This window comes from Anaerosphaera multitolerans (genome assembly GCF_004006535.1).
Lineage (GTDB): Bacteria > Bacillota > Clostridia > Tissierellales > Peptoniphilaceae > Anaerosphaera > Anaerosphaera multitolerans.
In genome coordinates, this window is the sequence record NZ_RLIH01000009.1 from 1 (window position 1) to 95,544 (window position 95,544).

Annotated in this window: 94 protein-coding genes, 1 pseudogene and 1 riboswitch; of the genes and pseudogenes, 24 read left to right on the plus strand and 71 right to left on the minus strand. The window is 31.8% G+C overall.

Annotation, left to right across the window (positions count from 1 at the left end):
• Positions 1–32: 32 nt before the first annotated feature.
• The 6 genes from xylB to EF514_RS06815 form a co-directional block, all read right to left on the minus strand.
• Positions 33–1,538 carry a xylulokinase gene (gene xylB, locus EF514_RS06790; RefSeq protein WP_127724686.1) on the minus strand — a complete coding sequence of 502 codons (1,506 nt, stop codon included), beginning with the start codon at positions 1,536–1,538 and terminating at the stop codon, positions 33–35.
• 36 nt (positions 1,539–1,574) lie between these two features.
• Positions 1,575–2,891, minus strand: a complete 1,317-nt coding sequence (gene xylA, locus EF514_RS06795) for a xylose isomerase (protein WP_127724687.1) — start codon at positions 2,889–2,891, stop codon at positions 1,575–1,577.
• Positions 2,892–2,900: 9 nt separating this feature from the next.
• The gene (mmsB, locus tag EF514_RS06800) at positions 2,901–4,079 is read right to left on the minus strand and encodes a multiple monosaccharide ABC transporter permease (RefSeq protein WP_127724688.1); all 1,179 of its coding nucleotides are present in this window, start codon (positions 4,077–4,079) and stop codon (positions 2,901–2,903) included.
• Between the two features lies 1 nt (position 4,080).
• Complete coding sequence (mmsA, locus tag EF514_RS06805; protein WP_127724689.1) at positions 4,081–5,616, minus strand: multiple monosaccharide ABC transporter ATP-binding protein; 1,536 nt, start codon at positions 5,614–5,616, stop codon at positions 4,081–4,083.
• Between the two features lie 62 nt (positions 5,617–5,678).
• Positions 5,679–6,800 (minus strand): multiple monosaccharide ABC transporter substrate-binding protein, encoded by a 1,122-nt coding sequence (gene chvE / locus EF514_RS06810; RefSeq protein WP_127724690.1) that lies wholly within the window; start codon positions 6,798–6,800, stop codon positions 5,679–5,681.
• Between the two features lie 18 nt (positions 6,801–6,818).
• Positions 6,819–7,817, minus strand: a complete 999-nt coding sequence (locus EF514_RS06815; RefSeq protein WP_205666387.1) for a LacI family DNA-binding transcriptional regulator — start codon at positions 7,815–7,817, stop codon at positions 6,819–6,821.
• 148 nt (positions 7,818–7,965) lie between these two features.
• On the opposite strand from EF514_RS06815, the gene EF514_RS06820 reads away from it, so the two are divergent.
• Together EF514_RS06820 and nhaC are read left to right on the plus strand one after the other, a co-directional pair.
• Positions 7,966–8,964: an aldose epimerase family protein gene (locus tag EF514_RS06820; RefSeq protein ID WP_127724691.1), complete on the plus strand. Its 999-nt coding sequence runs from the start codon at positions 7,966–7,968 to the stop codon at positions 8,962–8,964.
• 319 nt (positions 8,965–9,283) lie between these two features.
• On the plus strand, positions 9,284–10,750 hold the full coding sequence (gene nhaC, locus EF514_RS06825) for a Na+/H+ antiporter NhaC (protein WP_127724692.1): 1,467 nt from the start codon (positions 9,284–9,286) through the stop codon (positions 10,748–10,750).
• Positions 10,751–10,848: 98 nt separating this feature from the next.
• On the opposite strand, the gene EF514_RS06830 is transcribed toward nhaC, so the two are convergent.
• Entirely contained in the window at positions 10,849–11,964 is a 1,116-nt protein-coding gene (locus EF514_RS06830) for a VanZ family protein (protein WP_127724693.1), read from the minus strand.
• Positions 11,965–12,485: 521 nt separating this feature from the next.
• On the opposite strand from EF514_RS06830, the gene EF514_RS06835 reads away from it, so the two are divergent.
• The gene (locus EF514_RS06835; protein ID WP_127724694.1) at positions 12,486–13,172 is read left to right on the plus strand and encodes an AzlC family ABC transporter permease; all 687 of its coding nucleotides are present in this window, start codon (positions 12,486–12,488) and stop codon (positions 13,170–13,172) included.
• Positions 13,172–13,504, plus strand: coding sequence for a branched-chain amino acid transporter permease (locus EF514_RS06840; RefSeq protein WP_164845562.1), 333 nt, complete (start codon positions 13,172–13,174; stop codon positions 13,502–13,504). The genes EF514_RS06835 and EF514_RS06840 overlap by 1 nt, the downstream gene beginning before the upstream one ends.
• 75 nt (positions 13,505–13,579) lie before the next feature.
• Here the strand turns inward: EF514_RS06840 and EF514_RS06845 are convergent, their stop codons facing one another.
• The 4 genes from EF514_RS06845 to EF514_RS06860 form a co-directional block, all read right to left on the minus strand.
• Positions 13,580–14,767 (minus strand): aspartate aminotransferase family protein, encoded by a 1,188-nt coding sequence (locus EF514_RS06845; protein WP_127724696.1) that lies wholly within the window; start codon positions 14,765–14,767, stop codon positions 13,580–13,582.
• A complete protein-coding gene (gene argB, locus EF514_RS06850) occupies positions 14,764–15,654 on the minus strand; it encodes an acetylglutamate kinase (RefSeq protein ID WP_127724697.1) in 891 nt (296 codons plus the stop codon). The genes EF514_RS06845 and argB overlap by 4 nt, the downstream gene beginning before the upstream one ends.
• A gap of 22 nt (positions 15,655–15,676) precedes the next feature.
• Positions 15,677–16,717 (minus strand): N-acetyl-gamma-glutamyl-phosphate reductase, encoded by a 1,041-nt coding sequence (gene argC, locus EF514_RS06855; protein ID WP_127724698.1) that lies wholly within the window; start codon positions 16,715–16,717, stop codon positions 15,677–15,679.
• Positions 16,718–16,879: 162 nt separating this feature from the next.
• Entirely contained in the window at positions 16,880–17,515 is a 636-nt protein-coding gene (locus tag EF514_RS06860) for a GntR family transcriptional regulator (protein WP_164845563.1), read from the minus strand.
• Between the two features lie 141 nt (positions 17,516–17,656).
• Between EF514_RS06860 and EF514_RS06865 the strand changes: the two genes are divergently transcribed.
• From EF514_RS06865 to EF514_RS06880, 4 genes are all read left to right on the plus strand, one after another.
• Positions 17,657–18,424: a dimethylarginine dimethylaminohydrolase family protein gene (locus EF514_RS06865; protein WP_127724700.1), complete on the plus strand. Its 768-nt coding sequence runs from the start codon at positions 17,657–17,659 to the stop codon at positions 18,422–18,424.
• 44 nt (positions 18,425–18,468) lie between these two features.
• Complete coding sequence (locus tag EF514_RS06870) at positions 18,469–19,884, plus strand: basic amino acid/polyamine antiporter (RefSeq protein WP_127724701.1); 1,416 nt, start codon at positions 18,469–18,471, stop codon at positions 19,882–19,884.
• 87 nt (positions 19,885–19,971) lie between these two features.
• Entirely contained in the window at positions 19,972–20,364 is a 393-nt protein-coding gene (locus EF514_RS06875; protein ID WP_127724702.1) for a hypothetical protein, read from the plus strand.
• A 98-nt stretch (positions 20,365–20,462) separates the two neighbouring features.
• Positions 20,463–20,993, plus strand: a complete 531-nt coding sequence (locus EF514_RS06880) for an HD domain-containing protein (RefSeq protein ID WP_127724703.1) — start codon at positions 20,463–20,465, stop codon at positions 20,991–20,993.
• Between the two features lie 45 nt (positions 20,994–21,038).
• Here the strand turns inward: EF514_RS06880 and EF514_RS06885 are convergent, their stop codons facing one another.
• Together EF514_RS06885 and EF514_RS06890 are read right to left on the minus strand one after the other, a co-directional pair.
• On the minus strand, positions 21,039–22,724 hold the full coding sequence (locus EF514_RS06885; protein ID WP_127724704.1) for a DUF2207 family protein: 1,686 nt from the start codon (positions 22,722–22,724) through the stop codon (positions 21,039–21,041).
• 23 nt (positions 22,725–22,747) lie between these two features.
• Positions 22,748–23,284, minus strand: coding sequence for a LemA family protein (locus EF514_RS06890; RefSeq protein WP_127724705.1), 537 nt, complete (start codon positions 23,282–23,284; stop codon positions 22,748–22,750).
• A 122-nt stretch (positions 23,285–23,406) separates the two neighbouring features.
• On the opposite strand from EF514_RS06890, the gene EF514_RS06895 reads away from it, so the two are divergent.
• Positions 23,407–24,180, plus strand: coding sequence for a NifB/NifX family molybdenum-iron cluster-binding protein (locus EF514_RS06895; protein WP_127724706.1), 774 nt, complete (start codon positions 23,407–23,409; stop codon positions 24,178–24,180).
• A gap of 121 nt (positions 24,181–24,301) precedes the next feature.
• Here EF514_RS06895 and EF514_RS06900 read toward each other — a convergent pair whose 3' ends face one another.
• On the minus strand, positions 24,302–24,697 hold the full coding sequence (locus EF514_RS06900; protein ID WP_205666388.1) for an HIRAN domain-containing protein: 396 nt from the start codon (positions 24,695–24,697) through the stop codon (positions 24,302–24,304).
• A 217-nt stretch (positions 24,698–24,914) separates the two neighbouring features.
• On the opposite strand from EF514_RS06900, the gene brnQ reads away from it, so the two are divergent.
• Complete coding sequence (brnQ, locus tag EF514_RS06905) at positions 24,915–26,228, plus strand: branched-chain amino acid transport system II carrier protein (RefSeq protein WP_127724707.1); 1,314 nt, start codon at positions 24,915–24,917, stop codon at positions 26,226–26,228.
• Positions 26,229–26,556: 328 nt separating this feature from the next.
• Positions 26,557–27,177 (plus strand): superoxide dismutase, encoded by a 621-nt coding sequence (locus tag EF514_RS06910; RefSeq protein WP_127724708.1) that lies wholly within the window; start codon positions 26,557–26,559, stop codon positions 27,175–27,177.
• Between the two features lie 56 nt (positions 27,178–27,233).
• Here EF514_RS06910 and EF514_RS06915 read toward each other — a convergent pair whose 3' ends face one another.
• Complete coding sequence (locus EF514_RS06915; protein ID WP_127724709.1) at positions 27,234–28,247, minus strand: YeiH family protein; 1,014 nt, start codon at positions 28,245–28,247, stop codon at positions 27,234–27,236.
• 118 nt (positions 28,248–28,365) lie between these two features.
• On the opposite strand from EF514_RS06915, the gene EF514_RS06920 reads away from it, so the two are divergent.
• Positions 28,366–29,253 (plus strand): LysR family transcriptional regulator, encoded by an 888-nt coding sequence (locus EF514_RS06920; protein ID WP_164845564.1) that lies wholly within the window; start codon positions 28,366–28,368, stop codon positions 29,251–29,253.
• Between the two features lie 63 nt (positions 29,254–29,316).
• On the opposite strand, the gene EF514_RS06925 is transcribed toward EF514_RS06920, so the two are convergent.
• The 13 genes and pseudogenes from EF514_RS06925 to aroF all read right to left on the minus strand — a co-directional run bounded on the left by EF514_RS06925 (position 29,317) and on the right by aroF (position 41,174).
• Positions 29,317–29,997: a methyltransferase family protein gene (locus tag EF514_RS06925; protein WP_127724711.1), complete on the minus strand. Its 681-nt coding sequence runs from the start codon at positions 29,995–29,997 to the stop codon at positions 29,317–29,319.
• 47 nt (positions 29,998–30,044) lie between these two features.
• A complete protein-coding gene (locus tag EF514_RS06930) occupies positions 30,045–30,497 on the minus strand; it encodes an NADPH-dependent FMN reductase family protein (protein WP_127724712.1) in 453 nt (150 codons plus the stop codon).
• A 148-nt stretch (positions 30,498–30,645) separates the two neighbouring features.
• Positions 30,646–30,834, minus strand: coding sequence for a hypothetical protein (locus EF514_RS06935; protein WP_127724713.1), 189 nt, complete (start codon positions 30,832–30,834; stop codon positions 30,646–30,648).
• Positions 30,835–30,958: 124 nt separating this feature from the next.
• Complete coding sequence (locus EF514_RS06940) at positions 30,959–32,089, minus strand: baeRF3 domain-containing protein (RefSeq protein WP_127724714.1); 1,131 nt, start codon at positions 32,087–32,089, stop codon at positions 30,959–30,961.
• Between the two features lie 91 nt (positions 32,090–32,180).
• Positions 32,181–33,218, minus strand: a complete 1,038-nt coding sequence (locus EF514_RS06945) for a threonine aldolase family protein (protein WP_127724715.1) — start codon at positions 33,216–33,218, stop codon at positions 32,181–32,183.
• An 89-nt stretch (positions 33,219–33,307) separates the two neighbouring features.
• Positions 33,308–33,757, minus strand: coding sequence for a type II 3-dehydroquinate dehydratase (aroQ, locus tag EF514_RS10915; protein WP_276317178.1), 450 nt, complete (start codon positions 33,755–33,757; stop codon positions 33,308–33,310).
• 54 nt (positions 33,758–33,811) lie between these two features.
• Positions 33,812–34,990: pseudogene (locus EF514_RS10920) on the minus strand (shikimate kinase); the annotation flags it as partial.
• Between the two features lie 11 nt (positions 34,991–35,001).
• Positions 35,002–36,138: a bifunctional chorismate mutase/prephenate dehydratase gene (locus EF514_RS06955; RefSeq protein ID WP_127724717.1), complete on the minus strand. Its 1,137-nt coding sequence runs from the start codon at positions 36,136–36,138 to the stop codon at positions 35,002–35,004.
• Positions 36,128–37,129: a chorismate synthase gene (locus EF514_RS06960; protein ID WP_127724718.1), complete on the minus strand. Its 1,002-nt coding sequence runs from the start codon at positions 37,127–37,129 to the stop codon at positions 36,128–36,130. Before EF514_RS06960 ends, EF514_RS06955 begins: the two co-directional genes overlap by 11 nt.
• Positions 37,130–37,131: 2 nt before the next feature.
• Complete coding sequence (aroA, locus tag EF514_RS06965) at positions 37,132–38,319, minus strand: 3-phosphoshikimate 1-carboxyvinyltransferase (protein WP_164845565.1); 1,188 nt, start codon at positions 38,317–38,319, stop codon at positions 37,132–37,134.
• Entirely contained in the window at positions 38,316–39,344 is a 1,029-nt protein-coding gene (aroB, locus tag EF514_RS06970; protein WP_127724720.1) for a 3-dehydroquinate synthase, read from the minus strand. Before aroB ends, aroA begins: the two co-directional genes overlap by 4 nt.
• Complete coding sequence (locus EF514_RS06975) at positions 39,319–40,176, minus strand: prephenate dehydrogenase (RefSeq protein ID WP_127724721.1); 858 nt, start codon at positions 40,174–40,176, stop codon at positions 39,319–39,321. Before EF514_RS06975 ends, aroB begins: the two co-directional genes overlap by 26 nt.
• Complete coding sequence (gene aroF / locus EF514_RS06980) at positions 40,173–41,174, minus strand: 3-deoxy-7-phosphoheptulonate synthase (protein ID WP_127724722.1); 1,002 nt, start codon at positions 41,172–41,174, stop codon at positions 40,173–40,175. The genes EF514_RS06975 and aroF overlap by 4 nt, the downstream gene beginning before the upstream one ends.
• Positions 41,175–41,668: 494 nt before the next feature.
• Here aroF and EF514_RS06985 point away from each other — a divergent pair, with 494 nt between their 5' ends.
• Together EF514_RS06985 and EF514_RS06990 are read left to right on the plus strand one after the other, a co-directional pair.
• The gene (locus EF514_RS06985; RefSeq protein WP_127724723.1) at positions 41,669–41,869 is read left to right on the plus strand and encodes a cold-shock protein; all 201 of its coding nucleotides are present in this window, start codon (positions 41,669–41,671) and stop codon (positions 41,867–41,869) included.
• A gap of 266 nt (positions 41,870–42,135) precedes the next feature.
• Complete coding sequence (locus EF514_RS06990; protein ID WP_127724724.1) at positions 42,136–42,351, plus strand: (2Fe-2S)-binding protein; 216 nt, start codon at positions 42,136–42,138, stop codon at positions 42,349–42,351.
• Between the two features lie 34 nt (positions 42,352–42,385).
• Here EF514_RS06990 and EF514_RS06995 read toward each other — a convergent pair whose 3' ends face one another.
• From EF514_RS06995 to EF514_RS07030, 9 genes are all read right to left on the minus strand, one after another.
• Positions 42,386–43,111, minus strand: a complete 726-nt coding sequence (locus EF514_RS06995; protein WP_127724725.1) for a P-loop NTPase — start codon at positions 43,109–43,111, stop codon at positions 42,386–42,388.
• Positions 43,112–43,183: 72 nt separating this feature from the next.
• Complete coding sequence (locus EF514_RS10825; RefSeq protein ID WP_164845566.1) at positions 43,184–43,348, minus strand: hypothetical protein; 165 nt, start codon at positions 43,346–43,348, stop codon at positions 43,184–43,186.
• 35 nt (positions 43,349–43,383) lie between these two features.
• Positions 43,384–44,292 (minus strand): acetamidase/formamidase family protein, encoded by a 909-nt coding sequence (locus EF514_RS07000; RefSeq protein WP_127724726.1) that lies wholly within the window; start codon positions 44,290–44,292, stop codon positions 43,384–43,386.
• 64 nt (positions 44,293–44,356) lie between these two features.
• Positions 44,357–46,060, minus strand: coding sequence for a catalase (locus EF514_RS07005; protein WP_127724727.1), 1,704 nt, complete (start codon positions 46,058–46,060; stop codon positions 44,357–44,359).
• A gap of 28 nt (positions 46,061–46,088) precedes the next feature.
• Positions 46,089–46,379 (minus strand): DUF4491 family protein, encoded by a 291-nt coding sequence (locus tag EF514_RS07010; RefSeq protein WP_127724728.1) that lies wholly within the window; start codon positions 46,377–46,379, stop codon positions 46,089–46,091.
• Positions 46,380–46,491: 112 nt separating this feature from the next.
• Positions 46,492–46,827, minus strand: a complete 336-nt coding sequence (locus EF514_RS07015; RefSeq protein ID WP_127724729.1) for a DUF3784 domain-containing protein — start codon at positions 46,825–46,827, stop codon at positions 46,492–46,494.
• Positions 46,828–46,898: 71 nt separating this feature from the next.
• Positions 46,899–47,594 carry a GAP family protein gene (locus tag EF514_RS07020; protein WP_127724730.1) on the minus strand — a complete coding sequence of 232 codons (696 nt, stop codon included), beginning with the start codon at positions 47,592–47,594 and terminating at the stop codon, positions 46,899–46,901.
• Positions 47,595–47,659: 65 nt separating this feature from the next.
• Positions 47,660–47,763: riboswitch (guanidine-I (ykkC/yxkD leader) on the minus strand.
• Between the two features lie 88 nt (positions 47,764–47,851).
• A complete protein-coding gene (locus tag EF514_RS07025; protein ID WP_127724731.1) occupies positions 47,852–50,302 on the minus strand; it encodes a CoA-disulfide reductase in 2,451 nt (816 codons plus the stop codon).
• Positions 50,299–50,598: an ArsR/SmtB family transcription factor gene (locus EF514_RS07030; protein WP_127724732.1), complete on the minus strand. Its 300-nt coding sequence runs from the start codon at positions 50,596–50,598 to the stop codon at positions 50,299–50,301. Before EF514_RS07030 ends, EF514_RS07025 begins: the two co-directional genes overlap by 4 nt.
• A gap of 129 nt (positions 50,599–50,727) precedes the next feature.
• On the opposite strand from EF514_RS07030, the gene EF514_RS07035 reads away from it, so the two are divergent.
• A complete protein-coding gene (locus tag EF514_RS07035; protein WP_127724733.1) occupies positions 50,728–51,387 on the plus strand; it encodes a pyroglutamyl-peptidase I in 660 nt (219 codons plus the stop codon).
• Here EF514_RS07035 and EF514_RS07040 read toward each other — a convergent pair.
• The 5 genes from EF514_RS07040 to yfcC all read right to left on the minus strand — a co-directional run bounded on the left by EF514_RS07040 (position 51,384) and on the right by yfcC (position 57,347).
• A complete protein-coding gene (locus tag EF514_RS07040; protein ID WP_127724734.1) occupies positions 51,384–52,436 on the minus strand; it encodes an AbrB family transcriptional regulator in 1,053 nt (350 codons plus the stop codon). The two genes, EF514_RS07035 and EF514_RS07040, sit on opposite strands and share 4 nt — an antisense overlap.
• Before the next feature lie 132 nt (positions 52,437–52,568).
• On the minus strand, positions 52,569–53,525 hold the full coding sequence (locus EF514_RS07045) for a S41 family peptidase (RefSeq protein ID WP_164845567.1): 957 nt from the start codon (positions 53,523–53,525) through the stop codon (positions 52,569–52,571).
• A gap of 152 nt (positions 53,526–53,677) precedes the next feature.
• Positions 53,678–54,568: a patatin-like phospholipase family protein gene (locus EF514_RS07050; RefSeq protein WP_127724736.1), complete on the minus strand. Its 891-nt coding sequence runs from the start codon at positions 54,566–54,568 to the stop codon at positions 53,678–53,680.
• Positions 54,569–54,656: 88 nt separating this feature from the next.
• Positions 54,657–55,817 (minus strand): beta-aspartyl-peptidase, encoded by a 1,161-nt coding sequence (gene iadA, locus EF514_RS07055; RefSeq protein WP_127724737.1) that lies wholly within the window; start codon positions 55,815–55,817, stop codon positions 54,657–54,659.
• 12 nt (positions 55,818–55,829) lie between these two features.
• Positions 55,830–57,347: a putative basic amino acid antiporter YfcC gene (gene yfcC / locus EF514_RS07060; protein ID WP_127724738.1), complete on the minus strand. Its 1,518-nt coding sequence runs from the start codon at positions 57,345–57,347 to the stop codon at positions 55,830–55,832.
• 271 nt (positions 57,348–57,618) lie between these two features.
• Between yfcC and EF514_RS07065 the strand changes: the two genes are divergently transcribed.
• On the plus strand, positions 57,619–58,887 hold the full coding sequence (locus tag EF514_RS07065; protein ID WP_127724739.1) for an MATE family efflux transporter: 1,269 nt from the start codon (positions 57,619–57,621) through the stop codon (positions 58,885–58,887).
• Between the two features lie 19 nt (positions 58,888–58,906).
• Here EF514_RS07065 and EF514_RS10995 read toward each other — a convergent pair whose 3' ends face one another.
• A complete protein-coding gene (locus EF514_RS10995) occupies positions 58,907–59,035 on the minus strand; it encodes an oxaloacetate decarboxylase (RefSeq protein ID WP_127724740.1) in 129 nt (42 codons plus the stop codon).
• 13 nt (positions 59,036–59,048) lie between these two features.
• The gene (locus tag EF514_RS07075) at positions 59,049–60,164 is read right to left on the minus strand and encodes a sodium ion-translocating decarboxylase subunit beta (RefSeq protein ID WP_127724774.1); all 1,116 of its coding nucleotides are present in this window, start codon (positions 60,162–60,164) and stop codon (positions 59,049–59,051) included.
• A gap of 552 nt (positions 60,165–60,716) precedes the next feature.
• Here EF514_RS07075 and EF514_RS07080 point away from each other — a divergent pair.
• Positions 60,717–61,484 carry an SDR family NAD(P)-dependent oxidoreductase gene (locus tag EF514_RS07080; protein ID WP_127724741.1) on the plus strand — a complete coding sequence of 256 codons (768 nt, stop codon included), beginning with the start codon at positions 60,717–60,719 and terminating at the stop codon, positions 61,482–61,484.
• A gap of 46 nt (positions 61,485–61,530) precedes the next feature.
• On the opposite strand, the gene EF514_RS07085 is transcribed toward EF514_RS07080, so the two are convergent.
• From EF514_RS07085 to EF514_RS07105, 5 genes are all read right to left on the minus strand, one after another.
• Positions 61,531–62,712, minus strand: a complete 1,182-nt coding sequence (locus EF514_RS07085) for a sodium/glutamate symporter (protein ID WP_127724742.1) — start codon at positions 62,710–62,712, stop codon at positions 61,531–61,533.
• Positions 62,713–63,118: 406 nt separating this feature from the next.
• Entirely contained in the window at positions 63,119–64,354 is a 1,236-nt protein-coding gene (locus EF514_RS07090) for a sodium/glutamate symporter (protein ID WP_127724743.1), read from the minus strand.
• Positions 64,355–64,845: 491 nt separating this feature from the next.
• Entirely contained in the window at positions 64,846–65,379 is a 534-nt protein-coding gene (locus EF514_RS07095; protein ID WP_127724744.1) for an inorganic diphosphatase, read from the minus strand.
• Between the two features lie 133 nt (positions 65,380–65,512).
• Positions 65,513–66,331, minus strand: a complete 819-nt coding sequence (locus EF514_RS07100; protein WP_205666389.1) for a TraX family protein — start codon at positions 66,329–66,331, stop codon at positions 65,513–65,515.
• Between the two features lie 83 nt (positions 66,332–66,414).
• Positions 66,415–66,834, minus strand: a complete 420-nt coding sequence (locus EF514_RS07105; RefSeq protein WP_127724745.1) for a GNAT family N-acetyltransferase — start codon at positions 66,832–66,834, stop codon at positions 66,415–66,417.
• Between the two features lie 151 nt (positions 66,835–66,985).
• Between EF514_RS07105 and EF514_RS07110 the strand changes: the two genes are divergently transcribed.
• Positions 66,986–67,843, plus strand: a complete 858-nt coding sequence (locus EF514_RS07110; protein ID WP_127724746.1) for an EamA family transporter — start codon at positions 66,986–66,988, stop codon at positions 67,841–67,843.
• Positions 67,844–67,878: 35 nt separating this feature from the next.
• On the opposite strand, the gene EF514_RS07115 is transcribed toward EF514_RS07110, so the two are convergent.
• The 8 genes from EF514_RS07115 to EF514_RS07155 form a co-directional block, all read right to left on the minus strand.
• Positions 67,879–68,421 carry a ClbS/DfsB family four-helix bundle protein gene (locus EF514_RS07115; protein ID WP_127724747.1) on the minus strand — a complete coding sequence of 181 codons (543 nt, stop codon included), beginning with the start codon at positions 68,419–68,421 and terminating at the stop codon, positions 67,879–67,881.
• 17 nt (positions 68,422–68,438) lie between these two features.
• Positions 68,439–68,903, minus strand: coding sequence for a zinc ribbon domain-containing protein (locus EF514_RS07120; protein ID WP_127724748.1), 465 nt, complete (start codon positions 68,901–68,903; stop codon positions 68,439–68,441).
• A gap of 277 nt (positions 68,904–69,180) precedes the next feature.
• Positions 69,181–69,624: a GNAT family N-acetyltransferase gene (locus EF514_RS07130; protein WP_127724749.1), complete on the minus strand. Its 444-nt coding sequence runs from the start codon at positions 69,622–69,624 to the stop codon at positions 69,181–69,183.
• 82 nt (positions 69,625–69,706) lie between these two features.
• Positions 69,707–70,237 (minus strand): GNAT family N-acetyltransferase, encoded by a 531-nt coding sequence (locus tag EF514_RS07135; protein ID WP_127724750.1) that lies wholly within the window; start codon positions 70,235–70,237, stop codon positions 69,707–69,709.
• Positions 70,191–70,670, minus strand: coding sequence for a GNAT family N-acetyltransferase (locus EF514_RS07140; protein WP_127724751.1), 480 nt, complete (start codon positions 70,668–70,670; stop codon positions 70,191–70,193). The genes EF514_RS07135 and EF514_RS07140 overlap by 47 nt, the downstream gene beginning before the upstream one ends.
• 118 nt (positions 70,671–70,788) lie before the next feature.
• On the minus strand, positions 70,789–71,553 hold the full coding sequence (locus EF514_RS07145) for an alpha/beta fold hydrolase (protein ID WP_127724752.1): 765 nt from the start codon (positions 71,551–71,553) through the stop codon (positions 70,789–70,791).
• 88 nt (positions 71,554–71,641) lie between these two features.
• Positions 71,642–72,154 (minus strand): GNAT family N-acetyltransferase, encoded by a 513-nt coding sequence (locus EF514_RS07150; protein WP_127724753.1) that lies wholly within the window; start codon positions 72,152–72,154, stop codon positions 71,642–71,644.
• A 585-nt stretch (positions 72,155–72,739) separates the two neighbouring features.
• On the minus strand, positions 72,740–73,339 hold the full coding sequence (locus EF514_RS07155; RefSeq protein ID WP_127724754.1) for a helix-turn-helix domain-containing protein: 600 nt from the start codon (positions 73,337–73,339) through the stop codon (positions 72,740–72,742).
• Between the two features lie 257 nt (positions 73,340–73,596).
• Between EF514_RS07155 and EF514_RS07160 the strand changes: the two genes are divergently transcribed.
• Together EF514_RS07160 and EF514_RS07165 are read left to right on the plus strand one after the other, a co-directional pair.
• On the plus strand, positions 73,597–74,943 hold the full coding sequence (locus tag EF514_RS07160) for a GntP family permease (RefSeq protein ID WP_127724755.1): 1,347 nt from the start codon (positions 73,597–73,599) through the stop codon (positions 74,941–74,943).
• Positions 74,944–74,964: 21 nt separating this feature from the next.
• Complete coding sequence (locus EF514_RS07165) at positions 74,965–76,074, plus strand: alanine racemase (protein ID WP_127724756.1); 1,110 nt, start codon at positions 74,965–74,967, stop codon at positions 76,072–76,074.
• Positions 76,075–76,769: 695 nt separating this feature from the next.
• Here EF514_RS07165 and rlmD read toward each other — a convergent pair.
• The 4 genes from rlmD to EF514_RS07185 are packed head-to-tail and all read right to left on the minus strand — an operon-like array spanning position 76,770 to position 81,641.
• Positions 76,770–78,050 (minus strand): 23S rRNA (uracil(1939)-C(5))-methyltransferase RlmD, encoded by a 1,281-nt coding sequence (gene rlmD, locus EF514_RS07170; RefSeq protein ID WP_127724757.1) that lies wholly within the window; start codon positions 78,048–78,050, stop codon positions 76,770–76,772.
• A gap of 2 nt (positions 78,051–78,052) precedes the next feature.
• Positions 78,053–78,874 carry a CvfB family protein gene (locus EF514_RS07175; protein ID WP_127724758.1) on the minus strand — a complete coding sequence of 274 codons (822 nt, stop codon included), beginning with the start codon at positions 78,872–78,874 and terminating at the stop codon, positions 78,053–78,055.
• On the minus strand, positions 78,871–79,479 hold the full coding sequence (locus tag EF514_RS07180; protein ID WP_127724759.1) for a hypothetical protein: 609 nt from the start codon (positions 79,477–79,479) through the stop codon (positions 78,871–78,873). The genes EF514_RS07175 and EF514_RS07180 overlap by 4 nt, the downstream gene beginning before the upstream one ends.
• Positions 79,476–81,641 (minus strand): DNA topoisomerase III, encoded by a 2,166-nt coding sequence (locus tag EF514_RS07185; protein ID WP_127724760.1) that lies wholly within the window; start codon positions 81,639–81,641, stop codon positions 79,476–79,478. The genes EF514_RS07180 and EF514_RS07185 overlap by 4 nt, the downstream gene beginning before the upstream one ends.
• Before the next feature lie 87 nt (positions 81,642–81,728).
• On the opposite strand from EF514_RS07185, the gene EF514_RS07190 reads away from it, so the two are divergent.
• A complete protein-coding gene (locus EF514_RS07190) occupies positions 81,729–83,252 on the plus strand; it encodes a bifunctional metallophosphatase/5'-nucleotidase (RefSeq protein ID WP_127724761.1) in 1,524 nt (507 codons plus the stop codon).
• Between the two features lie 20 nt (positions 83,253–83,272).
• Here EF514_RS07190 and EF514_RS07195 read toward each other — a convergent pair whose 3' ends face one another.
• Genes EF514_RS07195 through EF514_RS07205 form a run of 3 tightly spaced genes read right to left on the minus strand, consistent with a single transcriptional unit; the run spans position 83,273 to position 85,640 of the window.
• Positions 83,273–84,712, minus strand: a complete 1,440-nt coding sequence (locus EF514_RS07195) for a VanW family protein (protein WP_127724762.1) — start codon at positions 84,710–84,712, stop codon at positions 83,273–83,275.
• Positions 84,709–85,356, minus strand: a complete 648-nt coding sequence (nth, locus tag EF514_RS07200; protein ID WP_127724763.1) for an endonuclease III — start codon at positions 85,354–85,356, stop codon at positions 84,709–84,711. Before nth ends, EF514_RS07195 begins: the two co-directional genes overlap by 4 nt.
• Positions 85,357–85,358: 2 nt before the next feature.
• Complete coding sequence (locus EF514_RS07205) at positions 85,359–85,640, minus strand: DUF503 domain-containing protein (RefSeq protein ID WP_127724764.1); 282 nt, start codon at positions 85,638–85,640, stop codon at positions 85,359–85,361.
• Between the two features lie 130 nt (positions 85,641–85,770).
• Between EF514_RS07205 and EF514_RS07210 the strand changes: the two genes are divergently transcribed.
• On the plus strand, positions 85,771–86,133 hold the full coding sequence (locus EF514_RS07210) for a GntR family transcriptional regulator (protein WP_127724765.1): 363 nt from the start codon (positions 85,771–85,773) through the stop codon (positions 86,131–86,133).
• 9 nt (positions 86,134–86,142) lie between these two features.
• Positions 86,143–86,988, plus strand: coding sequence for an ABC transporter ATP-binding protein (locus EF514_RS07215; RefSeq protein WP_127724766.1), 846 nt, complete (start codon positions 86,143–86,145; stop codon positions 86,986–86,988).
• 414 nt (positions 86,989–87,402) lie between these two features.
• On the opposite strand, the gene EF514_RS07220 is transcribed toward EF514_RS07215, so the two are convergent.
• Positions 87,403–87,765, minus strand: coding sequence for a hypothetical protein (locus tag EF514_RS07220; protein ID WP_127724767.1), 363 nt, complete (start codon positions 87,763–87,765; stop codon positions 87,403–87,405).
• Between the two features lie 538 nt (positions 87,766–88,303).
• Between EF514_RS07220 and EF514_RS07225 the strand changes: the two genes are divergently transcribed.
• Positions 88,304–89,599, plus strand: coding sequence for a hypothetical protein (locus EF514_RS07225; RefSeq protein ID WP_127724768.1), 1,296 nt, complete (start codon positions 88,304–88,306; stop codon positions 89,597–89,599).
• Between the two features lie 28 nt (positions 89,600–89,627).
• On the opposite strand, the gene EF514_RS07230 is transcribed toward EF514_RS07225, so the two are convergent.
• From EF514_RS07230 to EF514_RS07255, 6 genes are all read right to left on the minus strand, one after another.
• Positions 89,628–90,524, minus strand: a complete 897-nt coding sequence (locus EF514_RS07230) for an LCP family protein (protein ID WP_127724769.1) — start codon at positions 90,522–90,524, stop codon at positions 89,628–89,630.
• 115 nt (positions 90,525–90,639) lie between these two features.
• Positions 90,640–91,194 carry an acyl-CoA thioesterase gene (locus tag EF514_RS07235; RefSeq protein WP_240649028.1) on the minus strand — a complete coding sequence of 185 codons (555 nt, stop codon included), beginning with the start codon at positions 91,192–91,194 and terminating at the stop codon, positions 90,640–90,642.
• Positions 91,163–92,089 carry a pseudouridine-5'-phosphate glycosidase gene (locus EF514_RS07240; RefSeq protein WP_127724770.1) on the minus strand — a complete coding sequence of 309 codons (927 nt, stop codon included), beginning with the start codon at positions 92,087–92,089 and terminating at the stop codon, positions 91,163–91,165. The genes EF514_RS07235 and EF514_RS07240 overlap by 32 nt, the downstream gene beginning before the upstream one ends.
• Positions 92,079–93,164 carry a carbohydrate kinase gene (locus EF514_RS07245; protein WP_240649029.1) on the minus strand — a complete coding sequence of 362 codons (1,086 nt, stop codon included), beginning with the start codon at positions 93,162–93,164 and terminating at the stop codon, positions 92,079–92,081. Before EF514_RS07245 ends, EF514_RS07240 begins: the two co-directional genes overlap by 11 nt.
• Before the next feature lie 96 nt (positions 93,165–93,260).
• Positions 93,261–93,737 (minus strand): 2-thiouracil desulfurase family protein, encoded by a 477-nt coding sequence (locus EF514_RS07250; RefSeq protein WP_127724771.1) that lies wholly within the window; start codon positions 93,735–93,737, stop codon positions 93,261–93,263.
• 415 nt (positions 93,738–94,152) lie between these two features.
• Positions 94,153–95,544: S-layer homology domain-containing protein (locus EF514_RS07255; protein WP_127724772.1), on the minus strand; the 1,392-nt coding region annotated here is incomplete at its 5' end.

Sequence of the window (95,544 nt, forward strand, 5' to 3'; positions counted from 1 at the left end):
GGAGCTTGGTTAAAAACCAAGCTCCTTTTTCTTTAAATTTTTGACAGTTTAAAGTATAAATTTTTCAAATCCAAATAACTTTCTCCATAAAGTTTATAATAACTTTCATAGATTTTTAAATTTTCTTCATTATAGTCAAATTTTTCTCCATAGTCGACGTACTTTTCACAAACCGTTTTTAAATCACTATACTTTCCACTGGCTATGGAAGCAAGTATTGCAGCTCCTAAATTAGTTCCGCCATCTCCCTTTATTTTCTCAATGGAAGTTTTGAAATTATCTGCCAATATTTTTATCCACGAATCGTTATTGGCTCCGCCTCCTGTAAGGTAAATATTTTCCACTTCAAGTCCAATAGATCTAATTATTTCAAGACAGTCTCTTAAGGAAAAAGTAACCCCTTCAATTACAGCTCTCATTAAATCCTCTCTTTTATGCATTCCCGAAAGTCCAATAAAGGCTCCTCTTGCATTGGGATCTAAGTGAGGAGTCCTCTCACCCATTAAGTAAGGCAAGTATATTAATTTATTACTGCCTATTGTAGATTTATTTATATCCTCTTCTATTTTAGAGAAAATTTTTCCCTTATCTACATCCTTGTAAAAATTCTCTTTAAACCACTCAACTGAAAAACCTGCAGCTTGTGTAACTCCCATTACGTGCCAAGTATTGGGAACTGCAGAACAGAAAGTATGAATTCTCCCTTTTTCATCTGTTCTAATAATATCGCTTTGAGTAAATACCACTCCGCTGGTACCTATTGTAGCAAAAGTTTCACCGTCATTTACCACTCCACATCCTATTGCAGCAGCTGCATTATCTCCGGCACCGGCTGCAATAGCAACATTATGTGTTATACCCAGTTTTTCCTTAAGCTCGGACTTTAAATATCCTGTACATTCTACTGATTCATAAAGTTTCGGAAGCATTTCAATATCTATTTTAAAAGTTTTACAAATTTCCTCAGACCACTTTCGATTTGGAACATCTAGAAGTTGCATTCCGCTGGCATCAGAAAGATCTGTGGCATAGTCACCTGAAAGATAAAATCTTAGATAATCCTTAGGTAATAAAATGTGTTTACAGTTTTTAAAAATCTCAGGTTCATGCTTTTTTACCCAAAGTATTTTTGATAGAGTAAAACCTGTCAGAGCAGGATTTGCAGTAATCCTTATAAGCTCCTCTTCACCTAGGATATCATTAATGTCCTTTATTTCTTCCTCTGTCCTTTGGTCACACCAAAGTATGGGGTACCTTAAAACCCTATTCTGTTCATCTAGCATTACCAAACCGTGCATTTGACCTGTAAGTCCTATACCCATTAGGGATTTAAGTTCTTTGCCATAACTTTTTTTTAGCTCCTCAAAAGTTAAATCCATGGCATCAATCCAATCCTGTGGATTTTGCTCTGCCCAACCATTATAAGGTTGAAGCATTTCATAATCCTTGCTAATGCTTACAACTGTTTTAAACTCTTCATTATAGAGAACAGTTTTTAAAGAAGAGGTCCCTAAGTCTATTCCTAAAAAATAATTCATATTTCACCTCTACAATTAAAGGCACATAAGTGCCTTTTATCTATATAGTATTTGATTAAATATATTTTCTAAATATTCCTGTCTTCCACTTTCAATTTCAGAATTATCCTTACCCTCTAAAACGTACTCTTCCAATTCTTCCAGAGAAGTGTTATCTTCAACTATTTTCTTTCCTATACCGTCTTTATAACTTGAATATCTTTTCTCAACAAATTCGTCAATTCTTCCGTCTTCAAGTATTTCATAGGCCTTAATTAAACCAAGTGCAAAGGTATCCATACCGCTAATGTAACCAAAAACAATATCTTCATAGGTAAATGATGGTCTTCTCACCTTAGCATCAAAGTTTAAACCGCCATTAGTAAAGCCCCCTGCTTTTATAATCTCCAACATTGCCAAAGTTGCATCTTTTACATCTGTAGGGAATTGATCCGTATCCCAACCCAGTTGAGAATCGCCTTGGTTAGCATCTACACTTCCAAGTACACCGTTAATTCTTGCAACAGCTAAATCATGATTAAAAGTATGTCCTGCTAAAGTTGCGTGATTAGCTTCAATGTTTAATTTAAAGTCATCCATTAGGTCATATTTTCTTAAAAATGCCAGTACTGTTGACGCATCAAAATCATATTGGTGCTTAGTAGGCTCTTTCGGTTTTGGCTCTATATAAAAATCACCCTTAAATCCTTTACTTCTTCCGTATTTTACAGCCATCTTCATAAGTCTAGCCATATTATCCAGTTCAAAGTCCATTCTAGTATTTAAAAGAGTTTCATAGCCTTCTCTTCCACCCCAAAATACATAACCGCTTCCACCAAGTTCAATGGTAGCATCTAGTGCATTTTTAATTTGCGCGGCAGCATGAGCAAAGCTATCGGCTCTACAAGAAGTTCCGGCTCCGTGCATATACCTTGGATTTCCAAAACAATTTGCCGTTCCCCAAAGTAATTTAATATCAGTACCTTCCATTTTAGTTTTAATATAGGAAACTATTTCCTGTAAATTTTCTTTAGTTTCTTTAAAAGTATTTCCCTCAGGAGCTATATCAACATCATGGAAACAAAAATATTTAATACCCATTTTTTCCATAAATTCAAAACCTGCATCTACTCTTGCCTTTGCTCTTAAAATAGGATCCTCATTTCCGTAGGTTCTATCCATTGTACCTTCACCAAAGGGATCCGTTCCAACGGCAGTAAGCGTATGCCACCAAGACATTGCAAATTTTAAATGTTCCTCCATTGTTTTGCCACCAATCACTTTTTTAGCATCATAGAACTTATATGAATATGGATTTGTTGAATTTGGTCCTTCGTATTTAACTACCGGCATATCTTTAAAAAATTTGTTCATAATTTCCTCCTAACCTTTTCTTCTTCTACTTACTATGTCAAAGGCCACGGCAAGTAAAAGCACTATTCCCTTAATTGCCTGTTGCCAATCTATTCCAATCCCCATAATGGACATACCATTATTTAAAATTCCCATTACTAAACCGCCTATTACAGCTCCTATAATGGTTCCAACTCCACCTGATGCAGACGCTCCCCCTATATAACAAGCTGCAATTGCATCCAGTTCCAGACCCGAGCCTGCAGAAGGCGCCGCCGCATTAAGTCTTCCTGAGAATATTAATCCGGCTAGAGCTGCTAATAAGCCCATATTTACATATACTAAGAAAAATATTTTATTTGTATTTATACCTGATAACTTTGTAGCTCTTTCATTACCTCCAAAGGCATAAATACTTCTTCCTAGAGTTGTCTTTTGAGTTATAAATGTATAGATAACAATTAATAAGACCAAAAGTATGAGAATTACAGGTATTCCCTTGTACAAGCTAAGCCAGTACAACGCAAATACTATAACTGCTATTTCAGCAATAACTTTTAATAAAAACTTATTATAGGAAGTAGTAACTATTTCATACTTAGTCTCCTGTTTTCTCTTATTAAATTCAAAAAACACAATCATAGCAGCAAGAACTACCATAATAATCACAGTACTTACACTTATTTTTCCAACCATTCCCAACTCAGGAACAAAGGCGGAAGCTGCATATCTGTAAGATTCCGGAAAAGGAGCCAAGGTGTTGCCCTTTAAAATAATCATGGTAATACCTTTAAAGATTAACATTCCGGCTAAAGTAACTATAAAGGCAGGCACTCTCACATAAGCTATCCAAAATCCCTGCCAAGCTCCCAATAAGATTCCCAACCCCAAACAAATTGCTATAGTAAGCGGAACGGAAAAACCCTCAGTTATTATTAAAGTTCCTGCAACGGCACTTATCATTCCCAGTGCTGAACCTACTGACAAGTCTACATTTCCAGTTAAAATACAAGGCAACATCCCTATTGCCAAAATTAATATGTAACTGTTCTGCATAACCAATTTAGAAACGTTCATAGGTTTTAATAAAATACCATTAGTTGCTATTTGGAAAAATATAGATATTGCTACAAGAGCTATAAACATTGCATATTTTCTAAAGTCAATTTTTATATTGACTAATGATTTGTTTTGTTCATCCTTCTTCATTTTATTCTCCTTTTGTTGATTGCATAATGGCTTTCATAATGTTTTCTTGGCTTACAGAATTTTTATCCAACTCGCCTACAATTCTACCTTCATTCATAACATAAACTCTATCACTTAAACCTATTACCTCGGGCATCTCTGAAGAAATTACTATAATAGATCTTCCTTCCGCTGCCAGTTCATTTATAATCGTATATATCTCATACTTTGCTCCAACATCAATGCCTCTAGTCGGCTCATCTAGAATTAAAATATCCGGATCGGCATAAATCCACCTTGCCAACATTATCTTTTGCTGATTACCCCCTGATAGCTTCTCAGCATGGTGCATTACGTTGGGAGCTTTAATGTTTATTTTCCCTTTATAATCATTTGTTACTTTTAACTCTTCATTATCATTTATTACTCCACGCTCGCTTACTTTATCTAAACTTGGCAGTGTAATATTATTTTTTATACTTTGTTCTAAAATCAATCCTTGTGTTTTTCTATCTTCAGTTACATAGGCTATTTTGTGGTCTATTGCCTCTCTTGGATTTCCCACTTCAATTTTCTGTCCATTTTTATAAATTTCACCTGACTTAAATATCCCATAGGATTTTCCAAATATACTCATTGCAAGTTCCGTTCTGCCACAACCCATTAAACCTGCAATACCTACAACCTCTCCCTTTCTAACATACAAACTGACATTGTCTACTGCCAGCTTGCCCGGGACCACATCTGATTCAACAGTCCAATTTTTAAGCTCAAATTGAACCTCTCCAATTTCAACATCTCTTAAAGGGTATCTATCGGTAATTTCTCTACCTACCATTCCCTTTATAATTCTATCTTCAGAAATGTCATCTGTTTTTCTATTTAACGTTTCTATAGTCTTTCCGTCTCTAATTATAGTTATCTCATCTGCAATTTTATTTATCTCATTTAACTTATGAGAAATTATTATAGAGGTTATTCCCTCTTTTTTTAAATCTAAAATTAAATCCAACAGTTTTTCACTGTCATCATCATTTAGGGATGCTGTCGGCTCATCTAAAATTAATAACTTTACATTTTTTGAAAGTGCTTTAGCTATTTCCACCAACTGCTGTTTTCCCACACCAATTTCTTCTACTAATACATTTAAATCTTCATCTAAACCTACAAGTTCCGTATATTTCTTTGCATCTTTATAAGTCTTATTCCAGTCGATTATACCTTTTTTGCTTCTTTCATTTCCCAGAAATATATTTTCTTTTATAGACAAATTTGGTACTAGTGCAAGCTCCTGGTGAATTATTACAATTCCTTTTTCTTCACTTTCCTTAATATTTTTAAGCTTACAAACCTCACCCTCGTAAACTATATCTCCGGAATAAGTTCCATAGGGATATACTCCGCTTAGTATATTCATAAGCGTGGATTTACCAGCACCATTTTCTCCAACAATGGCATGTATAGTTCCTTCTACTACATTTAAGTTAACATCATCTAAAGCTTTTACTCCCGGAAATTCCTTGGTGATGTTTTTCATCTGTAAAATGTATTCTGCCATATTCTCCTCCTTAATTAAGATAGCCAGATAAGAATTAACCTTATCTGGCTAATTCTTAATTATTACTTGCTTACTTCTTCCTCAGTATAATATCCACTGTCAATTAATAATTCCTTATAATTTTCACTATCAACAGCTACCGGTTCCAATAGGTAAGAAGGTACAACCTTTACTCCATTGTCGTAAGTTTCAGTATCATTTACCGGTGGTTCAGTTCCATTTACTACTGCATCTACCATTTCAACTATTTTTTCAGCTAATGCTCTGGTATCTTTAAATACTGACATTGATTGATCTCCGGCCACTATTGCTTTTACGTTTGCAACATTGGCATCTTGACCTGTAACTACAGGCATAGGTTTTTCTTCAGTTCCATATCCTGCAGCTTTAAGAGCTGATTGAACTCCAAGTGACACTGAGTCATTTGAACAAAGCACAGCATCTATAGTTGCATCTGTATAATTTGCTGTAATAATATTGTCCATTCTAGCTTGAGCTGTTTGTTCATCCCAGTTAGTTGTAGCTGCTTGTTCCATAGTTGTTTGACCGGATTTTACAACTAATTGACCATTATCTATATAAGGTTGAAGAACTTCCATAGCTCCGCCAAAGAAGTAATTTACGTTATTGTCATCAAGAGGTCCTGTAAATAATTCAATATTGAAAGGTCCTTTTCCCTCTGCTAAACCTAAAGCTGTTTCAATGTACTTACCTTGAATAGTTCCCACATTTTGGTTATCAAAAGTTGCATAATAATCAACTGCAGGAGTATTAGTTAAAAGTCTATCGTAAGCTATAATTTTTATTCCATCTTCCTGAGCACTTTCAAGTACTGTACTTAAAGCACTACCATCAATTGAAGCAACTACTAAAACTTCAGCACCCTTAGTAATCATATTTTCAATTTGAGATACTTGCATATCAACTTTATTTTCAGCGTATTGAAGTTCAACGTCATAACCTAGAGCTTTCAATGATTTTTCCATATTTTCGCCATCTTGGTTCCATCTTTGAAGTGACTTTGTAGGCATTGAAACTCCCACTAGTACACCCTTACTTTCAGCAGCCGCTTCCTCTGTGTCTCCTGCATTTTTCTCATTATTTCCGCCACAACCAGTTAAAACTCCTAGCATCATAACAAAAACTAATGCTAAACTAAGTAATTTTTTCCCTTTAATTTTCATAACATTCCTCCTTAAATTTTATGTACTTTCTCTCTGAATTAACTTTACTGGGTCATAAAACCTTGTAGCCTTTACTTCTTTTCCTTCAATCAAATCTACTAATAGGTCAATGCACTTTGAGGAAATTCCATCTACGGATTGTTCTATCGTTGTCAAACTTGGATATAATAAAGCGCCCATATAGGAGTTGTCAAAACCAATTACCTTTGTTTCTTCAGGTATTTTCACTCCTCTTTCAAGTAAGTATCTTAAAATCAAAACTGCGGCAATATCATTAAAAACAAAAATTCCATCATACTTGGTAATATCCTTATCTCCAATATTTTTCTCCAAATTGTAAGAAACGTGAAAGTCACTGTCGAACCTAATAATGTCAAAGTTTTTATTATGTTTCTTTGCCTCAGATTTAAATCCTTCATACCTCAATTCTGAAGCCTCAAAGTTTTTAGGTCCTCTTATGTGTAAAATATTTTGACAACCCTTATCCATTAAATGATTAAATGCCAATTGTCCACCTTTAAAGTTGTCGGCTGAAACTGTAATAATTTCATTATTTACTTCAGTTTCAAAGGAAATTACAGGCATCTTTAAATTTGCCATCACATCCTTTAATTGAGTACGAGTAGTAATTATCCCTCTAACTCTATAACCTTTTAATAATTTCAGCGCTTCTCTTTCCTTTTCAGCATCATCATTTGTTGTGAAAAGGATTACACCATATCCCTTTTTAAAAGCTTTTTCTTCTAAACGCATAGCCATTTCAGCAAAGAAAGGGTTTGAAAGACTGGATACAACTATGCCTATTAAATTAGATCTGTTTTTAAATATTGCTCTTGCATTTTCATTGGGAACATAATCCAATTCTTTAATTGCCTTTTTGATTTTTTCCGCAGATTCTTTACTCACATAGCCACTATTGTTGATATACCTTGATATAGTGCCTATACTTAAACCTGTTGCTTTTGAAATATCTCTTATTGACGATATATTCCCCTCCTTTTTTAATGTATGTAACATGTTACATACTACATAAAAAATATATGTTGTTTAATGACACATCATAAATACTCTAACATGTTACATGGATTGTACATTCCTAATTTTTATTATATATTATTATCATGTCATGTCAATAGATTTTAATTAGAATAATGGAGAGATAAATATGAATATAAAAAATAGGCAAGTGTTTTCCACAACTTTAAATGAGAAAGTTCATATTATAGAAATTTCTAATAACTTTTTAACAGTTGAATTTTCTAACTATGGAGCAATGATTACAAAATTAATTATTAATAAACATAATCTTGATCTTATTGTTGGGTGCAATTCCATGGAAGAATATATTTTACAAGATAAATTTTTCGGTGCAACTATAGGAAGGTACGCCAACCGAATTGAAAAAGGCAAGTTTAAGTTAAATTCCAAAGAATACGAAGTTTCAATTAATGAACCCCCTAACCATTTACACGGCGGTTTTAATGGTTTTCATAAAAAACTTTGGAGTTTTGAAATAGAAAATAGTTCTATAATTTTTTCTTATTTCAGTAAAAATATGGAGGAAGGCTTCCCTGGAAATTTAGAAATTAAAGTAAAGTACACCCTTATAGAAAATCAGTTATCCATTGAGTATTTTGGACTCTCTGATGAAGATACGATTTTAAACCTGACAAATCACAGTTATTTTAACTTAAACGGTGAGGGTGTGGGAGATATAAAAAATCATACTATCAAAATAGCTTCTGAAAAATATACTGAAATGAATAAAAACAACATTCCCAATGGAAATTTAATAGATGTTTCAAATACACCCTTGGACTTTCAAAAACCTATTTCCATAGAAGAAATGTTTTTAAAAGAAAATATCCTACTGGACTATGACCATAATTTTTTATTGAAAAATAGTGAAAATATAAAAGCCAGCGCCTATTCTCCGCTGACTAAAATAAAGTTGGACTTATATACTGACTATCCTTGTATGCAGTTTTTTACTGCTTCTAATTTAAAAGACTTTAAAGGGAAAAGTAACTATTCTAATTTTTCAGCCTTTTGCTTTGAGCCTCAGTATGCTCCAAATTCAATTAATATTAAATCCTTTGTACAACCTATTCTAAAAAAAGGAAAAAAATATAGTCACTTTATTAAATACATTTTTAGCCTTTAAAGTACCCTTTAATATTTTATTAAGGGGTACAAACAATTTAAACTAATTTGTTAATGATATGGCTTTTATTTATTTTTAGAATATATTTTCCTTTGCACTTGTCTTTTTCAAAATACATATTCAATATTAATAAAGTCTATATTTTATTTTACTTTTCAAGTTAAATACTATTTTTTCAAAAAAATTATATTTTATTATTTACATATCAGAAAATATTGTTTAATATTAATACAAAATATTGTTTTATTTTTAGGTTGACTATTTGATTTTGTATGCCTATAATAGAAAACGTTGTCAATTTCTATAAATGAGGTGTATTATGAATCAAAGTAAAATTAAGAAAACGCCAAGCCTGTTTTTGGCGATTTTACCGATAATTATAATGATGGTACTGTTAGGATTGGGATATGTTGTTTTAGACCTTAGAGCAGAAGTTCTAATGCTGGTCTCCGCTATTTTCGCAGGATTTATAGCCATTTACTTAGGTTATAGCTGGGACGATATTATGGATTCCATAGTAGGTAAACTTTCAAAGACCATGCCCGCAATTTTTATATTAATTATAGTGGGTTTTATGATAGGTTCATGGATGATTGGCGGTACAATTCCAATGATGGTTTATTATGGTCTTAAAATAATAAGTCCTAAATATATAGCTGTAACTTCTTTTATCGTAACAGCAATAGTATCAATATGTACCGGAACTTCGTGGGGTTCAGCCGGAACAGTCGGAGTGGCTTTAATGGGAGTTGCCACCGGTATGGGAGCAAATCTTCCCTTAGTTGCAGGCTCAATAGTGTCAGGCGCATATTTTGGCGATAAAATGTCACCATTGTCAGACACTACTAATCTAGCTCCAATAGCAGCAGGTTCCAACTTATATGACCATATATTCCATATGTTCTATACAACTATACCTGGCGCAATTATATGTATCGTGGTTTATACCTTTGCGGGCTTTTCTGCCGTAGGTAAAATTCCAGCAGATGACTCTCAAAGTATTAAACTTATTTTAGATACTTTGGTATCTCTCTTTAAATTTAATCCTTTGATTTTATTGCCGCCTGTAATCGTACTATACGGTTCAGTAAGAAAAAAACCTACTATACCGGTTATGTTGCTTTCAAGTTTTGTTGCCTTTTTTAATGCAATTATATTTCAAAATTTCACATTACAGCAATGCTTTCAAGCATCAATAGACGGTTTTAACATAAATATGTTTGCACAAAACGGTATAGATGTTTCAAATTTAATTTCCGACATACCCACTTTATTAAACAGAGGTGGAATGATTTCAATGCTCGGAACTGTATTAATTGCTTTTTGCGCCTATGCCTTTGCCGGTACAGTTTCTGTTACAGGTTCATTGGACATAGTATTAAATAAACTTATGACACTAGTCAGTAGTGTGGCAGGATTAATCATCTCCACTATCATATCCTGTATAGTGGCAGTATGTGTTACCAGTAATGGACAATTGTCAATTTTACTACCAGGAGAAATGTTTTCAAAGGAATATATAAAAAGAGGTTTGGAACCTAAAAACCTTTCACGAACTTTGGAAGACTCCGCAACTGTTGTAGAGCCCATAGTCCCTTGGACTGCAGCAGCCGTATATATGGCAAATACACTCGGAGTAAGCACTATACAATACCTACCTTGGGCTATTTTATGTTATACAGGTGTAATTTTCGCCGTATTTTATGCAGTTACAGGTATTGGAATAGCAAAGATTGACAAAGACAGCGAATATTACAATGAATATTTAAGTCTACAGGATAAATAATTTAGCGTATTAATATTTTATTAATATAATACACATCCCTTAAAGGGCTACCTATTATTATACTTAACATACAATAACAGGTGGCCCTTTTACATTTTTTAATTTTCAGTTTTACTTAAAACTACAACTCTTGTACCACTTATATTATCATAAAATAAAATTCTCTTTTTCCGTAAAAACATAATAAATAAGTACAGGTAGAATAGTACAACAATTCCGTCAATGGACAATCCTAATATAATAGTTGCTATACTTTGTTCCAATTTTGACAGTCCTGTATTTAAAATTCCAAGAATTACCAATACACCTACTAATATAAAAGTTCTTATTAGAATTTGTTTAAAAGCTAATTTCCCGTTTTTTATACTTATAATTTTTATTTTAAGTAATTTCATTCCAAAGGTTTCACCATCATAAATAAGCGGCATTATAATAAAATAAAGCAGGTATAAACCTATCGTTATTGCATTATGAAAAATCTCCACATTAATTCCAAAAATATGAAAAATTAATTTAAAGACATCTATAAAAATATTTACTATTGCAAAATCTACAACTAAGGCTAAACCTCTTCTAAGAATACTTGCATATTCCGATTTAGTATTGACAACTCCCTTTTCTACACTTGGTAAAAATATCCCTAGGATAGGAGTGATTAAATAACCTAAAACAGTTCCCACGGTATTTACTATTAAATCATCAACATCGGCCAACCTGTAAGCTTTAGGATATATTCCGTATATTCCGGTGTACTGAGTTATCTCATAAAACAAACTCAATAAAAGTCCAAAAAGTAGGGTTTTAAAAAAAGAAAATTTAAAATATTTCCTTAAGTAAACACCAAAAGGCAAGGTCAATAACAAATTAAAAGCAACTGTATAAAAGCTTGGTGACTTTAATGAACTTAACCAAGTCTTTGGATTTCCAAATTCAAACCCGCTTTGTTCAAGAAAATCTCTCACAAATTTAAAAGGCGTTAAATTCGGAACAAGGTCTTTCATATTTGCAACCTCATCCATACTTGGCAAGGGTAAAATTGTCATAAACCAAGCAGTTATCATATACAATATAAAGGAAAATACAACTAAATTCTTTTTAATTAACACTCCGTTATACTTTCTATATTGATAAATCATAACCGGTATAATGGATATATAAATTAATATTAATGATATGGCAATTCCACTAACTATAGGTACTCTATATGCACTCATACTTACTCCTAACGTTACATTATTTCTTTAATAATTAATATGTTATAATAAAATTCATACTTAAATCAAGGAAAATTTAAGTGCGATTAAACTGTTATAAACTTACTTCAAAATTATATTTTAAAATATTTTTGTCTTATCTAAGTACTCTCGTACCTTCTATAATAATTTTAAATTGTTGTAATTACACTACTTCTATTATAGTTGTTTTTATTTGCGATTTTTATTAAAAAAATAGTTTGGTGATTAAATTGATTCTTAATCTACTCTAAATACTTTTAATATATTTGCAAAATCATAGATAAAAATTTTTTAAATATAAAAATAATTAAAATTGCTCGTAAATATTAACTATTACAATATGCAAGGATATTTTAAAATTCCTAATTTATCTGACTTCTACTAAAATTAACTATCTTAATCAATTATTTATAACTATATTGCCTTATATTTTTAATTAAGTAGAAATAAATTTGAAAATATGATAATTTTATTAGATAGACTAAGAAAGGAGATTACAAATGGATAATGAAAAAATTAAAGCATTAAAGTCCGCTTTCCCACATACTATTCCAATTGCAGCAGGATTTTTATTTTTAAGTCTTTCTTACGGAATATTAATGAGTAGCAAAGGATTCTCCGTATTCTATCCCATTTGCATGAGCGCTTTTATATATGCAGGATCTATGCAGTTCGCCTCTGTTAATTTACTGTTATCCGCTTTCAATCCCCTAGCTGCTTTTATACTTACTTTAATGGTAAATTGCAGACATTTATTTTATGGTATCTCCATGTTAAATAAGTATAAGGACACAGGTATTAAAAAATTATTTTTAATATTCGGATTAACAGACGAAACATTTTCCATTAATGTGTCTGTAGATGTTCCTGATGAAGTAGATAAAGGATGGTTTATGTTTTTTGTAACATTTTTAAACTATATGTATTGGCTACTTGGGACTATAGTTGGATCACTACTAGGTAAATACATAACTTTTAATACGGAAGGAATTGAGTTTGTATTAACGGCTTTATTTTTAGTTATATTTATAAATCAATGGTTAGTTGCAAAATCTCATACCTCAGCCATTATTGGTGTCATTTCTCCAATTATTTGCCTGGCCATATTCGGATCTGAAAATTTTATGATACCCTCTTTGATTTTAATTTTAGCTATATTTTTTATATTTAGAAAGAAGGTGGAATAATGCAAATGACTGTCAGTGAAAGTATAATTACCATATTGGTTATAATTTTAGGTACTATGTTAACTAGATTTTTGCCTTTTGTTATTTTCCCCGAAGATAAAACTCCACCTGATTTTATAAAATATCTGGGAGATGTTCTTCCCTATGCTGTAATAGGTTTACTTGTAGTTTACTCTTTAAAAGACGTTTCCTTTACCAGCGGAACTCGAGGCATACCTGAAATATTATCTATAATTTTAATTACATTAGTACATTTACGTAAAAAAAATACGCTACTAAGTATTGCAATAGGAACATTTTTTTATATGTTTTTATTACAAGTTGTTTTTTAATAAGTCATTTAAAAGTAAAAATAGCATAAATAAAAATAGACAAATTTGTCTATTTTTATTTATGCTATGAATTTTTTATTTAAAGCTCTTTTCCAGTTTCTCAATCATTTCGTCAACGTGTTTTTCTTCAATTACTAAAGGAGGTAAGAATCTCAACACATTTCCCCCTGCCACTACAGTTGTAAGTCCATTTTCAAGACCTCTATTTACTACGTCGCCCGCCACTATATCATCCCTGAGCTTTAAACCTCTTATTAATCCTTCACCTTTAACTTCAAGAATAAAGTCATATTTATTTTTCAATTCCATTAATTTTTTCTCAAAATAAATTGATATTTCATTTACATGGTCTAGAATATTATCTTCTTCAAAAATATCCAGCACAGCAGATACAGCTGCTCCCGCCAAAGGATTTCCACCATAGGTAGTTCCATGATCACCCGGTTTTAATGAGTTTTCCGCCATCTTGTCATTTAACAAAAAGGCACCTACCGGGATTCCATTTCCAAGAGCTTTAGCGGTGGTAACTATATCCGGTTTAATTCCCAGTTTGTGAAATTTATAAAAATCTCCTGTTCTACCCACGCCACATTGTATCTCATCTAAAATTAAAATAATGTCCTTTTCCTTACAAATTTTCTCAATCTCTTTAAAAAACTTCTCTTCTCCAACGTTAATACCGCCTTCGCCCTGTATAGGTTCAACTACAATGGCAATGGTATTTTCAGTAATTAAATTTTTAACACTTTCAATATCATTAAACTCCGCAAACTTAACACCATCTAAAAGAGGCATAAAGGGTTTCCTGTAACTTTCAGTTCCGGTAATGGAAAGAGAACCGATAGTCCTTCCATGAAAGGAATTATTAAAGGCTATTATCTCATATTTATCTTCACCTTTATTTTCATAAGCATATTTTTTTGCTGCTTTTAAAGCACCTTCAATAGCCTCTGCTCCACTGTTGGTAAAAAATGCTTTGGACATTTTACTTGCCTTAACTATTTTTTCCGCCGCTTCAGCTATAGCCGTATTATAATACAGATTTGATGTATGTGTAATTTTATCTATTTGATCCTTTAATCTGTTTTTAAACTTCTCATTGCTATATCCAAGTCCAACTACACCTATTCCACTTACAAAATCCAAATATTTTTTCCCTGTAGTGTCGTATAAATATACGTCTTCCCCTTTTTCAAAAACTATGGGAGCTCTGTTGTAGGCTTTAAAAACATTGTCTTCGAATTTTTCCATGTACTTGTTCATAAAATTTCCTCACTCCTGTATATTAGGGTCCCAATTCCCTTATTTGTAAAAATTTCCAATAAGATACTGTGCAATTTCCTACCGTCTAAAATGTGTACTCTTTTAACTCCGCCTTTTACGGCTGATACACAATTTTGAATTTTAGGAAGCATTCCTCCCTCAATTTTTCCCTCTTCTATTAACTTTTCAGCTTCATCTACAGATATTCTGGAAATTAAAGAACTTTTATCATCAAAATCCAAATAAAAACCTTCAGTATCTGTTAAAAAAGCCAGTTTTTCAGCTTCTAATGCAACTGCAATTGCACCTGCCGCCTCATCAGCGTTTATATTATACGTTTCATAATCCTTATCCATTCCAATAGGACAAATTACAGGTATATATCCATTGTTTAAAAGAGTATAAATCAAGTCAGTGTTAATTTTTATAATATCTCCTACAAAACCGATATCTTTCCCGTCAACATATTTTTTAGTAACTTCAATGGTAAAACCATCTTTTCCGCTTAAACCGACAGCCTTTACTCCCATGCTCTCCATATAACCGACCAGACCTTTATTTACACTTCCAAGGACCATTTCCGCAATCTCCATAGTTTCAGCATCAGTTACCCTAAGCCCTTTATAAAACTCTGATTCCAACCCTTTATATTTTGACCATTTTGAAATTTCATTTCCCCCGCCGTGAACTATTACAGGAAGCATTCCAACAGATTTTAACAATGCTACATTTTTCATAACATTTTCCTTAAGCTCACTGTCCACCATAGCACTTCCGCCATATTTAATTACCACTATTTTTCCCTTAAATTTTTGAATATAGGGAAGAGCCTCTATTAATACATTTGCCTTATATTCTACTTCTTTGCATTTTATAGTATCACTCATATTCACATCTCCATTTTTAAGACTAAGGGAACACAGGAGCCAATTTCAATCCTTCGGCTTCATCAAACCCATACATTAAATTCATATTTTGAATAGCTTGACCTGCAGCTCCCTTTACCAAATTATCTATGGCACTTATAACTACAAGCCTATTAGTTCTTTCATCTATTTTAAAATTAATATCTACATAATTACTTCCCTTAACCCATTTAGTTTCAGGATAAATTCCTTCATCTAATATTCTTACAAAGTAATCATCTTTGTAGAAATCCACATAAATTTTCTTTATATCATCGTAAGAAAACTTTCCCTTTAAATTTACATATGATGTAGCTAAAATACCTCTATTCATAGGAATTAAGTGAGGCGTGAAATTAATAATTATCTTCTCATTTGCCCCGTAAGTAAGTTGTTCTTCTATTTCAGGTGTATGTCTATGATTTGTAATTCCATAAGCTTTAATATTTTCATTTACTTCACAGAACATATTAGCTAAACTCGTTCCTCTACCAGCACCTGAAGTTCCTGACTTCGCATCAATAACAATACTCTTTAAATCAATTATCTTTTCTTTTACTAGGGGGTAAAGAGCAAGTATGGACGCTGTAGTATAACATCCTGGATTTGCCACAATCCTTGCTTCTCTTATATCATCTCGATTTATTTCACAAAGACCATATACGGCCTCTTTTATAAATTCAGGTGATTTATGTTCTAATTTGTACCATTCTTTATAGACATCAATGTCTTTAATTCTAAAATCTGCACTAAGATCTACAATTTTAACCTGCTTTAAAAGTTCTTCATTTACAATTCCTGAACAATACCCTTGAGGAGTTGCAGTAAAAATCAGGTCAACTTCTCTACTAAGTTCTTCTATATCTCCTCCAACGCAAGTATCATCAACTATTTTAAAATAACTTCCAAATACTCTACTGTATTCTTCACCAACATAACTTTGAGAATATAGCCATTTAATGTCTACTTCTTTGTGATTTAACAGCAATCTTACTAGTTCTTCACCTGCATAACCAGTTGAACCAACAATACCAACTTTTACCATTTCATCTCCTCCAAATAAATATTTCCGAATATTATACCATAAACAACTGCTATATACTATCGTTATATAGTTAAAAACACTTAAAATACTTTAATTCGTTAAAAGGGCAAACAACCTGAAGTGCACCATTGCCTTTTTCTTTTTTACTACTTATTTTATGTTTTACCAATTATCTAAAAGTGCTTTTTCCCTACTCCAGTGAACATTTTCAATGTAATCTCTAACTTCGTTTGCTCTTCCTTCTTTAAAAAGCTTTAAAATTTCCATATGTTCTGTATTGGTTTTTAATAATTCCGTCGTAATCATCTTTTCATCTATTCGCGAATAATCCGCGCCTATAAATTTTTTCTTTAATCTATGTATTTCCGCAATCATCTTTTCATTTTCACATTTATTTATATAAATATTGTGAAAGGTAATTTGCAAATCATTATACTTTGTATACAATTTGTTTTCTATTGCTGAAGACATTGCATCAATATAGAATTTCATAAGTGAATAATCACTTTCTTTCAAATTATTTACTACTAAGCTTGCAATTTTCGCATCTAAAACACCTATCATTTCATAATAATCCTGTACATCTTCTTTAGTATACTGTTTAAATTTAAAGCCCTTTCTAGGCTCATGCTCCAGTATGTCATCAGCACTTAATTGAAAAAGAACTTCACGTACAGGTGTCCTGCTTATTCCCAACTGTTCCGCCAAATACTGTTCTGTTATCTTATCGTTTCTCTTCATATTTCCAGAAGAAATTTGCATTGATAAAAAATCATATACTCTATCTTTAATACTCATAACCCCCACCATTCCTATAATAAGCTTTCATACTAATACTATATTAGCACACTTTCCAATTTTTTTGTTGATTGTAGTTATTGTATAATGTATACTATTTTTGAAAGCTATAGTTATTTTTTGTTTTTTAGGAGGAATATTATGTTTAAAAATGTAATCGTTCGTGTACCGTCTAAAACCATTAGTGAAGGCTTGACAAGTGCTAATGAGGGAAAACCAGTTTATGAAAAGGCTTTAGTGCAACATGAAAATTATGTAAGTGCATTGACGAAAACCGGAGTTAACGTTACAGTTTTAGAACCAAAAGACGAATTCCCAGATTCCTGTTTTGTAGAAGATGTGGCACTTTGTACAAGTAAGTGCGCAATTATCACTCGTCCAGGAGCAGAAAGCAGAAGAAAAGAAGCAGAACTTGAAGATATGATAGAAGCCTTAAAATCTTTTTATGACAATATTGAATATATTAAAGCACCCGGAACTATTGAAGCCGGAGACATTATGATGGTTGGAGACCATTTTTATATCGGGCATTCAGACCGTACTAATGAGGAAGGCGCAAGGCAGATGATAGAAATATTAGAAAAGTACGGACTAACCGGTCAAGTTGTAGAAATGAAAGAAATGCTACATCTAAAAACAGGTCTTGCTTATTTGGAAAATAACAACCTTCTAGTAGCCGGTGAATTTAAAACCGCACCTGAGTTTGAAAAATTTAATAAAATTGAAGTAGATATAAAAGAAGCTTATGGAGCAAATTGTATTTGGGTTAATGATTATGTATTAGTTCCAAAGGGTTATCCCAATGTTCAAAAGAAAATAGAAGATTTAGGATATAAGGTACTAGTAGTAGACACTTCGGAATTTAGAAAAATTGACGGCGGATTAAGCTGCCTATCTTTGAGATTTTAATGCAAAGTTATACTACCTCTACTAATTAATTTAGGAGGAAATTCATGGCTAATGAAGAAAAAAAACTTAATATTTTATCTCTAATAGGTATTATCATCAGTGCCATAATAGGCGCAGGTATCTTTAACCTACCAAAGGAAATGGCAACCTCTGCTTCCGCAGGCGTAACTATTTTAAGTTGGATTATTTCAGGTATTGGAATGGGTTCACTGGCTTTCTCAATGCAAAATTTAAGCAATAAAAAACCTGACTTGCATGCAGGAATTTTCAGCTTTGCTCAAGAAGGCTTTGGCGATTTTATGGGCTTTAATTCCGTCTGGGGCTACTGGGTTTCAGTAATTGTCGGAAATGTAGCGTTTGGTACTTTGATGTTTAGTGCTCTAGGCTATTTCCTTCCCATATTTGAAGGTGGAGAAAACATCCCATCAATAGTAGGAGCTTCTATAATTTTATGGTTTATTCACTACATTATATGTAAAGGACTTGATAAAGCTACCTTTTTAAATACTCTGGTTATGATTGCTAAATTAATTCCCTTAATAATTTTTATAGTCTGCGTCATTGGAGGATTTAATAAGGGCATTTTCTTTCATAGATTTTGGAGTTTAAATACTGAAAATTTTTATCTTCCAGATGTTGTCCATCAACTTAAAAACACTATGCTCGTAACTGTATGGGTATTTATAGGAGTGGAAGGAGCAGTTGTATTCTCCGGTCGTGCTAAAAAAAGAAGTGATGTAGGAAAAGCAACTTTACTTGGATTTGCCACTGTTACTGTTATTTATATGAGTATTACCGTTTTTTCTTACGGCATTATGACTCAAGAAGAAATTAGAAGTTTGCCAAATCCTGCAATGGCATATATCTTAGAAAGAGTAATAGGAAAAGCCGGAGCCATAATAGTCAATTTAGGTGTTATTATTTCAATTTTCGGCGCATGGATTGCAAACACCTTACTTGCAGAAGAAGTATCCTATCAGGCAGGAGAAAGAAATTTATTTCCGGTTATTTTTACTAAGGAAAATAAAAACAAAATACCTATTAACGCCTTAATTATTACCAACATAATTGTCCAAGTATTGTTACTTTCCTTTATAGTTACAGATCAAGCTTATTCAATATTATCTCAACTTTCTTCTGCAATTATACTATTACCCTATACATGTGTAGCACTATACCAATTGAAAGTAACTTATACAGAAAAGCAATCGGATTCACTTGGAAATTACATTGTCGGAATAATTGCCACTGCCTATATGTTATGGCTGGTGTATGCTTCAGGATTTATGTATACTGTGCTTACAATGCTTACTATTTTACCTGGAGCAATTATGTTTATTTACGTTAGAAAATACTATAAGCAACAAATTTTTAAAAACTATGAAGTTTTTATATTTATAATTGTCGCAGCACTCTTTGTTTATGGTTTAATTCAATTACCTCTAATTATGGCATTATAAATTTCTTCATATAAAAAAGGAAGAATTAAGTTCTTTCTTTTTTAATGTTTAAAATATTGTGGTATTATAAAAGTAGGAGGTGGTAGTATGTCTAATTTAGTTCCTATTAAAAAACATATAAAAGAAATTTTAAAGGATATTGAAGACATTGAAAAAGATTTAAACTCCGCCAAAAACTGGGGAATTTTTGATATTTTTAAAGGCAAGGGCCTTACCAGTCTTATGAAACACAGTAGAATAAGTGACGCCGAGAGAAAGTTCAACAAATTGAAAAAAGAGTTAAATATTTTATCTGAGGAATTAGAAAAAGCAAATATATACTATGATTTTGAATTTAAAAATAGCAGTATTAATACTTTTTTAGATATTTTTGTAGATAATATATTTTCAGATTTTTACAGTCAATCAAATATAAATGTAAATAGAGAGAAAATCAAAAGACTAAAGACTTCCCTTGAGACTTTATATGAAAAATTTTAATTTTTTAAAATTTCTTTACTAAACCTTAATATCTTTTTAATTGTTTTTAGTGAATACTGATTTATAATTTAAGTATAAAAGAAATCTGGTGATGTTCAATGAAAGAAAATAATTTAATCTATAAAGAATTAGTTGAAAGTAAAATAGATGAACTTAAAGCTCAAAGACGATTTTTCGAAATGAAAAAGTATATACAACATGGTAACACTACTGTTTTTGAGCACTCCTACAAAGTTGCTCTATTAAGCTGTAAAATTTCAAATACCTTAAGATTAAAAGTAAATCATTCAAACTTGATTAAAGGGGCCATGCTCCATGATTATTTCCTATATGATTGGCATGATACAAAAAATAAAGCAGTACTACATGGTATAAATCATCCGAAAGTAGCTTTGAAAAATGCAAAGGAAGATTTTGAAATTAATAGGGTTGAGGAAGATATAATTTTAAGACATATGTTTCCGTTAAATCCTCTTCCTCCAAGGTATCTTGAAAGTTGGGTAGTGTGTGTTGCAGATAAAATTTCCGCTGTTACAGAAACTATATCTCCAATTAAGATTTACTATAGAAACACTTTGATTTTTTGTAATAAAATCATTTTTTTAGCTAAAAATTTAATTATAAGTTAAAGTATAGAGGCTGCAGACATATTTATTGTCAACAGCCTCTATTTTTTATCTCGAACCTCCTCCGGAACCTCCGCCAAAGGAACCTCCTCCACCTCCAATGCTGGAAAATCCACTTCCTCCTGCACTGGAACTTGAAATTCTATCGTAATAGGTAGAACTAAATCCTCGTGAATACATATTTATATAATATATTGCAGCTAAATCATAAGTTGTCTCTTTATAATAATTTGGATATATATTTTCAAACTCCCTTCTCACTTCTTCAGCAATACCAAATAGAGAAGCATAAATTAAAAAGTCATCCCATATATGAACATTATAAGAATCTCTGGAATTTAAAAGAGAATAATCCTTAAGGTACTGTTGAAACTTAACTAAGTTTTCTGAAAGTTCTTTTCCCTTTTCACTATATACTGTATACAAGTACTTTGAATATCTGTTTAGCTGTACTTCTGTTTCTAAATAACCTCTATCTTTTAATATATTTCTTGAAATATCTTTAAAATCTCCTAACTTACTTTCAAGAGTTTCATAATTTTCCTTAGCCCACTCTTTAAAGTCGTTTTCATTTAGTACTCCATCTCCTTTAGATGCTTCTAAAATTATGGAGTATATATATTTTTCTACTTTATCTTCACTTTTCAAATTTTCATTTAAGATTTTAAAAGAAATCGTGTCTTTCTTTATAAACATACCTTTGGTATCCTTTAAAGCTTCTATATTTTCCTCTTTTATCCACTTTAAAAAATATGCCGAAATATAATTTTCTAAAGAGTTTTCCCAACTGGTGTTAAATATTAAAAACAAATCTCCAATATTTCCATTATAGGGAACCTCTCTAAAATATTCTCCCTTTAAATTTTTCTTATTTAGAACTAATTTATCTACTTTTGTACCTTCATAATCAGCTGAACGCACATATTTCGCCCTCTTATTTAAGAGATATATTACTAATAAGATAATTCCCGCAAATAGTACGGCTAAAAAAATTGAAGTTCCAATATCTACATAATCAGATCCTTTAAAGGCCAAGTTTCTATAGTATTCAAAATCCTCATCTATTACAGAATCAGTATTAAAAATTCCATTTTCAAACTGTACCAATAAAGTTAAATAATTACTCTTTGAAAAACCTTTAGTCGATTTTGCATTAATTACGCCATCTTGAAAGTATTTCTCTCCTTCAAAACCAAAAGTCCAAATTTTAGAATTGTTTTCATTTATTTCAAGGTTGTTAGCATATACTTTTAAGTTTGCATTTTCAGGTGGTTCCGCTAAATCATCATTTATAAATTCCCAGTATACCATTTGATAATCATTTAACTGTTTTACAAAATTTGTTATTCTATACTGGACTACAAACTCATTATTGGAATAATTAGTTTTCCCAAAGGTCAATTCATATCCATTGGGAGTTTTAACAAATCCATATTTCCCGGCCTTTTCCTCAAAAGACCAATCAATGTCCCAGTTATCTACAAACTCCATAGGTTGTCCATTGTAATAAACTGTATAGTCCACTATTGTAGAATCAGCTAAGTTCTCAATTACAATATAATGTTCCGTATTGTCATCATCATAATAATTCCACTTGCTGTTTATAATGGCATCTCCATTTTCCTGAAGTTCCACCGTAATATCTACATCATACAACTCCGTAGCAAAACTTTTTGATGGAAATATAAATATGATGAACAACATTAAAAATAATTTTAAATATTTATTTTTCATATTAGCCTCTTTAATTTTAAATATTACCAAGAAGGCATATTCTCCTTGTTTTCAGTAGTTTTAAAATACTCCTCTTGCGTGAAATTAAAAACACTTGCAATAAGGCTATTCGGAAAACTTTGAACACTGGTATTGTACTTAGTAACAGTATCATTATAAATCATTCGTGAATGTCTTACGTTATCCTCATATTTCCCTATTTGAGTCATAGTGTCTCTATATACTTCTGAAGCTTTTAAATCCGGATAATTCTCCGCAACTACGTTAATTCTTCCCAATGCCTGTCCAAATAAATTTTCTTCTTTTTCAAAGTCATTTACTTCCGAATCTCTGCTTACATGTGTTCTGCTGTCTGTAATTTCCTTTAACAACTCATATTCATGTTCTTGGTATAATTTTGTAGCTTCAATTAAACTACTAATGGCATCCCATCTTGATTCTATTTGCGTAGCAATTTGCCCCTTTGCATTTCTCACCATTTCCCTTTGTTTTACAAATCCGTTGTACATTGAAACAACTACCAAAGCTATAACTATTAATATTACTATTATAGGTATCATTTTATTTTCCTCCTATCAAGCTAGACTTTTCAAAAATATATATTTATTATACTATAATCCTCTTGACTATAATAGTTTTTTATATTATTATTAGCATAAGCCAATAATAAATAGGAGGTTTTATGGCACGACAAATTCAAAATAAAATAATAAGGTCGCAACCTTCGCTTAATTCTTGGTCTCCATCAGATGAATATAAAGACTTACCTAATTCAAAACTAATTTTACATTTAGAGGAATGGGAATGTTTAAGATTAGTAGATTATATGAGCCTTTCACAACAAGAAGCCGCAGCGTCAATGGAAATATCAAGACAAAGTGTGCAATACTTACTCCAATCAGCACGAAAAAAAGTAGCTCGTGCACTTGTAGAGGGAATTCCCCTACTAATTGATGGAGGGAATTATGAACTATTATTAGAAGAAAACACAAATATAGAAAGGAAGAATGAAATGAAAGTAGCAGTAACATTTGAAAATGAAAAAGTTTTTCCCCACTTTGGAAGAACACCATTCTTTGCAATTTATGAAATTGAAAACGGAAATATTGTTGAAAAAAGTATTTTAGAGACACCTGCATCAGGTCACGGAGCTCTAGTTGATTTTTTAACAGAAAAAAATATAGAAGCACTTATTTGCGGAGGTATTGGCGGAGGTGCCGTTAATGCATTGAGAGAAGCCGGCATTTCAATTTACGCAGGTGCTACAGGCAGCGCTGATGAACAGGTTAATTCCTTTATAAAAGGTCAGCTTACCGTGAATATGGAAGCAAACTGTAACCACCATCATGAACACCATCATAAACATAATCACAACCACAGACATGAAAATGGAGGCGAATGTCAGAACCATAAGCATAATCATAATCACAACCATAAACACTGTCATGGTCATTAATTAATTTCGGTACCATTATCTTAGATTATGAAGAGATTGAAAACTCAACTCTTCATACCTGCAATGCAGGTAAGCAAGATAATTCACAAAAACCCCTGATTTCCACAGGGGTTTTTAAATTCTAATCATCAATATTAAATTCATTAAAAATATTTTCCATAGTTGTAGAGTCTAAAAAATCCAATACATCTGAAATATCACTACTTAAAACTTTACATATTGCAGAATCTTTAGTTATAAACATAACTTCAAGATAGCCGCCCAAATTTAAATAATCATATATTCTGCCGGCACTTTTAGTACCTTTAATTACTGTATAAGGACTATTGGCAACATAACCTACAATATACATATCCTCATTTACTACTACAATTGCATCTTGATCATATTTATTTTTATAATCTTTAATTCCTATTAATTTCATCCCAATTTCAAGTAACTTAGAGGCTTCATAATGTTTTAACCCCGTAAGGGTAACATATAAATCCTCATATATCTCTTCATATAATTCTTCCATAAGTACTCCCCTTATCTACACATCATGGTTTATTTATTATACCACTCTTATCTTTGAAACACTACGTACCATTTATTTACACTTTACTTTACTTGACATTTTTACAATTCCCATTATAAACTATATAAGTTAAATTAATAAAATAATTAATATACTTAGATCAATTTTAAAATTTTTCAATTTTCAAGTATACTAACGCTAAATTTAGGAGACTTTAATGAATTCAAAAAAACGTGATATTTTAATTATGGGATTTGCACTCTTTGCTATTTTTTTTGGAGCAGGAAACCTAATATTTCCTCCTATGCTTGGGAATATGGCAGGTTCAAGGTGGAGCATTGCAACTGCCGGATTTTTATCAACTGACCCAGTACTGCCCATATTGGGAGTTATTGCAACTGCCCTTGTAGGCGGACGCCCTGAAGACTTAGGTAAAAGAGTTAGTCCAAGATTCGGGATTTTTCTTTCAGCTATTGCAATATTGCTTATAGGTCCAATACTTTCTGTGCCTAGAACTGCTGCCACAACTTTTGAAATAGCAATAAAACCCTATATAAATTCGAATTATTCAAATATGGCCATGGTTGGTACATCTATTATATTTTTTGCTGTAACCTATTATTTTTGTATGAATGAAAGTAATGTAATTAATATTATAGGGAAATTTTTAACTCCCGGTTTATTAATAGTACTTGCCGCAATTATTATAAAATGTATTTTCATTCCCATAGGTCCAATCGTTGAAACAGATATGACAAATCCATACCATTTCGGTTTCACTGAAGGTTACCAAACTATGGATGCTCTAGGCTCGCCTTTAATGTGCGGAATAGTCCTTACAGATTTAATACGTAAAGGCTATACAACTAGAAAAGAACAAAAAAATATGATTATAAAAGTTGGTATTGTAGCAGGAGTTTTATTGATGTTTATATATGGAGGGCTTGCCTTTGTAGGCGCCACAACATCTTCCATACCTGAAACTGATAGAGTATTACTTCTTTTAAAGTCTATTAACAGCATTTACGGAAACACAGGTAAAATAATAATGGGAGTTGCGGTTACCCTTGCCTGCTTAACAACTTCTGTGGGTTTAATTGCCACAGCTGGTAATTTTTTCAACTATACATCAAAAGGTAGAATATCCTATATAGGCGTAGTAAGAATTTCAATAATAGTAAGTACTTTAATATCATTATTGTCAGTTTCCGGAATAGTCAAATTAGCAACTCCAATGTTACTAACTATTTTCCCAATTATTATTGTCCTAATATTCTTGACCCTTTTTGATAACTATATTAAATATGATTTAAGCTATGTAGGTCCTGTTATAAGTGCAGGGATTATTGGACTAATTGATGCTTTACACAGTACCTTCAATATGTTTGATAAATTATACAGCTATATTGAAATGCTGCCCTTTGCTAAAAGCGGATTTCCTTGGTTAGTACCGTCAATAATATTCTTTATAGTATTTACAATTTTGGGAGCTCTTATCCAAAGTAAAGACACCAAAAAAATTAGCCTATAAACTCCTCTTATTAAAATAAGAGGAGCTTTTTTGCACCACTTAAAAATTCCTATAATATTATACTCATGTCTTAAAATAACCTTTAACATTAAAATATATTTTTAATTATAAATCTAAAATAGTTCTATTTAACAACAGTTAAAGCAATTATTTTATTAATTCTTTATATTAATAGACTTCAACAAAATTTATCTTTTTAAATTAATTTATAAAATATTTTAACAATAATGATTATCATTATCTTGGCTGGGTATATAAAGACTACAGATAATTACAGATTGTTTCTGTTTAAATATTAAATAAATTTAAATTATATGGAGGAATTAAAATGACTTATAAATTACCGGAATTAGGATATGAATACGATGCTTTAGAGCCCCACATTGACGCTCAAACTATGGAGATTCACCTTACTAAACACCATCAAACCTACGTTGATAAATTAAACGGCGCTTTGGAAAATAATCCTGAACTTCAGGAACTTAAACTCCCTGAATTGTTGTTAAAACATAAGGAATTACCTGAAAATATTAGACAAGCTGTTATAAATAATGGCGGCGGACACTATAACCATTCATTGTTTTGGAAATTAATAGCTCCAGGTGGAAGTAAGGAACCTGTAGGAGATTTAAAGAAAATTATTGAGGAAAACTTTGGAAGTCTTGAAGATTTTAAATCTAAATTCAGCGATGCTGCCGCAAGTCGTTTTGGCAGTGGTTGGGCATGGTTAGTATATGATAACGGAAAAGTTTCCATTGAATCTACTCCTAACCAAGATAACCCTGTAATGGAAGGTAAGAGAGTTATAATAGGTTTAGACGTTTGGGAACACGCATATTATTTAAAATATCAAAACAGAAGACCTGAATATATTAACGCTTTTTGGAACGTAATCAACTGGGACTATGCAGAAGAAAGATATCAATATATTTTAAAAACAAGCAAGTAACAGCAAAAGCTTTCGATTAATTAATCGAAAGCTTTGTCTTTTGTACTCTTTAATTTTTAAGCTCCTAAAATAATACCTTGAGCAAAAAGCGCAACTATTACTACAGAAGTATCTATAATCACTCCTGCAATCATCGGCGTAATACCCACGCCTGCCACTTCCTTTAAACTGGTTTTCATACCTATTGAGGCAAGTGCCATGGCCAAAAACAGTTTAGATATGTTTGATATACTTCCAACGGCAACTTCAGGGATGATGCCGGTGCTTTTTATTCCGACTACTACTAAAAATAATAATATAAACCATGGAAATATCTCCATGACTTTAACTTTATTAATTGTTGTCGCATAGGCACTTTGGGCTTTCTTCTTTGCATTAATCCAAGAAAATACAAGAACTACAGGTACTATAAACAATGTCCGAGTAAGTTTTACTATTGTCGCAAGGGCTCCTGCCGCATCGGAAAAAGCATATCCTGCCGCTACTACAGATGAAGTGTCATTTACCGCAGTTCCTATCCATAATCCATATCCTGTATCTGAAAGTCCCAACATACGACCAATTATCGGAAATAATATTACAGTTATTATGTCAAAGAGAAATGTTGCTGATATGGCATAGGCAATATCTCTCTCCTCAGCTTCAATTGTAGGTCCCAATGTTGCAACAGCAGTACCTCCACAAATTGCAGTACTGACAGCTAGTAAGTTTGTCAACTTCCAATTAATTTTAAATATTTTCCCACACACTTGAGCCACTGCAAAGGAAGTAGTAAGTGTAAAAGCCATTAAAAGCAATCCGTACTTTCCCGCTTGAAGTACTTGAAGAAAACTTAAATTGATTCCCATTAAAATTATTCCCAACTTCAATATAAACCTAGAAACCCAGTTGATGCCATCATTGAAAAAACCAAATTTTTCTACAACGGGATTTAACAACATACCTATAATAAGTGCAAGTAAAGTAGCTCCTAAAATATCCTTAGGAATAAAATCATTTAACAATGTTGCAGAAATAGCAACTGCCGTTGCCAGTATAATTCCCGGCAAATATTTTTTTAATTTATCCATTTTCTCCCTCATTCTTTATTTTTTGACTATCACTATTGATTATACTTTCTTCCAATGATAAAATCTAATCATTAAAAATTATTTTACTATAATTTAATTTTATAATGAGGTGGAATATTTGCTTGATTATCGTTGTGAAACTTTTTTAGTATTAAGTGAACTTTTAAATTACACTAAGACTGCTCAAAAATTGAACATTACTCAACCAGGAGTTACTCAACATATTAAATATCTTGAAGAATACTATAAATGTAATCTATTTGAATACAAGAATAGAAAAGTAGCTCTTACAGAAAACGGTATAAAGCTTAAAGAATTTTTAACTAAGATAATCTCTGATGAAAACTATTTTAAAGAACATATTCTAAGTAGAGAAAAGAATAATAAACCTATTCACTTCGGCGCCACCTTAACTATTGGAGAATATATTATGCCGGACATACTATCTGTTTTATTCAAGAAAAATCCTGACTATAAAATCGATATGAGTGTTGCTAATACTCAGCAACTTTTGGAAAAACTGCTTCAAGGAACTATTTCCTTTGCTTTAGTTGAAGGAGCCTTTGATAAATTTAAATACGGCTACGAATTTCTGAGTTCCGAAAATTTTATAGGAGTATGCGCTCCTAATTCTAACTTACTTAAAGAAAATTCACTTGAAGAAATATTTAAACATTCACTTATTATTAGAGAAGCAGGCTCAGGAACAAGGGAGGTATTTGAAAATATTTTACATCAGCAAAATTTTTCTTTGAAAAACTTTAAAAATATTATAGAAATCGGCAATATGTCTGCAATTAAAAAAATGGTTGCCAATAATTTAGGGATTACTTTTTTATATGAAGCAGCTGTTAAAAAAGAACTTCAGGAAGGAACTTTATGTAAATTAAATATTCCCAAACTCAGTGCTATTAGAGAATTCAATTTTATCTATTTAAAAGACAGTCTCCATAAAAATGAATATTTAAACTGGTTCTATGTATTTCGTAACATTTATAGGACTTAAACTTTTTGCTAATTGTATATGTTTACAAAAATATTAGAACGATGTTTTCTTAAAATTTGTAAACTACCAAATAAAAGGTATTAAACGATACTTTACTTTCTCCGTATATTCTTCATATCCCTTTAGTTCCTTAATTAAGAGATTTTCTTCTTCCTTTATTCTCTTTATTATAATTATGGGATAAAACACCATTGGTATAAGCGCATACCATGAACCCAAAATTAAAGGAGTTGGTATAAATATTAGAAGTGTGGAAAAATATAAGGGATGACGAACTAAAGAATAAATCCCCTCACTTATCAGCTTTTGATCTTCAACAACCTTAACTATCCTTGACGCATAGGTGTTTTGCAATATTACAATTGTATAAATTACATAACCGACAATCATTAATACTAAGGAAATAATTACTAATTTAACAGAAGGAGTAGACCATTTAAATCGAAAGTCCAATCCTGCCAGTATAAAAGTTAATATAAAAAATAAAGCACTTAAGATTATGTTTACTCTTTGCTCTTTATTAGGTTCTCTAGAAAGCAATCTTCTCTTCAAGGTTTCCGGTTCTTTTACTAATAAATAAATCCCAAAAAATAACATTAAAACAGCCATTGAAGAAATATAAATCCAAGCGTTAATATACTTCACAGTACCTGCTGTAGAAAATAGTAAGAATCCTATAATTAAAAATCCCAAGCCGAATTTAACTGCCATATTCAAAATTAATTGAAGTTTAGTTTTACTCATTACCTTCACCAGTTAATTAGTAGTATTTTTCATTATTAGTATAACTACTAATCCTTTAATAAAATATTTTCTAAAAATTCATTTACCTTTTTAAAATCTTCTTCATTTGGACGTCCTTTAGCAATTCCCCCTATTAATTTATAAGGCCCAAAGGTATCATATCCTTTACAGTTAAAAGCTCCCTTTACATTAAATCCTTTATCTTTTAAAACCTTAGAAAACTTTTTTCCACTTCTTTTACTTCCATCTCCACTTGTGTATATAAGAAATACATTTTCAGGAAGATTTTCATTTCCCTCTAGAAATTCATAAATTGATTTATGAAACTTTGAAAAATATATTCCAGAGGCAAAGCCCAACATTTCATACTCAGAAAGGTCTTTCACCTCAGTATTTAGAATATTAAATAAATCTATAGGATATTTCTTTTTCATACTAAACAATAATTTCTCTGTATTTTTATGGTGAATTGACGCATATACAATTGCAACTTTTTTCATTTCACACCTCTTTAAAATTTATGTTTTTAATAATTCTTCCCAATTGACTTCTTAAATATTAACCCCTAATCTATATTTTCATTTCTAAATAAAAATTAAGGCACTATTGTCTTAAAGCGCCTTAATTTTTCTATGTAATTCAATAAAGTTAGTACATTCCGTCAGGATAGCTTCTATTTAAAGCTTCCAAAAACTCATCATATACATCAACATAAACTCTATATAAATCTTGATATATGGAGTCGGCATCAGTTGATGTAAATTTTAGCTTTGAATTAAAAGACAACTCAATACACTTAATAGCTAAATCATGTGCTCTTTTTTGATTATTAGTCATATTTGACACCACCTTATCTAAAATACAACTTACTACTATTCTTAGTTACTTGTTACCCATAATTAATTTAACTTATTCTACTTATGAATTTAAAAAAATAAAAAGGTATAAAACCTTTTTATTTTTAATATCTATATATTGCTGCAACACCGGTTTCTGTAGGCATTCTCTCCTTTGGTAGCATTACTACCTCACCCTTTGTTCCCAAAACCAATGTTCCTATTGCATCTAGAAGATCTCCTGTTTCTACGTCATCAAGAGGTTTATCTTCAATTTCTCCTGTCTCCTTATTAATTTTTCCGGGAATAATCTTATCCGATTCCAAAAGCACAGTATCTACTCTGCCCTCTAAAGATTTTTTAATTACATCTTCCAAATCTTCGCTTCCTAAGTCCTTGGCTTTTGCATTATTGTATAGCTCTACTAATTCCGCAGTTCTATCTAAGTACATTTTTTCAATAATTTTCCAAGATTCTTTTCTGATTTCCTCAAGCTCCAAAGCTTCAAAATCTTTAAAAATTCCCTCTTCCACTAGGTATTTATTTGCAGAAAGTTTTCTAAACTCTCCTTGATACTCTTTTAAGGCAACGAGAACTAAAGGAGCTTTAAATGGCTTAGAGTAATTTTCCCAAACAAATTTATCAATATATCTTAAATATTTTTCAATATCTTTGGCAATTTCATCTTTTCTGCTTCCGGTTCCAAACATAGCCCCCGACCCTGATACTGAAATACTTGGAGAAGTATATTGATCTCCTAGAACATCAGTTATTTTTATAGGAGTATCTTCTGAAAAACTCAATTCTCTAAGACCGTACCTATCTCCATAATACAATTTAAATATTTGTCTGTTAAGCCCTAATACATAGTACTTATCCGTAGATTGGAAAACCCTTATTAGAGGTTTTATATGGAAACTATCTGATACCACAGTAAATTCCTTTATATACCTATATAAATTATAAATTACACATTTGTTTCTGTTTAATAAAATAGCTAAACCATCTTTTGTATTGTTCCAAAAATCATAGTCCTGTTCCAGTTTATAGAGCGGCTCCAAAATTTTTTCAACTTCTCTTTTAGAAAATTTTTGTTCTAAACTCCTTTCAGCCTTTTGAATTTGATTTTTAAACATTATCTTATCTTGCTGGTTTCCTTCTTTATGTCTGTGCGTAGGTTGATAAATAGATATACATACTTCATCTTTTTCAAAAAGTATATCATTAGGAAAATCTTGTACTATTTCATACTTCATAAAAACAACCTCCTTATATTATCTCCTTTATAATATATTTACCTTATTTTACTGTTTATAAACCTAAAGCGTCTTTTTAACATTTGAAAGATCATAGTTCATCATCTAGTTCCAATATAATTTTCGCAGCTTTTTCAGTTTCCTCCCGTGAAATATCCTTATAAAAAACAAGTCTCACTTTATTTTCCAGTACAGGTCTAATTAAAAGTCCTTTTTCTCTTAAACGACTACAGTATTCTTCAGCAGACAAACCGCTATCTTTAACATCTAACATTACAATATTAGTCTCTACATTTTTCTGCACTCTTACATTTTTAATATTATCTAGTAACTTGCTAAAAAGTTTTGCATTTTCATTATCTTCTCTTAAAAATTTTAAGTTATTTTTTAAAGCATATAAGCCGGGAGAAGCTATAACTCCTGCCTGTCTCATATTTCCACCTAACATTTTCTTCACTTCAGTTGCCTTTTGGATAAACTTAAAATCTCCGAGAAGTAAAGAACCCATTGGAGCACCCAAGCCTTTTGATAGACAAAACATAACTGAATCCACATATTTTACTATTTCCCACGGTTTAACATTTAAACTCTCTGCTGCATTAAAAAGTCTGGCTCCATCCATATGGATTTTTACATTATAGGCTTTAGCAACATCACTTATATCCTTTAACTTTTCCAAAGTTATACAAGTTCCACCGGCAAAATTATGAGAGTTTTCAATTATCAAAAGTTTTACGTTATTATTCTCCAGTTGTTCCCTTAAGCTTTCAATACTTGGAGTTCCATTTTCATCTAACTTATAAAATAAGGGCGTTAAATTACCTCCCTTGCTAGTAAAGGTAAACTTTTCACTTTTATAAATATGTATTATCTCATCTATTAAAACTTTATCTCCAGCATTACAGTGGGTTAAAAGCGCAGCATTGTTTGCCAATGTACCTGAAGAAAAAAACAAAGCCCTGTCTTTTTTTAACAGATTACTGCTATAGTCCTCCAATTCATTTACCGCTCTATCCTCTCCTCTTCCGTAACTGTCCAATCTTCCTGCATCACCTAATTTATCAATGGTAATGGACTCCAACATTTCCTTTGTAGGCATTGAAAGAGTATCACTTCTTAAATCTATCATTTTCATCCTCCAAATTTACTGTTGTTTTATTTCTACCCTTCATATATAAAAATAAATACCCCGTGAAGTACACCCGAGGTATTTATTTTTTAATCACTGTAATTTTCATATAAGAAATCAATGGCATCTAGGTATCCCTTAAAACCTCTGTTAGAAATACTCTCCACACAAGCTTCTCTAACATAGGATACCTTTCTGAAATCTTCTCTGTTATTTACATCTGAAATATGAACTTCCACTGTAGGAATTTGAACAGCTTTTATAGCATCTAAGATTGCAACACTGGTATGAGTATATCCTGCAGGGTTTATAACAATTCCATCATAACCTTTAAAATATGATTCTTGAATTTTATCAACAATATCCCCCTCATGATTTGATTGAAAAATTTCCAGCTTTATGTTCAGCTTATTTGCTTTTTCCTGAATCATTTTATTTAAAGTATTGTAGCTTTTATCTCCATAGATTCCTTTTTCTCTAATTCCCAACATATTAATATTAGGTCCGTTAATTACAAGTACACTCCATCTGTTATCTATATAGCAATCATCTTTAATAATTCCAAAAGAATAATTTGAACCTTTTGGATTATCAATAATTTTATCACTCCACGCTTTATAAAGCTCTTTTCTCTGCTCATATAATTCTTCCAAAGGAGTACTTAAAGAAATAGGTCTATCTTTTACTTCAAGATCCTTTAAATCTCTTTTTATCCAGAATATTTCGCTGTTTTCTCTAATAATGGGATAATTCTCATCTCTTGTAACTATTCCGCCACCTGTTGAAATAACGGCCTTTTTTTCTTTGCAAACTTCCTTTAAAACTTCAGTTTCTACCCTTCTAAAGTATTCTTCGCCTCTTTTTTCAAATATCTCAGGAATACTCATACCCTCTCTCTTTTCAATTAATTTATCCGTATCAAAAAATTCTCTTTCTAAGGATTCTGCCATCATCTTTCCAATATGAGATTTTCCCGAGCCGGGCATCCCAATTAATATAATATTTAAAGTTTCATCTTTTACGTTTCCGACTATTCGCTTTATTTCATTTTTATTAATTTTAAACCCCTTAAATAACTCGCTTGATTTTTTAGCCTGTGCAACGAGCATTTCAAGTCCTCCCACATGGGGAATTCCTTTAATTTTTGCATCTATTAAAAGCCTAGTCATATGGGGATTGTAAATTAAATCCACAACTCCCCTACAATTCTCAAACTTGCTTAAATCCAATAAACTTACTCCGCTATTGGGATACATTCCCACAGGAGTAGTATTGACTATAATCTGCGCATCATAATGTAAGTTTAGATTTTTATAGTTGTTTGCTCCACTGCGAGATATTACCACAACTTCTCTTGCCTTTAAATCCTTAAGTACAGCCTGTACCGTAAGTGATGAACCCCCACTTCCCAGCACAATACACTTTAATCCCTCAGGATTTATATTATTGGATTTTAAAAGATAATTAAAACCATAGTAATCCGTATTATATCCCTTAATTTTTCCATCTACTTTAACTATTGTGTTAATACTTCCTATTTCAAGAGCTTCTTTTGAAATCTCATCACAGTACTTCATGGCAAGTTTCTTATAGGGAATAGTAACGTTAAAACCGCTATATTTATCATTTTTTATTAAAGTTTCCAAATCATCTTCTTCAACTTCTAAAAGTTCATAATTGTAACTTCCCGAAATATTATCTCCCAACATTTTATGAACTAAGGGTGAATAACTGTGTTCCAATTTTTTTCCAATTAAACCAAAATTTTTCATAACATCTCCCACTATATTTCCATATAACTTCCCAAGTACTTATATTCATCACTTAACTCTTCCAATTGATTTATAAATTCTGAAAACTCCTCTGAATATACATCCACATCTAAATCAAAGTAAAACATAAAATCAAAATCCCGCTTTGGAATAGGTCTACTTTCCAACTTTAATAAATTTATACCTAAAGTATTAATTCGAGAAAGTATTTTATATAAAGACCCTGCCCTATGAGGCAGTACCATCATCAAACTGGTTTTGTTAGCTCCGGGATATATTTCCAAATTCTTACTTATACAAATAAATCTGGTATAGTTATTATCTCTGTCCTGAATATCTCTTTCCAAACACTTCAAGTCATAAATTTTACTACAGGAATAAGATGAAATAGCAGCTACATCTCTTCTATTTGAATCTGAGACCATTTTTGACGCCTCAGCAGTATTTTCACATACAGTTATTTTCGCCTTTGGACATTTTTTTAAATATTCTTCACATTGAAGTATTGCCTGTTCATGAGAGAATATTTCCCTTATTTCCTCTCTATCAATTTCTTCTTTTGTTAATAGACAATGGTCCACTTTTAATTTAACACTTCTTACAATATAAAAATTGTGTTTAATCATTAAATCGTATACTTTATTTACAGAACCGGCAGTACTGTTTTCAAGTGGTAATATGCCATATCTACATTCCCCGCTGCTGATTTTTTCAAATACATCATCAAATCTTTTAACATAATCGATTTTAGGAATTTTAAATATTTTATCGCAGGCTTGTTGCGAATAGGCTCCTTCTACTCCTTGACAAGCAATAGTTGCTCTTATTGGAAATTGTTTATCTGTTTCATTTAACACTGTATTAACTTTTTCACCTAACTTTGAGATTTTCTTTTGAGATTTTCTTTGATAGTCCTTACTTAAATCCATAATAGTGTTAAAAAGTATATTCGTATAATGCACCATATCTTCAGAAGACATTGAAGCTATTTTTTCCAGCTTCTCTCTTTCTCTTGAATAATCCATAATTGGTTTTCCAATTTTTAATTTATACTGTGCAATTTCCTTTGATATTTCCATTCTTCTTTCAAAGCTTTTGATTATTTCACTATCTAATCTATCTATTTCTTCTCTATACTTATCTAACATTACACTCTCCCATTAATAAATCAAAAATCGCCATTGCTGCTGCCGCTTCAACACAAGGTAAAATTCTTGGAACTATACAGGGATCATGTCTTCCTTTTACAGAAAGAACAGTGTTTTCACCTTTGCTATAACTTATACTATCCTGCTCCTTAGAAATGGAAGGAGTAGGTTTTACTGCAACTTTAAACACTATATCCATTCCGTTGCTTATACCTCCTAATATGCCCCCGTTATTATTTGTCTTAGTTTTTATTTCTCCATCTTCATAGTAGTACTCATCCTTACTTTCACTGCCCTTTAACTTAGCTATGGCAAATCCCTCTCCAAATTCAATTCCCTTTATGCCGGGAATTCCAAAGACAGCTTGAGAAATTTTATTCTCCACTCCGTCAAATATGGGACTCCCAATGCCTGCTCTTAAACCCTTTATTCCACACTGTACAATTCCACCTACTGAATCTCCGTCATTCATTGCTCTTTCTATTTCCAAGTAAGGCTCTTTGGCATTTCCACCTATCTCCAGTATTTTAGAATTTATCTCTATTTTCTGTTCTTCTAAAATCTGAATAAAAATACCGCCTGCTATACAAAGAGGTGCCGTAAGTCTACCTGAAAAGTGACCTCCGCCTCTATAGTCCTCATATCCTCCATACTTAATATGAGCCGAGTAATCAGCATGTCCAGGTCTTGGCACATCTTTAATTACATCATAATCCTTGGAAATAATATTTGTATTTCTAATTATTGCAGTTAAGGGAGCTCCACAAGTCCTGTTTCCAACTAAGCCGCTTATAAATTCCGGAATATCCTCTTCTCTTCTTGAAGTGGTGTACTTACTTCTACCGGGTGCCCTTCTATTTAAAAAACTTTGTAATTTTTCCATATCTATTTCAAAGCCTGCTGGCAAATTGTGAATGCTTACCCCTATTGCCTCGGAATGCGATTGACCGAATATTGATACTTTTATAAAATCTCCATATATTGAAGCCATCTCTAACCCCTTTCCACATTTTTATCTAAATCCAACTCTTTTAACTTTTCAAAAAAACTTGGATAAGATTTTTCAACTGCTTTTGAATTTAAAATTTTCACTTTCTCTGCCGATTCAATTGAAGCAATTGCAGCCATCATAGCTATTCTATGGTCTCCATGGGAGTTAACCTCTCCTCCCTTTAAAGGTTTTTTACTTCCCGCTATTTCCAAGCCATCTTTAAGTTCTTCAACTTCCACACCTAAAATACCTAAAACATTTGAAATTGATTTTAATCTGTCACTCTCCTTTAATCTAAGTCTTGCTGCATTTTTAATGACAGTTGTACCTTTTGCTCTACTTGCAAGTAGGGCAACGGCAGGTATTAAATCGGGTATCTGACTAGCATCTATTGTTGTGGCTTCTAATGATTTTCTTTTTATAACAACTCCATCAGTCATTAGTTTAATTTCCACACCAAAGTCTTTTAAAATTTCAATAATTTTTCTATCTCCCTGAAGTGAGTTTAAATTTAACCCCTTACAATATATTCCCTCTTCAAGCATTGCTCCTGCTACCAGCCAGAAAGCCGCATTGGACCAATCTCCCTCTACAAAATAATCTCCCGGCGCTATAAATCTTTGATTTCCTTCTATGTAAAATCCGAATTTTTCTCTTTTTATTTCTATTCCATAATTTTCAAGAACTTTAATAGTTAAATTTACGTAGCCTTCAGATTCCAAAGGTCCTTTAATATTTAAAGTGCTGCTTTTCTTTAAAAGCGGTAATGCCATTAACAAGCCACTGACATATTGAGACGATACATTTCCCTTTAAATTATATTCTCCGCCCTCAAGCTGTCCCTTTATTTTAAAAGGCACTTCACCCTGAGGGCTTAAAGTACAACCGTGAGATAATAACTCTTCATAAAGAGGCGATAAAGGTCTACTTGGAAGTCTTCCCTCCGTATAAAATTCACCCTCTCTTCCCAGTGCTGCCAACAAAGGCAGTAAAAATCTAAAAGTTGAACCGCTTTCTCCACAATACAATTCCTTTTTATTAAGAGTAAGAGCCTTTAAACATTTTTCAGTAGCATCTATATCCTGAGACTTTTCATTATAAATAACTTTATATTCTCCGCCTGAAAGATAGTTACAAATTAAAGCCCTATGAGCTATGGATTTTGAAGATATAATCTCTATAGTTTTCACAATAATTCTCCTAATTCTTCAATAGTAATTCGTTTTAGCAGACACTTTCCAATTTTTTCAGGAACAACTATATCTATTTCATTGCCCTTTCGTTTTTTATCCGACTTCATAGTCTTATAAAGCCTTTTCTTTAATTCAGGTATGTTAACTTCTCCTAAAATTGTGTTGCTTAATTTTTCTTCACTAAGTAAAAGTCCATAATCTGAAAGTATATCATTAATTTCTTCCGCCACGTCTAAAGGGCACCACCCTTTTTTAACGGAAATTCCAGATATCATTTCCATTCCGTTAGCCACTGCAATACCATGACCTATTTCATAATTGCTGCTCTTTTCAATTGCATGACCTATAGTATGACCGAAATTTAGTATTTGTCTAATTCCTTTATCAAACTCATCTTCTTCTACAAAACGAACTTTAATTTCTCCACACCTATTTACTATTTCTTCAAGCTTAGTAGCTATATTTTCTTTGTTTCTTAAAATATTAAACAACTCTTCATCTGCTATTATGCCATACTTAATAACTTCAGCCATTCCATCTGAAAATATTTCTTTAGGTAGAGTTTCTAAAAGAGAAATATCTTTAAATATTAAACTAGGTTGATGAAAGGCTCCCAGTAAATTCTTTCCCGCCTTTAAATTTATTCCCGTCTTTCCTCCAATTGAAGAATCAACTAAAGCCAAAAGAGTTGTCGGTACTTGGATTATTTTTATTCCCCTTAAATATGTTGCAGCTACAAAGCCGGATAAATCTCCGATTACTCCTCCCCCTAGAGCTACTACACCGTCAGTTCTGGTCATGGGAATTTCAGCCATATAATTTATTATATTTAAGTAGGTATTGGGATTTTTTGAATCCTCTCCCGCCTCCACTATATACGTTTTTACTTTATAATTCGCTTCTTCAAGACTTTTTACACAGCTTTTTAAATACAATTTCTCTATATTTTTATCAGTAATAACAAGCAGTGTATCTCCTGAAATTATATCCTTTACACTACTTCCCAAGTGTTCCAGTTCCATACTTTTCAACCTCTACTTTCCGATTCTTTCCCTCCGCCAATAAATCCCTTAGATTAGTTTCATCGCCGGCTTCAATTGCACTTCTATATCTGTTAAGCTCTTCTATTAAAATATCCAGTTCATACTTTAAATTGTCTTTATTTTCCATAAATAACTCCGTCCACATATCCTCATCTAAGTATGCAACTCGCGTAAAATCTCTAAAGCTACCGCCGGAAATTAACCTGTCACTAATTAGTGCCGTCTTACTTTTTACAAAGGCATTTGAAACCAAGTGGGGCATTTGAGACGTATAGGCTATTATTTCATCATGCTCTTCGGCTGAACTGACTATTATTTTTAAAAAACCCAATTCTTCCAAAGTTGTTTTTACTTCAACCATTAATTTAAAATCTTTACGTTCTTTAAAAACTAAAACCATTGAAGCCCCTTTAAATAAATCACCACTGCTATTTTTAAAGCCGCCTTTGTGATTTCCTGCCATTGGATGACCGCCAATAAAAGTAAAACCGTATTGAGCAGCCTTTTCAAATCCTTCCTTACAAATTTTTCTCTTCGTGCCGCAGCAATCAATTACCACTGTTTTAGAATTTAAGTTTTTAGAATTTTCTCTTAACCAATCTATACTTTCATCTGGAGAAATTGCCAAAAAAATATAATCGCATTTTCCTATTTTGTCATCAGTTAATTCATCATCTATATCTCCCGATAATTTCACAAAATCTAAAATAGTTCTGTCACTGTCAAAGCCAAAAACTTCTTTACCTAATTCTCTAAATCTCTTGGCAATTGAACCTCCTATTAAGCCAAGACCTACTACTCCTACTTTCATACTATTGCCTCTCTAATTTTATTAACCTGTTTAATTACATCTTCAAACTCCTCAGGAGTCAATGATTGTTCTCCATCACTAAGAGCTTCCTTAGGATTATTATGAACCTCTATAGTAAGACCATCAGCTCCGCAAGCCGTTGCCGCAGCCGCCATCGGTTTTACTAAATTGGCACGCCCAGTCCCATGACTTGGATCTACTATAACAGGCAGATGTGTTAAATTGTGAAGTAGCGGAACCGCCGATAGGTCCAAAGTATTCCTTGTATAGGTTTCAAAGGTCCTAATACCTCTTTCACAAAGTATTATATTCTCATTACCGCTTGACATAATATATTCCGCACTCATTAAAAATTCTTTAATAGTATTAGCAAAACCTCTTTTTAAAAGTATAGTCTTATTAGTTTTCCCCAGTTCTTTTAATAATTCGAAGTTCTGCATATTTCTTGCACCCACCTGAATTACATCAACATCTTCAAAAAGAGGAATATGATTAATACTTACTATTTCCGTAACTATGGGAAGATTGGTTATCTCTCTGGCCTTTAATAACAACTCCAACCCTTCGGCCTTTAACCCTTGAAAGTCATAAGGGGAAGTTCTCGGTTTAAAAGCTCCGCCTCTTAACATACTTGCTCCTGATGCCTTGACTTTTTTAGCTATTTCCACAATCTGTTCCTCTGATTCCACAGAACAAGGTCCAGCTATAACTATAAAGTTTCCATCACCGCACTTAGTTCCCTTTACATCTATTACTGAATTTTTAGGATTGAATTTTCGATTTGCACTTTTGAACGGCTCCGTAATTCTCGTAACTTTTTCCACAATATCTAAAACTTCCAACATCTCTACATCTATTTTGCTGGTATCTCCTATTAGTCCAAGTACAGTTTTATAATCTCCCACAGAAACATGAACCCTTAATCCCAATCCTTCAAGCCAACTAATTAATTCATTTCTCTGTTTTTCCGTTGTTTCCTCTTTTAATACTGTAATCATCTCTATCCTCCTTAATAAAATAAAAAAACTCCACAGTTGTTTCCTGCGGAGTTTAAAGTAACTATATCTATATGGTACTAAAATTCTAAATTATAGTTTAAATAAACTTTTTATAGCAGCAAAACAACTTTTTCTTTAAAAAATAGAAAAAGTAATAAAAAAAATATTCAGCTGCAAAAAATAAAGTTTTCATAACTTCGAATTCCTTCACTAATAAATTTATACAATATTAGCACATCCCGTTTTTATAGTCAAGGAAAATAAAATATTTATTATTTTATTTTTTGACCACTGAACTATTTGAACACAATTTATTATACTACTAATTTTGTTAACTCCTAAAACAATAATTCCTTTTATTCTTAACTTGCTTTTATAAATTATTAGTGATATACTAATTAACAGTAATAAATGTGAAACAAATAGCTGTGTATTTTAATACCTCTTTATGGATTCGTTATTATTACAATATTTTTAAAAGGAGGTATTTTTTTATGTCTACAGGTACTGTAAAATGGTTTAACTCTGAAAAGGGTTTCGGCTTTATTTCTCAAGATAACGGAGATGATGTATTCGCACACTTCACCGCTATTCAAGGAGATGGTTTTAAAACATTAGAAGAAGGTCAAAAAGTTACTTTTGATGTTGAACAATCTGATAGAGGATTACAAGCTAAAAACATAAACATAGCGTAAAAACGTAAAACTTTCCTCACCTTATAGGTGAGGATTTTTTTGATTTTCCACTTTGTTTAAACACCATACATATTGAGTATAATAATAATGGAGGTAAAGTTAAATAAATTTTAATTCTAAAATTTCATCTATATCAATAAAATAAAAAGCATTACCTTGTTAAGATGATTTTGTAAATTGTTTATTTTAACTTATTATAATTAGTATTTAATACTAATTTACCTCCAATAAAAAATTATTGAGAAACTAAACATTTGAGGTAGACAATGGAAGATAAAGAACAACTTATTATGGATAAACTAACTAAGGTATGTACATGTAAATCCATAACCAGGTACAAAATTAAAAGAGCAATTGAACATGGATGCGAAGATTTGGAATCCATAATGGATAGAACAGGAGCAGGTACGGGATACTGTAAAGGTAAAAACTGTTCCGAGCCTATACAGTTTTTAATTGATGAATATTGGGAAAACAAATAAGCAGGAGTTATTACCTAAACCCCTGCTTATTTTATTACCCATTTATAATTAAATTGTCAATTATTGAAGCCAGACCAGTTTCCTCTATGTCCTCAATTTGACCTTTGTCTACCAGTTCTCTAACTTTTTCACTCATTCCCAAACTAGCATAGTTTGAAATATTGAAATCCTCTGCCACCTTTTCAACTTGTGACGGTCCAAATATTTCATGCTTTGCATTACAGTTGGGGCATATATAGTAACTCATATTTTCCACTAAACCCACTATTGGTATATTTAATTTAATCGCCATATTTGCCGCTTTTTTCATAATCATTTGAACCAGATCCTGTGGCGTAGTAACTAAAATCAAACCGTCTAAAGGCAAATCAGTCATTACTTTCATGGCAATATCTCCTGTTCCGGGAGGCATATCTATAAAAGTCATATCCACATTTTTCCAATTTGTTTCCTTCCAAAACTGATCTATTGCACCGCTTAATAACGGACCCTTCCAAAGTACCGGCTGAGACGGATCATCAAGCATTAAATTTACTGAAACTACTTGAATTCCGGTCTTTGTTAAAGCAGGTTCAATTAAACCATCTACACCTAAAAGATTATCTTTAAGCCCGAAAGCCTTAGGTATTGAAGGTCCTGTTAAATCCCCATCTAAGACTGCTGTTGTAAGACCTCTTCTATTACTTTCAACTGCTAAAAGACTGGTAACTAAAGATTTACCAACTCCACCCTTACCGCTTATTACTCCATATACTCCCATTTTAATGTCCTTTCAAGTTAAAAATTTTAATCTATAAAAATTATAACACAGTTGTGGAATCTCTTTAAGATATTATAAATCTTTTTTATTTTTACCGCTTAACTTATCTTCTACAGTTGTTCGTCTCCTTACATAGCTTTCAATTGTATTTTTATACAAATCACTTCCGCAACAAAGCCGCAATTCTTCTTTATTTTCAGTTTTATTTAATTTCTCCCTTTTCTTTATCTTTTTCATAAAAAACTCCATTCTAAAAAATAAAGTTACAATTTTTAATTTCTATTTAAAATTTCTTCCATAGTTAAAATATAATTTGGTATTTCAGCCCTTACAGTCTTCATTGGATTTACTACCTGAGATATTCTTAAATCAAGTACCTGACTTGCCATTACATAAGCTTCAGCCCATGTTGAGTTTAATACTTCACTTATATATTTTACTGCCGTACTTGCAGCATTCTGCATAGCCTCTTCCAAATTTTCCCCCGATGCAATTATTGCAATATTATCTTTAGATTCCAAAACAGGCCAATTTAATTTCTTTTTCCCTTTTATTAGGCTTACTTTTAAATCTACTTCTCCGGGGATTTCAAGTCCGGTAAAACACAGTTCTCCATCTCCCATTACAGCATGTAAATCGCCAAGAGCAAGCATTGCCCCTTCCTGTCCTACATCAAAATACAATGTCCTTCCCTTAGTTATAGTCTTAGTATCCATATTGCCCCCATGTTTCCAAGGAGTATGAGTTCCCCAAGTACCTTCTCCCTCTCCCGGAGCCACTCCTATAACTCCAATCATAGGCTCTATAGGAATTTTTTTACCAAGATAATTGGCAAAGCCCTCCTTTACTTCTATTACTCTTACTATGGCTTCCTTTGATTCCTCAGGAAGTCCGCCTGAACCCGGTATTGCAGCTGCTACTCCTCTGTCATCGATTTTTATATCAAGAATTTCAACTTTTAAAATATCTCCAACCTCTGCCCCCTCTACATAAATAGGACCTGTTGCAGGATTTACAATATCCATGTCTATTTCCAATAAAACCTGATCTTCACTGCTTATCTGCTGATGAAAACAATCACAGGTTTCAACAGTAAAAGTTTCCCCGTCTTTCACCTTGTAGGCACCCTTCATTCCATTTTCAAAATTGTAAATCACATTATCTCTTAATAGCTTTTGCATATTTACCTCCTCTATTTATTATTTATAAGTAAAGAGCATTAGAGAAATTCTAATGCCCTATTTTTTATAACAAGTATGAATCTGCTTCCCAAGATGATAAAGTCTTCGGATTATCTACATTTGTATCTCTGCCCTCTTTCGGTAGACTCATAGCTGTTTCCGGCATTGCAGGCTCTGTAACTATATTTAAGTCCTCATCTCTTTTGTTGTCCTTCTGCCACTCTTCACGACTTCTACTTAGCCGTGGTGTCAAGTCCACACTTTCTATATCAATACCTAGAGCTTTTGCTACCCCCTTTCCGTATTCAGGGTCTGCTTGGTAGCAATTAACTATATGGCGATGTTTAATTTGCAGTGTGCTGTCGCCTAAATTTCTGGCGGTATTTTCAAACAACACCAACTGTTGCTCAGAAGTCATAGCTCTAAACAGTAGACCCGGTTGAGTAAAATAATCATGGTCATCTTCTCTAAAGTCATACCTTTTAGCTTCCCCACCCTTGTCAGGATGCAAAGCCACGTCAGGGCTATCCTGCCAGCCACCGTAACTATTAGGAGAATAGTGAAGTTCACTTCCCTTGTTCCCATCTACACGCATAGTTCCGTCTCTATGGTAATTATGAGGATTTTCTACTCCCTTAGGCGAATTTACAGGTATTTGATGGTGATTTACACCAAGGCGATACCTATGAGCATCGCTATAGAAGAAAAGTCTTGCCTGTAACATTCTATCGGGAGACAACCCTATTCCCGGAATTATGTTCGCCGGGCTAAAGGCAGCCTGCTCAACATCTTGGAAATAATTGTCGGGATTTCGATTTAAAACAAATTCTCCAACTGGAATTAGCGGAAAATCTTTTTTATACCACATCTTCGTTAAATCAAAAGGATTGTAAGGTAGATTTTCAGCTTCTTCTTCAGTCATAACCTGTATAAACATCTTCCATTTTGGAAATACTCCCGCTTCAATTGCCTCATATAAATCCCTTCCACTGCTTTCACGGTCCTGTCCCACTACATAGCTCGCCTCTTGGTCGGTAAAGTTTTGAATTCCCTGTTCACTTCTGAAATGAAATTTAACCCAAACTCTTTCATCTTTTTCATTTACCATACTAAAAGTATGACTTCCAAAACCATGCATAAATCTAAAGGATGAAGGTATTCCTCTATCTGACATTGTAAGCGTAACTTGCAATAAACTTTCCGGTAATGACGTCCAAAAATCCCAATTTGTATTAGGACTTCTTAAATTAGTTCTTGGATCCCTTTTTACAGCGTGATTTAAATCAATAAATTTCATAGGATCTCTAAAGAAAAAAACAGGAGTATTATTACCTACAATATCCCAATTCCCCTCTTCAGTATAAAATCTTACTGCAAATCCTCTAATATCCCTTTCCGCATCAGCTGCGCCTCTTTCTCCCGCAACAGTGGAAAATCTCGCAAATACTTCCACCTTATTTCCAACTTTAGAAAATAGTTTTGCCTTTGTATACTTTGAAATATCCTCAGTAACTACAAATTCTCCAAAAGCTCCCCATCCCTTTGCGTGCATCCTTCTTTCAGGTATTACTTCTCTGTTAAAGTGGGCTTGTTTTTCAAATAGCCAAATATCTTGAATTGAAATGTGTCCTCTTTGACCTGCAGTTAAAGAATCTTCATTGTTATCTACCAACTGTCCTCCTGCACGTCTTAAATACTTATCATAAACTTTTTGATTTCTACTAGGTTGATGTTCGTTTAATCCGTTTTTATCCCTTGGGTTTTTCATAAAATTCTCCTTTAAAACTCAACTAAAATTACAACTTTCCTTTCCTCTTATTTGGGTTTTTAGGAAACCATCCCTTCCTAACCCTTTCTCTTTGTTCAAAAAGTTCCAAAATGCTCCATAGACAGGAAAAGCCCATAACGCTTAATATTGCAGACCAAAATATTTCAGTTACATAAAATCCCATTGCAATAAAGAAAATTCCTGCCACAGCAAAAATCGGCCACATCTTTACTCCAAAATAATATTCGCCTTTAATTACTATAGGATGAAATATTCCAATTATTAAGAAAGTAAATGCACCAATTAAAACTCCCTTCATAGTTCATCCTATCTTCTTACTAAATATAAAACTATAGAAACTATACCCTTTAAATCTTTAAGTACACATATTTGGCCTTTTTAAAAGTCCACAGATAACCCGTGGACTTTACTTACTTAAATCTATACTTGTTAAAATTTCTTTTATATATTATGTTCATAATTAAATATAAAATTAACCAAATAATAAAAAGAGCAACTCCTGCTTTTGAAGATATAAAATAAGATACTGCCATACCTATTCCCACACAGATTATGGAAATAAAAAGATTTAGTACATAATCTCCAATAAGTTTCTTCTTATCATATCCATCTCTTGCATTTTTAGGAATTTCACTATAAACCCTAATTAAAATTGCAGCCTTTTCTCCAAATATTACCATTATCAATAGATATATACTTAAAAATATAAAAGCAAAACCATTTATTACAAGTCCATAGTTATCCATAAAATACCCCTTTAAAAATTTAAAATTTATCTATTACAATAATACAATAAGGCTATCCTTTAATCAAACCACTATAGGTATATGGTAAAAGCTGAATGAGATATTAATATAATACCTATTACCGCTGTTATAGCAGGAGCCAATACCCTTGACAACTTATTCATATTGGTCTTTATCACCAAGTAAATAGTATCAAACTTATCCTTTGCCTTTATATAGATAATATACATTATAATCAGCGGCATTGAATAAACTATATTGTATACTACCATAATAAAAATAACGTTAATAAATTCCAAATTGTAATTAAACAATATACTTAAAAAGGCAAAGTAAGGTAAAGCCGTAGTCAATTCACTTATTGTTGCCACAATTCCCAGTAACACCAACGATTTAGGAGTTACACTTTTAATTTTATCAAATATTTTATTTTCATCATCTTCCTTTTCCGTCTTCTTATTAAAACCGAAATATACCAAGTATAGCGTTGATAAAACAAAAGCTACACCTATAACTAACTCAATTAAGTATATTGTAGTTCCATACCTCGCAATAACTCCACCCATAAACTCACTAATTACAGAAATTAAGCCAAAGTATGCCAATAAACCTCCTAGAAAATTAGTAGTGCCTATTGCAATTATAAAATACCAAATATCTTTCGTTCTTTTTACCATTCCCTGTAGCACAAATTGTTCTGTAATAGCAATTGGGTTAATGCTATCTGCAGCACTGGTTACTACAGTGGAAGCCAACAAACCGAACATATTTTCCTCCTAATTAAATAAAAATACAAAATAAAAAAAAGCCCAAGAGTCAGTCTTATAAACTAAACTCCTAGGCTTTTATCCTACCGTGTCCATAAAGTATCTTTCAACTTTATGCGCTTTCTCTCGGACCAGACCAGCAAGCTGCGGAACCCTAGAAAACCAAACTATATTCAATTTCACAATATAGAACTAGTTGCAACATAGTGAATTTCTATACTGTCCTAATTATAGCAACTCCTTTTTATTTGTCAAGGTTAAATAAATAAATTTAATCCCGATTCTTCAGTCTTTGCTAGATAAGTTGCAACGCCCGCAATTTCCACACCGTCAATTAACTCCTCTTCTTTAATTCCCATAATGTCCATACTCATTGCACAGGCTATTAGATTAACGCCCAAATCTTTCGCCTGCTTTAATAGCATTTCAGGTGTGTCAACATTTTTTTGCTCCATTACTTTTTTCATCATAGTGGTTCCCATACCACCCATATTCATTTTGGAAATCTTAAGCTCACTTATTCCCTCAGGCATCATCTTGGAAAACATCTTTTCCATAGTATCCTTTTCAACTGTTATACCTTTTTTTCTAAGGATATTTAAACCCCAGAAAGTAAAAAACATAGTTACCTTTTTACCCATCGAAGCAGCTCCTGTAGCAATTATCAAAGATGCCATTGCCTTATCCAAGTCTCCCGAAAAGACCACTATTGTCGCTCCATCTTTTACCTCTTCAGCCATTTTTTCAAGATTAACCTTGCCTTTTGAAATTATCGCCTTAAAATATCCATCTTCTATGTCTAAGCTTAATAATACATTTCCCGTTTTTTCACACCAAGCTCCTATATCTCTTTTGAATCCTGGCTCCGATGCCTTTACTTCAAGAATTTCACCATCATTTAACTCTTGTAAAGCCTTATAGGTTGCTGCAATTGGTCCGGGACATTGCAGTCCTCTTGCATCTATACTTTTTGTTACTTTAATGTTTTTTTTTAAAATATCCGGATTATCTGCACAGGAAAAATTACCGCTTTCCAATTCTACATCTTCACTATTTGCAGTCATTCCATGTTGCTCTCTGTAAAGAGAATATCCTCCGGCTACGTTTGTAGCACTAATTCCTGAATTTTCTAAAACTCTACACATCAGATATCCCCTGCTACCTATTTGACAGCTTACGTAGACATCTTTATCCTTTGGAATATTGTCAATCTGGCTTCTTAAATCACCGCAACAGATATTTACAGATCCCGGTATAGTTCCCAAAATAGTTTCTTCCGGTTCTCTTACATCAATTAAGAAAGCTCCCTCCTCAACTATCTTGTCAATTTCCTTTACACTTACATCCTTTAAAATATTGTCAAGTTTATTCTGAGCCATATATCCGGCAACATTTACAGGATCCTTAGCTCCTGAATAAGGAGGAGCATAGGTCAGCTCCAAATCCGTTAAATCATCTACTGTAAGACCGCCATAAATTGCCGCTGCAATAACGTCAATTCTCTTTTCTGTTCCGCTTCCACCAATGGCTTGAGCTCCTAAAACCCTTCCACTTGGCAACTCATAGAGAACTTTTAAATTTATAGGCATAGCTCCCGGATAGTATCCCGCATGATTATTTGCAACTACGTTTACAAAATCAAATTCCTTTCCTGCTGCCTTAAGTCTCTTTTCATTCCATCCTGTAGATGCAGCAGTTAAATCAAAAATCTTTGCAACTGAAGATCCTAAAAATCCCTTAAAAGAATCCTCTTTTCCCATTATTACATTTGCCGTAATTCTCGCCTGTTTATTTGCCGGTGCTGCAAGGGCTAAAGACATGGGTTCTTTATATATATAATCCTTAAACTCTATGGCATCTCCAAGAGCAAAAATATTTTCATCAGAAGTTCTCATATGCTCATCAACTAAAATATGTCCCCTTTGACCAAGTTTTATTCCTGAACTCTTTACAAATTCAGTGTCCGGCCTCACTCCTATGGAGAGTATAGTTATATCACTTTTAACTTTTTTCCCGCTGGAAGTAACTATTAGCTTTCCCTTATCTTCAAATCTATCAACACCATCACTTAATATTAATTCAACTCCCTTTTCCTTTAAGTGGTTGTGTAAAATTGTAGCCATTTCCAAATCAAAGGGTGCCATTATTTGGTCTAAAGCCTCTATTAAAGTTACTTTAATTCCCTGCTCCGCCAAATTTTCAACCATTTCCACACCTATAAAACCGCCTCCTATTACAACGGCTTTCTCAGGTTTGTTTTCATCTATAAAATTTTTTATTGCATCAGTATCGGGAATAGTTCTAAGAGTAAATACATTCTCCGCTTCATTTAAACCTTTAATTGGCGGTTTTAAAGGACTTGCTCCCGGCGAAAGAACTAAAGTGTCGTAACTTAACTCATAATTTTTATTTTCTTTTATATTAAATACTGTTAACTTTTTATTTTCAGAATCTATTTCTTTAAGTTCATTGAAAACTCTAATATCTAAATTATATTTACGACTTAACTCTTCAACTGTCTGTACAAGTAAAGTATCTCGTTCTGCAATGGTTCCGCCTATATAGTAGGGAAGTCCACAATTTGCAAAGGAAATATATTCTCCCTTTTCAAGTATGATTATTTCAGTGTCTTCACTAAGTCTTCTAAGTCTTGTGGCAGTACTTGCACCGCCGGCAACTCCACCAACTATTACTATAGTCTTTTTCATAATTCTATCTCCTTTTCAAATAATACTCTCATTAATTTCTCTACTAGAGGATTTGCAATAAAATAAAAATTTTCCGTTTTCTTTCTTGAACAATCTATTATACCTGCCGATTTTAAAATTGACAGATGTTGTGATACCGTGGATTGAGGCATTTCTAAACACTCCTGCATATTACTTACATTCTTTTCTCCCTCACTTAAAAGGCCTCTAATAATGCACAGTCGTACAGGATGCCCCAGTACCTTTAACAATTCGGCTCTTTCTCTCAACAACTCATAATCTTGTTTTATATCCATTTAAATACTCCTTCTATTGCTATATTGTAATATTACGATATTACGATATTAATGTCAAGATTAACCGATATTTTCTTGATATCTCATAATTTTAATAGTAAGCTAGTATTAAAAAGAAGAGGTGTTTTTATGAACCTTTTAATAGTGGGATTTGAAGCCTTAAATCCTGATAAAACTAATCTAGGCTACAATGTAGTAAAACAACTATCTGATAAAATTTTTGAACATAATCTCATTAAACTTGAATTGCCCTCATCCTTTGATAATTCCATTGATATATTGGAAAAGGCAATGGATACATTCAATCCAAAGATAGTTCTATGTATTAATCAATTAGAAAGTAAATCCGGTCTTTCCTTGGAAAGAATTGCAATAAATATTGATGATGCACAAATACCTGATAATAATGGAATTACTCCTGTTGATAAAAAAATATATTCAAAGGGAGAAAATGCATATTTTACTAAACTTCCCATAAAAAAAATTTTGAAAAATTTAAAAAGTATACAAATCCCTGCTACTATTTCCAACTCTGCAGGAACTCATTTTTCCAACCATGTAATGTACGGATTATTATATTTAATAGAAAACAATAAAAAATTTGAAAATACAATTGGCGGACTTATCCATATTCCCATTTCAAAAGATGAAAATGGAAATATTAGCTCTTTATTAGCTATGGATGATATTGTAAAAGCACTTAAAATTATAATTGAAACTGTTATTAAAGAACCCTTTGAAAAAAAAGAATCAAAGAAGAAAAATTACTTCTTTGATTTCAATATTTAAAATAAATTTACTACTAATGTTATTACCTGTGGAAATACAGCTATTACAAAAATCATTCTAATAATTTGCATAACTATTAAATCCACACTCACTACACCAATATCTGATGAAATTAAGGCCATATCACTGGCTCCCGCCGGTGTTGCTGCTAACATGGCTTCTTTTCTTTCTATTTTAAAGACTTTATTTAAAATAGCGCCGGTCCATATGCAATTAGCCATGTAGCCAACCACAATAAGTATTACCGGTATTAAAAGCTCTTTTAACATTAAAACGTCTTTTAAACCTATTCCCGAACCTATATAAGTACCTGATAGCAACTGTGCAAATCGTTTCATTTCAATTGTCAGATTACCTATTCCTGTAGTTAATTTTAAAATCAAAACTGCAAACATTGAAAAGGAAAGTGTTCCTGCAGGTACACCTAATCTTTTACCAATATATCCCCCTAAAAAAGCCACAAAAAGAGTAAGCCCCAAGTGTATCCAGTTATACTCTCTCTTCTTTACCTTAATATTTTCCCTTGTTTCTTTTTCAAAGGGTTTGTTTGGATTGTCGGAAGAAAATCTCATATCAAATTTTTGAATAAAAGTTGGAAATATTCCAATTCCCACTGTCATTCTAACAAATTGCAGAGTTGCAACTACCCCTGCATTAGCTCCCATATCCTCTGCAATTAAAGGTATATCACTCATTCCGCCGGGAACTACACTCATAAGAGAAGTTATAATATCCAGGGAACTAATTTTCCAAATGACAATGCCCATTACAATATTTAAGACAAGTAAATTAAATAATAAAATCAATATGGGCTTAAAAAGCTTGGGAAGTCTGTTTAAATCATTTTTACTCATCCCGCTTCCTATAAAGGCACCTGCTATTACCTGCGCAATAAATTTTGAAACGTCAGGCATATCAGCCCTTCCGGTAAAAATATTAAATGCCGCTGCTCCCAATATTGCTCCTACCATCATTCCGCCGGGAACTTTTAACTTATATAAAATTATTCCAAGCACTAATGCTATTCCAAATGTAATTAGAAAATCCATAATATCCCAACCTAATTAAAATTTATCCTAATTTAATTATAGCTTTAGTCAGGGATTATGTTAAAGTAAATTTCTGTTTTTTAAGTGTGTTTAATTTAAAAATAGCAAGCTTCTTTAGCTCGCTATTTTAGATTATTCATTAATCCATTTAATTGCCTCTTCCAGGGGATTATCAGTTACCATATCGGGAACTATTGGATCTTCTGCAAAGACTTCTCCCGTCCTTGCTTTATCCCTTGCAATAGTTAAAACCATTTCCGCACCATCTGCTAAAGGTATAACGGTATTTGCGCTGGCATATCCTGCAGTCGGTTTTCCAAAGCTCTTAACATTGTCCAGGCCCATAAAGGAAATAAATGTGGCTTCAGCTGAACTTGCAGTATTTTCTCCCGTTAGAATTGCAACTTTAGTCTTTACCTTAATGTGCCCAACCTTTGCTCTTGTAGGCATGCCACCACCTGAAATTAGTCCCTTAGTTAATTTAACAGGCGAAGTACCTCTATTGCTTTCAAAGTACATTAAATTACCATCTGGAAGTAAGGGAGCAAGTCCGGCTAACATAGGTCCCATATCTCCTCCGCCATTTTCTCTTAAGTCCACAACTACTCCCTTTAAATTTTTACTTGTAATTATTTTATTTGCCAGTGTATCGGCATATTTTTGTCCCTGTTCCTTAGTTCCCACATAGGAGGGCAACTTTAAAGTAAGTATATTGTCCTTATATTCCGTAGTAGGATATTCTATAGCATTTAATTCCTGAGTTTCATCTACTAAAGGTTTTTTTATAAAAAAGGAGTGTTTCCCGCCGGCTACTTTAATGGCTTTTTCTATAATAGGATAGGTTTCTTCGTAGGTCTTAACTTTCTTTAAATCTTCAAAAACTTCTTTCTTAGCCTCTTTCCATTCCTTAGTGTTTTTATAAAGGCCATTTTTATCCATAATATTAATGGCTTTTTTACCATAGCTCTCAGCTGTTATCTCTTGTGAAGTTGTAGTTTCTTTTGCATATGTAGTTTTACCAACTCCTAAAATCACAATTGATAACAACATAAAAAACACTGTACATCTTTTAATATTCAAATTTTTCATTTTATCACCCTTTCTTAATTTCATTATAAGTTTAAATTTAATAAAAACTCTAAATATAATCTAAAGAATTTCTAAATAACATGGTACAGTTTAGTTACTTATATAAAATTTAAAAAGGCTATTATATTTTCAATTAAACTGTGGAAAGAAACTTAATTTAACTTTAAAAAGTCCTTCCAATTTTCCACTTCTTTTAACCCCTGACCATAAGATAAATTATACATCCGAACCAGTTTTTCCTTATCCGTATCCTTATTTTCCACAAACATTTCTTCCGGATATACTACAAAAGCTCTTCCTTCTCTTTCCAATTTACTGATTTCATCTAAAGTATTGTTGTAGTTTAAGTATCTGATCTCCATAGCTTTATAAACCTGAGGATATTTTTTAAAATAGGTTTTTAATAAAAAACTTTCCGCCTTAGTCATTGGTTCCTTTCTATAATCTTTTTTCCTAGTTCTCACAATGAAAAATTTTTCATAGCCGTCTCTTTGAGCTATATCTAAAGGTATTCCCCCTCCTAAACCTCCATCATAGTAAAGCTCTCCTTCAATTTCAGTCTTGGGCATAAAAAAAGGCATTGATGAAGAGGCTCTTACTACTTTCATAAGCCTATCAATACTGTTTGCATACTCTCTTCCCCAATAAACTGTTTTTCCCGTATTTATGTTGAAAGTTCCAATTTTAAATTTGGCAGGATTTAAAAGAAAATTTTCCATATTAAAAGGCGCTGCACCATTAGGCAAGCCCCATTCTTCATAAATATAACTTGAATTGAAGAAACCCTCATTCCTTAAAAATGTCTTAATTCCTCCAAAATTAGGATCATCTACAATATCTATATAGGATTTTTTCGTCCTCTCAATATCTCGTGAAATATAATTAACAGTATTACTTGAACCTGCGGAAATTCCGGCCACATAGTCAAAGAATATCTCATTTTCATTTAGTATGTTGGCAATTGCAGCAGTGAAAACACCTCTCATACCTCCGCCTTCAAAAATCAATGCCGTATCCTTCACGTTAGTTTTTGAAATATCCAAAGTACCACCTCAAAACCTTAAAATTAATTAAATATTTTTATGTTATTGAGGATTATAACACAAAAAAATAAAGATTGCACAGCAATCTCTACTTTTCATAAGTTCCCTTTACTAGCGGAACACCTTTTTCTACTAATTTTTTCCCCATGGCATATACATCTATAATATCTAAATTCTTATTTAAACGAACTAGGTCGCCGTCATTTCCCTCTTTTATTTCACCCTTTCCAGTTAGTTTAAAATTATTGGCAGTATTTTTAGTTGCTACTGTAATAGCTTTTTCCAAAGGAATTTTTTCATTTAAAATAGAATCTTTAATTTCCTTAAAAAGACTTTTTACTTCCCCCACACCTACTCCTACCATTTGACCTTCTTTATTAAAGTCAGGAAGAGAGCCTTGTCCATCTGATGAAAGTGTAACCATATTAAGTAAGTCCTTATCATAAAAGATTTTCATAGCCTCAGAACATTTAACTTCACCTTCTGCTAAAAACACCTCAGTTGTACTTGTGGTGAAATCCACAAATCCTCCCTTCCCAGCATATTTTATAGCTTCCTTAAACAAATAAGGATTCCTATTCATATGCGTTGGTACTATGTGTTTAATGGGTATGGACGTCTTACTTAATACTTCATATACTAAGTTAAGCATTTCCTCACCATCACCCATATGGACGTTTATTACGCCCGCCTTTCCGCTTAACATTCCGCCAAGTCTGGCCTGTGAAATCACCCTTGCAAATTCTACATAGCTGGGTACAGTGGAACGATGGTCGGAAATAGCAATTTCACCTACACCGATAATTTTATCTATTAAAACAATATCATCTACTATAGAGCCGGTTAAAGTCCTTACTGGGATTTCATAGGATCCCGTTTGAATATAGGTACTAATACCCTCTTCCTCCAGCCCTCTTGCCTTTGCAAGTAAATTGGTCATAGTCCTTGTAGTACCGTCCGTTCCCAACACTCCTATTACAGTAGTAACGCCTGACAAAGTAATATCGGTAAGCATTATTTCAGGAGTACGCAGCTTAAAACCGCCTTCCCCACCTCCTCCGCTTATATGGACATGATTGTCAATTAGTCCCGGAATAATATAATCTCCTTTAACATCTACAACTTCATGCTCAACGTTTATTAAATTAAAATCATTGCCAATTGCTAAAATTTCACGCCCGCCTATTAAAATATCTTTTCTGCCCAAGTACTTAGGACTATATACTTCAGCATTTTTAATTAAAATCATATTCTCTCTTCCTTATGCAAAACCTATTGCCACTGCCACAAACATAAATATTGAAGCCAGTGCAAAAAGTAAAATTTGAAACTTAACTTGAAATTTAGCCCAATTTATCCATTCCAGTTTAGCCGCTCCAAGTACAGCCATTAACAATCCTGAAGTTGGCACTATAATATTTGTAAGTCCATCACCCAATTGGAAAGCCAAAACTGCAACTTGTCTTGTAATCCCAGCCAAATCAGCAAGCGGTGCCATTATAGGCATTGTAAGACTTGCCTGTCCCGAACCGGAAACTACAAAGAAGTTGAAGATAGATTGAAATATAAACATAACCCAAGCGGAAATAGCCGACGGAAGTCCTGAAATCAATCCTGATGCTGACTGTAATATGGTATTTAATACAGTCGGAGTAGTAGGATCAGTTCCTCCCAGTACATAAATAATTCCCTGTGCCATTCCAACTACAAGGGCCGGTCCCAACAGGTCCTTAGCTCCATCTTTAAAGGAATTTGCCACTTTGTCCATAGTCATATTGTTCAGCCTAAATATTATTCCTATAATACCTGCTATCAATCCCATAGTAAAAAATTGACTGGCTATTTCCGGTATATAGTAACCTTTTTTAACTACACCCCAAATTACCCATATCATAGTAACTACAAGATCTAAAATTACAAGTTGATGTCCCAAAGAGAACTTTGATTGAATTTCTTTACTTTTCTCCAAATCATCTCTAAAGTACTGATCTGATTCATAGGCAAGTGACTTTGTCGGATCTTTTTTTATCTTCTTTGCATATACCATAATAAAAGTAATTGCTACAATATTAAAAACAATCCTCATTATAATTCTGAACTGCGCCCCTGACATTACAGGAACTTGGGCAATTCCCTGTGCTATTGCAACAGAAAAAGGATTCATCCATGATGCAGTAAAACCTATTTGAGTTGCAACATAAGTAATCATAACTCCAACTATAGCATCATAGCCCATGGCAATTACCATCGGAACCACTATCATTACAAAAGGTATGGCTTCTTCTCCCATTCCGAACACGGCTCCGCCCAGAGAGAAAAGTAAAAATAAAATCGGTATTATAATTGCCTCCTTACCCTTTAACTTTTCAATCATACGCAGTATACCTGCATCTATTGCACCTGTACTCATTACAATTTGAAAAGCTCCGCCTATTACCAGTATAAAAGCTATTACTCCAATGGCACTTCCACTTCTGTCTCCCGTAACTATACCCTCAAACATATAATTTAGAAAACCCGGTTTTTCATCTGAGTCCGCCGCAAAAAGTTTCACACCGTCTTTTAAAGGTTTTCCACTTTCATCTGTTGCATATTCAAAGGTACCGTTTTTAATTACCGTCCTAGTTTTAACTTCATCGTTAACTTCATAGGAAATCTCTTCCGTTTCAAAAGAACCCTTGGGAACGACATAGGTTAAGATTGCCGCTGCAACTACAACAAAGAATATAATTATAAAAGTATCCAACATTTTAATTTCTTTGTCTATTCGTCCTTTCATTCCATCCACCTCATTTATAATTTTTTCTAAATAGTATATTACACCATTTTTAATATTTCTGTATCCTTTTTAGACCATTTGTTTAAAAAATAGTCGTATAATATATTTTTGTACTTATCTTAATACTATATCATCGTCCAATCTACTAACTTACTTTTGTTTTCTTGCAAACAATGTTAGAATATTATTAAATTATCGGATTTTAAATATTAGGAGGGATATTATTTCTTCTTTATTAAAGACTTTTTTCCGCTATACAATTCCTTCACTTATGGCTATGTGGGTATTTTCACTTTATACTATGGTGGACGGTTATTTTGTGGCAAACTATGTGGGGGAACTTGAATTTTCCGCTATAAATATAGCAATGCCCTTTGTAAACGGACTTTTTGCCTTGGCTATTATCTTCGGTGTCGGCTCTTCCACTGTTGTGGGAATATTACTGGGTGAAAATAAAAAAACAGAAGCAAATAAAATTTTTTCTTCTGTCCTATTAGTATTAATTGGTTTTTCTCTTATAATTACACTTATATTTAACCTATTCCTTCCCCAAGTGATTAATTTTCTTGGAGCCACAGAAAGCACCTACGAATTTGTAAAAGATTATCTTCAAATTATACTATTCTTCGGAATATTTTTTATAATCTCCTATAACTTGGAAGTTATGGTTAAAATTGACAGCTTCCCTTTATTGGCAACTTTAGGTGTTTTTATTTCCGGAATTACAAATGTTATTTTAGATTATATTTTTGTAGCCCGATTAAATTGGGGAATTAAAGGAGCTGCAGTTGCTACTGGTATAGCTCAGGTTATTTCTACAGTCTTGTTTCTATACCATTTTATACTTGGAAATTCCAACTTAAAACTTGTAAAAACAAAATTAAATTTAAAAATTTTTAAGCGCATTGTTCCAATTGGACTGGGAGATTTTTTAAATGAAATGTCCACCAGTTTTATAATTTTGCTATTTAATAACTTTCTACCTTCAGTACTGGGAGAGAAATCTTTGATTTCCTATACTGTAATATCCTATGTAACTTTATTTGTCCTCATTACCATGTCCGGACTTACTCAGGGAATGCAGCCCATTGTCAGCTATTACTACGGTAAAAAAGAAAAAAAGTCCTATAGGAAAATCTTAATGTTTTCTGCCTTGGCAGTTGGTGCTTTCAGCCTTTTATTTTTTATTATTGTAAACAGTTTTACAGAGGGGATTGTAAATATATTCTTAAGTAAAAGCGAAATAGATATTTTAAATATTACCTACTTAGGAATTCACAAATATTCCTATGCCTATTTACTTGTGGGATTTAATCTGTTAATAGGAGCATTTTTCGCCGCCATCGGTCAAGCTAAAAGCTCTATAATAATTTCCATAGCAAGAGGATTTCTTTTTATACTCTTATCCTTAAATTTTGCAAAGTCCTTTTTAGCATCTGAAAATATTTGGCTTGCAGCTTCAATATCAGAAGGATTTGCTTTAATCTTATCTCTTTTACTTTTAAAATATACTTTTAACAATAAAAAATCCCTATCTTAGGATAAGGATTTTATTTTTTCTATTTTTTATTTTTAAATACAAGTAGCATCAGCTTAACTGAGAAATAAAAGAGTATCAATACTATAAATACTCCTGCCAATCCCAATAAGGCAACCGCCAATCCCTGTCTCATTACTTCCATATCCATAATTTACCTCCAACTACATAAATAATGGTACCAGCGCCAGTATCATACTTCCGGCTACTACTGAACCCAATTGTCCCGCTACGTTTGCACTCATCGCCTGCATTAGTATGAAGTTTGTTGGATCCTCTTCCGTTGCTATCTTCTGTACCACTCTTCCTGACATAGGGAAAGCTGATATTCCAGCTGCTCCTATCATTGGATTTACTTTGTTCTTTAGGAATAAGTTTAAGAACTTTGCAAATAATACTCCACCTGCTGTATCAAAGATAAATGCCACTAAACCCATTCCCATTATCATTAACGTCTTTGAGTTTAAAAAAGCATCTGCGGACATTGTGGAACCTATTGTTATTCCAAGTAATATCGTTACCAGGTTTGCAAGTTCATTTTGTGCTGATTGGGATAATCTCTCCAATACTCCACATACTCTTATTAAGTTACCGAACATCAAAGCTCCTATTAAAGCAACACTCATTGGAGCTATTACTCCGGATATTATTGTAATAACTATTGGGAATAATATTTCCACTATTTTCGGTACGTGAACCTGAGCATACTTCATTCTGATTTTTCTTTCACTTTTAGTTGTAAGTAATCTTATTACCGGTGGTTGTATTATAGGTACAAGTGACATATAAGAATATGCCGCTACGGAAATTGGTCCTAAATAATTTTGAGCAAATTCCTTTGCCACATATATTGAAGTCGGACCATCTGCCGCTCCTATTATACCTATTGACGCTGCTTCAGGAAGAGTGAACATTCCTGTTGCAAGAGCCACTAACATTGTTGCAAATATACCGAATTGTGCAGCCGCCCCAAAAAATAACATAAATGGACTGGCGATTAAAGGTTTAAAATCAATCATCGCTCCAACTGCAATAAATATTAATACCGGGAATAATTCCGTTGCTATACCTGCATTGTATAGTAAAGTTAAAAATCCAGCATCTCCCACTGCGGAAGATAGCGGAATGTTACAAAGTATCGCTCCAAATCCTATGGGCAATAATAAAGATGGTTCATATTCCTTGGCTATTGCAAGATAAATTAACAGACCACCTATTAAAAACATTATTACTTGATTGAATTGTAAATTTAAAACTCCTACAAGTAATCCTTCCTTCATGCCTTCCAATAATCCTTCCAAATTTTATCCTCCTTCTATGATAATAATAAAATTATAATGATTTACTGCCTAAAACTTTAATTTACAGCCTACCTCCTTGGTCTTAAGTTATAGTAATAATAAATAGACAAAAAAATAAATAACTGCTTTTAAAAAAGTAACTAAAGTTATCTCCTTCTTAGTATATAAAAAAACAAGACTAATTTCATAATAAGAACACCTAAAAAACTTTGCCATTGAAAATAATTATGCAGTCTAATTTGTTAAATGAACTAGGGCATTTCATATGGTGGATTAGTCTATTATTGATGGAATAATTATACTATTTTAATTTTATCTTTACAAGGAATAAACGCTAGGCAGCTGTAATTTTACCTATTATTTACATATTTTACTTAGAGTTTACATTCTTTGTTTTAAAGTGTACCTACCAAGCTAATCCTTTAAATATTTATCAATTCACCATATAAAATCGTAGAATTAATGATATAATGTAATTGTTAAAATAAAATCAATGATTTATCATTGCAAAATAAATTTTAGGAGGATGTTATGTACGAATTAACAGGAAAATATGCAGTTGTAACGGGAGCATCTAGTGGTATAGGCGAAAACGCAGCGATAGGCTATGCAAAAGCAGGCGCTAATGTTGCTGTTTTAGCAAGAAGATTGGAAAAACTTGAAGCCTTAAAAGAAAAACTTGAGAGCTATGGAGTTAAAGCAATAGCTGTAAAATGTGATGTTGCAAATGAAGAATCTGTAAAAGAAGCTGCAAAGGTAATATTTGAAAATTTCCCAAGAGTGGATATTTTATTTAATAATGCAGGTATTGCAGTACACGGTGACGTTGTTAATCTTAGTGAAGAAGATTGGAATAAATCCTTTGACATTAACGTAAAGGGCATATACTTTATGTCAAAATATATACTTCCAAATATGATTGAAAATAAATACGGAAAAATTATTAATACAGCTTCAGTAAATGCCGTTATTTCCGATAAAAGTGAAATCTTTGTAAGACATTCCTACAACGCTTCTAAAAAAGCAGTAGTAGGACTTACAGAAGCAATGGCAACTTATTATGGAAAATACAACATTACAGTAAATGCCATAGGACCTGGTTTGTTTAAATCAGAAATGACAGAAGGAACTTTGTTTAAATCTGAAGAATTTCTAAATGCTTACAATGCGGCAAACCCTATGGGTAGACCTGGAGAGCTTGATGAATTAAACGGACCGATACTGTTCTTCTCATCAGATGCTTCAAGTTATGTAACCGGTCAGTTTATAGTTGTTGACGGAGCTATTTCATTAACTTAATTAATTTTAAAAAAGGTTTCTATTTTAACGATAGAAACCTTTTTTCTTATAAGAACTCTACAATTATTGACATAAATAAAGGATTTGCAATATCCACTGCCAGTACAGAAAGTGCAGGGAATATTATCCATGCTATATGAGAATATCCGTAAGAGTCCATTATAGATTTCTCATTTGCAATGGCATTACTTCCGGAACCCATTGAGGTCCCAATAAAACCTGCAACCATAACAGCAGCAGCATAATCTTTTTTATAGGCTCTAAATGCCACAATCATTCCAAAACCTACAGTTATTATAGTATCTAGAACTAACATTAAAAGTATAGGCCCAAGCATATTAACTATTAATGTTAAGTCCATTGTCATTATTGTAACTGCCAAAAATATATCCAAACTTATACTTTCTATTGCATTTATTTCCGGCTCATAAAATTTAATTCCCACAGCTTCAATTATATTTCTACAAATTGCTCCCGAAAATAGCATACCTATAAAATAAGGCATTTCTATATATGGTATCTGTTTCAAAAAATACTGTATTGGAATACCAAGAGCACCAACGATTAAAATTAAACACACCATATTAAATAATCTTGGAACGTCTAGTAATGCTTCTTCATGACTAGTATCCATTAGTTCTAAATCCTTAGGATCAGATTTTAACTTATATTTTCTAATTAACCAAACTGCTGCGGGTCCTCCAGTTAAACTTCCAAGAGCAAGCCCTACAGTTGCAGATGCAACTCCGGCCTCTGTTGCCCCAATAGCTCCCAACTCCTCATACATAGCTCCGAAAGCTGCCGCCGTTCCCGGACCGCCTGCATGAGCACCGGTAGTAGCATTAACTCCTATTAAAGGATGGATACCAAAAGCTTTTGCTAAAACTATTCCAAGGGTTCCTTGAAGTATTACTATGGCAGTTATAGTCCAAAAAATTGGAATTATGTACTTCTTACCATGTTGTAGTGTTTTTAAACTAAATCCAAATCCAACACATGTAAAGAAAATGTTCATTAAAAAACTGGATAAATCCTTGTTCCATGTAAAGGCAATTACACCGTTAAACTTTAAAATACTAAGTATTACAGATACAATAAGACCACCAACTACCGGTGCAGGAATCGCCCACTCTCTTAGAACTCTACTTCTTGATACTAACTGTTTACCAAATAATGCTATAACACAGCCTAAGGCCGTCGTTGCCAACATATCAAAACTAAATTCCATTTTATGCCTCCTATTATTTATGTATTCTATTGTTACTAAGTTTAATAAACTGCCCTCCTTTCATATAATAAATCAAATTTCTTTTCATAAATTATACTATTTCGAAACAAGTAGAACTATAGACTTTCCGAGAATTTACCTCTCCTTTACAGTTAAATTACACATCTCAAGAAAAGTAAATAAAAATTTATAATTTAATAAACCAACTGAACATTAAATTATAAAACTTATTCTTCATAAGCAAAAACCCCTATGTCAAGGGGTTTCTACTCAGTCTACCAATTTTAAATTTTAATTAATGGATTTCACTAAAAACTAATATAAGAACTATTGTTTCCAAATTATATATAAATTTTCTACAAAGCTAATATTAAACCCTTATAATTACTTAATACTTCAATAAGTCTTAAACTAACAATCCAGCATGAGTTAATAGGAAAAACGGCATAAGCATATCAATTATAAATCCGCCCACTACAGGTATTGCAAAATATGCCTTGGGAGAACCTCTTTTATATCTTTCCTGCACAGCATTCATACTTGCAATAGCATTTGGAGTGGCACCCATTGCATATCCGTAAAATCCCGCAACCATCATAGCTGCATCATAATCTTTTCCATTCGCTCTAAATACAACTAAAATATCGTAAATTGCAAGGACTATAGTTTGAACTAGAAGAATTACAAGTAACGGTCCTGCTATACCGATTAATTTCCAAACCTCAAGCTGCATAATTGTCATTGCTAAAAAAATATTTAAAAACACTTCTCCAGTTACTGACATTTCATTTATAGGCATTTCCTTACCCTTTGCATCTCCAATATTTCTTATAATTGCAGCTACAATTATAGGTCCAATATATATTGGTAGACTTGCTACAGGATTGATTTTTTGAATAATCATATCCAGTGGAATCTTTACTATCGTTCCTATACCCATTGCTATTATCAACATAAAGAAACCAATAGTAAAATTATTTACGTTCATAACACTTACTTCTTCTTCGCCGGTTTCTAAGTTCTCATAATCAATATTATCAGTATTTATATTGTCTTTAATTTTAGCCTTTGATAATAAATCATATTTATCAATTAAAAATCTTGCTAAGGGGCCTGAAACTAACCCCCCTGCCACAAGTCCAAAGACTGCAGCGCTAATTGCAATCAACGTACCATCTTGCATTCCCATAGCTTCCATAGTAGGCCCATAGGCTGCCGATGATGCAACTCCTCCCATTAAAGAAATTGCTCCTGCACAAAGACCCATTAATGGATTTTCTCCAAAAGCCATCGCAATAGTAGAACCTATTAAATTTTGGCCGACTAAACAGATGACCGAAACGATAGTTAAAACTATAATAGCCCAACCACCTGATTTGACAATTTTCCAACTAGCAGAAAATCCAATTGTAGTGAAGAAAGTTACCATAAAGAAATCTTTTAACTCATTTGAAAATTCAAAAGAAAATGTACCTGTCTGTCTTCCTATAAGATGTATAAGTGCAAATAATAATCCTCCCACTACCGGAGCGGGAATACAAAATCTATTTAGTGCAGGAATCCAATCTATAATTTTTTTGCCTAATAAAAATATTAAAACTCCTGCGCATGCGGACTGTATCATATCTAAGTTAATTATCAAAAAGCTCCCTCCAACTCACCTTACTTAATTTAAAATATGCAACACTTCATTTTTACAATATGTATTAACGATTTGCTAACCCATAGCTTGTAAATATTTCTAAATTTATTTCCAAGTTTTAAATTAAAATAAAAAAATACTATTAAAATATTTTATATCCTAATTTCTAAACTTAAAAATATCAAAGACTTTGAAACAATATCCTTATTGCTTACTTTATCTCTTTATCAAAATACCTCCTTTAAGGTGAGTATAATTCCATGACTTTTTGATGTCCAACTGTTTATCCCCACTATAAATACAGTAAATAATCTGTATATATTTTATTTTTTACAATTACTTTAAAATAAATTAACATTTTTTTTACATATTTTTTTAGACTTTTATAACAATTTTAAATTAAAAAAATAATTTCTTTAAAGCTATTAAAGTATTTGAAAAAACCTCCAAAAAAACACCCTTTTGAATAACTATCAAAAAGGTGTTTATATTTAATTTTCTCCAAATCTCTCTTCATATTCCTCTATAGACGCTCTTATTATTTTCTTTGCTTCTTTAGCATCATTAATCATATTTACTGCTGTTTCCTTACCTTCCAATTCTTTATATACTGTAAAGAAATGCATTATTTCATCTATAATATGTCTTTGGATTTCCTTATACTCTCTTATTTTATTGTAATTGGGATCCTGAGTCGGAACTGCAATTATTTTTTCATCTCTATAACCTTCATCAGTCATAACTACCACTCCTATTGGATAACATTCCACCAAAGTTAAAGGCAGTATTGATTCGGAACACAGAACCAATACATCTAAAGGGTCGTTATCCTGAGCATAGGTTTTTGGTATAAACCCATAATTAGCAGGATAATGTGTTGATGTATATAAAATCCTGTCTAAAATTAATAAACCGGTCTCTTTATCCAATTCATACTTATTTTTACTACCCTTACTGATTTCTATTAATGCTAAAAATTTTTCAGGAGTAATTCTATTACTGTCGATATCATGCCATACGTTCATTATTTCACCTCCGTTTATAGGATTAAGTTTAAAGGAATATTTATCCTTTGTAAACAACTCTATTGTCTATTACTTGTAAATTATAATATACACTTAAAATTTAAGCGCCAAGTTCCACCTGACGCTTAATAAATTATACTATAAATAACAAAGTTGAAATAATGTATAGAACTGCTATATGGGCAGGGTAGAATATATAAAAGAATTTCTTCATCTTTCTCCCCTCTCTGCCATTATATAGAGCCATTAAAATTCCTGAAAATACCATCATCCACTGTATATTTGAAGTAAATAAACTTCCCATTGTAAATCCCTCTGTCCAAAATTTAGTACTGATTATAGCTATAACTGCAAGAGCTGCAATTTGTAAAGGTCTCTTTCTTAAATAGTAAAATAAAAGACCTAGGATAATAAATACAAATCCTCCTTCAACTAAATAAACAGGCGGAAATATAAGAACTAAATTTATTCCAAAAGGTATGCTAATCAACGACATAGCAAATACATTATAGGCTGCATATGCTAGTAAAATTAATACACCAATAACGGCATTTTTATAATTTGATTTCTTTACTCCATCTATAACTAAATCAATGGCGCTTATTAAAATTGCCAATATCAATAATGTTCCAAATATATTGTTCATTAAAACAATGTTCGGATTCGGCAAAACTTTTTGAAGTACAACAGACATCAAATTCATAGCTATAGAACCAAACAATAGATTTCTAACATATTTCAACCTGCTGTGCGTATATCTAAGACCTTCTGTTGAAAGAAAAATAAATATCGGAGCAACTAACCTTCCCAACATTGTAAACCACATTGGAGCGCCAACATGTACAAACATTTGATGTATATGATCAAAAAGCATTAAAATTATACCTATAATCTTTAAATCAAATCCCGTTAACGGTAACTTACTTTCTTTTAAAGAAACATTCCTTTCCAAATAATCACTTCCCAATAAATTTAATAATATTATAATAAAATACAAATCTAAAGATTTTCTAAACTAATTCTAAATATTTTCAGCTATTTTAAATATCTCATTAAATATTCAAGCTCACCTGTACTCTTATCAATGTTTTCTCCTACAATTTTAAATCCCTCTCCCATATAAAAATTAACAACCCTTTTATTTTTTGCATATACAGATAAATTCAAAATATTATTTTTATCTTTAACTTCATTTAATAACTTTTTACCTATGCCATTATTTTGATAGTTAAAATCTACAAAAATTCCTTCTATATAACTATCTTTAAGACCTATAAAACCTTTAATTTCTCCATCATCATATACCATAATTTCTGCCTGCAACATTAAATATCTTACTAAATCATAATTTCCCACCCAATAATTTTCCTCTATAAAATTATGAGCCTTAATATTTGTTTGTAACCAAATTTCCATAACTCTTTCAATATCCATATTTTCAAAGTTTCTAATCATCTTCTACTCTTTCCCTTTGTTTTAATAAATTAGTATTATATCCCTTTTATTAAACTATTTCCAGTTTTTATATTATAAATACAAAAAAATAATAAGAGTTTTTTGTTTTTCTATTCTTTTGCTATAATAAATTTAAGAAGAAGGTGTTATTATGTGGATATTTTTTGCATTTGGTTCGGCCTTTTTTGCCGGAGTTACTTCCATACTTTCAAAAATAGGTGTTAAGGATATAGATTCCAACCTCGCTACTGCCATAAGAACTACTGTAGTCCTTGTAAGCGCTTGGTTATTAGTTATACTTACAGGATCTATAAATAGATTAACTGAGGTTTCATTAAAGACGTTTATATTTCTAATGCTTTCAGGTTTTAGCACAGGTGCATCCTGGATTTTCTATTTTAAAGCTTTAAAATATGGAGATGTCAATAAAGTAACTCCTATAGATAAAAGTAGTACCATTTTAACTATGGTACTTTCATTTGTTTTTTTAGGTGAATCTTTTAATTACATATCTCTTATTGCCATGATTTTAATGGCATTTGGAACATATATGATGATTGGAATTCAAGATTTTCAATACAGTAAATCCACTAATAACAGTTGGTTTATCTACGCTGTGCTATCTGCTATTTTTGCCAGTTTAACAGCTATCTTAGGGAAAATAGGAGTAGAAGACATAGATTCTAATTTAGCAACTGCCATCAGAACTGTATTTGTATTTATTTCTGCTTGGCTCTTGGTTTTTTTGAGAAATACTGATTTAAACTTTAAAGATATAGGTAGAAAATCCTGGTCATTCCTAATTTTATCCGGCTTTGCTACCGGTTTTTCTTGGCTCTGCTACTATAAAGCTCTTAAAGATGGTCCCGCTTCTGTTGTAGTTCCAATAGACAAATTAAGTATTGTCATTACTGTGATGTTTTCCTACTTCCTTTTAAAAGAAAAACTATCTAAAAAAGCTTTTATAGGATTAATATTAATTGTAGCAGGAACATTTATACTAATATAGACCAATGAAATATCACTGGTCTATATATTTAATATTTAATTATTTTTACAATTTTTAATATGTGCCTTTAATTTTTTCAATGCCCATTCATAGTGACTTGATGTTGAAGAAACACAATAACTTCCCAAAGTTGTTCCTCCTGTCCAGGAAAAGTACTTTGATGTAAATAACTCTTCATTAGAAAATGTTTCAACAATATACATAACTTTTTTGTGACTTTCCTCTAAAAGGTTTTTTGATTCATCAAAGGTAGTTCCTTGATGCTCCTCCCAAAACTTCACATTCATCTCTCCATAGGTTCTCCAGTTGTAGGGTGCGGGCAAAAAAGATTTTTCTATACCTCTCATATTGGATTCAATCCAATTAATCAATAACTTATGCCATTCATAGAGATGAATAAACACATCTCTCACATTTTTATCTCTTTTCCAATGAACCTCTTTTTTCTTTAAATCATCTTCAAAATTAAAAGAGATACTAAACTCCTCATCAGTCATATTTTCCACCAAGTTCATTAACTTCTCAAAGTTATATTCTGATTTAGAGACTAAGTCTTCTTTCGTAGTAGGTCTAGCCAAAAGACACCTCCCTTTATTTAATCATTACTTAACTTTTCTTTCCAATACTTTAACTTCGGTAAATTCTCTTCTAGCATAACCCTAATCTGTTCTTCTTCAATCCCTAAATTCATAGATGCCATACTTGGAGCGCAGTAGTTTATTAATTCCTCTAAACTTTCATATTTAAACTCCCCTTGGTCATAACACCATTTACAGTAATCCTCATTGAAATTGCCATCTATCTCCCTACTTATGTACTCATCTTCTGACAAAGGCATACCACAGCATTGACATATTAAAGTCCTAGGCGACCCTAGAAGTGTATTAATGGAAAGATCAAATTCCTTTGAAATCAGCTTTAAAGTATCAATCCCTGGCTCAGTTTCTCCCCTTTCCCACCTGCTAATTGCCTGCCTTGAAATCATCAATTTATTTGCCATATCCTCTTGAGTCATTCCCTTATCCAATCTCAGTTTTTTTAAAATATCTTTTATTTCCAATATCCCACCCTCCTTTATTAAAATTATACCAATTCTCCAAAATTATAAAAAGCAACTTCCCGTTGCTTTCCACTAATTTTATTTAGTTTTAAAATAGAAAATAAACATAATCACAATAATTAAAATATAGACCAAATAAATTACATAGGTTAAATTTAAGCTAATAGGAAGTGACAGTTGAGGGTTATATAGTGCAAATCCTATAAACAAAATCATACACACTAACATTCCAATTCCAATTATTAAATATTTTTTCATAATATCCGACCCCATTAATTTAACCTTTCTCCATCTTTAAATACTGCATATCTGTAAGTTGAATACCGTCTTCATATATGGGCTTGCTGTAATTATCCAAAAAGAAATTTTTTAATATATGTGAAGTTTGAAATCCCAGCTTCTTGTAATATTCTACATTTGAAGTTCCATATCCAGTTCCAACATAAATTTCCTCATAGTCTTTAAAGTGTTCAACTATAAATTTTACCAGTGACTTTCCATATCCCTTTTTACGATACTTGGAATAGACGGCTAAATTTTTTATTTCATATATTCCTTTTCCTTCCTCTGTTACTAGGCATAGACCCTTAATTCCAAAATCATCTAAAAGGAACATATACCCCCTACTTAAATATTTCTCCACCATATGCTCATCTTCATCACCAATTAAAAGTAAATCCAAGTAATCTTCTTTGTTTTCTTTAACTTCATATATTCTCACTTATCTTCACCTATTTCAATTATAAGTTAATTTTTATTATTAAAAAAGAACCTTATGACTCTTTAAAGATTATAACTATATGTTATTTTTCTATAGATATCCAATATCTTTCAATATTTATATCTTTAAACTTATCATATCGAGTGTCTTCATAAATGCCTCCATTACTTTTTATAGTTCTCCTACTAGCCTCGTTATTTTCATCACAAGTTACCAATAATTTATCATACTTGCCTTTGTACATGTTTAATAATTCTCTTAACATAATTTTAGCATAGCCTTTTCTTCTCTCGGAAGGTCTAATTGAAAAACCAATGTGTCCGCCGTAGTTTAACAAAAACTCATTTAATTCATGTCTTAGCTGAATCATTCCTAAAACTTTTTTATCATATTCCCTTATAAATATATATTGCTCCGCAGTAACATAATTTTCAGGCAGGTTTTCTTTAACTTCATATTTTTGAGAATGACTTAGCCATTCTTCTATACTATCCAAATTTTCTAAATCTCCTGAACCGGCAATTTGTTCGCCTGATTTTAAGAATTCCTCTTTATAAAGGACAATGTCATTCAAATATATTTCTTTTGGTTTTACTAATTTTAAATTTTCCATCCCTTCTCCTTACCATATCTATATGCAAGATTCCTTCATCTAAATAAGCAGTACCTATCTCAATAAAATCTAAGGACTTATAAAATTCTATTAAGTACTCCTGTGCCTGAATATGTGCTTCCAAACTATTCATTTGACTATCTATATAGTCCATAGCTTTGTTCAGTAATATTCGCCCCATACCCTTACCTCTTGATTCCTTTTCTACTAAGACCCTTCCAATATGAACAGTTTCACCCTTAGGTATTATACGACAATAGGCTTTAAGTTCACCATTCTCCAGTCCCATTATATGAATTGAGATTAAATCCTCATCGTCAACTTCATTGTAGGGGCAGTTTTGCTCAACTACAAATACCTTTGTCCTTTCCCTATATATTTTAAATAATTCTTCTATTGTAAGTTCCTTAAATTTTTTTATTTCCCAATCCATTTCTTTCCTCTGTTTTTCTATAATTAATTAAAACATTTAAAAAGACTTTTTTAATCTCTTTAAATGTTTATGTTTTCACTACTTTAATTGAAATATTTAAAACAATTTTAACTTCTAATTAAATAAATTCCAAAATAGCTTGGTTAACTTCATTTGGATTATCCATATTAGTAGCGTGAGTGGCATTGGAAATTACTTTTAATTTTGCATTTAAAATATTATCCGCCATATATTCCTGTTGGTAATTTGTAAAAAAGTCATATTCACCTATTAAAAGCAATGTAGGACATTGAACTTTATTAAGCTCTCTCTTACTTTCCATCTTCCCCGCCGCCGTCCATATTCTATTCCATCTATCATTGGAAAGCATTGAATTAGCTTCAATTATATACTTAAAATTACTTGGATTAATTGCGGACAGCATACAGGCTTGAAATGCACTTATAAAATTCATAGAAATAATTTTACTGTAAAATGAATATAATGGAAAATATATCATTTCATAAAGATTAAAACTGTTGCTACAAGGTGTTCCTATTAAAACTAATCCATCCACCCTTTCCGGATATTTAATTGCCGTGTGTAGAGATATATGTCCACCCATTGATAAACCGCAAAGAACAGCTTTATCTAAATTTAAATGATCCATTAAAGCTATTAAATCATCAGTAAAATCTTCCGGATCTATAGGTCCTTCCGGTAAAGTTGAATAGCCGTGACCTCTTACATCCCAAGTAATTACTTTAAACTTATCCTTTAAAGCATTTACTTGATTTTCCCATTGTAAATGGTTCCAAGTTGCCCCATGTGTAAAAATTATTGGCGAACCTTCACCTTCTACTTCATAAAATAATTTTACCCCCTTGTTTTCAAAAACAGCCATTTTATCTCCTCCTGTCGAAATAAAAATTATTTAATTCTCTTATGTTTCCTACTCATTCATACTAAATTACATGATTTTGTAATTATAGTTAGATTATATTATCAAAAGAGTAAATATAACTTATTTCTATAAGTTGTTTTCCTCCTATTTCACAAATATATTCATTCTTATTACATTTCCAGTTATTCTTTTCATAAAAATATCTTGCGCGCAGGTTCTCTTTTAATACCCATAAATATATATTCTTAAATCCGGATTGTTTCAAATCCTGCACTGCACTTTCCAACAATTTACTGCCATAGCCTTTATTGTAATATTCAGGCAATAAATAAATGGATATAATTTCACCCCAATCACTTAGTGATTTATCTCTAGATTTTCCATAAGCCGTACAGCCAATTATACTGCTTTCTTCTATCATAACCAATACAGTTAAAATATTATTATTAAGCCAAATTTCAAAGGGAGTCACCCAAAAATCTTCCTTTAACTCATCCAAATATGTTTGAGGAATAATTCCTCTATAAGCAAATTTCCAACTTAAAGCATGAATTCGGCTAATATCTTTTATATCCTCAATAGCTGCTTTTCTAATTTTCAAACAAAGGGCCCCCTAAACTATTTAATATTTATAAAAAAGCTATAAGTAAATTTATTTTACTAAGCTCTGTTAAAGAAATATTATCCTATAAATCAATTTATTTTTCCGCTTAATTTAAATATTATTTTCCTTATCAAATTCAAAATATCATTTATAAATACTATATCTTTATTATATACTTTTAATAAAATAATTAAATCAAAAAAGATTAAATTTTAAAATAAAACTTAATCTTTTTGATCTCTTATTCTTTATAATAGATTTTCTTTATTGTAACTAAAATAAATTTAATTACTTTTTAATTTAATACTTAGTTTATAATATGAAAAAATATTCTTTCCATAGCTTCTAAATATTTTCCAAAGCTTTGGCAATACGATTAAGCGCTTCAGTTAATTGACTGCGAGGACAGGCAAAATTAAATGGTTTTTTATTACTAAATCAACCTGCACCATTGACCATTAAAATACAATTTAATAGCTTGCTCAATACCTCGATTATACATTAATATCCAACTAACTACTTAAGAAAACCAATATTAAATAAAGACGGTGTTTTTATTTTAAGACCTAGCCTTGTCTTCTATTAAAACGAAGGTGGTGTAATTGCAAATACCAACTTGCACTCCTCTTCATTTGGATTTTTCCACCTGTGTAATGTATTTTTAGGAATTCTCACACTATCTCCTTCATTTAATCTTATTATTTTGTTTTCTAGATGCAGTTCAATTCTACCTTTTGTACACAAAGCTACTTCCTCACCTTTATGACTCTTTAATTCATCTAAACTATACAATTTTGACGACAACACCAACTCACAAAATTCAATATCTCCCTTTAAATCTGGTACTAATAGATTATAATGAATTCTCTCATCCATTGCTATTCCATGTTTAATTTGCAATCTGTCTTCTTTTCTCACGACTATTGTGTCACTCTCATCTTCTTCAATAAATAAGCTAAATACTGGAATATCTAATGCAGCAGCTATTCCCCTAAGTGTATTTAACGAAGGATTAGCAGTCCCCTTTTCAATTTGGCTAAGCATAGAAGAAGATATATTTATCTGCTCTGCCAATTCTCTAATTGAAAACCCTAATTTCTGTCTATATTTATTAATATTAATTCCTAAATTATTATTGTCTATTATGGTCACCCCTTCACATAATTGTTTTAATTTTATCATAATTTAATATCTATGGCAAAAATTAAATCCTGTAAGTTAAATATAATTTAATAAATTAAATTATATTGACGATTCTTAAAAAGAATGTTAATATTCAATTATAGAATATTCTATGCACATTACTTAATATTTTTTGAAAACGTTTGTATTTTTCTATTCTTGTCTAAATACAAACTATACTCTTAATTAAAAGGAGGTTCAGAAATTATAAGCATGCGTACGCCACACTATAATTGAATATTATGAGGAGGTAATATATGAACACAACACTTACAATAATTGCTCTGTTTTTAGCACTATTTACTTTAATATTTCTAACTATTAAAGTAAAACTTCATCCTTTCTTCTCCCTGCTGCTTTCATCTTTTGTCTTCGGAATCGTTTCAGGAATGGGAATGGAATTGATGCTGGAAAACTTCGCAGAAGGAATGGGAAGCACTATAGCCGGCATCGGTGTGGTTATTACAATAGGAACCGTTACTGGATCTCTATTAGAAAAGAGTGGTTCCGCTGAAACTATGGCTAGAAGCATCCTAAAAATCACCGGAGAAAAACACGCTTCATTAGGCCTTGCGATTACTGGTTATTTCGTGTCCATACCTGTATTTTGTGACTCTGCAATGGTATTGTTATCACCAATAGCCAAGAGATTATCGCGCGATACAAAAATTTCCATGACCACCATGACAGTATCTTTAGCAATGGGACTACATGCAACTCATATGTTGGTTCCACCAACACCAGGCCCGCTAGCTGTGGCTGGGATTTTAAATGCGAATTTAGGTACAGTTATCGCAATGGGCGCTTTGGTTTCCATACCAGTTACGCTTGTTGCACATTTTTTAGCTACTAAATTCGGAAAGAAATATTATTATTTGCCTGAAAATATTGAAGAATTTGACGAAAACCAAAAATTACCTAATGCGTTTATGGCATTTACACCTATTATCATACCTATTTTTCTCATGGTGTTAAAGACAATAGTGGATTTTCCTAGCCATCCCTTTGGTGAAATGAATGCATTCGTACAAATTATGGGCATTATAGGACAGCCAATGATAGCTTTATTGATAGGTATGTGCATTGCTCTATTTACATACTTCTCCATCAATCCTACTGATAAAGAAGTTTATACTTTTAATGGTCTATTCGGTGAATCTCTTATGACTGCAGGTCAAATTGTGCTAATAGTAGGTGCCGGAGGAGCTTTCGGTTCAATCTTAAAGGCTTCTGCTCTTCAAGACATTTTAGTAAATGCATTGTCCGGAGTTGAAATAGGAATTTTAGCACCTTTTTTAATAGGAGCTATATTTAGAACAGCTATAGGTTCAGGAACTGTTGCAATGGTGACTTCAGCAAGTATGATTTTACCTATGCTGGATATATTAGGAATGTCTTCTCCTATGGGAACGGTAATTGCAATGTTAGCTTGTGCTGCAGGCGGTTTTATGGTCTTTCATGGAAACGACGACTTCTTCTGGGTTACAGCTTCTACTACAGAAATGGACACATCTATTGCATACAAAACTATGCCCATAATTTCGATTGCACAATCATTTACAGCATTGATTTGTGTATATATATTAAAGATTATATTCATTTAGTTTATGAAAGGAGATTTTATTATGAATATAAATAAATTACCTACACCTTCTATTGTTTTAGATATTGACACAATGGAAGATAATATCAAAAGAGTTCATGAATTAGCTAAAAAACATAATAAAGAGATTTGGCCAATGACTAAAACTCATAAGTCCAAAGAATTAATGCAATATCAAATTGACAATGGAGCAACTGGATTACTCTGTGGAACCATTGATGAATGTGAAGCTGCAACTGAATTAAATGTCGAAAACATAATGTATGCCTATCCTGTGTCTGATCCCGTTTCAATTGCCAGAATTGTCAACATTGCTAAAAAGTCCAATTTTATTATCAGAATTGATGGCATTGAAGCTGCTAAATTAATTAATGAAGTTGCCGAAACAAAAAATATAAAAATAAATTATACTTTAATAATCGATTGTGGACTTGGACGTTTTGGAATTCAAAAAGAAGATGCATTAAACTTTCTAAATGATATGAAACAATTTAAAAACTTAGTTTTCAAAGGAATATCTTCCCATCCAGGACAAGTATATGGAGTGACAACTAGAGAAGGAGTCACTGAATGTGCAAACCAAGAAATGGAAGTAATGAACTATGTATTGAAACAACTAAAAGCAAATGGATATGAGGTTGAATATGTAACTTCCGGATCAACTCCTACTTTCTTTGACGCCGTTGAAGACAAAGGTATTCAAATTTATCATCCAGGCAATTATATTTTCAATGACGCAATTCAAATGTCAATAGAAATTGCATCAGAAGATCAATGCGCCCTCTCAGTAATAGCTTCTATTGTATCCAATCCTAAAGAAGGTCTTTACATCTGTGATGCAGGCGCCAAATGTCTAGGTTTGGATAAGGGAGCTCACGGAAATGATTCCATAGTAGGACATGGAAAGATAATAGGACACCCTGATGCAATAATTGATAGCCTATCTGAAGAAGTCGGGAAAATTAAAGCAAAACAAGGAGAATTCAAAGTTGGAGATAGAATTAGAATGATCCCCAATCATTCTTGTAGTACTGCAAATTTGGCAAGTTATTTCTATGGATTTAGAGGAGATAATGTGGAAAAAATATATAGTGTAAATGTTAGAGGAAACTCTAAAAAATTTGACATTTAATATGTCTCCTATTCCTTATTAAAATATAAAATAATAAACCACTTGTTAATGCATTGTTCCAAGGAAAAGGACATTTTCAAAAGTCACCCCCTATTTTAATATAGGGGGTGTTTTTCTTTTCATATGCTTTGTACACTCAACTGCCTAAACACATTAATAAAGGACTACTTATAAAAGTAAGTCCCTGTTTTTGCTATTCTACTATATTTTTGATAAAACTTAAGTTCATATATCTATCTTTAAGAATTTACGCAGCCTTGTTTTATGCATTTAATGTTTACATTCATATGAAAAATACTGCATACGTCGGTTAAAGTATTTTTGATTAGAATACTCAAAGTTCTATTGTTTTTTTCTAAACTCGTTACAAATCTATATTCTAAAATTAAGATGATTATATAAATTATAAATAATATAAAATTCTTTACAACAAATATTATGTTCTATAAATTCAATTTTACACCTGGTATGTCTATAAAAATTCTATGTTATAACTCCATCAAGTAGATGTGTTGTAAGTTACACCTATAAATAATTTCTCAATATTAAAAAACCATCATAAATATATAATATACCCGCTATATCACCATATACACACGAACTCACATTAATCCTATTTTATTACTTTTTGCATACATCACATAAATCTTCCTTAAAAACAAAATATCTGTAAACTATAAAATAAAGTCTTTAACTTATTTATTCCTTTGTAGTAAAACTACATTTTCCACATGCACACTGTTACAGAACATATCTACAGGTTGTATTAGTTCCACTTTATAATCTTCACTTAGAAGTTTTAAATCCCTTGATTGCGTTGAGGGATTGCAGGAAATATATGCAATTTTATCCGCTCCTAACTTTAAAAGAGTATTTATTAGACTTTTATCTAAGCCCGTTCTTGGCGGATCTAAAACAATCTTATTAAAATATAGACTGTTATTTTCATAGAGTTTATGCAACACATCCTCCGATTTGCCACATATAAATCTGCTATTTGTAATATTATTTAATTTTGCATTTAATCTTGCATCTTCAACGGCATCTTCTACTACTTCAACTCCCACAACTTCTTTTACTTTATCTGCAGCCAGTAAACTAATAGTACCTATACCGCAATATAAATCCAGCAGTCTATCTTTCTTCTCTAACTTTAAAGATTTTAGAGCAACATTATAAAGTTTCTCAGTTTGAAGTAAGTTTACTTGAAAAAAAGAACGTGGAGATAATTTAAATTTCATTCCCAAAAGCTCTTCATTTAAATAATCGGAACCGTATAATTTTTTAAATTCTCTCCCAAATCTCACTTTCCTATTTCTGTTTATATTTTCAAAGACAGATACTACATTACTTTCAACTATCTTTGGCAATAGGGTATTAAAGTTTTTCACTCCCTTACTGGAGATAAAAACCGCCATTATTTCCCCTCTGTAGTTTTCCCTTATAGATACTTCATCTACACTTTTAATGCCCTTCCAAGTTCTTAATATTCTTATAAAATTATTGATTTCATCTTTTGCAATTATACATCTACTTACTTCTACAAGTTCCTTAGTGTTTTTCTTATAGTAACCCAATTTCCCGTCCAATACTTTTAATTGGATATTATTTCTATAGTAATAGGGCGTTTTCATTCCCAGCGTGTCTTTTACTTCCCCGTCAATACTTCCTATTCTTCTCAGGTCGTTTGTGACTTTTTCCCTTTTCCACTTTAATTGTTCCTTATAGTCAAATTCTAAAAAATCACAACCTCCACACACTCCTGAATAATTACATTTTGATTTAATTCTATAAGGGGAATCTTTTAATACGCTTAATACTCTAGCGGTGAAAAATCTTTTTTTATCTTCTAAAATTTCAGCTTCAACTACATCTCCTATTACTCCGCCATCTAAAAACACAGTCTTGTTATCTAGTTTTGCTACGCCCCCGCCCTTGTAGTCAAAATCTATTATCTTTAATCTTACATTTTCCATTTTTATTTCTTCTTTAACACTATTTTTTCAGGATATAATTCCACTAATCTTTCTTTATACAATGCACCTTCGGCTCTTTTAAAAGCAGCTTTTGAAAGTCCCGTTACTTCTTTTATAAGTTCAGGATCTGACTTATCGCCAAGGTTTAATACTCCGTCATTGTCCTCTAAAAGTTCCATTAATAATTCTGCATCATAGTGCATTTGCTTATAGGCTTTTTCTCTAAGAGTAAGGGTTATTTTTCCATCTCTAAGTATTCTTTGGACTCTGGCTTCCACTACATCTCCTATTTTATATACGCCCTTAAGCTCCTCCTGTAAAATCATTCCGTCATATTTGTCCTCTATGGCAACATAAGCTCCCTTATCACTTTTACTGTAAATAGTTCCCTTTACAAAATCATTTACCTTGAATCTATCATTATTCTTTAAAAGCTTATCTCCTATTTTTGTAGTAACACATAATCTATCGGAGGTATCAATATAGAGCATCATTAAATATTCTTCGTTTTCATTAATTCTTCCGGGAGTTTCTTTATAGGGTAAAAAGGCATCCTTGTCTAAACCTATATCTACAAAGTACCCATACTTTGTCTTAGATACCACTGTCAGCTTTTTAACTTCTCCCACTTGAAGCAAGGGCATTTTTTTACTTGCAACTCTATTTCCATTGGAATTGTCATAGATAAATACATCTAAAAATTCTCCAACCTTTAACTCTTCGTCATCATGTCTAGGCAAAAAAATATCTTCTTTCCCATCTGTTAAATATGCGCCTATCTTAGTTATATTCTTTACTTTTAAATTGTGTTTTCCCAGTTTCATTCCATATTCTCCTCTATAATTTGAGTTTCCTTTAAACCTCTACGCAAGATATTATCGCGTACTAATTCATAATAGTTAAGCTGTTTTAAAACGCCTAGACTGTAGTAGGTAAATTCAGGATATATTCCCAAGTTTACAATTATTTTTACCGCCGCAGGATAATTTACAAGTGGATAGAAATGAGCCAACATTATTCCAAATTTTATAGCCTCAATCACCCTTGTATCTCTCATTAAAAGTATTGAAAGTCCTGCAAGTCTTTTTTCTTCAAATATATCTAAGGAAAATATGAAGGATTCAAATTCAGAAAATACTTCAATTGCCCTTTTATCTTTGAAAAAATCACATATTAAATTTACACTGTCACTTTCTCTTTCGTAGAATTTTAATACAGCTTCATTAAGTTTTGTAGAATCTTCCCTATTCAGCTTTCTACCTTTTAAAATTTCAATTTCAAACTCTCCCCTATATCTTCCGTCTTGGGATAAGTTTGAAAAATCAATTTCTACTAAACTGTTTTCTTCCTCACTTTTTAAAAGCACATTGTATAGACTTTCATCTTTTTCTGTTTTTATCGGTTTTTTTCTTTTAAAAAAATTAATCATTTATCTCCAAAATCCAATCCCTTCAATGCATCTGCCAAAGAGTTATTAATATTTACATCGGTTTTTTGATTTTTAATATATCTCTTTGCCTCAGCCTTGGACATCTTATTTTTATTTTCTTTAAACTTCCTATCCATACTTTCCTTAGACTCTCTATAACCACAAGTCTCACATATATAGGAATTATTGTCCTTTAAAAGTTTCAATTTCTTATGGCAGTTGGGACACCTTATATTAGTAAGAATTGAAAGTGTCTTTCTATAGCCGCACTGTGTGTCCTGGCAGATTAAAAGCTCACTGTTCTTCCTATTTACTCTAAGCATTAACTTGCCGCATTCAGGGCACTTTATGTTAGTTAGATTGTCATGCTTAAATACATAGTTACTGTTTTTAATCTCCTCTACATTTTCTCTTGAAAAATCTCTAATCTCACTTAAAAACTGTTGATCCTTTAATTCTCCCTTTTCAATTTTTTTCAATTTCAATTCCCAGTCTGCAGTAAGCTCAGGACTTTTTAATTTCTCAGGGACAAGTTCCAAAAGTTGTCTTCCCTTGTTTGTAGTTCGTAAACGTCCGTCATTATTCTCTATTAAATCGGAGCTATATAGTTTTTCAATTATATCTCCTCTTGTGGCAACTGTTCCTATTCCGCCTGTTTCTCTTAAAGTGCTGGCTTTTTTAGAGCTTATATTAGAAACATATTTCACCGGATTTTCCATTGCAAGTAACAATGAACCTTCGTTAAAATACTGAGGAGGTGAAGTTGTTTTGGAAACCTTTTTAACTGAATTAATTTCAATTTCAGTACCTTCTTTTAAATCAAAAAGTCTTTGATTTTCCTCAAGTTCTTCCTCGTAGCTATCTAAAAGCTTATAGCCTAAATCAATATCTATTTTCCCTTTGGCTATAAAATTATGTCCCTCACAGCTGGCATAAATTTTAACTTCTTTATACTTATAAGGATTTAACAAGTGTGATAAAAATCGCTTTGCCACTAAATCATAAATTTTATACTCTCTATCTTCCAATTCATCTATTGCAAGTCTTTGTTCCGTTGGAATAATGGCATGGTGGTCACTTACCTTTTTATCGTTTACATAATTTTTATTACCCTTTATAGCGGTCTTTAATAAAGGAGCTATAAACTCTTTATACTTTCCCGTATTCATAGCTCTTAGTCTTTCCGGAATTGTAGGAACTATGTCCTCAGTTAAATATCTAGAGTCAGTTCTCGGATAGGTTAGAACTTTATGTCTTTCATATAAATCCTGCATTATATTTAAAGTTTCCTTTGCGGAATAACCATATCTCACATTTGCATCTCTCTGTAAATTTGTAAGGTCGTAAAGCTCTTTGGGATAGCTTTTCTTTTCATTTTCCTCAACCTTTGTAATCTTCAACTTTTTATTTGAAACAGCCTTTAAAATTGCATCGGCTTTTTCTTCACTTCCTATACTCATTGAATTTTTATCATCTATATAGCTAAAGGTCATAGTCTTAGTAAGCGCATTGATATTAAAATATTTTCTGCCTTTAAAGTTTGCTATTTCCTCTTCCCTTAGTCTAATTATATTTAAAGTAGGCGTTTGAACTCTACCGCAAGATAATCTGGCATTGTGTTTAAGCGTCAATGCACGCGAACCGTTTATTCCCACAAGCCAGTCGGCCTCCGCTCTGGACATGGCACTTAAATAAAGGTTGTAGTACTCCTTTGCATCTTTTAAATTTGCAAAACCGTCTCGAATTGCCTTATCCGTAACAGAAGAAATCCAAAGTCGCTTTAACTTTCCCTTATAACCGGACATAATAAGTATTAATCTTGCTACAAGCTCTCCTTCTCTTCCCGCATCTGTAGCAATAACTACTTCCGATATGTCCTTTCTGTTTAATAACTCCTTAACTACGTTAAATTGAGCTCTGGAGTTTTTAATAATACTTAACTTCATTCTATTAGGTATAATGGGCAGGTCTTCCATATCCCATTTTTCAAACTTCTTATTATATTCTTCAGGCGTGGAAAGAGTTACTAAGTGGCCAAGTGCCCATGTAACTATTTTATCCTCACTTTCCATATAACCTTTTTGTTTTTTATTTACTTTTAAAACCCTTGCAATATCTCTTGCAACAGAGGGCTTTTCTGCTAGTATAATTTGCTTTTTCATATATCTCTCCTTGCAAAATATTTTATCACATTGCCAAAAATTACTAAAGTGCTTTATTAGAGGGCTGTTTTATGTTAACCTATTTTTATGAAAGTTAATATATATGCCTCATCAGATGTGCACGGTCACATATATCCCTATGATTATGCTAAAAACATTCCTTTGGATTACAGTCTTGCCCATCTGTATGATTGTTATAAAAAAGATAAAAATAAATATAAAATTCTTGTAGATAATGGAGACATTATCCAAGGTAATTCCGCAGAATATTTCATAGATACAACGCCTAATCCCATTGTAAAAGTTATGAATTTTATGGACTATAAGATTTGGAATATGGGTAACCATGAATTTAACTTTTCCTATCCAAGGCTTAAAAAAATTATAAAAGATTTTAAAGGTACAGCACTAATGGCCAACTCAAACAGTAATTTCTTTTATAAGTACAAGACCATTAACCTTGAAGACATTAAAATTTCCTTTATTGGAATTAATACTCTTCTAATAAATTACTTTGAAAAGGAAGAATCTTTAGCAGGCCTAGTAATTGAAGATCCTATAGCTATTTTAAATCAGCTGTTAAATAAATTATCTAAGACTTCCAATGTAATAATAGGAATGTTCCACCTTGGATTGGAAGATGAAAATTCCATAGTTAATTCAGGGCTTTACTCCATTTTAAATAATATTGAAAACCCGCAGCTCTTTGATGTAATAATTTGTGGTCATACGCATAAAAGTATTTCTCAACTGTTTCACAAGGATATATTGATAACACAGCCCGCTGCCTATACCAAGACTATTTCTAAAATAGAAATGGACTTCTCTAAGGGGGTATTAATATCTAAAAATTCCTCTGCTATTAATCTGGCAGAATTTAAAGCCTCGGAAGAAATTTTAAAATTATATGAACCCTATCATAAAAAGATACTGGAATACACCCATGAGATAATAGGTTATGTAAAGGGAATAAAAAGAGAATTTAACTACGACTTTGAAGACAATCCATTAAATCATCTGTTGACAAAGATTATGTTAAAGTTTTCAAAGGCAGATGTAGTTGCCTTTCAAATAGACAACAAGGAGGCTCTTTTAAAAAACGGTCCTTTGAGAAGGTGTGATTTAGCTGAACTTTATTCCTATGACGGAGGAGAAGTCACCACATATAAAATGAAAGGCATAGACCTTAAAAAATATATACTTTGGAGTTATGATTACTTTAACTATAAAGATGGAAAAGTTTCTGTAAATGAAAAGAGAGCTGACTTTAAATATAAAACTTTAGATGTTTTCGGAAATATTCACTATACAATTGACCTAAGGGAAAAATCTGAAAACAGATTAAAAGAATTAAAATATTTAAATGGTAAGGACATACTTGATAGTGATGAAATAACTGTTGGAATGAATGAGTACAGAATGAATTTTTTAATTTCAAAAGAAGGTCCTCTTGCCGGAAAAACTTTTGAAAAAATAAGTTCTTCAAAATACATTGATGAAAATTTTAATAAGAGAGGTACTATTAGGGAGTTGGCAAAGTACTACTTTGAAGACTTGCCCAATAATACTTACTACTATAATGATGAATCTTATTTTTATATAAAATATTAAAGGAGTCCCTAGACTCCTTTTTAATTTAATCCGGAAACTGCCGGCTCTGCAGTTACGGTTTCCTTATTCTTTTCTTTTGAAGCCTCAGTTTCTTTCTTAACTTCGCTTTTCTCATCCTTGCTTTCATCTGCTTTACCTTCCCCAATAATTACCACTCTATCTTGAGGAATGTAATTGGATTTGGAAATTTGCTCCGATAAAACAACTTCTCCATTTTTTATAATTTCCTTGTAAGTTGTATAGCTATAACCCTGTGCGCCTTTTTTTGAAACTATTGACTCTCCCTCTTTTATTTCCGTAGAGTACTGTTGAATTACCTTAGGCTCAACTGTACCTATTAACTTAGGTATAATTTCCACTTCATAGTCCCTATCTCCTCTATTCCCAAATATTTGAAACTTTAATTCATTGCCGTCTGTAAAGGATTTTATATAAATATTATGATTGGTATTATTTCTAAATTTTAAATCTTTATATCCTTGTACTACAGCAGCATCTGTTCCCAATGGAACATAAGAAATCGGTCTACTATGATTATACCTTTCCACAACTTCCAGGTCAGATCTTATTAAGGCATTATAAAGTGTAGTTGAAACTTGACAAATTCCTCCGCCAATACCGTTGTCAAACTCTCCGTTTACTATTACTCCCGCTTCTTTAAATCCGGTATCAACGCTTATATCTCCAACGGTACCGTTAAAGGAAACTTCCTCTTCAGGTTTCACCAACATACCGTCAAAGAAACTGGCCCCCAAGGCAATATTGTCTTTTCGATTTTGAATAGACTTGGAATAATCCGTTGAAAATTCAACTAGTAAGTCGTCTATCCCTTCAAAATCAGCAGTGGTAACTAAAGGTTTAGATTTAATAACGGGAATTTCTATAGCTGTTTCACTTCTTAAATTGGAGTTAATTAAGTCTTTTAATTTTTCTGAATCTATATACCTTCCCTCTTTTTCCTCACTTAAAACAAAACTGCCATCAGTATAGGATATAGAAGCATTTTGAGGTTCCAAATAAATTTCATCTACTAGATTATTAATAGTTTCAGCTACATCTTGAGGATTAAAACTCTCCTCAATTTTAACATTCTTACTTACAGCTCCTGCACTTACTATATTAAAGAAATTAGCAAATACATTGTTGCTCCTTCCAATTTTATAAGCCTTATCTACAGCACCTTTTACATCCGCTTTAAATCCCAAATCCCTATAACTTACACTGTACTCTTTTTCATCTAAAATAAATTTTAAATTTAGATTGTTCTTTTCTTTTTCTTTCTCTTTTTCAATTTTTTCAATAGCTTCCAGTTTAGTAAGATTTTCAACGCTTATACCTTCTATGTTAACACCTCGATGAATTTTTTCATTCTTCATCTCCCTGTTAAAATAAACGGCCGCCAATGAAAAAAGTACTATAATAAATAAGCTACTAATAATTATTCTTTTTCCTAGCATCATCTGATTTCCTTTAAATAGTATCTACAATGATCTCTTATCTTACACTCTCCACACAAGGGATTTCTAGCCTTACAAACTCTTCTTCCATGAAATATCAATAAATGATGGGCTCGAGTCCAAGAACTTTTCTCAATCTTTTTTTCAAGGGCAATTTCTGTAGATTCCACATCTTTTTCATCTACAAATCCAATTCGATTTGCCAATCTGAAAACATGAGTATCAACAGCTATTGCCGGCACACCATAAGCAGTGGAAGCAACTACATTAGCAGTTTTTTTCCCAACCCCCGGAAGAGTCATTAACTCCTCTATGGTCTGTGGAACCTCTCCATTAAATTCTTCAATTATTTTCTTTGAGGACATATAAATACTTTTTGCCTTGTTTCTATAAAAGCCACAGGATTTTATTAACTCCTCAATATTTTCCAACCCTAATTCCAAATAGTCCATTGGGGTATTGTACTTTTTAAACATCTCACTTGTAATAATGTTAACTCTCACATCAGTACATTGTGCTGAAAGAATAGTCGCCACTAATAGTTCAAAGGGGCTGTTATGATTTAATTCACACTGTGCATCAGGATAACATTTTTCTAAAATTTCCAAAACTTCTTTTGCTTCTTTTTTTGTCAATAACTTTCTCATTCCTACAGTATTTCCATCTCCACATCTATAATTTCCACATCATTAAATTCTTCAACATAGTCTATAACCTTGTCCAGTATCTCATTAACGTAAGAGCTGTCATTTGAGACCAGGGCTATTCCTAACGTTGCTTTCTGCCATAATTCATTATTACCCACTTCCGATACAGAAATATTAAAATTATTTTTTAATTTTGCAATTAATGAATTTAAAATACGCCTTTTTTCTTTTAAGCTGTTTGGCGAGAACAGCCTTAAATCAATCTTACATGTTCCTATAATCATAAAGTCATTATAACATATAAAAATATTATTGAAATAAATTTAACAAATTATAAATTCTTAGTTGACATAGCACTTTACTGTGTATATAATTTAATCATAAAACATAACAGTTATAACAGTTGGTGATTATATGAATATTTTGATATCAAATGAAAATAAAATACCGATTTATGAGCAGCTTATAAATTCCATTAGAACGGAAATATTAACCGGACGCGCAAAGCAGGATGATCCCCTGCCCTCGATACGCTCCCTATCTAAATCTCTTGAAATTTCTGTTATTACAGTAAAGAGAGCTTATGATGAGCTTGAAAAAGCCGGTTTAATTTATACTATTCCCGGGAAAGGAAGTTTTGTAAGCGCTCAGGAAATTGAACGAATTAGGGAATATAAGCTGCTTCAATTACAAGAAGAATTGTTGGATATTTTAAAGTCCGCTGAGGAATATGGAATTTCCAAAGAAACAATTATTAAATTAATTGAACTTTTATGAGGTGAGAAAATGTTAGAACTAATAAATGTAAGCAAAGATTATTTTGATTTTGAATTTGTACTTAAAAACGTCTCTTTTTCACTTAAAGAGGGATATATTATGGGATTAATCGGCCCAAACGGTTCAGGCAAAACCACTATAATAAATTTAATAATGAACGTAATAAAACCCACTGGCGGAGAAATTAAAATTTTCGGTTTAGATAATACTCTTGAAAATAACGTTGCTATAAAAGATAAAATTGGTTTTGTCTTTGACAAGTCCATCTATCCTGAAAAGCTTAACCTAGATAAATTAGGTTATATTTATAAAAACCTATATTCAAATTTTGATGAGGAATACTTTGAAGAACTTATTAAAAAATTAAAAATAAGTAAACTTAAAAAATTAGGCGAACAATCTAAGGGAAATCAAATGAAATGTCAAATAGCACTTGCTCTATCACACAATGCCAAACTTATACTTATGGACGAACCTGCGGCAGGTCTTGATCCTATAGTAAGACGTGAATTAATAAAAATTCTTCTTGAATACAGGGAAAGAACCAATGCGGCTATTTTATTCTCCACTCATCTTACGGAAGACCTAGAAAAAGTTGCTGATTATATAACCTATATTAACAACGGCAAACTTATATTTTCAAAGAGTATTGAAGAAATGAGAGATGAATATAAAATTCTTAAATGTACAATATCACAATCTAAAATGTTAAATGAATCGGACTTCTTTGGATATGAAAAAAACGAATATTATTTTAAAGGATTATTTGGTGATAGTAATATTGTAATTCCGGAAGGCGCAATAGTTGAAAATGCGACAATTCAGGATATTATGTACTATCTAAATAGGAAGTGAGACCGTGAAAAACTTTAAAAAATTTTTAACTATAAACCATGCATCCGGGAAAAGTTTTTTTGAAGGATTATTTATAACCTACGCCGTCCTTATCTTTATTGTTATTTTAAATAGCATTCCGGATATAACCGTTGACAATTTAACTTATTTTTTAAGAGGTTTTTTCTACATCTTCGCAACTATTGCACTATTCTATATCCCTCTTTTTAACTTAAATAAGAAATTAATATTGTCACTTCCAATAGACGACATTAAAATCTATCCGCTAAGTATCCTATTCTATCAAAGTATAATACTTGTGATATTTTATTTGCCCTACTTTGTATTAGCAATAATATTAAAAGGTAAATTATTTACTTCTCTGAGTTTTTGGATGTTTCATATTCTATTTTTATCAACGATTTTAAAGTGTAGTTACAGAGAAGATACTGATGATACAAGAGACTCAAAATCATATATAGCACTTCTATCAATATGGGTTTTTATTTCTTTATTTACTCTATCAGGCGGTCCAATATCTCGCTTTGTATCTGAAATAATCAGAAACCTTGAAACAAAAAATATTCCAACAAGCTTACTTTTGCTTGGAGCCCTAATAATAGTATTTATCTTTAAATCATTAATAGTAATTAATAAGTTTAATAAAACTAAAAAAGCTATTAAAAGAAAGTCTAAAGAGGAAACTGTCTTTAATAAAGATAAGAAATTTAATTTACTTTCCAAACTCAAGTTTTGGTCCTCAATACAAGTTGGAAATATAATGTCAATAGTTTTCACAATTATGTTTTATTTCTTTTTATACATTTATAAAGGTGATGTTTATATTAATAAAATATTTTTACCAATTCTATTTATTCCCAATATATTGGTACAGGCTTATAACTTGCCGGAAATTTATAATTTAACTGTGGGAATGCCTATAAATATATTTAAGCTATATTTAAAGGAAAAATTAATAAATTTGATTATATATACCTTTACAGCTTTAATTGTCTTTATATATTTTTATTACAATAAGCTGATTATAAATGAAGGGTTTATAAGTGTATTTTTAAGTAGTTTATTGTTTAGTATATTACTCTTTAGTATATGTGAATTTTTTCATAGAGGTAGAATACCCTTATTGTTAAATATTTTTATTTTTATAAATTTTATAAACTTTAAATACTTAATTATAAAAAATACACCATTATTAGTTTTTCTTTATATCTTAGTTATTGTAATTTATATTTCAACATACTTTTCAATTAGGAATTCTATTATGAAACACGGATATGAGTCACTATTAAATCTCACTTATAATTAGGAGGTTATTATGAAAAACTTTAAGAAATTATTAATAATAAATCACATAAGCGGAAAAGGAATATTTAAGGGAATGTTTATAGCTTATTTATTCTTTATAGGAATGGCTTTTGCCAACCACATTGGCTATTTAGACGATGAAATTGTCAAATTATCTCTTATGAATCAAATAGTATTTTACTTTTTTATATTTACATGTATTACATTACTTGTAATGCCTTTAGGAAAATTCAATAAAAAATTATTATTGTCCTATCCTCTAGATAGTGTTAAAAGTTATAGCTTAAGTATACTGACCTATAATATATTTATAGTTTTGACCTTTTACCTGGTTGTATTTATCTTTGCTTTAATTCTAGGTGACGATTTGTTTTTTAATTCCTATATTTGGATTATAGACCTGATGTTATTAACTACTATCGCTAAAAGTATGTATGAAAATAAACTTAACAAACTTATCTCTATAATGGCTTCTATCTTTATAGTGATTCCACTTTTAAGCTATTTTATGGGAGTAAATCTATATTTATTGGTCTTTTATGAAAGTAACACTCATAAAATACTAAGTTTAATATTGTTAATAATACTATCACTTATCTTTATATTTAATGCTTTTACTATTAACAATGAATTTATAGAGGTTAGAAATAAAATCAGCAGAGATGATGAAGAGATTAAATATGAAAAAACTTCAAAATCTAAATTTATCTTAAGGTTAAAAACCTGGCCAACAGATAATAAAAATAACGCCTTCATTATAGGGGTCTATTCATATTTTTTACTAGCTAGCGTTTTTAATGCAAAAACTGTTGAATCAAGAATTCTTGCTTGCATGGTTTTAATTCCGGTTTTCTTCATTGCAATATACGATAGTTGCAATATCCACGATTTCTTAATTGGGCTACCAATAAATTTAACTGAATTTCACTTAAAAGAACGTAAACAGAAACTATTTATCTTTATTATTTTAAATTTAATTGTGGCAGTGGTTTTAAAATTTATACTTCAAATTTCAATTACAGAAAACATACCGGTATATATAAATGGTTTTTTTATTAGTATGATTTTATACAGTCTTTATGAATTGATATATGTTTTTAGCGGATTAAATGCCACGCTTATTGCATTGACAATTTTTAATATTAATATTGGATTTACTACAAACTATTTTAATGTAACAAGTTTAAAAGTTATAATATTTTTTGCAGTAGTAGCTATTATACTCTTTGTCCTTAGTTTTATAGGAACTGTAAAATATATAGAAAGCGGAGTTTCCATACTACCGCCTCTTAAAAAATCAATGTAATAAAAAGGAGCCTCCCTGAGGTTCCTTTTTAGTTTTCCAAATATATCTCTCTGGCATCAGTTTTATTTATTTTATAATACTCAATTCCGTCAATTCTTAAATCCTCTCCCTGCAGTGTAACTAGAGATATCTTTTCGCTATTTAGATATTTAAAAGCATAGTATCCTAAATATATACAATCTTCAAATTCAATATCACTTTCAGCCTCTTTATTAAATAAAGAAACCAGCTTAGGAACTATTAATAAATTAGCAGGCTCTTTTATTTTCTTAAATAAGCTTACTACAAATTCCTGTTGAGCCTTTATCCTTCCAAGATCTGCATCAGCATAGGCATTTCTAGCTCTTAGATAATTTACAGCCTCTTCCCCGCTTAATTGATTTATTCCCCTGTGTAAATCAATTACCAAGGGAGGACTTGTCCAGTTATCTTCATAGTAATAATCGTCATATTCCCAATTAATCTCCATACCTCCCAAAGCATTTATTACATCTGCTACAAATTTATAATCCACTTCCACATAGTTATCAATTTTTATATCTAAAAAATCCTCTATAACCTCTTTAGTATTTTCAATACCTCCTAAAAAATAAGCGGCGTTGATTTTCTGATGTCTCTTTTTTGAGCCGGGCAGATACTCAAAGTAGGTATCTCTTGGAATGGAAATAATTTTTGCCCTTCTACTTTTATTATCCACTTTTAATATCATTATCGTATCTGTATGTACGGGACTATTTTCATCTATATTTTCCAAAGTTAAAGAGGACTCTTTTCCCACTATTAAAATATTTATTACATCCCTATTTGAAAAAACTTTATCTTCCACGTTCTTATCAATATTAAAAAGCAAATAGCCAAAAGCTCCCAGTAAAAGAATTATTAATAAAAGTAATAAAATTAAAGTTCTTTTAATTATTTTTTTCATTACCCTCCTCCAAATCTGACCTTATATTACCATAGACTTATAATATGGAAAGTTAAAACTATTCTAACTTTACTAAAAAAAGATAGCCTTTTACATTACAAGGCTACCTTTCATACTAATCATCTATTTGAATAAAATTTTCATATTCCTTATTTCGTTTAACTCTTTCAAGATTTTGTCGTCTACGCTCTTCATAGCCTGCCATTATTCTTCTTTCCTCTTCAGTTTCAGGTATAATTTGAGGAATTTTCTTCCCCTTTAGATTTGTAGCTACAAAGGTATAAAAACAGTGAGCTCCCAAAAATCTTTCATTAGTAATTACATCTTCAGCATAGAACTTTATAAATATTTCCATTGACTTATTTCCAACTCCGGAAACATAAGCTTCAGCAAATAATAATTCGCCTAAGTGAAAGGGTTTTAAAAAATTAAAGGAATCCACTGACGCAGTTGTAACAGAACCGCGAAGATGTCTTATAGCAACAGCGCCCGCTAAGTGGTCGGCATAATCTAAAAGCCTGCCTCCATATAGGTCGTTTTTCCCGTTTAAATCTGAAGGCATTATTATATAGGAGGTCTTTAACTTACTTTCAGAGGTCTTCTTTGCCTTCTCTTCTCTGAAGATTTCCTGTATATTTTTAGCTGTAGAGTTCTCTTGCAATCTGTGCACCTACTCTCGCGTTATTTTCAACTAGGACTATATTTGCCTTTAGGGAATTTCCATCTGTAGCCTTTAAAACTTTATCTAATAGGAAAGGAGTAGTTTCCTTACCCTTAATTCCCTTTTCTTCAGCCTCAACAAGAGCCTTTTCAATAGCTTCATTTATTATAGCTTCATTCATAGCAGCCTCCTGCGGAATTGGATTTCCCACAAGTACTCCCCCCGAAAGTCCAAGTTCCCACTTTGTTTTTGCAGTCTTGGCAATTTCATCTACATTATCCATTTTAAAATCAAGTTTAAAGCCTGATCTTCTGGTAAAGAAGGCCGGCATCTCATCTGTTCCATACCCAAGTACAGGTACGCCAAAAGTCTCTAAATATTCCAATGTAAGACCTATATCCAATATGGATTTAGCTCCTGCACATACTACTACAATATCATTATTGGCAAGTTCTTGAAGGTCTCTTGATATATCAAAGGTCTCCTGAGCTCCTCGGTGAACTCCTCCTATGCCTCCCGTAACCAAAAGCTTAATTCCTACAAGTGAAGCTGTCAATATTGACGTTGCTACAGTTGTCGCACCGTTTAAACCATTTGCCACTACATAGGGATAGTCTCTTCTTGAACACTTTATTATGTCCTTGGAAGTTGCCATAAATTTAATTTCATCTTCACTTAAACCCACTCTTATCTTGCCCTTTATAATTGCTGTAGTAGCAGGTACAGCACCGTTTTCTCTTACTATTCTTTCACATGAAAGTGCTGTTTCCAAGTTTTGAGGATAGGGCATACCGTGGGAAATAATAGTTGATTCAAGGGCAACTATAGGAAGATTTTTATCCATGGCATTTTGAACTTCCGGACTTATAATAACGTATTTTTCTATCATCTCTTTACTCAACATTTAACATTTCCTCCTCAATGATACTCACTGTTAAGAAATCACTATTAGTTTTTTCGGATTTTAAAATAACTCTGCTTGCTGCAGATGCAAATTCCAAACGTTTTTTAACACCATAACCGTTTATATATGAATAGACATAACCTGCCATAAAAGCATCTCCGGCTCCCGAGGCATTTTCTACTTTAATAGGTTTACTTTTTACATATTCAGCTTTATTATTGTCAACATATACGCTTCCCAATTCACCTAAGGTAATAACTAAAGTACTTAATCCCTTTTCTATTAAAATTTTTCCTGCCTCAATAGCACTTTTCTCATCGGTTATTTCAACTCCACTTAAAAAAGATGCTTCATATTGATTGGCTTTTAAAAAGTATATCTTATCAATTAAATCCACAATTTTTTCAGACTTATGAACTGAAACAGCATCTACAAAGTGTTTTTGATCTATGGTCTCCAGTATATATATTAAGGTTTCCTTATTTAAGTTGGTATCAATTACACTAACTTCTCCGTTTTCAATAATCTGTTTTCTCTTTGATATTAAGTTGGGAGTTAACCTATCCATTATCTCCATATCATTTATAGCCACATCCATATCCCTATTTTCATCTAGTATGGCCAAGTACATAGATGTTGAACTGTTTTGAATAATAAACATATTGGCAGTATCAACGTCAAGCAAGTTTAATTCAGCCAGTATCTGTTTCCCTCTGTCATCAGCGCCAACTACTGAAACCAATGACGTTCTTATTCCCAATCTTGATATATTTTCAGCTATATTTAAACCTACTCCTCCACAAGATTGGACTACTTGACCGGGATTAGAATCGTTTCTAACAAGCTTCTCTTTGGAATGTCCAACTATATCCACATTAGCACCGCCTACAACAGTTACATAGGGCTCATCTCTTAATATATAGGCTCTTCCCAATATATAGCCCTGTTTGCTTAGATTATTAATATGGACTGCAACAGACGATCTTTGAATATTTAAAATATCCGCTATTTCCTGTTGTGAAATAGTAGGATTTTCTTTAATCAGCTCCATAATTTCACTTTCTCTCGGCGTCAAATAATCACCCCTTCACTCTATAATCTCTCTATACGATAAATATTCTTAACTTTTAAAAGAGACTATATTATACCATATTTACAGTACAATAAGAACTTATTCAATTATAAAATAATCTTTAAAAATTAAAATCTTATCCAGTTCTTCTTCTGTAAATACCTTGATTCCATTGGACTTTAAACACTTTGCAGTTACTCCATCTCCATCGATAAGCTTTCCGGTAAAAGAGCCGTCATAAATCTTTCCCTTACCACAAGATGGACTTCGTTGTTTTAAAAGAGCAGCTTTTATATTTAAAAATTTTAAAATTTCCAAAATTTCATCGGCACCTTTTTTAAAATTATCTGTCACATCTATTCCCTTTTTATTAACAACTCTTCCATCTTTAATTTCCGAAGGCACTCTAGGAGTACTTAAACCTCCCAGCTGTTCAGGGCAGATAAAATGAATAGCTATATTATTCTCCTTTAACTTTTTTAAAAAATTTAAGACATCTATATTTTCCGTTTTATTTCCATCATATCTGGAATTTCCAACAAAACACATACTCACTGCAATTGCTCTATATTTCATCTCTACCACCTAATTTATAATCTACTAATATATTAAACTAAAAAAATAGTATCTACAATTGATTATAGATACTATTTAAAATTAAATTTATATTTAGTTAATTAACTCTCCGGTTTTCAACTATATTTAAAATTACATTTTGTATACAGCTATTAAAATAACTTTTAAAATTTAATAAACCAATTTAAAACTTCCAAGATTTTACTTAATATAATAACAGCTTACTTAAATATTTATACATATTGAATAATATATTTTAATGATTAATACTTATAAATTAATCTTCCTTACTGTTAATAATTAATAGTATGGACTAAATTTTTACTAACTATATTAGTCTCTTACCTTTAAGTTAATAAGTAAGAGGTGAAGTTAACTCCACCTCTTGACTAATTTAATTACTATTAAATTATACTTATTTTGTTACGCTTCCTGGACTGGATGCTGAATTTGCACCACTCCACTCTTTTTCAAATGCTGCCCAATCTCTTATTGGAAGTAAGTCTTGCCATACTTCTTTATCAGTCTTACTTGTTCTAGTGTAGGTGTGAGAGTTTGTAGCTTCTTGAACTTGAGCGTAGTACCATTCGCTAGTATCTGTATTATCAACCCATCTCTTCATATTTGACAATAAATTATCTTTATGAGGAGTTCTTTCTAATACAGCATTCATTAATGTTGCCGCTTCAGCTCTTGTAATTTGTTGGTCAGGTTTAAAGCTTCCATCTGGGTATCCGCTTATTAAACCGTTAGATGCTAATTTATTAATTGCATCTTCAGCCCAGTTACCCTTAGTATCAGTAAATTGATAATTTGTCAATGAACCGCTGTCTACTAAGAAACGTGATGCCATTGTTGCAAATTCACCTCTAGTAATATTTGCATTTGGTCTAAAGGTTCCGTCAGGATAACCGTTAACTCCACCTGCATTACTCATAGTTGAAATAGCATTGTTAAACCAATCTGTACTTTGAACGTCACCGAAGTCATTAGTTGTACTCCAGTAATTATTTCTTGATTCATCAGTCATCATTCTAAAGAATATTGTAGTTACTTCCGCTCTTGTAATATTGCCTTGTGGTCTGAAAGTATCATCTGGATAACCTATCATATATGCATAGTGGTCGTCTTTGTTAAGCTTTATACTAGGTATATATAGATATCCGTCATCTTCATCTACTACTATTTCTCTACTTGGTACATCTTTACCGTCTACTACGGCTACGTTCTTAATCCTATCTCCATCTCTGGCAGTTTTGTTTACTTTAACTTCAATAGTCATAGTAAAGCTTTCTTCCGCCTTAATTTCTGGAACAGTATACTCAACTAATTGTCCGGATATTTTAGCCTCTTTAGGAGTAACATTTAGAATATCTAATTTACTTGGTACTCTGTCAGAAATCTCAACGTCTTTAGCATCTACTTTTCCAATATTCTTAACTGTTATAGAATATTTAAACGTATCGCCAATTTCTACCTTAGCTCTACTTAAATTGTCTGTCTTAGTACTTACTAAGTGAGGCGCTCCAGGATTGTAAGTGTTCTTAATATTAAATCCTGTAATTACCTTATCATAATTAGGAATATCTTCCTCATCAACAGTGTACTTAATTTCTTTACCATTTCCATACTTAGGTTGAGGACCAAAATCATACTTCCAATCTTCTGCTGCAGTTACTTTCTTGCTTTCAACTTTTTTACCATCTGCATATAGATTTACTGTAATTTCCTTTGGTTGATCTTCTACAGGATTATCTCCATGATCCCAAGTCTTTTCGCCTTTTAGGTCATTTCTTGTGCTAGATTC

Excerpts from the sequence above, each read along its gene's own strand:
- EF514_RS06960 (WP_127724718.1), bottom strand. The coding sequence starts at position 37,129 with ATGGCTTCAATATATGGAGATTTTATAAAAGTATCAATATTCGGTCAA.
- EF514_RS07190 (WP_127724761.1), top strand. The coding sequence starts at position 81,729 with ATGAAAGTTAATATATATGCCTCATCAGATGTGCACGGTCACATATAT.
- EF514_RS07135 (WP_127724750.1), bottom strand. The coding sequence starts at position 70,237 with ATGGAAAATTTAAAATTAGTAAAACCAAAAGAAATATATTTGAATGAC.
- EF514_RS07230 (WP_127724769.1), bottom strand. The coding sequence starts at position 90,524 with ATGAAAAAAATAATTAAAAGAACTTTAATTTTATTACTTTTATTAATA.
- EF514_RS06845 (WP_127724696.1), bottom strand. The coding sequence starts at position 14,767 with ATGAACAAGTACATGGAAAAATTCGAAGACAATGTTTTTAAAGCCTAC.
- EF514_RS07195 (WP_127724762.1), bottom strand. The coding sequence starts at position 84,712 with ATGATGCTAGGAAAAAGAATAATTATTAGTAGCTTATTTATTATAGTA.
- EF514_RS06945 (WP_127724715.1), bottom strand. The coding sequence starts at position 33,218 with ATGATAGATTTAAGAAGTGATACTCTTTCAATGCCTACAAAGGAAATG.
- EF514_RS07025 (WP_127724731.1), bottom strand. The coding sequence starts at position 50,302 with ATGAAAAAGACTATAGTAATAGTTGGTGGAGTTGCCGGCGGTGCAAGT.
- mmsB (WP_127724688.1), bottom strand. The coding sequence starts at position 4,079 with ATGAAGAAGGATGAACAAAACAAATCATTAGTCAATATAAAAATTGAC.
- EF514_RS06895 (WP_127724706.1), top strand. The coding sequence starts at position 23,407 with ATGGCACGACAAATTCAAAATAAAATAATAAGGTCGCAACCTTCGCTT.
- EF514_RS07015 (WP_127724729.1), bottom strand. The coding sequence starts at position 46,827 with ATGGATAACTATGGACTTGTAATAAATGGTTTTGCTTTTATATTTTTA.
- nth (WP_127724763.1), bottom strand. The coding sequence starts at position 85,356 with ATGAGAAAGTTATTGACAAAAAAAGAAGCAAAAGAAGTTTTGGAAATT.
- EF514_RS07040 (WP_127724734.1), bottom strand. The coding sequence starts at position 52,436 with ATGGATTTTCTAATTACATTTGGAATAGCATTAGTGCTTGGAATAATT.
- EF514_RS07165 (WP_127724756.1), top strand. The coding sequence starts at position 74,965 with ATGAATATAAATAAATTACCTACACCTTCTATTGTTTTAGATATTGAC.
- EF514_RS07205 (WP_127724764.1), bottom strand. The coding sequence starts at position 85,640 with ATGATTATAGGAACATGTAAGATTGATTTAAGGCTGTTCTCGCCAAAC.
- EF514_RS06820 (WP_127724691.1), top strand. The coding sequence starts at position 7,966 with ATGAATATAAAAAATAGGCAAGTGTTTTCCACAACTTTAAATGAGAAA.
- EF514_RS07075 (WP_127724774.1), bottom strand. The coding sequence starts at position 60,164 with ATGAAGGAAGGATTACTTGTAGGAGTTTTAAATTTACAATTCAATCAA.
- brnQ (WP_127724707.1), top strand. The coding sequence starts at position 24,915 with ATGAATTCAAAAAAACGTGATATTTTAATTATGGGATTTGCACTCTTT.
- EF514_RS07080 (WP_127724741.1), top strand. The coding sequence starts at position 60,717 with ATGTACGAATTAACAGGAAAATATGCAGTTGTAACGGGAGCATCTAGT.
- EF514_RS07065 (WP_127724739.1), top strand. The coding sequence starts at position 57,619 with ATGGCTATGTGGGTATTTTCACTTTATACTATGGTGGACGGTTATTTT.
- EF514_RS07030 (WP_127724732.1), bottom strand. The coding sequence starts at position 50,598 with ATGGATATAAAACAAGATTATGAGTTGTTGAGAGAAAGAGCCGAATTG.
- EF514_RS07180 (WP_127724759.1), bottom strand. The coding sequence starts at position 79,479 with ATGATTAATTTTTTTAAAAGAAAAAAACCGATAAAAACAGAAAAAGAT.
- EF514_RS06860 (WP_164845563.1), bottom strand. The coding sequence starts at position 17,515 with ATGAGTATTAAAGATAGAGTATATGATTTTTTATCAATGCAAATTTCT.
- EF514_RS07160 (WP_127724755.1), top strand. The coding sequence starts at position 73,597 with ATGAACACAACACTTACAATAATTGCTCTGTTTTTAGCACTATTTACT.
- EF514_RS06995 (WP_127724725.1), bottom strand. The coding sequence starts at position 43,111 with ATGGGAGTATATGGAGTAATAAGCGGTAAGGGTGGAGTTGGTAAATCT.
- EF514_RS07145 (WP_127724752.1), bottom strand. The coding sequence starts at position 71,553 with ATGGCTGTTTTTGAAAACAAGGGGGTAAAATTATTTTATGAAGTAGAA.
- EF514_RS06900 (WP_205666388.1), bottom strand. The coding sequence starts at position 24,697 with ATGGAAGAATTATATGAAGAGATATATGAGGATTTATATGTTACCCTT.
- aroB (WP_127724720.1), bottom strand. The coding sequence starts at position 39,344 with ATGGAACTGGAACACTTGGGAAGTAGTGTAAAGGATATAATTTCAGGA.
- EF514_RS06910 (WP_127724708.1), top strand. The coding sequence starts at position 26,557 with ATGACTTATAAATTACCGGAATTAGGATATGAATACGATGCTTTAGAG.
- EF514_RS10995 (WP_127724740.1), bottom strand. The coding sequence starts at position 59,035 with ATGGATATGGAAGTAATGAGACAGGGATTGGCGGTTGCCTTATTGGGA.
- EF514_RS07240 (WP_127724770.1), bottom strand. The coding sequence starts at position 92,089 with ATGTTGAGTAAAGAGATGATAGAAAAATACGTTATTATAAGTCCGGAA.
- EF514_RS07000 (WP_127724726.1), bottom strand. The coding sequence starts at position 44,292 with ATGCAAAAGCTATTAAGAGATAATGTGATTTACAATTTTGAAAATGGA.
- EF514_RS06930 (WP_127724712.1), bottom strand. The coding sequence starts at position 30,497 with ATGAAAAAAGTTGCAATTGTATATGCGTCAATTCACCATAAAAATACA.
- EF514_RS06875 (WP_127724702.1), top strand. The coding sequence starts at position 19,972 with ATGTCTAATTTAGTTCCTATTAAAAAACATATAAAAGAAATTTTAAAG.
- EF514_RS06940 (WP_127724714.1), bottom strand. The coding sequence starts at position 32,089 with ATGAAGTATGAAATAGTACAAGATTTTCCTAATGATATACTTTTTGAA.
- rlmD (WP_127724757.1), bottom strand. The coding sequence starts at position 78,050 with ATGGAAAATGTAAGATTAAAGATAATAGATTTTGACTACAAGGGCGGG.
- EF514_RS07155 (WP_127724754.1), bottom strand. The coding sequence starts at position 73,339 with ATGATAAAATTAAAACAATTATGTGAAGGGGTGACCATAATAGACAAT.
- EF514_RS06840 (WP_164845562.1), top strand. The coding sequence starts at position 13,172 with ATGCAAATGACTGTCAGTGAAAGTATAATTACCATATTGGTTATAATT.
- EF514_RS07210 (WP_127724765.1), top strand. The coding sequence starts at position 85,771 with ATGAATATTTTGATATCAAATGAAAATAAAATACCGATTTATGAGCAG.
- iadA (WP_127724737.1), bottom strand. The coding sequence starts at position 55,817 with ATGATTTTAATTAAAAATGCTGAAGTATATAGTCCTAAGTACTTGGGC.
- EF514_RS07095 (WP_127724744.1), bottom strand. The coding sequence starts at position 65,379 with ATGAACGTATGGCATGATATCGACAGTAATAGAATTACTCCTGAAAAA.
- EF514_RS07215 (WP_127724766.1), top strand. The coding sequence starts at position 86,143 with ATGTTAGAACTAATAAATGTAAGCAAAGATTATTTTGATTTTGAATTT.
- EF514_RS06975 (WP_127724721.1), bottom strand. The coding sequence starts at position 40,176 with ATGAAAGTAGGAGTAGTAGGTCTTGGCTTAATAGGAGGTTCAATTGCC.
- EF514_RS06865 (WP_127724700.1), top strand. The coding sequence starts at position 17,657 with ATGTTTAAAAATGTAATCGTTCGTGTACCGTCTAAAACCATTAGTGAA.
- EF514_RS06915 (WP_127724709.1), bottom strand. The coding sequence starts at position 28,247 with ATGGATAAATTAAAAAAATATTTGCCGGGAATTATACTGGCAACGGCA.
- EF514_RS06870 (WP_127724701.1), top strand. The coding sequence starts at position 18,469 with ATGGCTAATGAAGAAAAAAAACTTAATATTTTATCTCTAATAGGTATT.
- EF514_RS06830 (WP_127724693.1), bottom strand. The coding sequence starts at position 11,964 with ATGAGTGCATATAGAGTACCTATAGTTAGTGGAATTGCCATATCATTA.
- EF514_RS07225 (WP_127724768.1), top strand. The coding sequence starts at position 88,304 with ATGAAAAACTTTAAGAAATTATTAATAATAAATCACATAAGCGGAAAA.
- argB (WP_127724697.1), bottom strand. The coding sequence starts at position 15,654 with ATGAGTGATACTATAAAATGCAAAGAAGTAGAATATAAGGCAAATGTA.
- EF514_RS07175 (WP_127724758.1), bottom strand. The coding sequence starts at position 78,874 with ATGAAACTGGGAAAACACAATTTAAAAGTAAAGAATATAACTAAGATA.
- EF514_RS06890 (WP_127724705.1), bottom strand. The coding sequence starts at position 23,284 with ATGATACCTATAATAGTAATATTAATAGTTATAGCTTTGGTAGTTGTT.
- EF514_RS07250 (WP_127724771.1), bottom strand. The coding sequence starts at position 93,737 with ATGAAATATAGAGCAATTGCAGTGAGTATGTGTTTTGTTGGAAATTCC.
- EF514_RS06815 (WP_205666387.1), bottom strand. The coding sequence starts at position 7,817 with ATGTTACATACATTAAAAAAGGAGGGGAATATATCGTCAATAAGAGAT.
- EF514_RS06925 (WP_127724711.1), bottom strand. The coding sequence starts at position 29,997 with ATGAGTAAAACTAAACTTCAATTAATTTTGAATATGGCAGTTAAATTC.
- EF514_RS07110 (WP_127724746.1), top strand. The coding sequence starts at position 66,986 with ATGTGGATATTTTTTGCATTTGGTTCGGCCTTTTTTGCCGGAGTTACT.
- EF514_RS07185 (WP_127724760.1), bottom strand. The coding sequence starts at position 81,641 with ATGAAAAAGCAAATTATACTAGCAGAAAAGCCCTCTGTTGCAAGAGAT.
- EF514_RS07005 (WP_127724727.1), bottom strand. The coding sequence starts at position 46,060 with ATGAAAAACCCAAGGGATAAAAACGGATTAAACGAACATCAACCTAGT.
- EF514_RS06955 (WP_127724717.1), bottom strand. The coding sequence starts at position 36,138 with ATGTTAGATAAGTATAGAGAAGAAATAGATAGATTAGATAGTGAAATA.
- EF514_RS07105 (WP_127724745.1), bottom strand. The coding sequence starts at position 66,834 with ATGATTAGAAACTTTGAAAATATGGATATTGAAAGAGTTATGGAAATT.
- EF514_RS06880 (WP_127724703.1), top strand. The coding sequence starts at position 20,463 with ATGAAAGAAAATAATTTAATCTATAAAGAATTAGTTGAAAGTAAAATA.
- argC (WP_127724698.1), bottom strand. The coding sequence starts at position 16,717 with ATGGTAAAAGTTGGTATTGTTGGTTCAACTGGTTATGCAGGTGAAGAA.
- nhaC (WP_127724692.1), top strand. The coding sequence starts at position 9,284 with ATGAATCAAAGTAAAATTAAGAAAACGCCAAGCCTGTTTTTGGCGATT.
- EF514_RS07085 (WP_127724742.1), bottom strand. The coding sequence starts at position 62,712 with ATGGAATTTAGTTTTGATATGTTGGCAACGACGGCCTTAGGCTGTGTT.
- EF514_RS07045 (WP_164845567.1), bottom strand. The coding sequence starts at position 53,525 with ATGAAAAATTTGAATATTAAAAGATGTACAGTGTTTTTTATGTTGTTA.
- xylA (WP_127724687.1), bottom strand. The coding sequence starts at position 2,891 with ATGAACAAATTTTTTAAAGATATGCCGGTAGTTAAATACGAAGGACCA.
- EF514_RS06835 (WP_127724694.1), top strand. The coding sequence starts at position 12,486 with ATGGATAATGAAAAAATTAAAGCATTAAAGTCCGCTTTCCCACATACT.
- mmsA (WP_127724689.1), bottom strand. The coding sequence starts at position 5,616 with ATGGCAGAATACATTTTACAGATGAAAAACATCACCAAGGAATTTCCG.
- EF514_RS06990 (WP_127724724.1), top strand. The coding sequence starts at position 42,136 with ATGGAAGATAAAGAACAACTTATTATGGATAAACTAACTAAGGTATGT.
- EF514_RS07010 (WP_127724728.1), bottom strand. The coding sequence starts at position 46,379 with ATGAAGGGAGTTTTAATTGGTGCATTTACTTTCTTAATAATTGGAATA.
- EF514_RS07035 (WP_127724733.1), top strand. The coding sequence starts at position 50,728 with ATGAACCTTTTAATAGTGGGATTTGAAGCCTTAAATCCTGATAAAACT.
- aroF (WP_127724722.1), bottom strand. The coding sequence starts at position 41,174 with ATGATTACAGTATTAAAAGAGGAAACAACGGAAAAACAGAGAAATGAA.
- chvE (WP_127724690.1), bottom strand. The coding sequence starts at position 6,800 with ATGAAAATTAAAGGGAAAAAATTACTTAGTTTAGCATTAGTTTTTGTT.
- EF514_RS07020 (WP_127724730.1), bottom strand. The coding sequence starts at position 47,594 with ATGTTCGGTTTGTTGGCTTCCACTGTAGTAACCAGTGCTGCAGATAGC.
- xylB (WP_127724686.1), bottom strand. The coding sequence starts at position 1,538 with ATGAATTATTTTTTAGGAATAGACTTAGGGACCTCTTCTTTAAAAACT.
- EF514_RS07140 (WP_127724751.1), bottom strand. The coding sequence starts at position 70,670 with ATGGATTGGGAAATAAAAAAATTTAAGGAACTTACAATAGAAGAATTA.
- EF514_RS10825 (WP_164845566.1), bottom strand. The coding sequence starts at position 43,348 with ATGAAAAAGATAAAGAAAAGGGAGAAATTAAATAAAACTGAAAATAAA.
- yfcC (WP_127724738.1), bottom strand. The coding sequence starts at position 57,347 with ATGAAAGGACGAATAGACAAAGAAATTAAAATGTTGGATACTTTTATA.
- EF514_RS06985 (WP_127724723.1), top strand. The coding sequence starts at position 41,669 with ATGTCTACAGGTACTGTAAAATGGTTTAACTCTGAAAAGGGTTTCGGC.
- EF514_RS06935 (WP_127724713.1), bottom strand. The coding sequence starts at position 30,834 with ATGACTAATAATCAAAAAAGAGCACATGATTTAGCTATTAAGTGTATT.
- EF514_RS06885 (WP_127724704.1), bottom strand. The coding sequence starts at position 22,724 with ATGAAAAATAAATATTTAAAATTATTTTTAATGTTGTTCATCATATTT.